94 protein-coding genes and 1 riboswitch (2 of these 95 cut by a window edge) are annotated in these 115,343 nt (G+C 60.9%); of the genes, 50 read left to right on the forward strand and 44 right to left on the reverse strand.

The features are described 5' to 3' along the window. Positions 1 to 964, forward strand: partial view of a membrane-targeted effector domain-containing toxin gene (locus tag LCH65_RS21065; protein WP_226439768.1) — the 3' end only. Its footprint begins 5,165 nt before the window's first position; only the last 964 of its 6,129 coding nucleotides appear in the window; its start codon lies beyond the left edge, outside the window; the stop codon is at positions 962 to 964. 127 nt (positions 965 to 1,091) lie between these two features. Here LCH65_RS21065 and LCH65_RS21070 read toward each other — a convergent pair whose 3' ends face one another. From LCH65_RS21070 to glnE, 8 genes are all read right to left on the reverse strand, one after another. Further along, positions 1,092 to 2,537 carry a lipopolysaccharide kinase InaA family protein gene (locus tag LCH65_RS21070; RefSeq protein ID WP_003366222.1) on the reverse strand — a complete coding sequence of 482 codons (1,446 nt, stop codon included), beginning with the start codon at positions 2,535 to 2,537 and terminating at the stop codon, positions 1,092 to 1,094. Continuing rightward, the gene (locus LCH65_RS21075; RefSeq protein WP_060708593.1) at positions 2,537 to 3,316 is read right to left on the reverse strand and encodes a lipopolysaccharide kinase InaA family protein; all 780 of its coding nucleotides are present in this window, start codon (positions 3,314 to 3,316) and stop codon (positions 2,537 to 2,539) included. Before LCH65_RS21075 ends, LCH65_RS21070 begins: the two co-directional genes overlap by 1 nt. Continuing rightward, positions 3,313 to 4,047, reverse strand: coding sequence for a lipopolysaccharide kinase InaA family protein (locus LCH65_RS21080; protein WP_003431987.1), 735 nt, complete (start codon positions 4,045 to 4,047; stop codon positions 3,313 to 3,315). Before LCH65_RS21080 ends, LCH65_RS21075 begins: the two co-directional genes overlap by 4 nt. Continuing rightward, entirely contained in the window at positions 4,047 to 4,853 is an 807-nt protein-coding gene (gene rfaP, locus LCH65_RS21085) for a lipopolysaccharide core heptose(I) kinase RfaP (RefSeq protein ID WP_003431990.1), read from the reverse strand. Before rfaP ends, LCH65_RS21080 begins: the two co-directional genes overlap by 1 nt. After that, positions 4,853 to 5,974 carry a glycosyltransferase family 4 protein gene (locus LCH65_RS21090; RefSeq protein ID WP_003366217.1) on the reverse strand — a complete coding sequence of 374 codons (1,122 nt, stop codon included), beginning with the start codon at positions 5,972 to 5,974 and terminating at the stop codon, positions 4,853 to 4,855. The genes rfaP and LCH65_RS21090 overlap by 1 nt, the downstream gene beginning before the upstream one ends. Next, complete coding sequence (gene waaC, locus LCH65_RS21095) at positions 5,974 to 7,038, reverse strand: lipopolysaccharide heptosyltransferase I (protein WP_003366216.1); 1,065 nt, start codon at positions 7,036 to 7,038, stop codon at positions 5,974 to 5,976. Before waaC ends, LCH65_RS21090 begins: the two co-directional genes overlap by 1 nt. 2 nt (positions 7,039 to 7,040) lie before the next feature. Beyond that, on the reverse strand, positions 7,041 to 8,075 hold the full coding sequence (waaF, locus tag LCH65_RS21100; RefSeq protein WP_003366215.1) for a lipopolysaccharide heptosyltransferase II: 1,035 nt from the start codon (positions 8,073 to 8,075) through the stop codon (positions 7,041 to 7,043). Between the two features lie 128 nt (positions 8,076 to 8,203). Then, a complete protein-coding gene (gene glnE, locus LCH65_RS21105; RefSeq protein WP_187809431.1) occupies positions 8,204 to 11,161 on the reverse strand; it encodes a bifunctional [glutamate--ammonia ligase]-adenylyl-L-tyrosine phosphorylase/[glutamate--ammonia-ligase] adenylyltransferase in 2,958 nt (985 codons plus the stop codon). A 384-nt stretch (positions 11,162 to 11,545) separates the two neighbouring features. Between glnE and aceE the strand changes: the two genes are divergently transcribed. The 5 genes from aceE (at position 11,546) to yccS (ending at position 21,351) form a co-directional block, all read left to right on the forward strand. After that, positions 11,546 to 14,191: a pyruvate dehydrogenase (acetyl-transferring), homodimeric type gene (aceE, locus tag LCH65_RS21110; protein WP_003431997.1), complete on the forward strand. Its 2,646-nt coding sequence runs from the start codon at positions 11,546 to 11,548 to the stop codon at positions 14,189 to 14,191. Positions 14,192 to 14,333: 142 nt separating this feature from the next. Further along, positions 14,334 to 15,980, forward strand: a complete 1,647-nt coding sequence (gene aceF, locus LCH65_RS21115; protein ID WP_226439769.1) for a dihydrolipoyllysine-residue acetyltransferase — start codon at positions 14,334 to 14,336, stop codon at positions 15,978 to 15,980. A 300-nt stretch (positions 15,981 to 16,280) separates the two neighbouring features. Continuing rightward, positions 16,281 to 17,660 carry an ATP-dependent RNA helicase DbpA gene (gene dbpA, locus LCH65_RS21120; RefSeq protein ID WP_074806761.1) on the forward strand — a complete coding sequence of 460 codons (1,380 nt, stop codon included), beginning with the start codon at positions 16,281 to 16,283 and terminating at the stop codon, positions 17,658 to 17,660. Positions 17,661 to 17,836: 176 nt separating this feature from the next. Then, positions 17,837 to 19,015 (forward strand): NAD(P)/FAD-dependent oxidoreductase, encoded by a 1,179-nt coding sequence (locus LCH65_RS21125; RefSeq protein WP_054081289.1) that lies wholly within the window; start codon positions 17,837 to 17,839, stop codon positions 19,013 to 19,015. A 137-nt stretch (positions 19,016 to 19,152) separates the two neighbouring features. Beyond that, positions 19,153 to 21,351: a YccS family putative transporter gene (gene yccS, locus LCH65_RS21130; protein WP_032609246.1), complete on the forward strand. Its 2,199-nt coding sequence runs from the start codon at positions 19,153 to 19,155 to the stop codon at positions 21,349 to 21,351. Here the strand turns inward: yccS and LCH65_RS21135 are convergent. Next, positions 21,314 to 22,069 carry a transporter substrate-binding domain-containing protein gene (locus LCH65_RS21135; RefSeq protein WP_054081288.1) on the reverse strand — a complete coding sequence of 252 codons (756 nt, stop codon included), beginning with the start codon at positions 22,067 to 22,069 and terminating at the stop codon, positions 21,314 to 21,316. The two genes, yccS and LCH65_RS21135, sit on opposite strands and share 38 nt — an antisense overlap. 294 nt (positions 22,070 to 22,363) lie before the next feature. On the opposite strand from LCH65_RS21135, the gene LCH65_RS21140 reads away from it, so the two are divergent. Next, positions 22,364 to 22,822 (forward strand): GNAT family N-acetyltransferase, encoded by a 459-nt coding sequence (locus LCH65_RS21140; protein ID WP_003366207.1) that lies wholly within the window; start codon positions 22,364 to 22,366, stop codon positions 22,820 to 22,822. A 7-nt stretch (positions 22,823 to 22,829) separates the two neighbouring features. Here LCH65_RS21140 and LCH65_RS21145 read toward each other — a convergent pair whose 3' ends face one another. The 3 genes from LCH65_RS21145 to LCH65_RS21155 are packed head-to-tail and all read right to left on the reverse strand — an operon-like array spanning position 22,830 to position 25,848. Continuing rightward, positions 22,830 to 23,126 (reverse strand): winged helix-turn-helix domain-containing protein, encoded by a 297-nt coding sequence (locus LCH65_RS21145; RefSeq protein ID WP_044309330.1) that lies wholly within the window; start codon positions 23,124 to 23,126, stop codon positions 22,830 to 22,832. Positions 23,127 to 23,152: 26 nt separating this feature from the next. Continuing rightward, the gene (locus tag LCH65_RS21150; protein WP_226439770.1) at positions 23,153 to 23,677 is read right to left on the reverse strand and encodes a M48 family metallopeptidase; all 525 of its coding nucleotides are present in this window, start codon (positions 23,675 to 23,677) and stop codon (positions 23,153 to 23,155) included. Between the two features lie 32 nt (positions 23,678 to 23,709). After that, the gene (locus LCH65_RS21155) at positions 23,710 to 25,848 is read right to left on the reverse strand and encodes an EAL domain-containing protein (protein ID WP_044309322.1); all 2,139 of its coding nucleotides are present in this window, start codon (positions 25,846 to 25,848) and stop codon (positions 23,710 to 23,712) included. Between the two features lie 317 nt (positions 25,849 to 26,165). On the opposite strand from LCH65_RS21155, the gene LCH65_RS21160 reads away from it, so the two are divergent. Continuing rightward, positions 26,166 to 26,837, forward strand: a complete 672-nt coding sequence (locus LCH65_RS21160) for a polysaccharide lyase family 7 protein (RefSeq protein WP_003366199.1) — start codon at positions 26,166 to 26,168, stop codon at positions 26,835 to 26,837. A gap of 83 nt (positions 26,838 to 26,920) precedes the next feature. Here LCH65_RS21160 and putP read toward each other — a convergent pair whose 3' ends face one another. Further along, positions 26,921 to 28,408, reverse strand: a complete 1,488-nt coding sequence (putP, locus tag LCH65_RS21165; protein ID WP_226439771.1) for a sodium/proline symporter PutP — start codon at positions 28,406 to 28,408, stop codon at positions 26,921 to 26,923. Between the two features lie 129 nt (positions 28,409 to 28,537). Here putP and LCH65_RS21170 point away from each other — a divergent pair, with 129 nt between their 5' ends. The 3 genes from LCH65_RS21170 to LCH65_RS21180 all read left to right on the forward strand — a co-directional run bounded on the left by LCH65_RS21170 (position 28,538) and on the right by LCH65_RS21180 (position 34,842). Continuing rightward, the gene (locus LCH65_RS21170) at positions 28,538 to 28,714 is read left to right on the forward strand and encodes a hypothetical protein (protein WP_157163707.1); all 177 of its coding nucleotides are present in this window, start codon (positions 28,538 to 28,540) and stop codon (positions 28,712 to 28,714) included. Between the two features lie 142 nt (positions 28,715 to 28,856). Further along, the gene (gene putA, locus LCH65_RS21175; RefSeq protein WP_003432022.1) at positions 28,857 to 32,813 is read left to right on the forward strand and encodes a trifunctional transcriptional regulator/proline dehydrogenase/L-glutamate gamma-semialdehyde dehydrogenase; all 3,957 of its coding nucleotides are present in this window, start codon (positions 28,857 to 28,859) and stop codon (positions 32,811 to 32,813) included. A 226-nt stretch (positions 32,814 to 33,039) separates the two neighbouring features. Continuing rightward, on the forward strand, positions 33,040 to 34,842 hold the full coding sequence (locus tag LCH65_RS21180; RefSeq protein ID WP_054081286.1) for an acyl-CoA dehydrogenase: 1,803 nt from the start codon (positions 33,040 to 33,042) through the stop codon (positions 34,840 to 34,842). A 22-nt stretch (positions 34,843 to 34,864) separates the two neighbouring features. On the opposite strand, the gene LCH65_RS21185 is transcribed toward LCH65_RS21180, so the two are convergent. Next, positions 34,865 to 37,486, reverse strand: a complete 2,622-nt coding sequence (locus LCH65_RS21185) for a DUF6543 domain-containing protein (protein ID WP_226439772.1) — start codon at positions 37,484 to 37,486, stop codon at positions 34,865 to 34,867. 103 nt (positions 37,487 to 37,589) lie between these two features. Further along, positions 37,590 to 40,718 carry a DUF6543 domain-containing protein gene (locus LCH65_RS21190; RefSeq protein ID WP_226439773.1) on the reverse strand — a complete coding sequence of 1,043 codons (3,129 nt, stop codon included), beginning with the start codon at positions 40,716 to 40,718 and terminating at the stop codon, positions 37,590 to 37,592. A gap of 250 nt (positions 40,719 to 40,968) precedes the next feature. On the opposite strand from LCH65_RS21190, the gene LCH65_RS21195 reads away from it, so the two are divergent. Next, complete coding sequence (locus LCH65_RS21195) at positions 40,969 to 42,711, forward strand: potassium/proton antiporter (protein WP_003432036.1); 1,743 nt, start codon at positions 40,969 to 40,971, stop codon at positions 42,709 to 42,711. Between the two features lie 38 nt (positions 42,712 to 42,749). Beyond that, positions 42,750 to 46,139, forward strand: coding sequence for a mechanosensitive channel MscK (gene mscK, locus LCH65_RS21200; RefSeq protein WP_003432039.1), 3,390 nt, complete (start codon positions 42,750 to 42,752; stop codon positions 46,137 to 46,139). 50 nt (positions 46,140 to 46,189) lie between these two features. Here mscK and LCH65_RS21205 read toward each other — a convergent pair whose 3' ends face one another. From LCH65_RS21205 to LCH65_RS21225, 5 genes are read right to left on the reverse strand one after another with little or no spacing between them, the layout of a single operon-like run. Further along, the gene (locus tag LCH65_RS21205; RefSeq protein WP_226439774.1) at positions 46,190 to 47,923 is read right to left on the reverse strand and encodes a biotin carboxylase N-terminal domain-containing protein; all 1,734 of its coding nucleotides are present in this window, start codon (positions 47,921 to 47,923) and stop codon (positions 46,190 to 46,192) included. Further along, positions 47,920 to 49,524, reverse strand: coding sequence for a 5-oxoprolinase/urea amidolyase family protein (locus LCH65_RS21210; protein WP_226439775.1), 1,605 nt, complete (start codon positions 49,522 to 49,524; stop codon positions 47,920 to 47,922). Before LCH65_RS21210 ends, LCH65_RS21205 begins: the two co-directional genes overlap by 4 nt. A 9-nt stretch (positions 49,525 to 49,533) precedes the next feature. Then, the gene (locus tag LCH65_RS21215) at positions 49,534 to 50,328 is read right to left on the reverse strand and encodes a putative hydro-lyase (protein WP_226439776.1); all 795 of its coding nucleotides are present in this window, start codon (positions 50,326 to 50,328) and stop codon (positions 49,534 to 49,536) included. A 2-nt stretch (positions 50,329 to 50,330) separates the two neighbouring features. Next, positions 50,331 to 51,095 (reverse strand): 5-oxoprolinase subunit PxpA, encoded by a 765-nt coding sequence (locus LCH65_RS21220; protein ID WP_226439777.1) that lies wholly within the window; start codon positions 51,093 to 51,095, stop codon positions 50,331 to 50,333. 15 nt (positions 51,096 to 51,110) lie between these two features. Further along, a complete protein-coding gene (locus LCH65_RS21225; RefSeq protein WP_002551747.1) occupies positions 51,111 to 52,343 on the reverse strand; it encodes an NRAMP family divalent metal transporter in 1,233 nt (410 codons plus the stop codon). 253 nt (positions 52,344 to 52,596) lie between these two features. On the opposite strand from LCH65_RS21225, the gene LCH65_RS21230 reads away from it, so the two are divergent. Further along, the gene (locus LCH65_RS21230; protein WP_005778794.1) at positions 52,597 to 53,262 is read left to right on the forward strand and encodes a GntR family transcriptional regulator; all 666 of its coding nucleotides are present in this window, start codon (positions 52,597 to 52,599) and stop codon (positions 53,260 to 53,262) included. Positions 53,263 to 53,400: 138 nt separating this feature from the next. Beyond that, a complete protein-coding gene (locus LCH65_RS21235; protein ID WP_226439778.1) occupies positions 53,401 to 54,864 on the forward strand; it encodes a protein adenylyltransferase SelO in 1,464 nt (487 codons plus the stop codon). 247 nt (positions 54,865 to 55,111) lie between these two features. On the opposite strand, the gene LCH65_RS21240 is transcribed toward LCH65_RS21235, so the two are convergent. The 6 genes from LCH65_RS21240 to pilG are packed head-to-tail and all read right to left on the reverse strand — an operon-like array spanning position 55,112 to position 65,073. Further along, on the reverse strand, positions 55,112 to 55,582 hold the full coding sequence (locus tag LCH65_RS21240) for a chemotaxis protein CheW (RefSeq protein WP_002551743.1): 471 nt from the start codon (positions 55,580 to 55,582) through the stop codon (positions 55,112 to 55,114). After that, positions 55,575 to 61,556, reverse strand: coding sequence for an Hpt domain-containing protein (locus LCH65_RS21245; RefSeq protein WP_122267215.1), 5,982 nt, complete (start codon positions 61,554 to 61,556; stop codon positions 55,575 to 55,577). Before LCH65_RS21245 ends, LCH65_RS21240 begins: the two co-directional genes overlap by 8 nt. A gap of 47 nt (positions 61,557 to 61,603) precedes the next feature. After that, on the reverse strand, positions 61,604 to 63,646 hold the full coding sequence (locus LCH65_RS21250) for a methyl-accepting chemotaxis protein (RefSeq protein WP_122267216.1): 2,043 nt from the start codon (positions 63,644 to 63,646) through the stop codon (positions 61,604 to 61,606). A 50-nt stretch (positions 63,647 to 63,696) separates the two neighbouring features. Beyond that, positions 63,697 to 64,236 carry a chemotaxis protein CheW gene (locus tag LCH65_RS21255; protein WP_003432055.1) on the reverse strand — a complete coding sequence of 180 codons (540 nt, stop codon included), beginning with the start codon at positions 64,234 to 64,236 and terminating at the stop codon, positions 63,697 to 63,699. A 14-nt stretch (positions 64,237 to 64,250) separates the two neighbouring features. Continuing rightward, positions 64,251 to 64,616: a twitching motility response regulator PilH gene (pilH, locus tag LCH65_RS21260; RefSeq protein WP_003316741.1), complete on the reverse strand. Its 366-nt coding sequence runs from the start codon at positions 64,614 to 64,616 to the stop codon at positions 64,251 to 64,253. A gap of 46 nt (positions 64,617 to 64,662) precedes the next feature. Continuing rightward, on the reverse strand, positions 64,663 to 65,073 hold the full coding sequence (gene pilG / locus LCH65_RS21265; RefSeq protein ID WP_003366149.1) for a twitching motility response regulator PilG: 411 nt from the start codon (positions 65,071 to 65,073) through the stop codon (positions 64,663 to 64,665). A gap of 254 nt (positions 65,074 to 65,327) precedes the next feature. On the opposite strand from pilG, the gene gshB reads away from it, so the two are divergent. From gshB to LCH65_RS21300, 7 genes are all read left to right on the forward strand, one after another. Then, positions 65,328 to 66,287 carry a glutathione synthase gene (gene gshB, locus LCH65_RS21270; protein ID WP_003316740.1) on the forward strand — a complete coding sequence of 320 codons (960 nt, stop codon included), beginning with the start codon at positions 65,328 to 65,330 and terminating at the stop codon, positions 66,285 to 66,287. A 166-nt stretch (positions 66,288 to 66,453) separates the two neighbouring features. Then, positions 66,454 to 67,356, forward strand: coding sequence for an energy transducer TonB (locus LCH65_RS21275; RefSeq protein WP_032609252.1), 903 nt, complete (start codon positions 66,454 to 66,456; stop codon positions 67,354 to 67,356). Between the two features lie 75 nt (positions 67,357 to 67,431). Further along, positions 67,432 to 68,004, forward strand: a complete 573-nt coding sequence (locus LCH65_RS21280) for a YqgE/AlgH family protein (RefSeq protein ID WP_003366147.1) — start codon at positions 67,432 to 67,434, stop codon at positions 68,002 to 68,004. After that, on the forward strand, positions 68,004 to 68,444 hold the full coding sequence (ruvX, locus tag LCH65_RS21285; protein WP_002551734.1) for a Holliday junction resolvase RuvX: 441 nt from the start codon (positions 68,004 to 68,006) through the stop codon (positions 68,442 to 68,444). The genes LCH65_RS21280 and ruvX overlap by 1 nt, the downstream gene beginning before the upstream one ends. Before the next feature lie 234 nt (positions 68,445 to 68,678). After that, positions 68,679 to 69,191: a bifunctional pyr operon transcriptional regulator/uracil phosphoribosyltransferase PyrR gene (gene pyrR, locus LCH65_RS21290; RefSeq protein WP_044308684.1), complete on the forward strand. Its 513-nt coding sequence runs from the start codon at positions 68,679 to 68,681 to the stop codon at positions 69,189 to 69,191. A 12-nt stretch (positions 69,192 to 69,203) separates the two neighbouring features. Further along, positions 69,204 to 70,208, forward strand: a complete 1,005-nt coding sequence (locus tag LCH65_RS21295) for an aspartate carbamoyltransferase catalytic subunit (RefSeq protein ID WP_003366142.1) — start codon at positions 69,204 to 69,206, stop codon at positions 70,206 to 70,208. Next, entirely contained in the window at positions 70,205 to 71,476 is a 1,272-nt protein-coding gene (locus LCH65_RS21300) for a dihydroorotase (protein ID WP_060708578.1), read from the forward strand. Before LCH65_RS21295 ends, LCH65_RS21300 begins: the two co-directional genes overlap by 4 nt. Before the next feature lie 91 nt (positions 71,477 to 71,567). On the opposite strand, the gene LCH65_RS21305 is transcribed toward LCH65_RS21300, so the two are convergent. Continuing rightward, positions 71,568 to 71,972: a TM2 domain-containing protein gene (locus LCH65_RS21305; protein WP_003432061.1), complete on the reverse strand. Its 405-nt coding sequence runs from the start codon at positions 71,970 to 71,972 to the stop codon at positions 71,568 to 71,570. Positions 71,973 to 72,222: 250 nt separating this feature from the next. On the opposite strand from LCH65_RS21305, the gene LCH65_RS21310 reads away from it, so the two are divergent. Further along, positions 72,223 to 72,900, forward strand: coding sequence for a C40 family peptidase (locus LCH65_RS21310; RefSeq protein WP_003432065.1), 678 nt, complete (start codon positions 72,223 to 72,225; stop codon positions 72,898 to 72,900). A gap of 95 nt (positions 72,901 to 72,995) precedes the next feature. On the opposite strand, the gene LCH65_RS21315 is transcribed toward LCH65_RS21310, so the two are convergent. Beyond that, complete coding sequence (locus LCH65_RS21315; RefSeq protein WP_003366137.1) at positions 72,996 to 74,030, reverse strand: type IV pilus twitching motility protein PilT; 1,035 nt, start codon at positions 74,028 to 74,030, stop codon at positions 72,996 to 72,998. Between the two features lie 55 nt (positions 74,031 to 74,085). Here LCH65_RS21315 and LCH65_RS21320 point away from each other — a divergent pair, with 55 nt between their 5' ends. From LCH65_RS21320 to LCH65_RS21355, 8 genes are all read left to right on the forward strand, one after another. Beyond that, the gene (locus LCH65_RS21320; RefSeq protein ID WP_003366136.1) at positions 74,086 to 74,772 is read left to right on the forward strand and encodes a YggS family pyridoxal phosphate-dependent enzyme; all 687 of its coding nucleotides are present in this window, start codon (positions 74,086 to 74,088) and stop codon (positions 74,770 to 74,772) included. Positions 74,773 to 74,793: 21 nt separating this feature from the next. Next, on the forward strand, positions 74,794 to 75,612 hold the full coding sequence (proC, locus tag LCH65_RS21325) for a pyrroline-5-carboxylate reductase (RefSeq protein WP_003366134.1): 819 nt from the start codon (positions 74,794 to 74,796) through the stop codon (positions 75,610 to 75,612). A 25-nt stretch (positions 75,613 to 75,637) separates the two neighbouring features. Continuing rightward, on the forward strand, positions 75,638 to 76,228 hold the full coding sequence (locus LCH65_RS21330) for a YggT family protein (RefSeq protein ID WP_003366132.1): 591 nt from the start codon (positions 75,638 to 75,640) through the stop codon (positions 76,226 to 76,228). Positions 76,229 to 76,525: 297 nt separating this feature from the next. Beyond that, positions 76,526 to 77,665, forward strand: a complete 1,140-nt coding sequence (locus LCH65_RS21335; protein ID WP_003432070.1) for a homoserine O-acetyltransferase — start codon at positions 76,526 to 76,528, stop codon at positions 77,663 to 77,665. 7 nt (positions 77,666 to 77,672) lie between these two features. After that, positions 77,673 to 78,293 carry a methionine biosynthesis protein MetW gene (metW, locus tag LCH65_RS21340; RefSeq protein ID WP_003316724.1) on the forward strand — a complete coding sequence of 207 codons (621 nt, stop codon included), beginning with the start codon at positions 77,673 to 77,675 and terminating at the stop codon, positions 78,291 to 78,293. Positions 78,294 to 78,326: 33 nt separating this feature from the next. Then, positions 78,327 to 78,920 (forward strand): RdgB/HAM1 family non-canonical purine NTP pyrophosphatase, encoded by a 594-nt coding sequence (gene rdgB / locus LCH65_RS21345; RefSeq protein WP_003366128.1) that lies wholly within the window; start codon positions 78,327 to 78,329, stop codon positions 78,918 to 78,920. Next, the gene (gene hemW, locus LCH65_RS21350) at positions 78,917 to 80,131 is read left to right on the forward strand and encodes a radical SAM family heme chaperone HemW (protein ID WP_044308687.1); all 1,215 of its coding nucleotides are present in this window, start codon (positions 78,917 to 78,919) and stop codon (positions 80,129 to 80,131) included. The genes rdgB and hemW overlap by 4 nt, the downstream gene beginning before the upstream one ends. 9 nt (positions 80,132 to 80,140) lie before the next feature. Then, complete coding sequence (locus LCH65_RS21355; RefSeq protein WP_002551720.1) at positions 80,141 to 80,464, forward strand: DUF3392 domain-containing protein; 324 nt, start codon at positions 80,141 to 80,143, stop codon at positions 80,462 to 80,464. Positions 80,465 to 80,533: 69 nt separating this feature from the next. Here LCH65_RS21355 and ilvD read toward each other — a convergent pair whose 3' ends face one another. Continuing rightward, positions 80,534 to 82,381, reverse strand: a complete 1,848-nt coding sequence (gene ilvD / locus LCH65_RS21360) for a dihydroxy-acid dehydratase (protein WP_044308688.1) — start codon at positions 82,379 to 82,381, stop codon at positions 80,534 to 80,536. A 337-nt stretch (positions 82,382 to 82,718) separates the two neighbouring features. Between ilvD and alaC the strand changes: the two genes are divergently transcribed. The 7 genes from alaC (at position 82,719) to otnI (ending at position 90,026) form a co-directional block, all read left to right on the forward strand. Beyond that, positions 82,719 to 83,927 (forward strand): alanine transaminase, encoded by a 1,209-nt coding sequence (alaC, locus tag LCH65_RS21365; RefSeq protein WP_003346356.1) that lies wholly within the window; start codon positions 82,719 to 82,721, stop codon positions 83,925 to 83,927. 173 nt (positions 83,928 to 84,100) lie between these two features. Then, the gene (locus tag LCH65_RS21370; RefSeq protein ID WP_002551717.1) at positions 84,101 to 84,556 is read left to right on the forward strand and encodes a YkgJ family cysteine cluster protein; all 456 of its coding nucleotides are present in this window, start codon (positions 84,101 to 84,103) and stop codon (positions 84,554 to 84,556) included. 225 nt (positions 84,557 to 84,781) lie between these two features. Continuing rightward, on the forward strand, positions 84,782 to 85,687 hold the full coding sequence (ltnD, locus tag LCH65_RS21375; RefSeq protein WP_003316718.1) for an L-threonate dehydrogenase: 906 nt from the start codon (positions 84,782 to 84,784) through the stop codon (positions 85,685 to 85,687). Positions 85,688 to 85,697: 10 nt separating this feature from the next. Next, positions 85,698 to 86,987: a 3-oxo-tetronate kinase gene (gene otnK / locus LCH65_RS21380; protein ID WP_226439779.1), complete on the forward strand. Its 1,290-nt coding sequence runs from the start codon at positions 85,698 to 85,700 to the stop codon at positions 86,985 to 86,987. Further along, complete coding sequence (locus LCH65_RS21385) at positions 86,987 to 87,625, forward strand: aldolase (RefSeq protein ID WP_003392253.1); 639 nt, start codon at positions 86,987 to 86,989, stop codon at positions 87,623 to 87,625. Before otnK ends, LCH65_RS21385 begins: the two co-directional genes overlap by 1 nt. Positions 87,626 to 87,760: 135 nt before the next feature. After that, positions 87,761 to 89,218, forward strand: a complete 1,458-nt coding sequence (locus tag LCH65_RS21390) for a GntP family transporter (protein ID WP_003432081.1) — start codon at positions 87,761 to 87,763, stop codon at positions 89,216 to 89,218. A 22-nt stretch (positions 89,219 to 89,240) separates the two neighbouring features. Next, positions 89,241 to 90,026, forward strand: a complete 786-nt coding sequence (gene otnI / locus LCH65_RS21395) for a 2-oxo-tetronate isomerase (RefSeq protein WP_054081277.1) — start codon at positions 89,241 to 89,243, stop codon at positions 90,024 to 90,026. Positions 90,027 to 90,185: 159 nt separating this feature from the next. Here the strand turns inward: otnI and LCH65_RS21400 are convergent, their stop codons facing one another. Beyond that, positions 90,186 to 90,581: a hotdog domain-containing protein gene (locus tag LCH65_RS21400; protein ID WP_003316713.1), complete on the reverse strand. Its 396-nt coding sequence runs from the start codon at positions 90,579 to 90,581 to the stop codon at positions 90,186 to 90,188. Between the two features lie 220 nt (positions 90,582 to 90,801). Then, a riboswitch (S-adenosyl-L-homocysteine riboswitch) is annotated at positions 90,802 to 90,912 on the forward strand. 23 nt (positions 90,913 to 90,935) lie between these two features. Between LCH65_RS21400 and ahcY the strand changes: the two genes are divergently transcribed. The 3 genes from ahcY to LCH65_RS21415 all read left to right on the forward strand — a co-directional run bounded on the left by ahcY (position 90,936) and on the right by LCH65_RS21415 (position 95,542). After that, complete coding sequence (gene ahcY, locus LCH65_RS21405) at positions 90,936 to 92,345, forward strand: adenosylhomocysteinase (RefSeq protein ID WP_003366112.1); 1,410 nt, start codon at positions 90,936 to 90,938, stop codon at positions 92,343 to 92,345. A 150-nt stretch (positions 92,346 to 92,495) separates the two neighbouring features. Beyond that, on the forward strand, positions 92,496 to 93,341 hold the full coding sequence (gene metF / locus LCH65_RS21410; RefSeq protein WP_003346344.1) for a methylenetetrahydrofolate reductase [NAD(P)H]: 846 nt from the start codon (positions 92,496 to 92,498) through the stop codon (positions 93,339 to 93,341). 311 nt (positions 93,342 to 93,652) lie between these two features. Next, positions 93,653 to 95,542, forward strand: coding sequence for a DEAD/DEAH box helicase (locus LCH65_RS21415; RefSeq protein WP_226439780.1), 1,890 nt, complete (start codon positions 93,653 to 93,655; stop codon positions 95,540 to 95,542). Between the two features lie 277 nt (positions 95,543 to 95,819). Here LCH65_RS21415 and LCH65_RS21420 read toward each other — a convergent pair whose 3' ends face one another. From LCH65_RS21420 to LCH65_RS21430, 3 genes are all read right to left on the reverse strand, one after another. Further along, positions 95,820 to 96,398, reverse strand: a complete 579-nt coding sequence (locus tag LCH65_RS21420; protein ID WP_002551707.1) for a YceI family protein — start codon at positions 96,396 to 96,398, stop codon at positions 95,820 to 95,822. 27 nt (positions 96,399 to 96,425) lie between these two features. Then, positions 96,426 to 96,974, reverse strand: a complete 549-nt coding sequence (locus LCH65_RS21425) for a cytochrome b (RefSeq protein ID WP_002551706.1) — start codon at positions 96,972 to 96,974, stop codon at positions 96,426 to 96,428. Between the two features lie 347 nt (positions 96,975 to 97,321). After that, on the reverse strand, positions 97,322 to 99,256 hold the full coding sequence (locus LCH65_RS21430; protein ID WP_226439781.1) for a flavin monoamine oxidase family protein: 1,935 nt from the start codon (positions 99,254 to 99,256) through the stop codon (positions 97,322 to 97,324). 209 nt (positions 99,257 to 99,465) lie between these two features. On the opposite strand from LCH65_RS21430, the gene LCH65_RS21435 reads away from it, so the two are divergent. Both LCH65_RS21435 and LCH65_RS21440 read left to right on the forward strand, forming a co-directional pair. After that, a complete protein-coding gene (locus LCH65_RS21435; RefSeq protein ID WP_044308700.1) occupies positions 99,466 to 100,872 on the forward strand; it encodes an adenosylmethionine--8-amino-7-oxononanoate transaminase in 1,407 nt (468 codons plus the stop codon). A 134-nt stretch (positions 100,873 to 101,006) separates the two neighbouring features. After that, the gene (locus LCH65_RS21440) at positions 101,007 to 101,726 is read left to right on the forward strand and encodes a 16S rRNA (uracil(1498)-N(3))-methyltransferase (protein ID WP_003366101.1); all 720 of its coding nucleotides are present in this window, start codon (positions 101,007 to 101,009) and stop codon (positions 101,724 to 101,726) included. A gap of 106 nt (positions 101,727 to 101,832) precedes the next feature. Here the strand turns inward: LCH65_RS21440 and LCH65_RS21445 are convergent, their stop codons facing one another. After that, positions 101,833 to 102,447 (reverse strand): hemolysin III family protein, encoded by a 615-nt coding sequence (locus LCH65_RS21445; RefSeq protein WP_003432091.1) that lies wholly within the window; start codon positions 102,445 to 102,447, stop codon positions 101,833 to 101,835. A gap of 154 nt (positions 102,448 to 102,601) precedes the next feature. On the opposite strand from LCH65_RS21445, the gene LCH65_RS21450 reads away from it, so the two are divergent. Next, positions 102,602 to 103,528, forward strand: coding sequence for a LysR substrate-binding domain-containing protein (locus LCH65_RS21450; protein ID WP_003432093.1), 927 nt, complete (start codon positions 102,602 to 102,604; stop codon positions 103,526 to 103,528). Positions 103,529 to 103,594: 66 nt separating this feature from the next. Here the strand turns inward: LCH65_RS21450 and madM are convergent, their stop codons facing one another. The 9 genes from madM to mdcA form a co-directional block, all read right to left on the reverse strand. Next, the gene (gene madM / locus LCH65_RS21455) at positions 103,595 to 104,359 is read right to left on the reverse strand and encodes a malonate transporter subunit MadM (protein ID WP_003366094.1); all 765 of its coding nucleotides are present in this window, start codon (positions 104,357 to 104,359) and stop codon (positions 103,595 to 103,597) included. A 1-nt stretch (position 104,360) separates the two neighbouring features. Further along, positions 104,361 to 104,777 (reverse strand): malonate transporter subunit MadL, encoded by a 417-nt coding sequence (madL, locus tag LCH65_RS21460; protein WP_003366092.1) that lies wholly within the window; start codon positions 104,775 to 104,777, stop codon positions 104,361 to 104,363. Positions 104,778 to 104,846: 69 nt separating this feature from the next. Then, a complete protein-coding gene (gene mdcH, locus LCH65_RS21465; RefSeq protein WP_003432095.1) occupies positions 104,847 to 105,782 on the reverse strand; it encodes a malonate decarboxylase subunit epsilon in 936 nt (311 codons plus the stop codon). Continuing rightward, positions 105,779 to 106,417 carry a malonate decarboxylase holo-ACP synthase gene (locus LCH65_RS21470; RefSeq protein ID WP_003432096.1) on the reverse strand — a complete coding sequence of 213 codons (639 nt, stop codon included), beginning with the start codon at positions 106,415 to 106,417 and terminating at the stop codon, positions 105,779 to 105,781. Before LCH65_RS21470 ends, mdcH begins: the two co-directional genes overlap by 4 nt. Continuing rightward, a complete protein-coding gene (gene mdcE, locus LCH65_RS21475) occupies positions 106,411 to 107,211 on the reverse strand; it encodes a biotin-independent malonate decarboxylase subunit gamma (protein ID WP_044308705.1) in 801 nt (266 codons plus the stop codon). Before mdcE ends, LCH65_RS21470 begins: the two co-directional genes overlap by 7 nt. Then, positions 107,208 to 108,059, reverse strand: coding sequence for a biotin-independent malonate decarboxylase subunit beta (locus tag LCH65_RS21480; protein WP_054081272.1), 852 nt, complete (start codon positions 108,057 to 108,059; stop codon positions 107,208 to 107,210). Before LCH65_RS21480 ends, mdcE begins: the two co-directional genes overlap by 4 nt. After that, positions 108,052 to 108,351 carry a malonate decarboxylase subunit delta gene (locus tag LCH65_RS21485; protein WP_003414308.1) on the reverse strand — a complete coding sequence of 100 codons (300 nt, stop codon included), beginning with the start codon at positions 108,349 to 108,351 and terminating at the stop codon, positions 108,052 to 108,054. The genes LCH65_RS21480 and LCH65_RS21485 overlap by 8 nt, the downstream gene beginning before the upstream one ends. A 1-nt stretch (position 108,352) precedes the next feature. Further along, positions 108,353 to 109,228 (reverse strand): triphosphoribosyl-dephospho-CoA synthase, encoded by an 876-nt coding sequence (locus tag LCH65_RS21490; protein ID WP_003432101.1) that lies wholly within the window; start codon positions 109,226 to 109,228, stop codon positions 108,353 to 108,355. After that, the gene (mdcA, locus tag LCH65_RS21495; protein ID WP_226439782.1) at positions 109,228 to 110,904 is read right to left on the reverse strand and encodes a malonate decarboxylase subunit alpha; all 1,677 of its coding nucleotides are present in this window, start codon (positions 110,902 to 110,904) and stop codon (positions 109,228 to 109,230) included. Before mdcA ends, LCH65_RS21490 begins: the two co-directional genes overlap by 1 nt. Positions 110,905 to 111,166: 262 nt before the next feature. Here mdcA and LCH65_RS21500 point away from each other — a divergent pair, with 262 nt between their 5' ends. After that, positions 111,167 to 111,571, forward strand: a complete 405-nt coding sequence (locus tag LCH65_RS21500) for a PAAR domain-containing protein (protein ID WP_003366077.1) — start codon at positions 111,167 to 111,169, stop codon at positions 111,569 to 111,571. 186 nt (positions 111,572 to 111,757) lie between these two features. Here the strand turns inward: LCH65_RS21500 and LCH65_RS21505 are convergent, their stop codons facing one another. Next, entirely contained in the window at positions 111,758 to 112,537 is a 780-nt protein-coding gene (locus LCH65_RS21505) for a ParA family protein (protein WP_003366075.1), read from the reverse strand. A 308-nt stretch (positions 112,538 to 112,845) separates the two neighbouring features. Between LCH65_RS21505 and LCH65_RS21510 the strand changes: the two genes are divergently transcribed. The 5 genes in view from LCH65_RS21510 to LCH65_RS21530 are tightly spaced (at most 9 nt apart) and all read left to right on the forward strand, a layout consistent with a single transcriptional unit that may run on beyond the window. Beyond that, positions 112,846 to 113,565, forward strand: coding sequence for a beta-ketoacyl synthase chain length factor (locus LCH65_RS21510; RefSeq protein ID WP_003366073.1), 720 nt, complete (start codon positions 112,846 to 112,848; stop codon positions 113,563 to 113,565). Further along, positions 113,541 to 114,353 carry a 1-acyl-sn-glycerol-3-phosphate acyltransferase gene (locus LCH65_RS21515; RefSeq protein WP_044308707.1) on the forward strand — a complete coding sequence of 271 codons (813 nt, stop codon included), beginning with the start codon at positions 113,541 to 113,543 and terminating at the stop codon, positions 114,351 to 114,353. The genes LCH65_RS21510 and LCH65_RS21515 overlap by 25 nt, the downstream gene beginning before the upstream one ends. After that, entirely contained in the window at positions 114,328 to 114,588 is a 261-nt protein-coding gene (locus tag LCH65_RS21520; protein WP_003316688.1) for a phosphopantetheine-binding protein, read from the forward strand. The genes LCH65_RS21515 and LCH65_RS21520 overlap by 26 nt, the downstream gene beginning before the upstream one ends. A 9-nt stretch (positions 114,589 to 114,597) precedes the next feature. Continuing rightward, positions 114,598 to 114,852 carry an acyl carrier protein gene (locus LCH65_RS21525; RefSeq protein ID WP_003432110.1) on the forward strand — a complete coding sequence of 85 codons (255 nt, stop codon included), beginning with the start codon at positions 114,598 to 114,600 and terminating at the stop codon, positions 114,850 to 114,852. Continuing rightward, on the forward strand, positions 114,849 to 115,343 hold the 5' portion of the coding sequence (locus LCH65_RS21530) for a hypothetical protein (protein WP_003432112.1). 51 nt of this gene lie beyond the right edge of the window; 495 of the gene's 546 nt are visible here — the first part of the coding sequence; it begins with the start codon at positions 114,849 to 114,851; the stop codon falls past the right edge of the window. Before LCH65_RS21525 ends, LCH65_RS21530 begins: the two co-directional genes overlap by 4 nt.

The following is a 115,343-nucleotide window of genomic DNA, read 5'->3' on the forward strand; positions in this document are numbered from 1 at the left end:
ACCGGCGATCGAAGCGCAGACAAGCACTGCCGGACTGCTTGAAACCCTGTATCGCCATACCGAAGGCCTGGTTATTGGCGAGTCACACTCTTCGCTCGCCAGCAAAAAGCTGATCATCGACAACCTGCCGCTGCTGTCGCAGCAGAACGTCAAAACGCTGTACATGGAGCACCTGCTGAGCGATCTGCATCAGGCGGATCTGGATCATTTCCTTGAAACGGGGCAGATGAGTAAAACCTTGCTGCATGACCTGAAAACCCTGGACCGCGGGTATCACACCGATCCGGCCGGGATCTACACCTTCGAACGGCTGATCATCAGGGCACGGCAGCAAGGTCTGGAGATTCGCGCCATCGATTGCGCAAGCAGTTACCACCTCAAAGGCATCGCCTATCAAGAGTCCATTACCCGCCAGCAGATGATGAATTACTTTGCCTCGCGCACGATCCGCAGGCATCAGGACGTGATGGGCTCGCATAAATGGATCGCGCTGGTGGGCAACAGCCACTCCAATACCTATCAGGGCGTCGTGCCTGGCATTGCCGAACTGGAAGGCGGGATCGGCCTGCGGGTCGTCGATGTAGCTCCGGGGCATTCGAGGGGAATAACGCTGGATCCGGGGGAGCTCGTCTCGGGTGGCATAGCGGATGAAAAGGTCTACATCAAAGCTGATTATCGGGTGGAGATGGAAGTACTGCGCTCACAGCCGGTCAGGCTGCCAAGCATCGAGAAACGCCTTTCCAGGCCTGGAATGTTTCTGATACAGGAGGGTGAAGGCAATCTGCAAACCATCGTCCATCGCGCACGCGACACCTGGATTCACCATACACCGGTGCTGCGCAATGCCGAAGGCAAACTGTACATCGAACGTCTGCGCTGGCCGCGTATCCACCTCAAACCCTTCGACGACATCGATGCACTGGTGGCAGCACTCGAAGCAATGAACCTCACACGCATCACCTGAGGATGCCGATGCTCCGCGTCACACAGAGGACACGGAGCGTCCGGAACTGCATGCCAACGCGGAGCATTGGCACGATAATCTGCACCTACCGGTGAGCGCTCTGCGCTGGCACGAGAATCAGCTGGGCTCAGTCTGTCACAAGCTTCGGCAAGCGCTGTTCCAGCAACTGGTGCAGCGCGCTCTGCGTCGGCCAGTTGCGCATGAAGCGGGCCCGGTCTCGGGCGTAGGCCGCGGCGAATGACGATTGCGAGCTGTGCTGCTGCATGGCGTCAAGGTCGATCATTGCCCAGCGATCGATGTGCCAGAACAGGTTATGCCCCTTGAAATCGCCATGGCTGATACGCGCCTGGATAAGCTGCGCGAAAAGCCGGTCAAGCGCCAACAGTTCGACCTCTGGCGCATACCCGTTTTCCACATAGGGAGCGAAGCGTTCGATGATGTCCGGTCCATCGATGAACTCGGTCACCAGCCAGGCCTTGCTGCGTAAGCCGAGAAAGCGCTTTTCCTGCACTGCCAGCGGTTTGGGTGTGGCAATGCCGAGGAACATCAGCCGGTTGCCTTCGCGCCATGAATGCCAGGCTCGGCTGGGGCGCCAGAAGCGCTTGAGCCAGTGACTGAAATTCTTGATGTTGTAGCGTTTGATGACCAGCTGACGACCATTGACCTCAACCCGCCCGACACTCGCCGCGCCACCGGTCTTGTACAGATGCCCCTTGTCGAGCAAGGCATCCGCCTGACTCAGCACCGGCAGCATCGCAGGCTCTTCCTCGCGGCGAATGGCGCGGAACACCGAAGCGCTGTCCTCGACACTGAACAGACTGCAGTCGCGCACGGTCTTGCTCATGAAGTCCTTGAGCCGCCAGCTGCGCACCTTGTCGATCTGCTTTTGCAGCGCTTCCATCGGCAAACCATGCTCGGCATTGCTCAACAGGTAATGCACCAGCAGCTCTTCGGTGAAAGGTTCGAAAGACCTGGGCAACTGGGCAAAGAACACACCGAGGTTTTCCAGCACTTTTTGCCGGGACAACGGCGTGCCAGCCTGTTCAGCACGAATCCCGGCGCCATCGATCAAATACAGCTGCCCGTTGTGGCGCAGCAGGTTGTCCAGGTGCAGGTCTTCCTGCCACAGGCCTTTAGCGTGCTGCCGGGCAATGGCCGACAGCGCGTCGCCGAGCACCGCTTGCTGCTCGTCTGCCAGCGGTGGCAGGTGCTGAACAGCGTTCCAGGCATCGCCCAGGCTCGGTGCCTGTTCCAGAAACTCGAACAACAGCCAGCCACCCTCGCCGTCCTGCAAACCGTCGGCCAGCAGCAGTGGTGTGGTCAGGCCCTGTTCGGCAAGCAGCCGTACCCCGGCCAGCTCACGCTGAAAGTGTCGGGCCGCCTTGTCGCCCACCAGCAATTTTGCCAGCACCGTTCGGCCTCGCCAGACACCGGCCCCGACATAGCGCTGCCCCGGCAATACGCGCAGCAGGGTCAGCAATTGCAGTTCAGCCGGTCCGGCAGCATCGGCCAGCGTCAGGCTCATCGGCAACTCGGGGGTACGTCCAGCGGTCTTGAGTTCAGACAAACGCATCAACGGGTCTCTTTATCATCGCGGTGTTGAATGTCTCGTTTGTGAGCGCCGCGCTTGCCCAGACGCGCACTCCAGGCGTCAACCAGCAGGCTGTTCGGCGTAGCTTGCAGATAAGCCGCCAGCAGCTCGCGCCGATCCGCGTCATTCCACATCGGCGCGCGGCGCAGCAGCGGTTCGAGGTCGCGGGCAAGGTCACGCTTGCCGAAGATCACCGGGCGGGTTTTTTCCAGGTCGATCAATTGCGCCTGATACCCCGTACCGGCTGCCTGAAGAAAAATATGCTTGGGATAGAAGCAGCCATGCACCTGTCCGGCGCCGTGCAGCGTGCGCGCCAGCTGCCCGCAGGCGTGCAGTATTGCCAGACGCTGAGCGGCCTCCATCTGGTTCCACTGCTGCAACAGTTCGTCGAGATCGGTCCAGCCGTCCAGCGCACGCGTCATCAGGATCGCCCGGCGCTCGCCGTCGACCTTGCGCTCGCCATAGAACACCGCTTGCAGTGCCGGAATCCCCAGCTTGCGATAGCGACTGATGTTACGAAACTCGCGCGAGAACGACGGTTCGCCAAACGGATGATGCAACGTGTGAGTCAGGTAATTGCTCTGACGCTTGAGGTAAAAACCCTGACCGTCCAGATCGAGGCGGAACACACTGCTCCAGCCGCCGCGCCCGGTATTGGGCTCATCGACCGCATCGAGTCTGATGTTCCAAAGCGATTCAAAATCAGCCAGGTTGTGACGCGCCAGTAAAGGCTGGTCGGCACTGGCAATAAAAACGCTCATTCACGGCCCTCGAAAAAGCTGACGATATGTCGGATACGTTTTTTGTCGGAGGCGTTCAAACGCGTTCGCTGGCGGTATTGCAGGTAGAAGCGCAGGCGCTGGGTGGCCGACAAGTGATACTTGGCGACCTTGTCCAGGCAGGCCAGATCCTTGGTGATCCGATAGCGCAGCATGAAGCTCCACCAGAATGCGCCGTTGGGGCAATCGATGAAAAACAGCTTGCCTTCGTTATCGACCAACAGGTTGCGCCATTTCAAATCATTATGTGTGAAATGGTTGTCGTGCATGATCCGGGTGAAGGCAGCCAGCTGGCGGCTGATCGCGTCGACCCAATGGCGGTCGGTCAGTCGCGGATCCTTGCGTTGCGCCAGTGCCGACAAGTCTTCGGTGTTCGGCAAGCCACGCGTGATCAGTGCGCCGCGATCATACGCCGCGCCGTTGCGCTCCAGCCCCCAGGCCACCACCTCTGCAGTCGGGATGCCCCATTTGGCGAAGCGCTTGAGGTTCTGCCATTCGGACTTGACCCTCGGCCTGCCCATATAACGGCGCAGGCCCTTGCCCGCACCCACGTAGCGCTTGACGTAGTAGTAGACACCGGCGCGCTCGACGCGGATGACGTCGGACAGCGGGTCGCGGGTCAACTGCTGGCCCTGCAGGGCAAACACGGCGTCCAGGCTACCGAATTCCGGCTCCAGGAAAGCGTACTCGGGCTCGAGCTTCCAGCCCGCCATCAGAGTGCATCTCCGTAGCGCACTTTGCGCTGATACAACTTGTCGGCTTTTTTATCCAGCCAGGTCAGCAATGCCGCTTCCTTGAGCAGGATTTCGCGCAACGGCTTCTGGAAATAGCCCTGGAGAAAACGCAGTTTGTCGCGGCGGGTCAGGCCAATGTCCAGCGCCGAAAAGTACAGCGCGGCCAGGTCCTTGTTACGCCAGCGCGGCGTGATCGCACGGCGGGTCTGGGCACGGTGCAGGTCGATGACCGACAGTTTGAAATCGTCAGCGGTCACCGGCTTGTCGGTGTGCAACAGAAAATGGCAGATGTAGCAGTCGCGATGATTGACGCCTGCGCGGTGCATCATGCCGACCATGCGGGCGACTTCGGTAATGAAGGCTCTCTTCAGACGCGGCTCGGGCGGCTCGTTGCGCCAGTTGAGGCTGACATCTTCGAGGCTGGTGGTCGGTGCCAGTTCTTCGGTGACGATGAACGAGTGCTGCGCGGCGGGGTTGCTGCCACGTTCACCATAGGCCACGGCCGTCATGGTCGGGACGCCGACTTCATGCAGACGCTCGATGGCGTCCCACTCCTTGCCCGCGCCAAGTACCGGCAGCTTGGCGGTTGCCAGGTTCTTGGCGATCTCGCCCCAGCCAATGCCGCGGTGGATCTTGACGAAGTAACCGCGCCCGTCGACCTCGGTGCGCAGCGTGCGGCGCCCTTCCAGTTCACGGTAGACCTCGCCGCTCAGGCCTTCGACCTCGACGAACGCATCGCGCCCCGCCCACAGGCTCTTGAACGGCTCAGCAAGGAACAGCTTCATCAATAGTGCTCCGCCAGAATCACATCCGCAGCGTGTTGCGGCATGCTGTAAAGGTCCGCCGTGTCGGCAAAGGTCAGGCCATTGCGCGACCACGCGCTGCGTGCGGCATCGTCCTCAAGCATGTCCGACAGGTAGCGATTGAGCTGCGCCTGCTCGAACGGCTCGTCCAGCACCCGCCCGCAATCTGCCTCGGCTATATAGTGAGCGTAACCACAGACCGCGCTGACCAGGACCGGCAAACCGGCAACCAGCGCTTCGAGCAGCACGGTCCCGGTGTTTTCGTTGTAGGCCGGATGAATCAGCAGGTCGGCGCCCAGCAGAAAACGCGGAATATCGCTGCGCCCTTTCATGAAGGTAACCTGATCACCCAGGCCGAGCGCCGCGCTCTGCAATTGGAATACTTTGGGGTCGTCCTGACCGATTACAAACAGCCGCGTGCGTTTCTTGAGCTCGGCGGGCAGAGCCGCGAGTGCCTTCAGGCTGCGATCCACGCCCTTGGTCTTGAAACCGGAGCCGATCTGCACCAATAGCAGGTCATCGTCGGCCAGGCCGAATTCCTTGCGAAAGCCTGCACGAATGTCAGGGGCATCCGGCGGCGCGCGGCGATCCTGGGAAATCCCCGGCGGCAGCAAATGGAAGCGCGACGGCGGGGTGTCGTAATGCTTGATGAACAGCGGCTGCTGCACTTCGGAAATCATCAACACCTGAGTTTTCGAGTCTTTGGCGAACACCGCGCGCTCGTAGTCAGCAAAGTGGCGATAACGGCCCCACTTGCGATACAGCGGGCTGCGCAGGTTCTGCGCCTTGTCCTCGAAGCAGCCGTCGGCGGCGTAATACACATCCAGACCGGGCATCTTGTTGAAACCGATCAGGCGGTCCACCGGGCGTTTGGCCAGGTCCGCCTCCATCCAGGCGCTGAGCTTTTCATTGCGCCGATGATTGAAGAACGCCTTGACCGGCGCCACCAGTACCTCGAAACCGGGTGGCACATCGCCTTCCCAGATCAGGGTATACACACGGATCTGATGGCCGCGCTGCTGGCACTCCAGCGCGATGCGCATGAAGTCGCGTTGCAGGCCGCCGAACGGGAAGTATTTGTAGAGTACAAAAGCCAGTTGCATCAGCCAGGTTCCTTTGCCAGCAACAGCGCGCCCAATTGGCTCGCTACTCGCTCGGGATTCAAGCGAGTGAAGCACATCGGCCACTCGCGCTTAAGGTCGAACCGGCGCTGATCGTCGGCGGTCGGTTGGTACGTGCATTTCTTTTGCAGGCACGGCGTGCAGCCCGGGTAGTCGCTGGCCAGATGCACCTGCGACTTGCCGTAGGCCCCGGTCAGGCCCGGATTGGTCGGGCCGAACAGGGAAATGGTCGGCACATCCAGTGCAGCGGCCAGGTGCCCGATGCCGGTGTCTACCGCGACGCACGCCTGCGCGCTGGCCAGCACCCGCGCAACGCCTGCCAGATTGAGCTTTGGCAGCACGTGAGCACTGCTCAGCCCCTCGGCAATGCGCTCGGCGCGGGCCTTCTCTGCCGGGTTGCCCCACGGCAACTGCACTTGCAGGCCGCGTGCTGCCATCAATTCGGCCAGCTGTCGCCAGTACAGCTCAGGCCAGTGCTTGGTGTCCCAGGTCGTGCCATGCAGGAACAGCACGAACGGGGCCTGCAAATTGTCATCCAGAGTCGCCAGGGGCTTGAGACCGTAATCGCCCATGCCGGACGGCTGTGAATAACCCAGTGCCTGAGCGAACAACTGGCGCAACCGTTCGACCGCATGTTGCCCGCGTGCCACTGGAAAAGCGCGATCATAAAAGCGACTGGCGACCGGCTCGCGTGCCGAATCGCGGTCCAGACCGGCCACCGGTGCATCGACATAGCGTGTCAGCCAGGCACTTTTGAACAGGCCCTGCGCATCGATCACCAGATCGTAGCGCTGTTCGCGCACCTGCTGTTTGAAGCGCCGCCATTCCCCGGACCTGAAGGTTTGCCAGAGGTGCTTGCGCCAGCGGCGAATCGCCACCGGGATCACCCTGTCGACCGCCGGATGCCAGGCGGGAATCTCCGCGAAGCCCTCCTCGACCACCCAGTCGAAGCGAATGCCGGGCAGCGCACGCGCCGCATCGGTCAGCGCGGGCAAGGCATGAATCACATCACCCAGTGAAGACGTCTTGATCAGCAGTACCCGCAAAATCAGGCAACCTCCACCGGCGTGCTACTCAGGCGGCTCAGCGCCTGAGTCACGGCGTCCGGCTCAAGCAGACGCATGCAGTTGTAATGGCCGAAACGGCAGGTGCGCTCAAAGCACGGGCTGCACTCGATGCCCAGACGCACCACCTCGACTGCGTCGGCCAGCGGCGGCGTGAAGCCCGGCGAGGTCGAACCGTAGACAGCCACCAGCGGACGGTTCAGCGCTGCGGCCACGTGCATCAGGCCGGAATCGTTGGACACCACGGCATCGGCGCACGACAGCAGGTCAATGGCTTCGGCCAGCGAGGTCTCGCCACTGAGGTTGACGGACTCCTCGCGCAGGCCGGGAATCAGCTCCTGACGAATGCTCTCACCGACCGGGTGATCTTTTTTCGAGCCGAACAGCCAGACCTGCCAGCCTTCGCGAATGCTCGCGTCGGCGACCTGTGCGTAATGCTCGGCGGGCCAGCGCTTGGACTCACCGAACTCCGCGCCGGGGCATAGCGCCAATACCGGGCGATCCAGGGTCAGACCGAATTTGCTCAGTGCGGCATCACGCGTGGTCGGGTCGATACGCAGGCTCGGCCGCGGGTAAGGACGCGGCAACTCGGTGCCCTTGTCGAAGGCCAGGGCCATGAAACGTTCGATCATCAGCGGGTAGCGCTGCTTGTCGAGGGTCCGCACGTCGTTGAGCAGGCCGTAGCGAAACTCGCCGCGCCAACCGGTGCGTTTCGGAATGCCGGCGAAAAACGGCACCAGCGCGGATTTCAGCGAATTGGGCAGCAGGATAGCCTGATCGTATTGGCCGGCCAGAGACTTGCCGATCCGGCGACGGGTCGCCAGTTCCAGGGCACCGTGCCCCAGCGGAAAACTCAGCGCAGCGCGAACCTCCGGCATGCGCTCCAGTATCGGACGGCTCCATTCAGGGGCCAGCACGTCGATTTCGCACTCGGGATGACGCTGTTTCAGACACTGGAACAGCGTTTGTGCCATCACCATGTCACCGACCCAGCTAGGCCCAACGATCAGAATTTTCATGTTCTATCCAAAAACGACCAGAAACGATCAGGGAGGCCGATCAGACTGCGTGACATTCCCACACAACCTGTCGCCTCCCTGTCATAGCTTTATAGAGTGTTGCAGTGGAATGTGGCGTGCCGTGAGGCTCAGCTCAACCCCATCTGCGTCCAGATCCGCATCACCTCACGCCGCTGGGCGTGAAACTGATCGCCGCTGACCACGCCCGCCTGCTTCTGCAAGGCCTGGCGATGTGCCGCCGAGCGATACGCCTTATAGGCTTCGCGCAACAGGCCGGCATCCGTATCCGGTAGCAGTCCGGCTTCTTCAAGCCCTTCGAGAATCCGGATGTTGTCGGTGTATTGCAGCAGCGCGGGATGCTCTCTGGACCACGCCAAGGCGGCGTATTGCACCATAAATTCGATATCGACGATACCTCCGGCGTCCTGCTTGAGGTCGAATGGCACCGCCGCCTCGAAGGCATTGGCCGCCCTGCCGGCCGCTGTCACGCGGGTACCGAGGTTGTCACGCATCTTGGCGCGCATTTCGCTGACTTCGGCGCGCAGCTTGTCCAGATCACGTTCACGCCCCAGCACATCGGCACGGACTTTCTCGAATTGCTCGCCCACATCCCGGCTGCCGGCCATGACCCGCGCACGAACCAGCGCCTGATGCTCCCAGGTCCAGGCTTCATTGGCCTGATAACGGGCGAAAGCCCCCACAGAGCTGACCAGCAGGCCGGATGCCCCCGAAGGCCGCAGGCGCATGTCGACGTCATACAGCTGACCGGAGTTGGTTTGCGTGGTCAGCAAATGGATCACCCGCTGTCCCAGCCGGGTGAAGAACTGTGCGGTGTCGATCGGCTTGGCACCGTCGGTCTCGGCCTCCAGATCGCCATCATGAATGAACACGAGATCCAGATCGGAGCCATGCCCCAGCTCGATACCGCCGACCTTGCCGTAGCCGACGATCACGAAACCCGGATCGCACAACGTGCCGTCCGGACGTAAAGGCGTACCGTGCCGGGCCACGCTGTAGCGCCAGGCCAGCGCGAGCACCTGATCGAGAATCGCCTCGGCCAGCCAGGTCAGGTAATCACTGACTTTCATCAACGGCAGGCTGCCGGATATCTCGGACGCCGCAACGCGCAGACTGTGCGCCAGCTTGAAATGCCGCAAGGCTTCCATCTGCTGCTCAAGGTCGTCCTCGGGGATACGAATCAGCCGCTCGCGCAGCTCGGCCGCCAGTTCCGGGGCCAGCGGCGGATTGAACAGGCGTCCCTCATTGAGCAACTCATCGAGCAACAACGGGAAACGCGCGATCTGCTCGGCAATCCACGGGCTCGCGGCGCACAGGGTCAGCAGCTGTCGCAGCGCGTCGGGGTTTTCCGTGAGCAGCACCAGGTACGCCGAGCGCCGGGCGACCGCTTCTACCAGGGGCAGCACGCGCTCGAGTACCAGGTCGGGCTTCTCATGTTCCACCGCCTGAGCCAGCAGACGGGGGATGAACGCGTCCAGCCGCTCACGGCTCAGACGCTGCATCGAACGCAGGTTGGGGCTGCTGCGCAGGCTGGCCAGATTTTTCAGCGCCTTCTCGGCGTCAACAAAGCCGGCCTGCAACAGTTGGCGACCTGCGGCCTCTTCGTCCTGGGACTCTTCCCACAAAGGCAGCCATTCGCCTCCCACCACCACTTCACCATCTTCTTCCTGCTCATCATCCGGGTCGGCGTCGGGGTCCGCAATGACCTGGCGGAAGTGCCAAGCCACACGGCCACGCCAGTGCATCAGCCGTTCGTGAAAGGCAGCCCAGTCAGCGAAGCCCATGATCAGCGCAACGCGCGCCTGATCCTGTTCGTTGTCCGGGAGCATCTGCGTCTGACGGTCGGCAATCGCCTGAATGGCGTGCTCGGTATAACGCAGAAACTCGTAGCCCTCGCGCAGCTCTTCGGTCACCGCCGAGGGCAGATAGCCCTGCCCCTCAAGGGTTTTCAGCACCTTGAACAACGGCCGCTGCTGCAGACTCAGGTCGCGGCCGCCGTGAATCAGTTGAAAGGCCTGGGCGATGAACTCCACCTCACGAATGCCGCCGGCACCCAGCTTGATGTTTTCCGCCATGCCCTTGCGCTTCACTTCCTGCTGAATGAGCTGCTTCATGGTGCGCAGCGCTTCGATGGCCGAGAAATCCAGATAGCGGCGGTACACGAACGGACGCAGCATCGCCAGCAATTCGGCACCGGCAGCCTGATCGCCCCCGACCACGCGCGCCTTGATCATCGCGTAACGTTCCCAATCCCGGCCCTGGTCCTGGTAATACTGTTCCAGCGCATTGAAGCTGAGCACCAGGGCGCCGGACGAACCGTAGGGGCGCAGACGCATGTCGACCCGGAATACGAAACCGTCGACGGTCACCGGGTCGAGCGCCTTGATCAGCCGCTGGCCCAGACGAATGAAGAACTCCTGATTGTCCAGCGCACGCTTGGTGCCGACGGTCTCGCCGCCCTCCGGGTAGCCGAAGATCAGGTCAATGTCCGAGGACAGGTTCAGTTCGACCGCACCGAGCTTGCCCATGCCCAGAATGACCATGTGCTGCGGCTGCCCGGAATGACGACCGGTCGGGGTGCCGAACTGCTGGCAGTGCCGGGGGTACAACCACTGGTAAGCCAGATCGATCGACGCATCGGCCATGTCCGACAGGTCACGGCAGGTTTCGATCAGGTTTGCCTGACGGGTCAGGTCGCGCCAGATAATCCGTACTTGCTGGCGTGCGCGCTGTCGACGTAGATTACGCCCCAATTCATCATCGCTGGCAGCGCTCGACAGCGCGTCGGCAATCTGCCCGCGCAATTGGCCGGCAGAGAAGCTACGCTCCAGCTCGCCCGAATCGGCCAGCTGCAGGAGCATCTGCGGATCACGGCAGACTTGTTCGGTTACAAAATCACTGGCAGCGCAGACCCGGTCGAATGCTGCCTGCCGCGCCTCGGGCCAGGCCTTGAATGAGGCCTGCGCGTCCTCGGACAGGACAGTGAGCGCGGCCTGAAACATCTGGCGGGCGCGAGTAATCGATGGCAGCAGAATGGCCGGAAATTCGGCCAGTAAAGGCAGGCTCATGGTCTATCCTTGATCGGCGTGCAGACGCCCGTCCGTCGTTATGGCGAGACGCGTCTGCCAGCACCGCTTGTCGAACAAAGGTTATAAATTGCTGGAAAAATCAAATTAGAAGCATAAAAATCCGCTTTTTCCCTGCAAGATATTCAATAGCGATCAACAGTAACGTTTTAAGCTACACGACAACAGGAGCGATTAAGACGCTTCTCTGTAGTTTTACTACTGAGTCCGATACTCGGAGGGCTGAAATCGTCGTCGATTTGTAGTAAAACTACACGCCGCCGGATCCCACCCTCCGGTAATCCAAGAATTTATGTCGTCTGCCCACAAGGCCAGTCGCAAACTCAGGCAACCGATTCTGGAAGCCTTTCCGCCCTGGAGCAAGCCATGCAAGACCTCGATCCCGTCGAAACCCAGGAATGGCTGGACGCCCTGGAATCGGTTCTCGACAAAGAAGGCGAAGACCGCGCTCACTACCTGATGACCCGTTTGGGCGAGCTGGCCACCCGTAGTGGTTCGCAGCTGCCGTACGCCATCACCACGCCATATCGCAACACCATTCCTGTCACCCACGAAGCACGCATGCCTGGCGACCTGTTCATGGAACGCCGCATTCGCTCGCTGGTGCGCTGGAACGCATTGGCCATGGTCGTCAAAACCAACCTGAACGACCCGGATCTGGGCGGCCACATCTCCAGCTTCGCCTCCAGCGCCACGCTGTACGACATCGGCTTCAACTATTTCTTCCAGGCCCCGACCGACGAGCACGGCGGCGACCTGATCTACTTCCAGGGTCACGCATCGCCAGGCGTCTACGCCCGTGCGTTCCTCGAAGGCCGCATTACCGAAGACCAGATGAACAACTTCCGTCAGGAAGTCGACGGCAATGGCCTGTCCTCTTATCCACACCCGTGGCTGATGAAGGATTTCTGGCAGTTCCCGACTGTATCGATGGGCCTTGGCCCGATCCAGGCGATCTACCAGGCGCGCTTCATGAAGTACCTGGAGCACCGCGGTTACATTCCGGAAGGCAAGCAGAAAGTCTGGTGCTTCCTGGGTGACGGCGAGACCGACGAGCCGGAATCGCTGGGCGCCATCGCCCTGGCCGGTCGCGAGAAGCTCGACAACCTGATCTTCGTCGTCAACTGCAACCTGCAGCGCCTCGACGGCCCGGTTCGCGGCAACGCCAAGATCATCCAGGAACTCGAAGGCGTGTTCCGCGGCGCCCAATGGAACGTCACCAAAGTCATCTGGGGCCGTTTCTGGGACCCACTGCTGGCCAAGGACGTCGACGGTATCCTGCAACGTCGCATGGACGAAGTCATCGACGGCGAATACCAGAACTACAAGGCCAAGGACGGCGCGTTCGTCCGCGAGCACTTCTTCAACTCGCCTGAACTCAAGGCGATGGTTGCCGATCTGTCCGACGACGAGATCTGGAAACTCAACCGTGGCGGCCACGACCCGTACAAGGTTTATGCGGCCTACCACGAAGCCGTCAACCACAAGGGTCAACCGACCGTGGTTCTGGCCAAGACCATCAAGGGTTATGGCACCGGCGCTGGCGAAGCAAAAAACACTGCGCACAACACCAAGAAGGTCGATGTCGACAGCCTGCGTCACTTCCGTGACCGTTTCGACATCCCGGTCAAGGACTCCGAACTCGAAGCCCTGCCGTTCTACAAGCCGGAAGAAGGCAGCGCCGAAGCCCGTTACCTGAGCGAGCGTCGTGCTGCGCTGGGTGGCTTCGTGCCTCAGCGCCGCGCGCAGAGCTTCAACCTGCCGACGCCGCCACTCGACACCCTCAAGGCCATCCTTGACGGTTCGGGCGACCGTGAAATTTCCACCACCATGGCTTTCGTGCGCATCCTGGCGCAGTTGGTCAAGGACAAGGAAGTCGGTCAGCGCATCGTGCCGATCATCCCGGACGAAGCGCGTACCTTCGGTATGGAAGGCATGTTCCGCCAGCTGGGCATCTACTCGTCGGTCGGCCAGCTCTACGAGCCAGTCGATAAAGAACAAGTGATGTTCTATCGCGAAGACAAGAAAGGCCAGATCCTCGAAGAAGGCATCAACGAAGCGGGCGCCATGTCCTCCTTCATCGCTGCCGGTACTTCGTACTCCAGTCACAACCAGCCGATGATTCCGTTCTACATCTTCTACTCGATGTTCGGTTTCCAGCGCATCGGCGACCTGGCATGGGCCGCTGGCGACAGCCGCACCCGCGGCTTCCTGATCGGTGGCACCGCCGGTCGTACCACGCTGAACGGCGAAGGCCTGCAGCACGAAGACGGTCACAGCCACATCCTGGCATCGACCATCCCGAACTGCCGCACCTTCGACCCGACTTACGGTTACGAACTGGCAGTGATCATCCAGGACGGCATGCGCCGGATGTTCGAAGAGCAGCAGGACGTTTTCTACTACCTGACCGTGATGAACGAGTCCTACACCCAGCCAGCCATGCCGGCCGGTGTGGAAGAAGGCATCGTCAAAGGCATGTACCTGCTCGAAGAAGACACCAAGGAAGCGGCGCACCACGTCCAGTTGCTGGGCTCGGGCACCATCCTTCGTGAAGTTCGCGAAGCGGCGAAGATTCTCCGTGACGAGTTCAATATCGGCGCCGACGTCTGGAGTGTCACCAGCTTCAACGAGCTGCGTCGCGACGGTCTGGCTGCAGAGCGCAACAACCGCCTGCACCCTGGCCAGAAGCCGCAGCTGAGCTATGTCGAGGAGTGCCTCAACGGCCGCAAAGGTCCGGTCATCGCATCGACGGATTACATGAAGCTGTTCGCTGATCAGATTCGTCAGTGGGTTCCAACCAAGGAATACAAAGTCCTGGGCACCGACGGTTTCGGCCGTAGCGACAGCCGCAAGAAGCTGCGTCACTTCTTTGAAGTCGATCGTCACTTCGTGGTGCTGGCGGCCCTGGAAGCCTTGGCTGATCGTGGCGATATCGAACCCAAGGTCGTGGCTGAAGCCATCGCCAAGTTCGGCATCGATCCTGAAAAACGCAATCCACTGGACTGCTAAGAGTCTGCTTCAAGAGCGCTGATCAGAGCGTGAACAGCCGAGGATGCGGAATTTACTTGCCGTAAATGAGCATCCAACGCTGTTTCGTTGTAACTGAACCAGCGTATTCGTGAGTGAACAGGTTCTCCTAAGGAGAGACATAGTGAGTGAGTTAATTCGTGTACCCGACATCGGCAACGGTGAAGGCGAAGTCATTGAATTGATGGTCAAGGTCGGTGATCGCATCGAGGCCGACCAGAGCATTCTGACGCTTGAGTCGGACAAGGCGAGCATGGAAATCCCTGCTCCCAAGGCTGGCGTCATCAAGACCATGAAGGTCAAGCTGGGCGACCGCCTGAAAGAAGGCGACGAGCTGTTCGAACTGGAAGTGGAAGGCGAAGCAGCTGCGGCCCCGGCACCTGCTGCCGAACCTGCTGCGGCCCCGGCCGCCGCCGAAAAGCCGGCTGAAGCCGCACCCGCAGCCGCTGCGCCTGCTCCGGCAGCCGGCGCCAGCGTTCAGGACATCCACGTGCCGGACATCGGTTCGTCGGGCAAGGCCAAGATCATCGAACTGATGGTCAAGGTCGGTGACAGCATCCAGGCCGATCAGTCGCTGATTACCCTGGAATCCGACAAGGCCAGCATGGAGATCCCTTCTCCGGCCGCAGGCGTTGTCGAGAGCATTGAAGTCAAACTGGACCAGGAAGTCGGTACCGGCGACCTGATCCTGAAACTGAAAGTTGAAGGTGCCGCCCCTGCCGCTGCTCCGGCGCCTGCCGCCAGCGCACCCGCTGCTGCCCCTGCCAAGGCTGAAGCCGCGGCTCCTGCCGCCCCTGCTCCCAAGGCAGAAGCGGCACCTGCGCCGGCTGCTCCAGCGGCTCCGGCCGAAGACGGCGCCAAGGTTCATGCAGGCCCGGCCGTTCGTCAGCTGGCCCGCGAATTCGGCGTCGAGCTGAGCGCGGTCAGTTCCACCGGCCCGCACGGCCGTGTGCTGAAAGAAGACGTTCAGGCTTACGTCAAAACCATGATGCAGAAGGCCAAGGAAGCGCCAGCTGGCGGCGCAAGCGGCGGCTCGGGCATCCCGCCAATTCCGGAAGTCGATTTCAGCCGTTTCGGCGAGATCGAAGAAGTGCCGATGACGCGTCTGATGCAACTCGGCGCTTCCGGTCTGCACCGCAGCTGGCTGAACATCCCGCACGTCACGCAATTCGACCAGGCCGACATTACCGACCTGGAAGCTTTCCGTGTGGCGCAGAAAGGCGCTGCCGAGAAAGCTGGCGTCAAGCTGACCGTTCTGCCACTGCTGCTCAAATCCTGCGCCCACCTGCTCAAGGAGCTGCCGGACTTCAACGCTTCGCTGGCACCTAGCGGCAAGGCCGTGATTCGCAAGAAGTACGTGCACATCGGCTTTGCCGTGGATACCCCGGACGGCCTGCTGGTCCCGGTCATCCGCGACGTCGACCAGAAGAGCCTGTTGCAACTGGCTGCCGAAGCCGCCGCACTGGCGGAAAAGGCGCGCAACAAGAAACTGACTGCGAACGACATGCAGGGCGCGTGCTTCACCATCTCCAGCCTCGGCCACATTGGCGGCACCGGCTTCACGCCGATCGTCAACGCGCCGGAAGTGGCGATCCTCGGTGTTTCCAAGGCAACCATCCAGCCCGTCTGGGACGGTAAAGCCTTCCAGCCGAAACTGATGCTGCCGCTGTCGCTGTCCTACGATCACCGCGTGATCAACGGCGCAGCTGCTGCCCGCTTCACCAAGCGCTTGAGCGAATTGCTGGCGGACATCCGCACAATCCTGCTGTAAGCCCTGCAGGCCCGTTCCCGGACGGGCCTTGCTGTACACCTTTGCGAGCTGCCACGCTCGAACCTCAACCCCGCCCTCCAGCGGGGATTTTTTTGTCTGGCTATCGCGCCCATGCTCCGCGCTGATTGCTGGATCCTGTGGGGGTGACCGGGGCGGCGATCCGCATTGCTCACGACCCATCTTCGGGGGTTGTACGGACCCCTTCGCGAGCAAGCTCGCTCCCACGACCTTTATCGCGGTGCCAGGTCTGACTGGCGGGTGATACACTACGCGACATTTTTGTTTTGCAGGTTCACCGTCGTGACTAACACCGCTTTCAATTCTCTGCCCCTGTCTGCTGCCATGCTGGCTAACCTGGAGTCGCTTGGTTATGCCGAAATGACACCGATTCAGGCGCAGAGCCTGCCGGTGATCCTCAAGGGCATGGACCTGATCGCGCAAGCCAAGACCGGCAGCGGCAAGACCGCTGCGTTCGGCATCGGCCTGCTCAACCCTATCAACCCGCGTTTCTTCGGTTGCCAGGCATTGGTCATGTGCCCGACCCGCGAACTGGCGGATCAGGTGGCCAAGGAAATCCGCCGTCTGGCGCGTTCCGAGGACAACATCAAGGTCCTGACCCTATGTGGCGGCGTTTCATTCGGCCCGCAGATCGGCTCGCTGGAGCATGGCGCGCACATCATCGTCGGTACTCCGGGTCGCATACAGCAGCACTTGCGCAAGGGCTCGCTGGTCCTGGACGGCCTGAACACGCTGATTCTCGATGAAGCCGACCGCATGCTGGACATGGGTTTCTACGACGCCATCGCCGACATCATCGAGCAGACCCCGCTGCGCCGCCAGACGCTGCTGTTCTCGGCGACCTACCCGGTCGGTATCAAGCAGTTGTCCTCGAAATTCATGCGTGATCCACAGACCGTGAAAGTCGAAGCACTGCACGCCGACAGCCAGATCGAGCAGATTTTCTACGAGATCTCTCCGGAGCAGCGCCTGGAAGCAGTGGTCAAGGTACTCGGCCATTTCCGTCCGACGTCCTGCGTGGCGTTCTGCTTCACCAAGCAGCAGGTGCAGGAAGTGGTCGATCACCTGACCGCCAAGGGCATGTCTGCCGTCGGCCTGCATGGCGATCTCGAACAGCGTGACCGTGATCAGGTACTGGCGATGTTTGCCAACCGCAGCACCTCGGTACTGGTCGCCACTGACGTGGCCGCGCGCGGTCTGGACATCGACGCGCTGGATATGGTGATCAACGTCGAGCTGGCGCGTGATTCGGAAATCCACATTCACCGCGTCGGCCGTACCGGTCGCGCAGGCGAGAAAGGCATCGCGGTCAGCCTGGTGGCTCCGTCGGAAAGCCAACGCGCGCGTGCCATCGAAGAGTTGCAGAAAGCGCCGTTGAACTGGCAGCAATACGACAGACTGAGCATCAAGGAAGGCGGCAAGCTGCTGCCCGCCATGACCACCCTGTGCATCGGCTCGGGTCGCAAGGACAAGCTGCGTCCGGGCGACATCCTCGGCGCACTGACCGGCGAGGCAGGCATCCCGGGCACTCAGGTCGGCAAGATCGCGATTTTCGACTTCCAGGCCTACGTTGCCGTCGAGCGCAGCATGGCCAAACAGGCCCTGGAACGTTTGAACAACGGCAAGATCAAGGGCAAGTCGCTGCGCGTGCGGATTCTCTGAAATAGTCGTCGGCTGGATTATCGTCCCCACGCTCCGCGTGGGAACGCAGTTCTGGACGCTCTGCGTCCGATTTTGAATAGGCACTGCGGCGCAGGTATGTGACGCAGAGCGTCACGAGAGGCATTCCCACGCGGAGCATGGGAACGATCGTGACCTGAAGATCGAGGAACCACGCTGTGCCCGTTACTGACGTTGTAATCATTGGCGCCGGCGCTGCCGGTCTGATGTGTGCGTTCACCGCTGCCGCTCGCGGGCGCAAGGTGATGTTGATCGACCATGCCAACAAACCCGGCAAGAAGATCCTGATGTCCGGTGGCGGGCGGTGCAACTTCACCAATATGTACACCGAGCCGGCCAACTTCCTGTCGCAGAACCCGCATTTCTGCAAATCGGCCCTGGCCCGCTACACCCAATGGGATTTCATCGCGATGGTCGCCAAGCATGGCGTGCCTTATCACGAGAAGAAGCTCGGCCAGCTGTTTTGCGACAACAAGTCCAGCGACATTCTGGAAATGCTTCTGGAAGAGTGCCGCGAGGCCGGTGTCAGCCTGCACATGGACACCTCCGTGCAGCAGATCGAAAAGACCGACGCCGGCTACAGCCTGCAGACCACGCTGGGCCCCCTGAACTGCCAGTCGCTGGTGATTGCCACAGGCGGGCTGTCGATTCCGACGCTGGGCGCTACGGGTTTTGGCTATCAGATTGGCAAGCAGTTCGGCCACACGCTGCTGCCGACCCGCGCCGGGCTGGTGCCGTTCACCATCACCGATCAGCTCAAGGAGCTGTGCACCGAGTTGTCAGGCACCTCGGTGGATTGTCTGGTGAGCTGCAACGACACCAACTTCCGCGAAAACATCCTGTTCACCCACCGCGGCCTCAGTGGCCCGGCGATCCTGCAGATTTCCTCGTTCTGGCAGCCCGGTGACACGGTGGAAATCAACCTGCTGCCCGATCACGACGTGCCCGCCTGGCTCAACCAGCAGCAGGCCGAGCGCCCCAACAGTGAGCTGAAAACCCTGCTGGGCGAGATGTTCACCAAGAAGATGGCCAACCTGATCGCCGAACACTGGTTCGTTTCCAAACCGATGAAGCAGTACACCCACGCCGAGCTGACCGATATCGCCGAAAAGCTGGCGAGCTGGCAGGTGGTGCCGGCGGGCACCGAGGGTTATCGCACGGCCGAAGTGACGCTGGGCGGTATAGACACCCGCGAAGTGTCGTCCAAGACCATGGAATCGCTGAAATCCCCCGGTCTTTATTTTGTGGGCGAAGTGCTGGACGTGAGCGGTCATCTGGGCGGTTTCAACTTTCAGTGGGCCTGGGCGTCGGCCTATGCTGCCGCACACTACGTGTGACGTAGTCGCTGATACGCGACATCACGACACGACAAACCGGTATAAATTTTGCGAGGCGGATGTACAGCCAGTCATTTGGTCTGTACATATCCTCCTGCACGATCGATCAATTGCGAACAGGGCCGTCAAGCTAACCCATGGCATCGAAATCTCTCCGTCATACATTCCGTCGATTGTGGGCGCTGGATAAATTCAGCTATAGCGTTCGAGTCTTTATCGCACTGACCGGCAGCATGGCGCTGTGCTGGTATCAAAACGAAATGGCATTACTGATCCCGCTGTTTCTGGGGATTATTGCCTGCGCCCTGGCCGAGACTGACGACAGCTGGCAGGGCCGACTCAATGCCCTGGCCGTGACACTGGTGTGTTTCAGCATCGCCGCCCTCGCCGTCGAATTGCTCTTCCCCTACCCCATCCTGTTTGTCTGCTCGCTGGCGCTGGCCAGCTTCTGCCTGACCATGCTGGGCGCGCTGGGTGAGCGGTATGGCGCAATCGCCTACGGCACGTTGATCCTTTCGGTCTACACCATGATCGGCGTCGATCAACGTGGCGGTGAAGTGCTGGACTTCTGGCATGAACCGATGCTGCTGGTGGCGGGCGCGGCCTGGTACGGACTGCTGTCAGTGCTGTGGCAGATGCTGTTTTCCAACCAGCCGGTGCAACAGGCGCTGGCGCGACTGTTTCGTGAGCTGGGCCAGTACCTGAAACTCAAGTCGACCCTGTTTGAACCGATTCGCACGCTCAACGTGGAGGCACGTCGCCTGGAACTGGCGCAGCAGAACGGCAAAGTGGTCGCTGCGCTGAACTCCACCAAGGAAATCATCCTGCACCGCGTCGGCAGCGGCCGGCCCGGCTCCAAAGTCAGCCGCTACCTGAAGCTGTACTTCATCGCTCAGGACATCCACGAGCGCGCCAGCTCGTCGCATTACCCCTACAACTCACTGGCCGATGCGTTTTTCCACAGCGACGTGCTGTTCCGCTGTCAGCGCCTGCTGCGCCAACAGGGCGTTGCCTGCCAGGCGCTGTCAGAATCCATCCAGCTGCGGCAGCCGTTCGTGTATGACCCCAGCTTCGCCGAAGCCATGGAAGACCTGCACGCATCCCTTGAGCATCTGCGCATCCAGAGCAACCCTGCCTGGCGCGGCCTGCTGCGTTCGCTGCGCGCGCTGGCTGCCAACCTCGGCACCCTGGATCGTCTGATCAGCGACGCCAGCAACCCGGACGCCGTAGCCGATGCCACCGACAGCAGCCTGCTGGACCGCTCGCCGCGCAACCTCAAGGATGTCTGGACACGCCTGCGCCTGCAGATGACCCCGACCTCGCTGCTGTTTCGTCACGCCCTGCGCCTGCCGCTGGCATTAACCATCGGTTACGCGATGGTGCACCTGATTCACCCGTCACAGGGCTACTGGATCATCCTCACCACGGTGTTCGTCTGCCAGCCCAGCTACGGCGCCACCCGGCTCAAGCTCGGCCAGCGGATCATTGGCACCGCGATTGGCCTGACTGTCGGCTGGGTGCTGTTCGATCTGGTTACCAGTCCGATTCTGCAATCGATGTGCGCGGTGCTGGCCGGGGTGGTGTTCTTCGTCAACCGGACCACGCGCTACACCCTGTCGACCGCCGCCATCACAGTGATGGTGCTGTTCTGCTTCAATCAGGTCGGCGACGGTTACGGCCTGTTCCTGCCCCGGCTGTTCGATACCCTGCTGGGCAGCCTTATCGCCGGCCTCGCAGTGTTCCTGTTTCTGCCGGACTGGCAGGGGCGGCGCCTGAACAAGGTGCTGGCCAATACCCTGACCTGCAACAGCATCTACCTGCGGCAGATCATGCAACAGTATGCCAAGGGCAAGAGTGACGACCTGGCCTACCGACTGGCGCGGCGCAATGCCCACAACGCCGACGCGGCGCTGTCGACCACGCTGGCGAACATGCTCATGGAGCCCGGCCACTTCCGCAAGGAGGCCGACGTCGGCTTCCGCTTTCTGGTGCTGTCGCACACGCTGCTGAGCTACCTTTCAGGTCTCGGCGCGCACCGTGATACGCAGTTGCCGAGCGATGTCCGCGAACACCTGATCGATAACGTCGGCGCCACGCTGGCCGCCAGCATCGACGAAATCGCCGCAGGGCTGGCCGAGAAGAGGCCGGTTGCGGTACAGAGCGATGTCGAGGAAGGGCTGGCCGCGCAACTGGAGCAACTGCCCGAGGACATGGACGAGAGCCAGCGGCTGGTGCAGGCCCAACTGGCACTGATCTGCCGCCAACTGGCACCGCTGCGCACCCTCGCCGCGCACCTGATCAAAGCTCCGGAGACTGCTGCAACCCATGCAGTCTGAGCAATTCATCGTAGGTGCCGTCCGCTTTCATGGCGGCAATTTCGCGATCGAAGTCAGCGACGATCTTTTCGTGATGCGGATTTTTCAGACTGACCAGAATATGCAGGCTGTTATCGCTTAACGAACCCGGTAGAAACTCGACCCGGTCACGCACCTCGTCCGGTTCCATCGCCAGGTTGTAGCGAGCGACGTATTCGTCTTCCAGGGTCAGGTCGACACGCTCGGCAGCAAGCATGCGTATGGCGGTGGAGAAGTTTTGCACAGGGACTTTCTGCAACTCGGTGTCGTCGTCAAACGCAGGGGCATAAGCGTAACCGCGCACCACCGCGATCATGTACTTGTGCAATTGCTCATGGGTCAGGGTGTCAATGGGCGACTCCTTGCGCTTGATGAAACGCACCCGATTGAGCAGGTACTCCGCAGAAAACTGGCCAATTTTCGTGCGCTCCTCGCTGAACCAGGCATTGATCAGCACGTCATGACGCCCCTGGCTCAAGCCGAGCATCGCCCGCGCCCAGGGCACTTGCTCATACAGTGTGGTGTACCCGGCACGGCGCAGCGCCGTATTGACGATGTCGGTTGCCAACCCGCCGTTGAGCAGCAGCGCGTCGGTAAAAGGCGGCCAGGGGTCAGCGACAAGACGCAACTTTTCAGCTGCATTGGCGGGCGCCATCAGCATGAAGACCAGCAACCCCACCGCTCGAAGCAACTGCGACATGCTCAGGTTCCTGAAAGGGGCGGCGTGCCCGATTTAATCCTATCGGCAGGAAAACGCTCGCGCGTTAGGCTCTGTACGAAAAGTCGGCGAGCGTAGGTCAGGCGAGCCTGTTCCACTTTTCGTACAGAGCCTAGAGCACCTGCCGTTTTTAATTGAAGACCTGAAGCAGGCAGTAGACAAGCCGGGGGAGCAACATGCTCACCCGACGTAGCATTCATATCGTTGACGGCGTTTATTGGGAATGTCGCCGGATACGTTTAGACTTCGCTTCTGGTTTCCCTGCGAGTCTGCAACATGTCTATCAAATGGATCTGCAAACATCACACCGAGCTGAGCATCCAGCAGCTCTATGCCGTGCTGCAACTGCGTGCCGAGGTGTTTGTGGTCGAGCAGCAATGCGTGTATCTGGACGTCGACGGACAGGACCTGACGGGCGACACCTGCCACCTGATGGCCTGGCAGGAAGACAAGCTGGTCGCCTACCTGCGTTTGCTCGACCCCATCCAGCAAGGCGGCGACGTGACCATCGGCCGGGTGGTGACTGCGCCGTCGATTCGCAGTCGGGGTATCGGCCATGAACTGATGGAGCAGGCCCTAGAAAACGCCGAACGCAAATGGCCCGACCAGCCCATCTACCTATCGGCCCAGGCCCATTTGCAGGGCTATTACAGCCGCTATGGCTTCAATCCAGTGGGCGAGATCTACCTGGAAGACGACATCCCGCATATCGGCATGCGTCGCGATCTGGACTGAAAACCGCTCAGGGATACTCCAGCACAGCCTTGATGCGTGGCAGATTGTCGGCAATCCAGCCCTTGTCAACGGCGCCCCAGTCACGGATCCGGTAGCTGCCGGCGTGATTGCGGCCACCTTCGAGCTGCTCGAAGTCGCACACAATGTCCAGATCGGCAAGCGCACTGATGGTGTCCTGAGCGGTACGACGAGGCATGCCGGTTGCCGTCATCAGCTCAGGGACACTGCTGGCGATCCGAGAATCGATCAGATACGCCACGTACAGGCGGCGATAGAAACTGCTTTTGGTCTTGCTGACCTGCATCGTCGAATCCTTTTTCAGTGCCTGGTTCAGCATGGCGCATGTGCGGCCTGCAGATCGCGGTACGTCAGGTACACGCGCAAATCGAACTCCAGCTGGTGATAACCAGGCAACATGTGCTCGCACAACTGGTAGAACGCCTTGTTATGGTCCGACTCACGAAAGTGGGCCAGCTCGTGCACCACGATCATTTTCAGAAACTCCGGCGGCGCTTCCTTGAACAGCGCTGCTACGCGAATCTCGTTGCTGGCCTTGAGCTTGCCACCCTGCACTCTGGATATCTTGGTATGCAGGCCCAGTGCGCGATGAGTCAGGTCAAGGCGATTATCGAACAGAACCCTCTTGATGGCTGGCGCATTGCGCAGGTGATCCTGCTTGAGCGCCAGCGCATAGGCGTAGAGGGCCTTGTCGCTCTGAATCTGATGCCGCGCGGGGTAGCGCTGTTGCAGGTAATCCGCCAGGCGATCGTCGGCAATCAACTGCTGCACCTGGTCCTGCAGGGCCTGCGGATAGGCCTGCAGGTATTTGAGCGGAACATGGCTGGATGCAGTCATGGGGCCTTTGCATGAGATCGAAAAACGCCATTCTACAACAATCTCTTCTGCCTCAAGCCTGCCACATCAAAGTGCCCGGGAAAGCGCAACGCCTCTTCCGGGACCATCGGGTGAGCGATCAAAAAGCCCTGAATGACCTGACAACCGTTGTCGGCCAGCCATTGATATTGCTCAGCCGTCTCGACGCCTTCGGCGATGACCAGCATATCGAGGTTGCGGCTCAGGTCGATGATACTGCTGGCCATTGCCGCTTCGCGCTTTGATCCTGCGATGCTGGCCACAAAACGCCTGTCCAGCTTCAAAGTGTCGAGCTGAAGATTGCGCAGATGCGACAGCGAGCATTCGCCCGTACCAAAGTCGTCGAGCGCAATGCGCACACCGACGTCATGCAACAACTTCAGCTGTTTATGGCTGTGCGTGAGGTTATTCACCAGAGCGGTTTCAGTGATTTCCACTTCGATCTGCCCCGGTTTCAACTCGAAGCGATCCATGGCGCGCTTCAATTCCGAAGCCAGATTGGGCAGACAGAATTGCGTGGGGCTGACGCAGACACTCAGTACCATGTCGGGCGCAAAGATACGGCTCCATGCCTGACGCTGCTCGGCGCCCTGATCAAAGATCCAGCCGCCGAGCCGATTGATCAGCCTGGTCTCTTCCAGCAGCGGAATGAACAGCGCAGGCGGGACCTCTCCGACCGCAGGATGCTGCCAGCGCAGCAAGGCCTCGAAACCACGCAGGCGACCATCCGCCATGTGAATCTGAGGCTGGTAAACCACTGAAAAATCCCGGCCATCGATGGCCGTGCGCACGCTTTCCTCAAGCATCAGTCGCGAGCGGGCGCGCCCGTTCATGTTCTGATCATAGAACCGGTATTGCTGCCGCCCGGCACGCTTGGCCTCGTACATGGCAATATCTGCCGCGCGCAGCAGACCGTCCAGATTCGAGCCGCAGTCCGGGAAGGTTGCAATGCCGACACTGGCACCCAGCGTGATCTCGACACCGTCGACCTGACGTCTTCCGGATACCCGCTCGATGAGCTTTTCGGCGATCTTGGCCGCCTGCTCGGGGTAATCGAGCCCGTCGATCACCACAGTGAATTCGTCGCCGCCGATGCGCGCCAGCACATCATAGGGGCGCATGCTGTCCTTGAACTGCTCGGCGACCCAGAGCAGTACCTGATCCCCTGCTTCATGGCCAAGCGCATCATTGATCTGCTTGAAGCCATCCAGATCCATGAACAGCACGACCAGGTATTTATCAGCCCGCTCGTTACGCAACAGCATGCTTTCAACTGCCTGATAAAGCCCGCGGCGATTGAGCAGGCCAGTCAACGCATCGGTGACGGCCTGTTTTTCAAGCTGCTGATAAAGATCACGGACCACCGACATATCGAGAACCGTCAGTACCATTGCCTTCTGTTCGGCAGGCAGCGCCGCGCAGGACAACGCCACGGGCAGTTGTGTGCCTTGCGCAGTGCGCAGAATGGCGTCATGCACCCGATAGGTATCGGACTTGCGATAGTGCTGATAAAAGCCCGAGTCCAGCCAGTGCCCCTCCTTCGGCTCGATGATGTAGTCCAGCACCTGAGTGCCGCGAAGGTGATCGACGGAGGTGTTCAACAACTGACAGATGGCCGGATTGGCAAAGCTGATGGTGCCTGCTTCGTCAACGACCAGAATGCCTTCGGCGACATTGGCCAGCACCGATGCATTGAACGCACGAGCCGATTCCAGCTCCAGCGACAGCTGTTGCAGCGCACGGCGATTGCGCTGCTGTTCAAGCAAAGTCTGTACCTTGGGCTTGAGCACATTCGGGTCGAACGGTTTGAACAGATAATCCGTCGCACCATTCGCATAACCCTTCTGCACCGCATCCTGAGTCTGCTCATTGGCGGTGAGAAAAATAATCGGCGTAAGGCGGGTACGCTGACTGCCGCGCATCAGTCGCGCGACCTCGAAGCCGTCCATGCCCGGCATTTGCACATCCAGCAAAACCAGGTCGACTTCCTGCTCGAGCAATACGGTCAATGCTTCGATTCCGGAACTTGCAGTCACAATGTGCCAGTCCGTTCTTTGCAGAACAGCACACATCGTCACCAGATTTTCCGGGTAATCGTCTACAACGAGTAAAACTGAAGAGCCATCATCTGGCTGGGTTGGCACGCGTTCCATGCTGCTTCTCTATGTGGGCATGACGCCTGAGACTCAGGACGACCGTCATACTTTGGAATAACTCTAGCCTCGTCTCGCCAAAAGCAGAAGCAAGGCGCCTGTTCCCTACTGTCAAAGTTCGATCTACCCGACTAACGGTCATTCGCTACACCCCTTACAGACTCTGCCCTGCAGAAGAAGTGACAGCACTTTGACGCCATCCGTTCGACATTTTTTTATTAACAAATTGTCCTACGAGCCGTATAAAACCCGCCTGAAGTCTCGCGCCAGAGGCTTTTTCTATGAGCGATATAAAGACATTTACGGACGGAGACAAAATGGTAGATCTTGGATCGTGGAATCTCAGCATCCCTGTGGGGTCGCCCCCCAAGACCATCGAAACCGCTCAGTTAGTAAAAGGCTATGACGGTAAATATTTCAAATCAAAAACCGACTCCATTGTGTTCTGGTCGCCCGTCACCGGAAGTAAAACCGAGAACGCAAAATATGCCCGCAGCGAACTTCGAGAAACGTGGTCCGATGGCTCGTTGCATAATTGGGTATACCCGGATGCCGACAACTATCTGAATGCCAAACTGGAAGTCGACCAAGTACCTTCCACTGGCAAGGTTGTCATCGGACAAATACACGCATACGAGAGCACGGAGCCGCTCCTGAAAGTCGAGTTTCAATACAAGGAAGACACCAAAACTGGCGATATCGTTGCAAAAGTCCGCAATCGCTATGACGACGATGAAAGCAAGGTTTACACCATCGTAGAAGGTGTGAAGCTGAATGAGACATTCAATTACGTCATTCACCTGAGCAAGGGCGGCAAACTGTCGGTCAGCGCCAAGGATCAGGACTGGAGCACGCGCATCAGTGAGACCTGGCGGGACAAGCCTCTGTACTTCAAGGCGGGGGTGTATACCCAGGACAATACCGGGTACACCTCGGAGGGCGGCAAGGCGACGTTCTACAACCTGGATATCGATCACAACCAGAGCTGAGCGGCACGCGCCTTAAACCCACATACAAAACGGCCCGCGCTTCACGAAGAAGAACGGGCCGTTTCTGTTTCAGTCAGACACTGTCAGTGGTTGGCTTTGAAGTCCTGCTCGGCTGCCAGGAAACGGGTCTGCATGGACGCAGAAGCAGGCTTGCCGATCAGGCTGAACACCACGATGGCGAGGCTGGCGAAGATGAACCCGGGGATGATCTCATACAGCCCCATCGTACTGAATTGCTTCCAGAGCACCACGGTGGCCGCACCAACAATGACTCCGGCAAGTGCGCCGTTACGAGTCATGCCCTTCCACAGCACCGAAATCAGCACCACAGGGCCGAAGGCTGCGCCGAAACCGGCCCAGGCGTAACTCACCAGGCCCAGCACGCGGTTTTCAGGATTGGCCGCCAGCAGAATGGCAATGATCGCGATCAGCAGCACCATTGCCCGACCGACCCAGACCAGCTCGATCTGCGAAGCACCCTTGCGCAGATAAGCCTTGTAGAAGTCCTCGGTCAACGCACTGGAGCACACCAGCAACTGGCAGCTCAGCGTACTCATGACCGCAGCCAGAATGGCCGATAGCAGCACGCCGGCAATCCAGGGGTTGAACAGCAGCTTGGCCAGCTCGATGAATACCCGCTCCGGGTTTTCAGTCACCGGCCCGGCAACATCCGGATGCGCCGAGAAATAGGCAATGCCGAAGAACCCGACCGCCACGGTGCCGCCCAGGCACAGGATCATCCAGGCCATGGAGATGCGTCGGGCGCTGGCAATCGACTTGACCGAGTCGGCCGCCATGAAGCGCGCCAGGATGTGTGGCTGACCGAAATAACCCAAGCCCCAGCCGAGCAGGGAAATGATGCCGATGAAAGTCGTGTTCTTGAACATGTCGAAGCTGGTCGGATCTTTCGCTTCAATCGCCAGAAAGGTGGTGTCGACGCCGCCCGTTGCCAGCAGGACGATGATCGGCGTGAGGATAAGCGCGAAAATCATCAGCGTGGCCTGCACGGTGTCTGTCCAGCTCACTGCGAGGAAACCACCGACGAAAGTGTAAGCAATGGTCGCCGCAGCACCGGCCCACAAGGCGGTTTCGTAGGACATGCCGAAGGTGCTTTCAAACAGACGCGCCCCCGCAACGATGCCCGAGGCGCAATAGATGGTGAAAAACACCAGAATCACGATGGCCGAGATGATGCGCAGCAGGCCACTGTTGTCTTCGAAACGGCTGCTGAAGTAATCCGGCAGGGTCAGTGCGTCGCCATTGTGCTCTGTCTGCACACGCAGACGGCCGGCCACGAACAGCCAGTTCAGGTAGGCGCCGATGATAAGACCGATGGCGATCCAGCTTTCCGACAGGCCGGACATATAGATGGCACCGGGCAACCCCATCAACAGCCAGCCGCTCATGTCAGAGGCACCCGCTGAAAGAGCGGTCACCACGCTGCCCAGGCTGCGTCCGCCGAGGATGTAGTCCGAAAGGTTGTTGGTAGAGCGATAGGCCATCAGGCCGATCAATACCATTGCCGCTATATAGATCACGAACGTGATCAAGGTAGGGTTGCTGACACTCATGAGTTCTGCCTTGGCATTGTTTTTATGTTGGCACCCGATGCCAAAGGGAATAGCGACCGATATTCGGCACATCCCTGCTTTTGCACCCGACACCGCGTTGACTGATCGCTCCGCAAGGATCGGCAATCAATGACTGGCGGTTGCACCGCGGGAACGAATCCTATTAAACAAACCAAACAAGGTGCAACCCATTTCATCGCGCAAGTTGCACCTGTTACAAAAAACCTGATGCAGGTGCATTTACGCGCCATTTTAGGGCGTTTTAAATACTATTTACAAAAAATCGCGCACCAGCATTGCGCATAGCGCTGTTTTTATGAGTCGCTCGCCGGGCACATCACAAAATATTCTCCAAATCGGGTTGCACCCGGTTGCACCTCACCCCGTCCCGACGCTAATCTGCGCCAAAGCCGATGCCACTTCTGCGTGGCTATAAAGAGGACAACACATGGCCACCACCACTCTTGGCGTCAAACTTGACGACCCTACCCGCGAGCGATTGAAAGCCGCAGCCCACTCCATCGACCGCACGCCGCACTGGTTGATCAAGCAGGCGATTTTCAATTACCTGGAAAAGCTCGAGAGTGGTGCAACCCTGTTGGAACTCAACAGTGCCGCCGGCGCAAAGGACAACGAAGACCGCGGTGAGCTGGCAGAAGATGCCGGGCTGCAATGCTTTCTGGATTTTGCCGAAAGCATCCAGCCGCAGTCTGTATTACGAGCGGCCATCACCTCCGCCTACCGCCGCCCCGAGCAGGAAGTGGTGCCGATGCTGCTTGAGCAGGCCCGCCTGAGCGCACCGGTTGCCGAAGCCACCAACAAGATGGCCGCGTCGATCGCGGAAAAACTGCGTAACCAGAAAAGCGCTGGCGGTCGCGCGGGCATCGTTCAAGGCCTGTTGCAGGAGTTTTCACTGTCCTCTCAGGAGGGCGTTGCGCTGATGTGCCTGGCCGAAGCACTGCTGCGTATTCCCGACAAGGGCACCCGCGATGCTTTGATTCGCGACAAGATCAGCAACGGCAACTGGCAGCCGCACCTGGGCAACAGCCCATCGCTGTTCGTCAACGCCGCCACCTGGGGCCTGCTGCTCACCGGCAGGCTGGTTGCCACTCACAATGAGGCAGGCCTCACGTCCTCGTTGAGCCGCATTATCGGCAAAAGTGGCGAACCGATGATCCGCAAGGGCGTCGACATGGCTATGCGCCTGATGGGCGAGCAGTTCGTCACCGGCGAAACCATCGGTGAAGCCCTCGCCAATGCCAGCCGCTTCGAAGCCAAGGGCTTCCGCTATTCCTACGACATGCTGGGTGAAGCGGCGCTGACCGAACATGACGCGCAGAAGTACCTCGCGTCCTACGAGCAAGCCATCCACTCCATCGGCAAAGCCTCACACGGTCGCGGCATCTACGAAGGTCCGGGGATTTCCATCAAGCTGTCGGCACTGCATCCACGCTATAGCCGCGCCCAGTACGAGCGGGTGATGGATGAGCTGTACCCGCGCCTGCTGTCGCTGACCCTGCTGGCCAAGCAATACGACATCGGCCTGAACATCGACGCCGAAGAAGCCGATCGCCTGGAGCTGTCGCTGGATCTGCTCGAGCGCCTGTGTTTCGAACCACAGCTCACCGGCTGGAACGGTATCGGTTTCGTGATTCAGGCATACCAGAAGCGCTGCCCTTATGTGATCGATTACGTGATCGATCTGGCGCGCCGCAGCCGCCATCGCCTGATGATCCGTCTGGTCAAGGGCGCTTACTGGGACAGCGAGATCAAGCGCGCCCAGGTCGAAGGCCTGGAAGGCTATCCGGTGTACACGCGCAAGGTGTACACCGACGTGTCCTACATCGCCTGCGCGCGCAAGCTGCTCGCGGCACCGGAAGTCATCTATCCGCAATTCGCCACGCACAACGCCCATACCCTGGCGGCCATCTACCAGATTGCCGGTCAGAATTATTACCCCGGCCAGTACGAGTTCCAGTGCCTGCACGGCATGGGCGAGCCGTTGTATGAACAGGTTGTAGGCAAAGTCGCCGACGGCAAACTGAATCGTCCTTGCCGCGTGTACGCCCCGGTTGGCACTCATGAAACGCTGCTGGCCTATCTGGTGCGTCGTCTGCTGGAAAACGGCGCCAATACGTCGTTTGTCAACCGGATTGCCGACCACTCGATCTCCATACAGGAACTGGTCGCCGATCCGGTCAGCCAGATCGAACGCATGGCCACCCAGGAAGGCGGTTTCGGCCTGCCGCATCCACGCATTCCGCTGCCGCGAGACCTCTACGGAACCGAACGCGCCAATTCCAGCGGCATCGACATGGCCAACGAGCATCGTCTGGCGTCGCTGTCTTCGGCCCTGCTGGCTACCGCGCACAACGACTGGAAAGCCGCCCCGATGCTGGGCTGTCCGGCCAGCGCAGGCACGTTGAGTGCTGCGTTGAATCCATCGGATCTGCGTGACGTGGTCGGTCATGTGCAGGAAGCGTCCCTGCAAGATGTCGATAACGCCATCCAGTGCGCCTTGAGCGCCGGTCCGATCTGGCAGGCTACCCCGCCTGTCGAGCGCGCCGCGATTCTGGAGCGTGCCGCTGACTTGATGGAGGCTGAAATCCAGCCGTTGATGGGCCTGTTGGTCCGTGAAGCGGGCAAGACCTTCGCCAACGCCATCGCCGAAGTGCGCGAAGCCGTGGACTTCCTGCGTTACTACGCCGTGCAGGCGCGCAACGACTTCACCAACGACGGTCACCGTCCGCTGGGGCCGGTGGTCTGTATCAGCCCGTGGAACTTCCCGCTGGCGATTTTCAGTGGTCAGGTGGCGGCTGCATTGGCCGCAGGTAACCCGGTGCTGGCCAAACCTGCCGAGCAGACACCACTGATCGCCGCGCAGGCCGTACGTCTGCTGCTTGAAGCGGGCATCCCGGAAGGCGTGGTGCAATTGCTGCCCGGTCGTGGCGAAACCGTAGGCGCAGGGCTGGTCGGCGACGAACGCGTCAAAGGTGTCATGTTCACCGGCTCGACCGAGGTCGCCCGCCTGCTGCAGCGCAACGTGGCAGGTCGCCTCGACTCGCAGGGTCGCCCCATTCCGCTGATCGCCGAAACCGGTGGCCAGAACGCAATGATTGTCGACTCTTCGGCGCTGACCGAACAGGTGGTGATCGACGTTGTGTCTTCGGCATTCGACAGCGCCGGTCAACGCTGCTCGGCACTGCGCGTGCTGTGCCTGCAGGAAGACTCTGCCGACCGCGTGATTGAAATGCTCAAGGGCGCGATGGCCGAGAACCGCCTCGGTAATCCGGAGCGCCTGTCCGTGGACATCGGCCCGGTCATCGACGCAGAGGCCAAGGCAGGTATCGAAAAACACATCCAGGCCATGCGCGACAAGGGCCGCACGGTTTACCAGGTGGCCATCGCCGACAGCGCCGAACTCAAGCGCGGCACTTATGTGATGCCGACCCTGATCGAGTTGGAAAGCTTCGATGAGCTGCAACGTGAAATCTTCGGTCCGGTGCTGCACGTGGTGCGCTACAAGCGCAAGGAGCTTGGCCTGCTGATCGATCAGATCAATGCCTCCGGTTATGGCCTGACCCTGGGCGTGCACACCCGCATCGACGAAACCATTGCCAAGGTCATCGACAACGTCAATGCCGGCAACGTCTATGTCAACCGCAACATCGTCGGCGCAGTGGTGGGTGTTCAGCCATTCGGCGGCGAAGGTCTGTCCGGCACCGGTCCCAAAGCAGGTGGCCCGTTGTACCTGTATCGCCTGCTGTCGACGCGCCCGCAGGATGCTATCGAGAAATCGTTCGTCCGCAGCGACGCGCTGTCTGCACCGGATACCCGTCTGCGTGAAGTCTTCGGCAAGCCGTTGCAGGCACTGAAAGCCTGGGCTGCCAGCAACCAGCAAAGCGATCTGGATGCCCTGTGCAGTCAATACGCCGAGCAATCACAAAGCGGCATCACTCGCCAGTTGGCTGGCCCGACCGGCGAACGCAACAGCTACGCGATCCTGCCGCGTGAGCACGTGCTTTGCCTGGCTGACGACGAGAACGACCTGATGATTCAACTGGCGGCCGTACTGGCGGTCGGCAGCTCTGCCGTGTGGCCAGAGAACGACATCAGCAAGTCACTACGCGCTCGCCTGCCGAAGGACGTTCAGGCGCGCATCAAACTGGTACCTGACTGGGCCAAGGACGACGTCAACTTCGACGCCGTTCTGCACCACGGCGACTCCGACCAGCTACGTGCCGTCTGCCAGCAGATCGCACAACGCAGTGGTGCCATCGTCGGTGTCAACGGCCTGTCCCACGGCGAAACCAACGTGCCGCTGGAACGTCTGGTGATCGAGCGGGCATTGAGCGTCAACACCGCGGCGGCGGGTGGCAATGCGAGCCTGATGACGATCGGCTGATGCCGCTCGGTAACAGATGACGCAGCGCGTCAAGAACGGCATTCCCACGCCGGAGCGTGCGGACCGAGAGGTGTCGGAAAGACACCGACCGTTCCCATGCTCTGGACGCTCCGCGTCCGCTCTCGATACCCCCTGCACACGCTCGACCATCACCCGAATCAATCTTGCTACCCTCCCCTCTCAACCCGACCTAGACTTGAGCCATTCCAAGAACAGGTACGTCATCATGTCCGAGTCGCTGCTCAGTTCCCGAAATCTGGCTTTCGAGCTGTATGAAGTGCTGGACGCCGAAGGTCTGACGCGTCGCGAGCGCTTTGCCGAGCACTCGCGTGAAACCTTTGATGCGGCGCTGGGAACGGCGCGCGCCATTGCAGAAAAGTACTTTGCACCGCACAACCGCAAGGCTGACGAAAACGAGCCGCGCTATGAAAATGGCGAAGCGATCCTGATTCCTGAGGTCAAGCCCGCGATAAACGCGTTTCTCGAGGCCGGCTTTCTCAATGCATCACGCGATTTCGACGCAGGCGGCATGCAGTTGCCTACCCTGCTGTCGCAAGCCTGTTTTGCCCACTTTCAGGCGGCCAATGTCGGCACCACGTCGTATCCGTTTCTGACGATGGGCGCCGCCAATCTGATCGAGAGCTTTGCCGACGACGAGCAGAAGCAGCGTTTTCTGCAACCGATGATCGAAGGACGCTTCTTCGGCACCATGGCGCTCACCGAGCCACATGCCGGCTCGTCGCTGTCAGATATCCGCACACGCGCCGAGCCGGCAGGCGACGGCACTTATCGGCTGCGTGGCAACAAGATATTCATTTCCTGCGGGGATCATTCGCTGTCGGAGAACATTGTGCACATGGTCCTGGCGAAACTGCCGGACGCGCCGGGCGGGGTCAAAGGTATCTCGCTGTTCATCGTGCCCAAGTTTCTGGTCAACGATGACGGCAGCCTCGGCAAGCGCAACGATGTGCTGCTGGCGGGCCTGTTTCACAAGATGGGCTGGAAAGGTACTACCTCAACCGCGCTGAATTTTGGCGATAACGGTGAGTGTGTCGGCTATCTGGTGGGCAAACCTCATCATGGCCTGAATTACATGTTCCAGATGATGAACGAAGCGCGTATTGGCGTCGGGCTCGGTGCGGCAATGCTGGGTTATTCCGGCTACCTGTACTCACTGGAGTATGCCCGCGAGCGGCCGCAAGGACGCTTGCCGGACAGTAAAAGCCCGGACAGCAAGCCAGTATCCATCATTGAACATGCAGACGTGCGGCGCATGCTGCTGACCCAGAAAGCCTACGTGGAAGGCGCGTTTGACCTGTGCCTCTACGCCTCGCGACTGTTCGATGACACGCAGACCGGCGAAACCGAAGACGATCGCAAGCACGCGCACGAACTGCTGGACCTGCTGACCCCGGTGGTCAAGTCGTGGCCGTCGGAGTTCTGTCTGAAGGCCAACGAACTGGCGATTCAAGTCCTGGGCGGCCACGGCTACACCCGCGAATACCCGGTCGAGCAGTATTACCGGGATAACCGCCTCAATGCGATCCATGAAGGTACTCACGGCATCCAGTCGCTCGACCTGCTTGGCCGCAAGCTGGCGCAGAATGGCGGCACCGGCCTCAAGCAACTGCTGCGCCTGATCTCGGCGACCTGCGAACGTGCCCAGACCCATCAAGCACTCGACGAATTGCGCCAGCCCCTGCAGCAACTGGTCGCACGCGTGCAGGCCGTCACCCTCGGGCTGTTGACCGATCTGGCCCAGGGCAGAATCACCAGCACACTGGCAAATTCGGCGCTGTACCTCAAGGCATTCGGCCACACGGTAGTAGGTTGGCGATGGCTCGAACAGGCGATCCGTGCAGAAGAAGGCTTGATTAGCGGCAATCAGGCCGACAACGACTTTTACCGAGGCAAGCTGCAAGCCGCCCGATACTTCCTGACGTGGGAAGTACCGGGCTGCCATCATGAATTGGCCATTCTGGAAAACCGCGATGACACTTGCCTGGCAATGCGCGACGACTGGTTTTAAATAAACCCGGGCGCACGCTTGATCAATGAAGGCTAAACAGGTCAGTCAGCGGGTTTTGCGGAAAAAAACGATCGACCAGTACCCTGGCGTCTGCACCCAGCTTGCGCGCGTACTGCTCCCGACTGAAGGGCTCGCCCGTGCGCATGTCGTAAAGCACGCGCCCCGGATGAGGGCGATCGACCTCCTGCATCTGGATTTTCATAATGCGGTAAAACTCGCCGCTCACCTCTTCGATGCTGTCGATCTGAAAGTAGCAGCCGGGCAAAAAGATCGATTCGGCCTCTTCGGGAGAGGCTGAAAACGGCGCAATCGGTGTCGCCCGCAGGTATCGGCCCTTGGGCAAAACGAAGACCACCGAGGTGTCATCGAAGGTTACCGGCCCGATCATGGCGTTAGCGGGTGCACCGGCCCGGCTGCTGGCGAAGGCGCTGACCACGTAGGGATTTTCGCTGAACGAGGTGACATCAGTATTCACCAGCACATCACCGACCTTGATCTGACCGCTACGGAACACGGCACCCGAAGTCCCGCGATCACCGCTGCCGCCTCGGTACAACTCGACATCATTGTTGTACCCCACCACCTGAATGTCCTCGGCCAGTCGTTCGATGAGTCGCACCTGATTGGCCTTATTGCTCTCGCCCGTACGCAGGAACCGATTGAATTCAGAATCGTCCTGGGTATAAAGCATGATATTTCTGCCGCAGTAGTCGTCCTCACCAAGCTTGAAAACCCGATGTTTGCCATGCCAAGGGTCCTTGTACACCTCATCGCCTTCGGGTGAAGAATCCGACATGGCCGCATCTTCAGGGCCTGGCTCCCAAATCGTCATCACATCTTTCTGCCGGGCCAAGGCCATTTCGGCATAGTGTTGCTCATTGAAAAGGTCCGTTTGCAGGTACGTGTCCCAAAACGCCGAATGCACGGTCACATAAGGCTTGCCCGTCGCGGCGGATGTACCGCTTGACGGCACCTGCACATCCATCGGGGCTCCGCCCTGCAGACCAGGCGAGTCAAGTAACGTCCACTCCCCGCTGGTACTCAGGCGCACCGGCTTGCTGCCTGCGAACGCAAAAGGATTGTCGGGGTTGACGATAAACCAGCACTGCTGCAATTCGTTGAACATCACGCGATAAGGCAGTTGTGCAAGCTTGATCCAGGTTTCGCCATTGCCCAGTGTGTAGATGCCACGAAACCGGCCCTCTGCGACTGAAGGCGTAAGGCTGTCGAGCAGCAGGTTACCCTCCATATTGTCCAGCGCATGGGCCGGCGCGCTGCCGCCTTCAATTACCTCGCTGGAGACCGGCCGGCCTTCGGTTGCGGCCACCGGCACAGGCTGGGGGACCGCACGTATGGACATTAAAAGAGGCAGATTGAACAGCAGATAAATGATGTTGATGATCGCGCCCAGCACGCCCGCCTTGCGCTGTGCTACGGTTTTGCCATTGAGCGCCTGATCGATGTTCAAACCGGTATTGGCGAGGCTTGCGCCAACCAGCGTCAAGGCGATCGGCCAACCCAGCGGCGCGAGCCCGCCAAACGCCTGCATGAACGCACCCAGGTAGCCGATCCACATCTGCTTGCGCAGATCAGCATTGGAGGTCAGCAGTTCACGCGCATCGGCGGCCATTCCCTGACGGGCGACGTCTCGCAGATACACGAAGGGGTCGCCCGCAATAGGCGCCTGCACCAGATTGACGAGTCGAACGTCGGGACGCCAATCGTGCGTGAGCAACTGGCTCACCGCACGAAAGAACCGCTCACCGTCCTTTGTCCGCGACGCCTCCCCACGCAGAAACTGGCGGGTTATCGCCTTGTCTGCGTGCTCGTCCATAAACCGGGTCTTGAGCCAGCGGTACACCGCACGCTCACTGTCGAACGCCATGAAAGGCTGCTCGGCATCAGGCCAGTAGATGATCTCTCGGCCAGCGGCGGTGACAATACGCAACATGTCATGGGCCTTGATGCCATCGATATCCAGCGTGTGTACCGTGACACCGGGGGTTGAGGGAAGCGGGCTCTGCAACGCCTTAAGCGTAGGGGTCTGCAAAGGGTCTGCGGTGATAACGCACGTAACGTGCTTGAAATCGTCGGCTGAAAGATGGCCCTTGCGCAGACAGTGACTGGCGGCAACCAGATAGCGTGCCTTGACCAGGGTGCAAAAGTTCTCGCTGTGCAGGCTCCAGAAACGCTCCATACGGCGGGTGTACTGCGCGCTGAAATCAAGCGTCCACATGTCTTTGAGCACGTCCTGAGGGAGCATGGGCACCTCATTGCGCTCGTCGAAAACCCCGTGATCCGGGCCATCGGTATAGAAACCGCCATACAGGGAAAGCTCGTCGCTGGTTTCCTGATCGTGGGCGCTGAAGTGCCGCATGAGCAGCTCGATAAAGGTCATCGACTGCTCCGGCGTTCCGGAATGCTGCCAGCCGGTAAACGTGCGCGGACTGCTGCTGGCACTGCTGAAACGATGCCAATACACCTGCTCCGGGGCGAACACTCGCTGGGTGTGCTGAAGAATGATCCTGCTGGCGGCGGTATGGGCCAGATCGTAAAGATCGGGATAATCGAGAACGAACTGCTGCGCACGTGCACGCAGCAGTTGCTGGTCGGTTTTAGGTGTTTCCAGGGGGTTAGGTGTCATGACGTCTTCCTGTAAGAGAGAAGTCATGCACGTAATCATTCATAAGCGTGTTGGTGGCGCTAACTATCTATCACCCTCACCTGACGCTGCAAACACTGAAGCCTTACCAACCACTCTCGGAGCCCGGGGAAATTTTCGCCCTGCCCTTGAATGGAAAATAAAAGTCCACGGCCTCGTTCAGGTGTTCGATGTACAACACGGACAAGACCTCATCGACCGGCAAATAGGAACGCTCCAGCAGATCAAAATAGTCAGGTCGCAGCTTTCTCAAGACGTCTGACATGAGTTTGGGACCGGTCAGGTCGGAAATGCGCGTCATGTACGGTGTCATTCGGTCTCTAGAGGCGCTACGCAAGGCTTCGCTGCTGTGGTCGATGAAGGGTCTGCGTGTACTGAAAAACGCCTTGTTGGTCTGTTTTTCATTCTGGAAACGCGTATTTATTTCTTTCAGGATCCTCTTCAGGACCGGGTTGTCCGGGTGGCTGGCGAAATGGCTGTTACCCGGCCCGTTGTAACTTAATTGCGGCGCATCCAGACGCCTGCCCAGCAATACATCATTGGGCCCGGCCTTCAACGGAATGCCTGCAAAAGGGACATCAATGGTGTCATCGCAATCAAGATAAATGCCGCCGTATTCGCTGATCAGTCGATAACGCAGAATGTCCGAAGCGGCCGCATAATTACGATTATCCGAGTGCATGAAATAGTTGAAGGCTTCGCCATTTTCACCACTCAGGAACGTGGGAAAGAACGCTTCTTCCTTGAGCCTGGAAATCCGCATCTGTGGATGTGCGCTGAAGTAATCCAGCAATTGCTGATGCGCCGTCGGGTGGTTGATATCGATGTGCAGTTCGAAGCGCAAGTCCGGGCTGGTGCGCATGTTGTCGAGCATCCGTTCCAGCAGGTTATCGCCCGGCATGCGTTCGCCCAGCCATATATGATGAATCACACGGCTGATGGGCTCGGCATCTGCAGGCAACCTGGGCACGCGGGGGAAAGAAAAGATCTCGAAGCGGCGGCTCTGTGGCAGTTTTGCCTCCACCTTCCTGAATGCATCCTCCGACCCGCTGTTCCAGACTCCGTTGCGGTCCAGCCAGACCAGGCCGTTTGAAGACGGATCAGTGCGCCAGCATGGAATATCGGCATCGTAATACACGTTCTTCCTGATCCCTCCGATCTGAATGAAGTACTTCTCTACGACCGTCCCTTTTGCCTGGCTCAGTACTTCCTCGACCATGATCTGATCCAGTGGCACCTCGACCTGCACCTTGGGGCCCCAGCGCTGAATCTCGACGGCTGGCTCTTCAGGCACGACCGCCACCACGGCGCTCTCTGCCTCACTGGCCGGCGGCAATCGCGAGCCGTCAAAGCTTTCCCCGCCACGCAACCCGAGCTTGAGGTCAAGATCCCAATAGCCGGTGTCAATAGTCTTCACGTAGGGTCCCCAGACACGCGGATCAGAATCAGAGCGAATCCGGTACTGTTTTTCCTGTGGCACCCACTCGACCCGAAAAGCCTGATCATGCAGTTCGATGTAACTTTTGCCTTGCAGCGGATAGATACCTGCCACTTCGCCCGACGCCAGTCCCGGCAGGTCTTGAGTCACTTCCAGCGCGCGCAACAGGCGGCGCATTTTGGCATTGAGCGAACGCAAGGCAGGCGGCTCTTCCCTGAATACCGGAAGCGGCCCGACTTCTATAGCCGGGTCGGTTGTTGAGGGGTCGAAAACCTCATAATCGCCTCGCGCCTCATCAATCAGTCCGGTTTCAGCGCCAGCCTCGACCGCAGTGCCCTCCTCGGCAAGGATCGGCAACGCGTTCAAAACGCCAAAGGCAATCCGCCCAAGCCCGGCCTGGCGCTCTTCGAGCGTGCGACCATTGACTGCCGCATCGACGCCAAGCCCCACCAGCGCGAGAGACAGTCCCGCAATCACGGGCATAAGCTCGGGAAAGACGATGGCGACGCCGCCGAGAACAGACACACACTCGCTCAAGCCACTGCTGACTTCCTCTTTCCAGTAGTCGTCGTGGTTGCGGATTTTTTGCAGCACATCGGTTTCGGACTTTGCCTTGACCCGATCCTTGAAGTGCGAGAACGGCCAGGGCTGCAGCGGTTCGCCAAACTGCACCAGTCTGCGCGGGTTCCACGCACCGGTCGCGGCGTCCAGCAGCTTCGGGTAGACAGCGAAGCCTCGGAGGGCGGTAGCAACACCACTGTAGAAAAAGCCATCGACGTCATCCGTGGCACTGAAATGCCCCTCTAAAGACCGGCGCTTGCCTGGATCCTTGCACATCAGCGCGACCCAGTCCTTGAGCGCATCGGCGTTGGCGAAGGTATGAATGGGTGACGAGTTGCCGGGGATGTAGAGCAGCACGGTTGGCGAATCGGCACTGCGGATGACCATGATGTCCACGGCGCTGTAGCCATGCACCTGCAATTCGGAAATCGTCACGCGAGTGGAAATCGGCGCGGCGACAAAAGCGTCGAAGCTCAGCTCTCTCCAACCCTGATCGGCGGGCAGCCCGAGCGCCTCCAGCACCATGTCCTTGTGCTCGGCCTTGAGCGTGTTTTCCTCAGCTTGCAGCCAGGCCGCCCTGAACAGACCGGCCTTGAGCATCAGGTTGTAGTCTTTGGCATGCGCCTGCCAGAACTGATTCAGGTAGGCGAGATAACCGGCTTGCAGGTTGTGATCCCAGATGTACTGCTTGAACGCCTCGGCAGTCAGGCGAAGTTGCGTCGTCGAATCGTAATGCTGCGGATCGGATTTGCGGTACACCGCTTCATAAGCGACGCAGTCATAGGGCGGCAGTTTTTTATCCACTATCTGACAGTCGAGACCGTCATCATGATGGGGCTGCAAATGCCCGAGGTGATCAAACCAGTCGCCATTGCCCTTTTGCTGCCAGTTGCGCAGCAGCGCCTCGGTCAGCGTCATCGAGTGAGCGACATTGGCGCGATGAGGGGCGGGATAGAGCTTCGGGTCTTCGATATACAGCGTGACGATCAGGGTGTCGTCCGGATCGATCTCGACACCCCATCTCGACTGGCATTCCTGGGCCACATCCCGCGCAGCAAGGGCGGCAGGTGACTGCAGGGCGATCGGGTTGAGGCGGAAGTAATCGCTGACCGAATAGTCATCGCGCACCCGCGCCCAGAACTCTGCGTCAGGGTCATCACCGCCATCCCTATTGTCATCGTCGAAGTCGTAATGTGCTGCAAACTCATCGTCCATGATGAAAAACCTGCTTGATGGTTGGAGCGCCTACAGTAGGGAGCAAGAAGGCCTGGTCTGCGGTATATAGGTATATGTCAGCCGCTGGACTGCAACCAATCGTGAGCCCGGGAATGCCGGTCTGGGTCAATCGCTCGAAATTGCTCTTTGACAGCCAAGCAATTCAACAGGTTAAATCCCTTGGCACGCGGACTGCATGGTCAGTTTTCGCCCCTCTCGCTTCAATTCAGTTTTCTACGGAGTACCGCCCTTGGACGCCACCACCATCAACAGCCTGTTCCTGATCGGCGCGTTGCTGGTAGCCGCAAGCATCCTGGTCAGTTCTCTTTCGTCGCGCCTCGGCATTCCTATCCTGGTCATCATCCTAGCGGTGGGCATGGTGGCAGGCGTCGATGGCGGCGGGATCATCTTCGACAACTACGCGACCGCTTACCTGGTCGGCAACCTTGCGCTGGCGGTGATCCTGCTCGATGGCGGGCTGCGAACGCGGGTGGCCAGTTTCCGGGTTGCGCTGTGGCCTGCCTTGTCGCTGGCAACGGTGGGCGTGCTGATCACCACCGTACTGACCGGCATGGTGGCTGCCTGGCTGTTCAATCTCAGCGTCATTCAGGGCCTGTTGATCGGCGCGATCGTTGGCTCCACAGACGCTGCGGCGGTGTTCTCCCTGCTGGGCGGCAAAGGTTTGAACGAGCGTGTTACCGCCAGCCTCGAAATCGAGTCGGGCAGCAACGACCCCATGGCGGTGTTCCTGACCGTTACCCTGATCGGCATGCTCGCCAGCGGGCAGACCGGGTTGCACTGGGGGCTGCTGGGGCACCTGATTCAGGAATTCGGTATCGGCAGCTTCATCGGCCTGGGCGGCGGCTGGATCCTGCTGCAACTGGTCAACCGCATCAATCTGGCGGCCGGCCTCTACCCAATTCTGGTGATTGCCGGCGGCCTGGCGATCTTCGCCCTGACCAACGCCATCCACGGCAGCGGTTTTCTCGCGGTCTACCTGTGCGGTCTGGTGCTCGGCAACCGGCCGATTCGCAGCCGCCACGGCATCCTGCATATGCTCGATGGCATGGCCTGGCTGGCGCAGATCGGCATGTTTCTGGTGCTGGGCCTGCTGGTCACGCCACACGATCTGCTGCCGATTGCGATTCCGGCGCTGGGCCTGGCGCTGTGGATGATTCTGGTGGCACGCCCGCTGTCGGTGATGGTCGGCCTGCTGCCGTTCAAGGCCTTCCATGGCCGCGAAAAAGCCTTTATCGCCTGGGTCGGCCTGCGCGGCGCGGTACCGATCATCCTCGCGGTGTTCCCGCTGATGGCCGGCCTGCCCAATGCGCAGCTGTACTTCAACCTGGCGTTCTTTATCGTACTGGTTTCGCTGTTGCTGCAAGGCACCAGCCTGCCGTGGATGGCCAAATTGCTGAAAGTGACGGTTCCGCCTGATCCCGCACCGATTTCCCGAGCCGCGCTGGAGGTACACGTCACCAGCGAATGGGAGCTGTTCGTCTACCGCCTGGGCGCCGAAAAGTGGTGCATCGGTGCAGCACTGCGCGAACTGAAGATGCCGGAAGGCACGCGTATCGCGGCACTGTTCCGCGGCCAGCAACTGCTCCATCCGTCCGGCAGTACGACACTGGAAGTGGGTGATCTGCTGTGTGTGATCGGCCACGAACACGACCTTCCGGCGCTGGGCAAATTGTTCAGCCAGGCACCGCAGCGTGGGCTGGACCTGCGTTTCTTCGGCGACTTCGTGCTCGAAGGCGACGCAAGGCTGGGTGAAGTGGCGGCCCTTTATGGCCTGAAACTCGACGGCATCGACCCAGGAATGCCACTCAGCCAGTTCATCGTGCAGAAGAACCGTGGCGAGCCGGTGGTGGGCGACCAGGTTGAATGGAATGGAACTATTTGGACCGTTGCCGTCATGGACGGGAACAAGATCCAGAAAGTGGGCGTCAAATTCCCCGAAGGAACCCGCCCGGGCCCCGGACTGTTCCTTTAAACTGCCAACCCACACGTATCATCATGCGACCGGTGTCTATGTTTTCCCTGCGTTCCTTTTGTGCTGCCGCACTGTTTGCGCTCTGCCTGTCTTCTTTCCCGGCGCTCGCCGCCGACCCGCCCAGCAGCGACGCTGTTCAGCAAAGCCTCGACAAGATTGCCGACCGCAAGCTGCCTGACGCCGAGCAAAAGGCACTGCAGCAGGTCCTTGAGCAGACACTGGCGTTTCTGAACAGCAAGCAGGACAGCGAGCAGAAGCTCGAAGCGCTCAAACAGCAGCTCGCCCAGGCGCCAAAACAGACTTCGGAAAACCAGCGTGAACTGGCCCGCCTGAAAGAAAGCAAAGTGGTGCCCGTGGCCCAGCGCTATGGCGGCCTCGACGTGCCGCAGCTGGAGCAACTGCTCAGTCAGCGCAGCACCCAGCAGAGTGATCTGCAGAGCGAACTCAACGACGCCAACAGTCTGGCCATTACCGCGCAGACCCGGCCTGAGCGCGCCCAGACTGAAATCAGCGCCAATCAGACGCGCATTCAGCAGATCAACGCCATCCTCAAGAATGGCAAGGACAACGGCAAGACCCTGAGCGCCGACCAGCGCAACCTGCTCAATGCAGAACTGGCCTCGATCAACGCCCTCAACCTGCTGCGCCGTCAGGAACTGGCCGGCAATAGCCAGTTGCAGGACCTGGGCAACAGCCAGCACGACTTGCTGACCGAGAAGGTGGCGCGTCAGGAGCAGGAAATTCAGGACCTGCAGACCCTGATCAACGACAAGCGTCGTGCCCAGTCGCAAAAAACGGTCGCCGATCTGTCTCTGGAAGCGCAAAAGTCCGGTGGCAGCAGCCTGCTGGCGACCGAAAGCGCCGCCAACCTCAAGCTGTCGGACTACCTGTTGCGCGGCACCGATCGCCTCAACGAGCTGACCCAGCAGAACCTCAAGACCAAGCAGCAACTGGACAACCTGACCCAGACCGATCAAGCCCTCAGCGAGCAGATCAACGTGCTGAGCGGCAGCCTGCTGCTGTCCAAGATTCTCTACAAGCAGAAGCAGGCGTTGCCGCATCTGGAGCTGGACAAGGGGCTGGCCGACGAAATCGCCAACATCCGTCTGTATCAGTTCGACATCAACCAGCAACGCGAACAGATGAGCACGCCGACCGCTTACGTCGAAAAGCTCCTGGCTACCCAGCCGCCTGAAAACGTCACCCCGCAACTGCGCCGGACGCTGCTGGACCTGGCCATCACTCGCAGTGACTTGCTTGAGCGCCTCAATCGCGAGCTGAGCGCGTTGCTCAACGAGTCCATCACGCTACAGCTGAACCAGAAGCAGCTAACCAGTACCGCTCAGGGGCTGCGCGCCACACTCGACGAGCAGATGTTCTGGATCCCCAGCAACAAGCCGCTGGACGTGGAATGGTTTCAGAATATCTGGCCGCGCCTGCAAAAGCAGGTCGCCACCCTGCCGTGGACGTCCAGCCTCAGCGAACTGTCAGACGGCCTGACCCAGCGACCGCTGCTGTTCCTCCCCTTGCTGCTGTTGATCGGCATACTGACCTGGAGGCGCAAGGCGCTGTACCAGAAGCTCAATCGCCTGCACGCCGACATCGGTCACTTCAAACGTGACAGTCAATGGAAGACGCCGCTGGCACTGCTGATCAACGTGCTGCTGGCCATGCCCGTCGCGCTGGGGCTGGCGCTGTGCGGCTACGCGCTGCAGATCGACGCCCGCGGTCAAAACGCCAACCTCGGCGAGGCCTTGCTGCAGATTGCCCTTGCCTGGCTGGTGTTCTATACCGCATATCGCGTGCTCGCCCCGTCAGGTGTTGCGCAACTGCACTTCCGCTGGGAAACAGCGCAGGTCGAATTCCTGCGTGGCTGGGTGCGACGCCTGGGGCTGGTCGTTCTGGCCCTGGTAGCGGTGGTGGCCGTTGCTGAACACCAGCCTGCCGCACTGGCCGACGATGTGCTGGGGATCGGCGTAGTCCTGACCTGCTACGCCCTGATGACCTGGCTGCTCGGTCGCCTGCTGATCTCAAGCCCCACGCATCACAATGCCTCACTGTTCCGCAAAACCGTAGGCGTGGTGTTCACGGCATTGCCGGTCGCGCTCTTCCTGGCGGTTTGCTTTGGCTACTACTACACCGCGCTCAAGCTCAGCGACCGTCTGATCGACACTCTGTACCTGATGATGATCTGGCTGATGGTCGAGGCGACGTTCGTCCGCGGCCTGAGCGTGGCCGCCCGGCGTCTGGCCTATCAGCGCGCGCTGGCCAAGCGTCAGGCAGCCAGAGAAAACGGCGACAGCGACATTCCGGTCGAAGAACCCAAGCTGGACATCGAACAGGTCAACCAGCAGTCGCTACGCCTGATTCGCCTGGCCCTGCTGGCCGGATTCGTCGGCGCGCTGTACCTGGTCTGGGCCGAGCTGATCACTGTGTTCGCCTATCTCGATAACATCATTCTCTACGAATACACCAGCGGCACCGGTGCCAACATGAGCATGGTGCCGATCAGCCTGAGCGACTTCCTCGGCGCTGGGGTGATCATCGTCATCACCTTCGTGCTCGCCGGCAACCTGCCCGGCCTGCTGGAAGTGCTGGTGCTGTCACGCATGAACCTAGCGCAGGGCAGTGCCTACGCGACAACCACGCTGCTGTCGTACACCATCGCCGGTGTCGGCTTCGTCACCACGCTGTCGACGCTGGGCGTGAGCTGGGACAAATTGCAGTGGCTGGTCGCAGCGCTGTCGGTGGGTCTGGGCTTCGGCATGCAGGAAATCTTCGCCAACTTCATCTCCGGCATCATGATCCTCTTCGAACGTCCGGTGCGGATCGGCGACACCATCACCATCGGCGCTCTGTCGGGGACGGTCAGCAAGATCCGCATCCGTGCCACGACCATCACCGACTTCGACCGCAAGGACATCATCGTCCCGAACAAGACTTTCATCACCGGCCAGCTCATCAACTGGTCGCTGACCGACACCGTTACCCGCGTAACCCTCAAGCTGGGCGTGGATTACGGCTCGGACCTGGACCTGGTACGCTCCCTGCTGCTGCAAGCCGCCCGGGAAAACCCTCGGGTGCTCAAGGAACCAGAGCCGATCGTCTACTTCCTGAACTTCGGCGAAAGTACCCTCGACCACGAACTGCGCATGCACGTACGCGACCTGGGCGACCGCAACCCGGTACTCGACGAGATCAACCGCTTCATCAATCGCGAGTTCAAGAAGCAGCACATCAACATCTCGTTCCGCCAGATGGAGATCTACCTCAAGAACACCCAGGGCCTGGAATACAAACTGGTGCCCGCAGAGCCAAGCGACAAGGGCAATGCGCCGACCGGAAAAACCACCCTGCAGCCGGTGAACACTACCGTAACCCCGGCGACCAAGGATGCGCCCGAGCCGCCGGAGTTGCGGCTGGATTGAGAATACTGACAGTGGGTGTCGACCGCGGTCGACACCCACCAGCAATCAAATCAGGCCTCAACCCGCCCAATCACCACCTTCGCCTCCAGATACCCCCCAGGCTCCTTGCTGATCTGCACAGTTCCGGCACACGGTGCCAGTATCGATGTTTCCATCTTCATCGCCTCCATGATGGCGATCACCTGTCCCTTCTCTACCGTCGCACCGTCTTCAACCGCCCAGGCATGCAGGTTGCCCGCGACCGGCGTCAGTACTGCGTGCGGGTCCGGGGCGTCGGCAGCTGGCTGGCTGGCGTCAGCCGGTGCGGCAGCGTTCAGGCTCATGCCGGCCAGCAGCGCAGCAGGCAGGCCCAGTTCGTGGCGTTTGCCGTCGATTTCAACGAAGGTGCGCAGCACGCCCGGGTCGGCCGGTTCTGCGTTGCGCGGGGCGATGGTGACGTGCTCGGCGAAGTCGGTTTCGATCCAGCGGGTGTGGACGGCAAAGGTATTGGCCGCCGTGAAGTCGTCATGGTCCATGACCGCCCGATGGAACGGCAGCACGGTGGCCACGCCTTCCACCTTGAACTCGGCCAACGCACGGCGGGCGCGTCTGATGGCCTGTTCGCGGGTTGCGCCGGTGACGATCAGCTTGGCGATCATCGAGTCGAAGTTCGGTGAGACCCGTGAGCCTTCCGTCACGCCGGTGTCCAGACGCACGCCCGGGCCGGATGGCGGCTGGAATACCGCGATAGACCCCGGCGTCGGCAGAAAGCCGTTGCCCGCGTCTTCGGCATTGATGCGGAATTCAAAGCTGTGGCCGCGCGGCACAGGTGTACCGTCGAACGACAGCGGCAGGCCGTCGGCGACGCGAAGTTGTTCGATGACCAGATCCACACCGCTGGTTTCTTCCGTCACCGGGTGTTCGACCTGCAAGCGCGTGTTGACCTCCAGGAACGACAGGGTGCCATCACCGCTGAGCAGGAACTCCACTGTACCGGCACCGACATAGCCCGCTTCGGCGCAGACCGCGCGGGCCGACTCATGAATGCGCTGACGCAGCTCGTCGGTCAGGTAAGGGGCCGGGGCTTCCTCGATCAGCTTCTGGTTGCGACGCTGCAACGAGCAATCCCGGGTGCCGACCACAACCACCCGGCCATGCCGGTCGGCGATGATCTGCGCTTCAATGTGCCGTGGGCGGTCCAGAAAGCGTTCGACGAAGCACTCGCCACGACCGAACGCGGTCACCGCTTCACGCACCGCAGACTCGTACAACTCGCTGACTTCATCGAGCTTCCAGGCGACTTTCAGGCCGCGACCACCGCCGCCAAAGGCTGCCTTGATGGCAATCGGCAGGCCGTGCTGCTCGGCAAACGCGACCACCTCGGAGGCATCGTTCACCGGGTCTTCAGTACCGGCCACCAGCGGTGCGCCGACTTTCAGGGCTATACGCCGCGCCTGGACCTTGTCACCCAGTGCGTCGATGGTCGCAGGATCGGGGCCGATCCAGATCAGACCGGCATCGATCACAGCGCGGGCGAATTCGGCGCGCTCCGAGAGAAAGCCGTAGCCGGGGTGAACCGCGTCGGCACCGGCACGAGCGGCAACCGCCAGCAGCTTTTCGATATTCAGGTAGGTGTCGGTCGGGCGCTCGCCCTGCAACCCATAGGCTTCATCGGCCTGACGCACGTGCAGCGCGTCGATATCGGCATCGGCGTACACCGCCACCGAGGCGACTCCATAGTCACGGCAGGCAAGGGCAATACGAACGGCAATTTCGCCACGATTGGCAATCAGAACCTTTTTCATCTGTTCTTGGTCTCGTCTGAAGTGGCGGGGCGCACTGGCTCGAAGGCGCTCAGCGGATTGAAGCGAATGCGGGCATTGACCGGAATCTGCCCGGCCTTGTCGAGGTGGTAAGTGGCGACTGCGCCGATGACCGGGTAACCGCCGGTCAACGGGTGATCGGCCAGAAACAGCACCGGCTGGCCACTGGGCGGCACCTGAATGGCGCCGACCGTGGTGCCTTCACTGGGCAACTCGCCATCGACGGCACGTTGCAGCGATTGCTCGCCCGCCAGGCGAATACCGATACGGTTGGATTGCGGCGTGACCCGCCAGGTCTGTTGCGCCAGCAGTTGCTGGGCTTCGGCGCTGAACCAGTCACTGCGCGGGCCCATGACCACATCCAGGGTGATGACCTCATCGCTACGCGGCATCTCGAAGGCCGGTTGTTCGGCAGTCGATACTGAAAGGCCGCCAGTTCTGCGCGTGAAGCCCAGCCGGTCACCCGCTGCCAGCGCGGCGGGCCCAACCTGGGCCAGCGTGTCAGTGGACAGGCTGCCAAGCACCGGCTCATGAATGAAACCGCCACGAACCGCCAGATAATTGCGCAGACCGGCGCTGGGCGAACCGATGCTCACCTGATCGCCGCTCTGCAAGGCCAGCGGTGCATACAACGGCGCCTGCAGCTTTTGTCCTTCGGCGGTCAGCACCTCGACGCTGACCTGGGCCCCGGTAATCGCCACAACAGTCTGCCCCTGACAGGTGAAGGTCAGCCCGCCCATGAGAATTTCCAGGCACGCCGTCGCCGGATCGTTGCCCACCGCGCGGTTGGCAGCACGCAAGGCGCCGCGATCCAGCGCGCCCGATGCGGACACACCCTGCCCTGCCCGACCTGGACGACCCAGGTCCTGAAACAGGGTCTGCAGACCTGGCGTTACGATCTGCAGATAGTCCTCGTTGACCGTCGTCGCCTGCGGCCGGACAGGTGCGGCAACCTGCACACGGGTCTCCGGGAGCGGACCGGCATCCTGGAAACGCACGCGGTAGCCGGGCTGAAGCAAGGCGGGCTCGTCGCGGCCCAGATCCCACATGGTTGAGGGGGTCACCCCGATGATCTGCCAGCCGCCGGGGCTGGCCTGTGGATAAATACCACTGAAACCACCGGCCAGCGCCACTGCGCCAGCCGGAATACGCGTGCGCGGCGTGCTGCGTCGTGGCACCACGAAGCCGGCGCCGCCGCTGAGGTAGGCAAAACCGGGCGCAAAGCCGCAGAACGCAACGTTGTAGTCGCTGCCGGTGTGGCGCTTGATCACTTCCTCGATGCTGATGCCCAGCTCGCGGGCGACATCGGCCAGGTCTTCGCCGTTGTAATGCACAGGTATTTCGATCAGTTTGCCCGCCTCGCGTGCCTTGCCACGAATGTCGCGCGAGGCGATCTGTGTGGCAAGGGCTTCGAAGCCGATGGCGGCTGGTCGAAAATGCACCAGCAACGTCCGGGCAGCCGGAACGATTTCCTCCACGCCAGCGATGGGCATCTGCTGTAACGATTCGAACAGGGCCAGGGTCTCGTCCAGATTCGACAGTTCAACCAGGAGTGCATCCAGGTTGGCCGGGTAGAAACGCATGAGCCTCTCCTATACGTGGTAGTAGCTGTCCGGAATATCGGTAATGAACATGTGGCCCGGCGCATGAGAAATCGCAAACGGCACACGGGACGCCATGACCACCGCCTGCGGGGTCACACCGCAGGCCCAGAACACCGGAATCTCGCCATGCCTGATCGTCACCGCATCACCAAAATCAGGGTTCGCCAGGTCGTCGATGCCGAGCAGTCCAGGCTCGCCGACGTGTACCGGCGCGCCGTGCACACCGGGATAGCGCCCGGTGATGCGCGCCGCTTCGGCCACCCGGTCCGCCGCGATCGGGCGCATCGACACCACCATGTTGCCCTGCAGGCGGCCGGCCGGGCGGCAGATCCGGTTGCTGCGGTACATCGGCACATTGCAGCCTTCACTGATGTGGCGCACATCGATGCCAGCGTGCATCAGGTCGGTTTCGAAGGTGAAACTGCAGCCGATCAGAAAGCTGACCAGATCAGTGTGCTGCGCCCAGATGTGGCTCACATCACTCAGCTCTTCGGCCAGTTGCCCATCGCGCCAGACCCGGTACAGCGGCAGGTCGGTGCGCAGATCAGCCTGTTCGGCCAACAGCGTGGTGTGGCTGCCGGGCTCGGTCACATCCAGCACCGGGCAGGCTTGCGGGTTGCGCTGCGCGAACAGCAGAAAGTCATACGCCCATTCACGCGGCAGCGTGATCATGTTGCACTGGGTCAGACCGGGCGCTTCGCCAGCGGTCGGCGCGACGAATCCCTGGCGATAACGGGCACGGGCGGCGCTGGCTGCCTCGCGGGCGAGTTGCAGTGAATTCATGATCAACCTCGATTGAATGCGCGGACAGTGACGCCTGCATCGTGCAAACGGTTTTTCAGGATGCGGGCGATGTTCACCGCGCCCGGGCTGTCGCCATGCACGCAGATCGAATCGGCCTGCAGGCTGATTTCGCGGCCGTCTTCAGCCTCAATGATGCCTTCGCGCACCAGGCGCAGCATGCGTTCGGCGATCAGGTCGGCGTCGTGCAGCACGGCACCGGGCCGCGAGCGCGAGACCAGCGTGCCTTCAGCGGTATAGGCGCGGTCGGCGAACGCTTCGGCGACGCAGGAAAGCCCGGCGTCGCGTGCCCAGTCGAGCAGCGGGGAATTAGCCAGGCACACCAGCTTCAACGCGGGGTCAATACGCAGCAGCGCCTGAATGACTGCCGCGGCCTGACGCTGATCACCGGCAATGGTGTTGTACAGCGCGCCGTGAGGCTTGACGTAGCTCACGCGGGTCCCGGCGCTGCGGGCCAGGCCCTGAAGCGCGCCGATCTGATAAATGACGTCGGCGGTCAGTTGGTCGCTCGGGATGTCCATGTTGCGGCGGCCAAACCCTACCAGGTCCGGGTAGGCCACATGCGCGCCGATGGCAACGCCCCGGGCCGCAGCGGCCTCAAGGGTGCGCAGGATTCCGGCCGGGTCACCGGCATGGAAGCCGCAGGCCACATTGGCGCTGCTGACCACATCGAGAATCGCCTCGTCGTCGCCCATGCTCCAGGCGCCGAAGCTTTCACCGAGATCACTGTTGAGGTCTATTGCAGGCATTTTTATTCTCCGAAATCAGGCTGCATTGATGAAGGCAAAGATGGCTCCCGCCGATTTGAACGCCATGTACCACGACAGCAGACAGGTCAGCACGCCCAGCACCAATAGCCAGCGCGGGTAGTGGTAGCCGTCCATCATGTCGGACCGGCGCCAGCCGACGTACATGAAAATGCTCAGGCCCAGTGGCAGGATCAAACCGTTGAAGCCCCCGGCAAAGACCAGCAGCGCGGCCGGTGGTTTGCCCCACATGACGTATACGACCACGGTGATCAGGATAAAGCCGACAGTTGCCAGGTTGCGCACGCGCTCGGTGATGCGTTTGGAAAATACCGTGATGAACGACATCGAAGTATAGGACGCGCCGATCACGCTGCTGATGCCGGCCGCCCAGAGCACCAGGCCGAACATGATCAGGCCGAAGTTGCCAGCGGCAGCGGTGAACGCCTGGGCCGCAGGGTTTGCGCCCTGGCCGGATACATCGATGACGACGCCGCTGGCGACCACGCCGAGGATCGCCAGAAACAGTATGTAACGGACAACCCCGGTGACCAGAATACCGGTCAGCGCCGCCTTGGACACGACATCGATGTTTTCGACCCCGACGGTGCCGCGATCCAGCAAGCGGTGAGCACCGGCGTAAGTGATATAGCCACCGACCGTACCGCCGACAATGGTGGTGATGGCCGCGAAATCGACCATGTCCGGCAGGATCGTCTGGCGCAGAGCCTCGCCCAGCGGCGGATGCGAGGCAAAGGCGGCGAAGAGGATCAGGCAGACCTTCAGGGTGCCCAGCACCATCATGATACGGTCCATGGCAATGCCGGCGCGGTGCGATGAGAAAATCGCGATGGCGATCAGCGCGCTCAGGGCGCCCCCCCATTTGGGGTCAAGACCGGTCAACGCATTCAAGCCCAGCCCCGCACCGGCGATGTTGCCCAGACTGAACACCAGGCCGCCGAAGATGACCAGTACGGCGAGCAGATAACCGCTGCCCGGGATCGCTGCGTTGGCCAGATCGGCCGCGCGCATTCTGGTCAGCGTCACGATGCGCCAGACATTCAACTGCACCACGAAGTCGATCAGGATCGAGGCCAGAATGCCGAAGGCGAACGCCGCTCCCAGAGTCGCGGTGAACGTGGCTGTCTGGGTCAGAAAACCAGGACCGATGGCAGACGTCGCCATCATGAAGATCGCGGCGATCAAAGAGGCGCGGCGCGCCTTGGTGAACTCATTGGCAGTCTGTGTCACGGCGGCATTCCTGAGATGAGGGGTATTCTGCCAGAGCAATGACCATGCCAAAGGTCATTCAAACGCGCCAAGTTGTAGATCCATAAAGACAATATTGTTGAACAATGTAGGTGACATGGATCAACCATGTGCACCATGTTGTTACGCGGGGACTCAGATGTGCTACCTGATGAAGCATCTGCTGACCTTCGTCCTTGCCAGCCAATGAGCTGTCGTGGAATATCGACCTGGCTTTTCTTTCTCTGGACCCTTTATGAACGACGCTGCTTCTGCCCTCCCTCGCACCCTCGGAGAATCGATCACCACTGAGCTTCGCAGAATGCTGGTCGAGGGCGAGCTGGTACCCGGTCAGCGCCTCTCGGAAGCCGCGCTGGCCGAGAGTCTGGATATTTCCCGTAACACCCTCAGAGAAGCCTTCAGAGTGCTGACCCGCGAAGGACTGCTGACCCACGAACCCAATCGAGGGGTCACCGTGGCCAAGCCTGATATGGCTTCAATCATCGATATCTACCGAATTCGGCGCTTCATCGAATGCGGGGCGATTGCCCAGGCTTATCCACAGCATCCCGGTGTGCTGCACATGCGCAATGCGGTCGAGGCCGGCGTGCAGGCGCGTGAGGCCAAGGACTGGATTGCCGTGGGCACCGCCAACATGATGTTTCACAAGGCCATCGTCGAGCTGTCCGACAGCCCGCGACTGGCGGCGTTTTATGCGCAGATATCAGCAGAGTTGCGCCTGGCCTTCGGGCTGCTCAACGACCCGGAGCTGCTGCATTCGCCCTATCTGGACATGAATGCAGCGGTACTCGGGCGCCTTGACGCGGGCAAGACCGATGAGGCGACGCGCATGCTCGAGGATTATCTGGTGCAATCGGAACGAACGATTCTGGCCGCCTTCGAGCGAAGCCGGAACCGGTAGTCCGGGCACAGGCCCGATCACCAGAACTACCACCCAGGGACCCGGTCTACGGGTTCTGACCGTTGCAACACGCCCGACGAGCCAGGCAGGCCGCCGCTTCGTTGAAAGCCTGAAATTCCCCTCTGGAGGCGATACGCTTTGAAAGCACTCGACGAACTCACTTTCGACAACCGCTTTGCCCGTCTGGGCAATGCGTTCTCCACTTCCGTGCTGCCTGAACCCATCGATGCGCCGCAGCTTGTGGTTGCCAGCCAGTCAGCGCTGGCACTGCTGGACCTGGCGCCTGAACAGGCCGATCTGCCGCTGTTCGCGGAAATCTTCAGCGGCCACAAGCTGTGGTCCGAGGCAGAACCGCGGGCAATGGTGTATTCCGGGCATCAGTTTGGCTCCTACAACCCGCGCCTGGGCGACGGTCGCGGGCTGTTGCTAGGCGAGGTGTACAACAACGCCGGCGAGCACTGGGACCTGCACCTCAAGGGCGCAGGCCGCACACCGTATTCACGGATGGGTGACGGGCGCGCCGTACTGCGCTCGTCGATCCGCGAGTTTCTGGCCTCCGAAGCCCTGCACGCGCTGGGCATCCCCAGCAGCCGCGCGGGGTGTGTGGTCAGCTCCAGCACGCCGGTGTGGCGCGAAACCCAGGAACATGCAGCCATGGTGCTGCGTCTGGCGCAGAGCCATGTGCGCTTCGGCAGTCTGGAATACTTTTTCTACACCAAACAGCCAGAGCAGTTGAAGACCCTCGCCGAGCATGTGCTGACGATGCATTACCCGCACTGCCAGGAGCAGCCTGAGCCGTATCTGGCGATGTTCCGGGAAATCGTCGAGCGTAACGCCGAGCTGATTGCCAAGTGGCAGGCCTACGGCTTCTGTCATGGCGTGATGAACACCGACAACATGTCGATTCTGGGCATTACCTTCGATTTCGGACCGTTCGCGTTTCTGGACGATTTCGATGAGCACTTCATCTGCAACCATTCCGATCACGAAGGTCGCTACTCCTTCAGCAATCAGGTGCCTATCGCGCAATGGAACCTCAGCGCGCTGGCACAGGCGCTGACCCCGTTCATCAGCGTGGAAGCGTTGCGCGAGGCCATCGGTTTGTTCCTGCCGCTGTATCAGGCGCACTACCTGGACCTGATGCGCCGCCGACTGGGCCTGACCGTTGCCCAGGGGCAGGACGAACAACTGGTCAGTCAGTTGCTGAAGCTGATGCAGAACAGTGGCGTGGATTACACCCTGTTCTTCCGCCGCCTGGGTGACCAGCCAGCCGCCGAGGCGTTGCGCACGTTGCGTGACGACTTTGTCGATATCAAGGGCTTCGATGCCTGGGCAGAAGCGTATCAGACGCGTATTGCCGTCGAGGACAACGGCACCGAGCAGGAGCGTCAAACCCGCATGCATGCGGTCAATCCGCTGTACATCCTGCGCAACTACCTGGCGCAGAACGCTATCGCCGCAGCGGAAAAAGGCGACTACGAAGAAGTCCGCCGCCTGCATCGAGTGCTCTGCACCCCCTTCACCGAACAGCCCGGCATGCAAGGCTACGCCCAACGCCCGCCGGACTGGGGCAAGCACCTGGAAATCAGCTGTTCGTCGTGAGGCGTTTGTCCTCTATCGTGCCCATGCTGGAGCGTGAGGAACGATAATCTCAACTATCGTGCGGCGCTCCGCGTCGCATGCCGTTCTGGACGCTCCGCGTCCTATCCGGAATGTGCGGTGCGGCACAGATCTGTGACGCGGAGCGTCACGCACGGCATTCCCACGCTGGAGCGTGCGGAACGATCATCACACTATCGTGCGGCGCTCCGCGTCGCATGCCGTTCTGGACGCTCCGCGTCCTCTTTACCTATGACAGCCCTGCATCCACCAGCCATTGCTCCAGGCCTTCGAGGTCGGGAATGCGGGCTACGGTTTCGCCGATCTGTACGGCGGCCAGCTCCAGTTCGGCCAGCGGAACGTCGACGTAGCTCAACTGGCTGTCGACCTTGCACGAGCGCGGGATGCCCTGGGTCAGCAGGGCGATGAACCTGACATCGTTGCGTCCGCCCAGTGCATTGAGCACCACGATCCGGGCTCGACCGCCGACACGGGTGCGGCCTCCGCAGGCGGCTTCGAAGCTGAGCAGTGGCAAGGTCAGTTCGCGCCAGCTGATCGGTCCCAGGTACCACTCGGGGGCGCCCGGCTCTGCGCTGCAATCCTGGTAATCGATCAACTCGGCGACCGCGACGTTAGGCAGCAGCAGATGCCGGTCACTCAACGGCAGCAGCAGGCCGGTCAGACTGGTCAGCCGGCTGGTCTGGAACGTGCCTTCAGACATGCGCCTGGCTCCAGTAAGCGATGCTCTCCAGCAACACGGTTTCCTGATAGGGCTTGCTCAGGTACTCGTTGACGCCCACCGCCATCGCCCGATCGCGATGCTTCTGGCCCGAGCGAGAGGTGATCATGATGATAGGCAGTTCCTTGAGCTGTTCGTCCTGGCGGATCTGGCTGGCCACTTCAAAGCCGTCCATACGCGGCATTTCGATATCGAGCAGCATGATGTCAGGCGTGTGCTCCTGCAACAGGGTCATGGCATCGACACCGTCCTTGGCAGTCAGTACGTGCATGCCGTGGCGCTCCAGCAAGCGGCTGGTGACTTTGCGCACCGTCACCGAATCGTCCACCACCATCACCAGCAACGGTCTGGCGTGCTCGGCTTCGTGGTAGGCAGGTGCCAACCCTCTGAAAGGCAAGCCCTGCAAGGTACGGATCTGCGCCATCAGATCGAGAATCAGCACCACGCGGCCGTCACCCAGAATGGTCGCACCGGAAATGCCCTGCACCCTTGAGAACTGCGTACCAAGGCTCTTGACCACGATCTCGCGCGAGCCTGCCAGCGCATCGACCTGCACCGCCACCCACTGATCCTGCAGATGCACCAGCAACACCGGCAGCGGCTGCAATTGCCCGGCCAGTCTGGGCGGGCTGCTGCCCAGCAATTCGCCCAGATAGCGCAACTCGTAACTGCGTCCGCCATATTGATAGCGCGGCGGGGTGGTCTGGTAATAGCCGTCCAGCTCATTGGCCATGACACGCACGATGCCATCGACGGTATTGAGCGGTACCGCATACTGTTCTTCGCCGCACGTCACCATCAACGCCCGGTTGACCGACACCGAAATCGGCAGCCGGATACGGAAGCGCGTGCCCTTGCCCGGCACCGAGTCGATGACCATGGAACCGCCCAGTTGCTTGACCTCGGCGTGCACCACATCCATGCCCACACCACGGCCGGAAATCTGGGTGATGATCTCGCTGGTGGAAAACCCCGCCTGCAGAATGAACGGCAACACTTCATGGTCGGACAGATCGGCATCCGGATGGATCATGCCGCGCTTGATGGCCTTGCGACGTACTGCAGCGAGGTCAACGCCAGAGCCATCATCGCTCAGTTCGATGACCATATCGCCGCCTTCGTACATCAGTTCCAGACTGATATGGCCCTGCTCCGGCTTGCCGGCGGCGATGCGTTTTTCGGTGCTTTCAAGCCCGTGATCGACGGCGTTGCGCAGCATGTGCTCCAGTGGCGCGACCATTCGCTCCAGCACGTTGCGGTCCATTTCACCGTCGGCATTGCCCACTTCGAAATGGACTTTCTTGTGCAGTTCCGACGCCACTTGGCGTACCACACGACGCAGGCGTGGTACCAATCGCTCGAACGGCACCATGCGCGTACGCATCAGGCCTTCCTGGAGCTGGGTGTTGACCCTGGCCTGTTGCGACAGCAGCGTTTCTGCGTCGCGGGCGCGCGCACCGAGGGTTTCCTTGAGGTCCATCAGGTCGGACGCCGATTCGAACAAAGCGCGCGACAGTTGCTGTAACTGCGAATGACGGTCCATTTCCAGCGGGTCGAACTCTTCGTAACCCAGCCGCTCGGCCTGGACCTGCTCCCGGCTAAGGATGCGCCCCTGGGTTTCCATATCGAGACGACGCAATTGGTCGCGCATCCGCTCGATGGTGGTTTCCATCTCGACCAGAGCGATCTGCGAATCAATGATCTGCTGTTCGATGCGTCCACGGAAGATGGATGTTTCGCCGGCCAGGTTGACCAGGTCTTCCAGTTGCTCGGCAGGCACCTTGACCATTTCCGGGCCGCTGCGCTCGGCCTCCCCTTCGGCGACCGGGGCCACGGCGACGACTGACTCCGGACTGACTTCCGGGTCCTGCGCAGCCAGCGGTGCGCCCACCGGCTCATCGGTGGCCAGCCTGCGAATGCTCTCAATCAGCAAGGTGGCATCAGGCAACGGTTTTTCATTGCGCACGGCATCGAGCATGTCGGCCAGCACATCCTGACCGCTCTGCAACAGGCCGATCATCAACGGCGCGGGCTGCAGGCTTCCGGTGGAAAGCCCCTCGTAAAGCGTCTCCAGCTCGTGAGCGAGGTCGCCTATCGGAGCGATTTCCACCATCCGCGCGCCGCCCTTGAGGGTGTGCAGGTCGCGCAGCAGGTTTTCGACTTCCAGCATGTTATGCGGATCGGCCTGCCAGCGGGCCAATGCCGCGCCGGAGCTTTCCATGATGTCGAAACCTTCCTCGAGGAAGACTTCACGCAGCTCGGTGTCATGTTCGGGAAGATCTTCATTGGCCAGCGGCGAGGCCTGCACCTCGGGCCCGGTGCTCTCGAGCGTGCGGCAGCTGCGCAGGGCTTCGATCAAGGCCGAAGGGTCGCTGAGCGCTTCCTGCCTATACAGTTGCTCGAGCAGAATCGCCAGATGGTCGTGGCTCTCGTGCAGCAGCTCGGCCAGCGTCGGCGAATGGTTGAAGCGCCGGTCGATCAAGCCTTCGTAGAGGTTTTCCAGTTCGTGGGCCAGATCGCCCACCTCGCCCACCTCAGCCATCCGCGCACCGCCCTTGAGGGTGTGCAGGTCACGCTGCAACGAGGCCAGCGGCGCAGGGTTTTCTGGGTCGGCCAGCCAGCGCTGCAACGCTTGACCGGCACTGTCGAGGATATCGACGGCTTCCTCCAGAAATATCTCGACGATTTCGTCGTCCGGACCGGCAACGTCAGTGTCCGTGTGCCCGGCCTCGTTGGCCAGTTGCTCGGTGGCGGCGTTGAGCTCGGTAACGCTCAACGTGCGATGGCCGTCGCTCTTGACCAGCCCGGTCGCCGACGGGTCAAGCGCCTGATCCAGCAACTGGTTCAAGGCACGCACGCATTCGGGACGCGGCTCGACATCCTGGCCGGCAGCCACCTGATCAAGCATGTTGATCAGCGCTTCGTGAGCATTTTCTGCCACATCGAAAAACCGTTCGCTGACCGCCAGACTGCTTTCCTCGACCGCTCCGTAGAGGTCGAGCAAGGCTTCGCACAGTTCATCGACCTGCGGCAGGTCGGCCAGATGCGCGCCGTGACCGAGGGTGGTCAGCTCATCGAGCAGCGCGCTCAGTTCCTGACGTTCGCCGGGGTGCTGCCGCCAACGCCGCAGGAGGTTTTCCGCATCCAGCACGATGTCCATGCCTTCGGCCAGAAAACTGGCGAGCAGCGTGGGGTTGCGCTTGATCCGCAGGCCGCTGTCCGACTCGCGCAGCACCACGGTGAGGCGCTCGTTGAGCATCGCCAGGGCGGCCTCGATCAGCGGCGCGGCACCCGGAATATCGGCCAGCGGCGTGCTGTCGAGTTGCTCGAGGCCCTTGTGCAGCAACGGCTCGGCGCTGCGCAGCAGGACGAGTTCCGGTGAGCCGATATCGATGAGGTTGGCCTTGTATTCACGCACCAGTTGATCGAGCGGGCTGGCCAGTTCGGCAATCGGCAGCACCCCGGCCATGTGCGCGCTGCCCTTGAGCGTATGCAGCGCACGCAGCACCGCGTCGCTGATCGCCGGCGACGCTGATTGTTCGGCGTTGTCGAGGAAGCGGCCGAGGGTGTTCAGATGGCCGAGCGCTTCCTGACGGAAAATCTCCAGCAACTGTGGATCGAGCGCTTCGGCGGCAACAGGCTCGCCTGCCTCATGATCATCCGCGACCGGCAGCGTCGGCAGCTCCAGCCCATTGGCCAACGCATGGGCACGGGCCGCCAACAGGTCGACATCGTTACGCTGACACTGTGCATCTTCGGCAAAGTCGCGGATGACCGACGGCAGCAGCGCCTGCACTTCGCTCATCAATTGCTGCACTTCGAGGCCCGGCAGTACGTCGCCTTCCAGCACCCGGTTGAGCAGGTTTTCCACCGCCCAGGCCAGTTCGCTGAGGATCAGTGCACGCACCATCCGGCCGCTGCCCTTGAGCGTATGAAACGCACGGCGTACCTCGGTCAGCGCCGTGCTGTCCCAATGACCGTCGCTGCCAAGCGAGGTGAACCAGCGCGGCAGGTACTCGCGCAGCGCGTCGAGCACCTCGTCAGCCTCTTCGAGAAACACATCGCGCAACTCGTCGTCCACCGCCTCTTCTCCGGCCGCGGGCGGCAACAGGCTGGTGGGTACGTTACGGGCGGGAGGGTTGACGGCCGAGACCGGGCTGGCGAGGACCTGGGCAATAGTCTGCGTGGGGCTGACCAGCGCCTTGCGGTCATCCAGCTCCAGCAACTCGTCCTGAGTGATGATCTCTTCGAGCAACGGCACTTCGAGAGTGTCCGCAGCGGGCGTATAGCCCAGCCGTGCCAGGCTTTGCTGGGCCATGTCGAGCACCTGGTCGCCAGGCGCCTGATGGTCTTCGAGCATGCGCTCCAGGTAATACTCGATGCCGGTGATGGTGTCGGCCAGGCAATCGAGCTGAACCCAGGTGGGACGGGTTTCGTCCACCAGCAGGTGTTCCTGAATGTATTCGTTACAAGCGGCCAGCAGGCTGGCAGCACGGGCCAGCGGGATCATCGCCAGCGCACCCCGTACCTGCACGATCAGCGCGCACAGCGGATCGAGCCGCTGCCGGTCCCACTCGCCGTCGATGTAATCGAGGATCACGTCCTTGGCCTGCTGCAACACCGTGCGGGCTTCGCGAATCACCAGTTGATGAATCTGCGTCAGGTCGGTAGTCGGCAGGCGGCTTTCCTCGCGGCTGACCTGCTCGTGACTGCCGGCCATGCCGGCAAGGGTCGATTCGACGTAGAGCAAGGCACCCGCGACATCCATCAGCGCAGCGTCGCTGGGCTCGCGCTGCCCCTGCGCCAGACCGAGCACCACAGACAACTGATCGATGATCACCTTGCGCGGCTGGCCGAAACCCAGCACCGCCAGGGTATCGGCAATCTGCCGCAACGGCGGCAGCAACGCGTTGAGCTCGCTGACATGCTGACGGTCGCCGCGCACGAACACGTCGAGCCGCTCCTTGACCCTGACCAGCCCTTCACACAAGGCCACGATCACCGAACGCATGGCGTCACGGTCCGGACCGGCCATGCGGGCGCGCTCTTCATTGACCACATCGTTGCCGGGCAAGGCATCGGCCAGCGCGTACTGGTCCTTGAGGTCGAGCATCTTCGGCGCCAGGCTGTCGGACTTGGCGATATAGAACAGCAGGCTTTTCAACAGCTCTTCGGGGGCGGGCTGGTTGATGCCGGTGACGCCCTGCTCGGCCAGACGCTTGAGTTCCTTGTCGGCGTCCTTCAGCAGACTGCGCAGCGCCGGGCTGTTGGTGAAGTTGCCATTGAGCATGGTTTCGACCAGTGCCGAGGCGATCCGCCAGAGCGCACCGAGCGGCGCGTCTTCGCACAACTGTTCAAGCCGGGCAAACACCTTGGCCATGTAGCCGAGCTGGGTCTGCACGCCCTGCTCGCGCATCAGGCCGGCCAGCGCCGCCTGCAGGGTCTGGCGCAGCTTGCGCAGCAGGTTGGGCAATTCCGGGGTATTGCGCCGCGCCAGCTCCTCGTCATCAAGCGGCGGCACGACGACCAGTTGCGGGGCGAACAGGCTGGTTTCCGAGAGCAGACTTTCCCCCCGCGCACTGCGCAGGTCATTGAGCAATGGCAAGACCACCAGCGGCAGGTCGCGGCGCGCGGAATGAATGCGTTCCAGGTAAACCGGCAACTGACTCATGGCCTGGATCAACAGTTGCTCGGACTCGATCGGATGGCTGACGCGGTTCTGCTGGACCGCCAGCGCCAGTTGCTCGATTTCCTCGGCCAGCAACGCGGCGCCGTAGAACTCGATCATCTGCAGGCTGCCGTGAACCTGATGCACCAGGTTCAGGCACTCGGCCATCGCTGCAGCGTTGGTCGGGTCTTCGATGAACGGGTCCAGCGCCTGTCGGGCCTGGCGCAGCGTTTCGGCGATCTCGCCCTTCAGCCACTCAAGAGCTACGTAATCGTGACGATCAGCCATGACGAGTACCGTCCGTTACCCAATCAAGGTTGTTCATGTGCGGTACATCATCCGGCTTTCTTCGATGACGGCAGGGCAAAGCCCGATACCGAGCGCCGCATTTCGCTGGCCATTTTCGCCAGGTTGCCGATGCTTTCGGCGGTGGCCGATGTGCCCGAGGTGGTCTGCGAAGTGGTCTGCTGAATGACGGTCATGATCTGCGAAATCTGCCCGGCAGACTCGGCCTGTTGGTGGGCGGCATCGGTGATACTTTCGATCAGCTCGGCCAGCACTCTGGACACCCCTTCGATTTCGCCCAGCGCCACCCCGGCGTCCTGCGCCAGCCGGGCACCGCGCACCACTTCGCTGGTGGTCTGCTCCATGGAGATAACCGCCTCGTTGGTGTCGTTCTGGATGGCCCGGACCAGCGTTTCGATCTGCTTGGTCGCAGACGACGAACGCTCGGCCAGCCGTTGTACTTCGTCGGCTACCACGGCAAACCCTCGTCCGGCATCACCGGCCATCGACGCCTGAATGGCAGCGTTGAGGGCCAGAATATTGGTCTGGTCGGCAATGTCGTCAATCAGGCTGACGATGTCGCCAATCTCCTGTGACGACTCGCCCAGACGCTTGATGCGCTTGGAGGTGTCCTGAATCTGCTCGCGAATGTTGTCCATGCCATGAATGGTGTTTTGCACCACCTCGTTGCCTTTATTGGCTATCGTCACGGAGCGCTCCGCCACGGCCGAGGACTCCGAGGCGTTGGTCGAAACCTGATCGATGGACGCCGCCATGTCGTTGATCGCTGTCGACGCCGCACTGATCTGCAACGCCTGGTGCTCTGAAGCAGCCGACAATTGCATGGCCGTCGCCTGGGTTTCGGTCACCGCAGCCGCTACCTGCTCGGCAGTCAGGTTGATGGTCACCACCAGCTCGCGCAACTGGTCGATGGAGTAATTGATGGAGTCGGCAATCGCCCCGGTGAAGTCCTCGGTCACCGAGGCCGTGACCGTCAGGTCGCCATCGGCGAGGTTCTCGATCTCGTCCAGCAGACGCATGATCGCCGTCTGGTTGCGTTCGCTCTTCTGCGCAGTTTCGCGCAACTGGCGATTGGTCTCGCGCACCATGACCAGACCGATGAGGATGATCGACGCCAGCGCCAGCAAGCCCAGCACATAGCCGCCGACGGTGTTCATGGTGCGGCGCTTGGCAAGGTTTTCCAGGCTGTTGGCGAGTACCGAGGTTTCATCCAGCAGGGTCTGTGAGGTGTTGAAGATGTTGCCCGAGGCCTCGCGCACCTGATACAGCTCGGGCGAGGTTTCGAGAATCTCGTCCACCGAGCCGGAGACGAATTCGAACAGCTCGGCGATCTCCGCCAGCCGCGCGCGCGCATCGCGGTCCTCGACTTGGGATATGCGCAGCGTGGCGTTGCCCTCCAGCATGCCGTTGAGCACCCGACCAAACTGGCTGGCATCGCGACCAAAGGCGTCGGCGGCCTGCACAGCCGTTTCATCACCGGCCAGCACGGTGTTGACCGAGCCGAGAATTCGTTCTGCGAGCAGCGCCTGGCGTTGCGCAACCACCACCTGTGCGGCGGGCGCACGGCTTTGCAGCAGACTCTCGACGACTTTCTCGTATTCGGCCTGCAATTGCGGAATGGTTTCGGCCAGTGTTGCCGCCACCTGATGCAGCGACAGAACGGTCTGTTCGCTGGCCAGAATCACGTCGGTGCTCTTGCGCAGTCCTTCCCAGTCACGTTGCACGGTGCGCAATTCGTCGCGTATCAGGTCGGGGGCCGCAGGCAATCCGGTGGCCGGGTCGCCCTTTCTCAGATAGCCCCAGCGCACGTCGAAATCATTGCGCGCATCGGCCAGCAACTTGAACGCCTGGGTTTTGCCGGCAGCCGCTTCGGTGGCGTTTTTCGCGATGCGTTGCGACAGGACGCGCAGCTCACCGGCATGCCCGATGTACTGTTTGTCGTAGTTGGACTGAGTGTTGAGGTAAGCGAAGTTGGCGAACAGCAACATGATGAAAACGATAAGCGCCACGAACAGCAGAGTAATCTGCGTCCGGCTTCTTGCGCCTTCCCTTGACCGGTCTGTACTACTCATTAATCAGGCCCCCGCCTGGATCAATTGTGAAACACACCAGGCCCGACATGCTAGGAAGCCAGGTCCATGAACTCCGCAGACTGCACCAGCGCCCACGGGCTGAAGATCTGCCACGCCTGTTCGCGGATAAACTGCCCGCGCAGGAACGGCACCATACGCTGATCCATGTCCTGCGGGGTCTGGGGTATGAGGCTCAACTGACTGAAACGTTGCATGCCGAACACTTCATCGACCAGCAGACCGGCAAATACATCATGGTGCTCGACCACCAGCACCCGTCGCTGTTTGCGCACCGGCACCAGTTCGTGGCCGAAAAACCCGCACAGATCCATGAGTGGCAACAAGCGACCGCGCAGGTTGGCGATACCCGCCACCCAGAACTTCACACCGGGCATTACCGCATGATGGGGTTCGTGAAGGATTTCGGCGATCTCGCCGATCGGCGCTACAAACCGTTGCTCGCCCATGCGAAAGCCGATACCGACCCAGTCCTGCTGATGGGCTTCCTGCAGCGGCAGGCCCGCCGCCAGCGAACGACAGCGTCGATCCATATCCAGAAGCAGTTCAAAAGCGGTGCGCGGCTCGGCCATGGCGATTCCGGCAATCAGCCGGCCAGCACCGCATTCAGGGTTTTCATCAGGGTTTCTTCGTCCACCGGCTTGGTCAGGTAATCGCGTGCGCCCTGACGCTTGCCCCAGACCTTGTCGGTCTCCTGATCCTTGGTGGTAATCATGATCACCGGGATCATGCTGGTGTCGGCATCCTTGGTCAGCTGACGCGTGGCCTGAAAGCCGTTGAGCCCCGGCATGACGATGTCCATCAGCACGGCATCGGGCTTTTCCTGACGGGCCAGGGCCACGCCATCAGCGCCGTTTTCGGCCTTGAGCACTTCATGACCGTGCTTTTCCAGCATGCCGGTGAGTTTGTACATTTCAGTCGGCGAGTCATCGACGATCAATATTCGAGCCATGGGTGTTCCCCGTCAGATTACGAGCGCGCTACATCAGGCGCGGGCGTCATGGTATGTGTTGTTCTGCTGCAACGAAGCCCGGCACATGAGCCTTGATCGCGCTGAGCAGTTCTTCCTTGCTGAAAGGCTTGGTCAAAAACTGATCGGAACCGACAATCCGCCCCTTGGCCTTGTCGAACAGGCCGTCCTTGGAGGACAGCATGATGACCGGCGTCGACTTGAATGCCCGGTTGTTCTTGATCAGCGCGCAGGTCTGATAACCGTCCAGACGCGGCATCATGATATCGACGAATATGATTCGCGGGTGGTTATCGGCAATCTTGGCCAGCGCGTCGAAACCGTCTATCGCAGTGATGACTTCACAGCCTGCGTTCTTGAGCAGTGTTTCGGCGGTGCGGCGGATGGTCTTCGAATCATCGATGACCATGACTTTCAGGGCGGAGGCGTGTTGTTCCATAGCTGCTCTTCCATCGCCGCAGCGAATTTTTGCGCATTCTGCGAGGCACTGGGAGCCTGACGGTATCGCTTCGTTGACCCACTGGGACCGAAGACCGGATGCCGAGCCTTTTTAGCACACTCTCCAGACGCAATCCATAAAGTGCACCTTGGCGCATCGCGGCAGGCCTGCCCCTTGACCGGGAGCAATCGGAGCGCCACCCTGATGCCAATTTTACGGCCGTTGCGGCCCTTACCGATCAGAGGATATTGCCCATGAGCGTTCGCCTAGGGATTGTCATGGACCCCATTGAGCGCATTTCCTATAAAAAGGACAGCTCGCTGGCCATGCTGCTTGCCGCCCAGGAACGCGGCTGGTCACTGTTCTATATGGAACAGAAAGACCTGTATCAGAACGCCGGCCAAGCCCGCGCACGCATGAAGCCGCTCAAGGTGTTTGCCGATCCGGCCAAGTGGTTCGAGTTCGAAGCCGAAGTCGACGCAGGTCTTGACGATCTGGACGTGATCCTGATGCGCAAGGATCCGCCGTTCGACATGGAGTTCGTCTACGCCACCTACCTGCTGGAGCAGGCCGAGCGTGCCGGCGTCCTGGTGGTCAACAAGCCGCAGAGCCTGCGTGACTGCAACGAGAAGCTGTTCGCCACGCTGTTCCCGCAGTGCACACCGCCGACACTGGTCAGTCGCCGCGCGGACATCATCCGTGAATTCGCCGAACAGCACGGCGACGTGATCCTCAAGCCGCTGGACGGCATGGGCGGTGCGTCGATCTTCCGCCATCGTGCGGGCGATCCGAACCTGTCAGTGATCCTCGAAACCCTGACCGCCCACGGCACGCAGCAAATCATGGCGCAGGGCTACCTGCCCGCCATCAAGGACGGCGACAAACGCATTCTGATGGTCGATGGCGAACCGGTCCCGTATTGCCTGGCGCGCATCCCGGCAGCCGGCGAAACGCGTGGCAATCTGGCGGCAGGCGGGCGTGGCGAGGCCCGTCCGTTGAGCGACAAGGACCGCTGGATCGCCGAACAGATCGGCCCGACCCTGCGTGAAAAAGGCCTGCTGTTCGTCGGCCTCGACGTGATCGGTGAGCACCTGACCGAAATCAACGTCACCAGCCCGACCTGCATCCGCGAGATCGACAACGCCTTCGGCACCAACATTGGTGGCCTGCTGATGGACGCGATCGAGAAGAAGCTGCAAGCACGCAAGGGCTGATCAGCCACTGACGCCGCCGGCCACGGTCAACACCGTGCGCCACGGCGTCAGATCGATTCCCTTCGTCCGATCCGCAGCAGAGCGGCGCGGCACATTGCGTTATCATGCGCCACCTGTAACACGACACGGATTTTGACATGCAGGCTGACGAGATGCTGAACCGCCAATGACATCCATGGCCAAAAACGACCTCCCCCTGGAACTCGCCAACGCCGGTGTGCGTCCTGCCGATCGCCTGGGCTTTACCATGATGATCGCGGCGCTGATTCACCTCGCGGTGATCCTTGGCGTGGGGTTCACCTATGTAAAGCCGGAGCAGATCTCGCAGACGCTGGAAATCACCCTGGCCACCTTCAAAAGCGAAGAAAAGCCCAAGCAGGCTGACTTTCTGGCGCAAGACGATCAGCAGGGCAGCGGCACCCTGGACAAGGCCGAAACGCTCAAGACCACTGAACTGGCGCCCTATCAAGACACCAAGGTCAACAAGGTCACGCCGCCCCCGGCCAGCAAGCCGGTGGTCAAACAGGAAGCGCCGAAGACCGCCGTCGCGACTACCGCGCCCAGCCAGCAGAAAACCGTTGCTAAACGCGATGAGGTCAAGCCCGAGCCCGCCACCAAGGCTGCACCGACCTTCGACAGCTCGGAACTGAGCAACGAAATCGCCAGCCTGGAAGCCGAACTGTCGACCGAACAGCAGCTTTACGCCAAGCGCCCGAAGATCCACCGTCTCAATGCGGCGTCGACCATGCGCGACAAAGGCGCCTGGTACAAGGATGACTGGCGCAAGAAGGTCGAGCGGGTCGGAAACCTGAACTATCCTGAGGAAGCACGACGCAAGCAGATCTACGGTAATTTGCGACTTCTTGTGTCAATCAATCGGGACGGCTCGTTGTATGAAGTGCTGGTGCTTGAATCTTCAGGGCAGCCTTTGCTGGATCAGGCCGCACAACGAATCGTGCGTCTGGCGGCGCCTTTTGCGCCGTTCACCGGCGATCTGGCGGATATTGATCGACTGGAGATCATCCGCACCTGGAAATTTGCACGCGGAGACAAGCTGTCAAGCAACTGAACTTTTTGCCCGCTGACGCTCGACACCCACACGTGTCAGTTGTCAGCCGCGCAAGGCAACGCCAAACTAGGGCTCATGAAAAAAGTCTCTCCGAGTTATCTCAAGCATCAGTTCCTCATCGCCATGCCTCACATGCACGATGAGAACTTTGCTCAGACCTTGACCTACATTGTCGAGCACAACGCCAATGGCGCCATGGGGCTGGTGATCAACCGCCCGCAAAGCCTGACCCTGGCCGATGTACTCGAACAACTGCGACCGGAGCTTCCGGCACCGAGACACTGCCAGGACATCGTCATTCATACCGGCGGGCCGGTGCAGACCGATCGCGGCTTTGTCCTGCATCCCAGCGGCCAGACCTTTCAGGCGACGGTCAATCTTCCGGGCGGAATTTCCTTGTCGACTTCTCAGGATGTGCTGTTCTCCATCGCCGATGGCTACGGACCTGATCAAAATGTGATCACCCTGGGTTATGCGGGATGGGATGCCGGTCAACTGGATGCTGAAATGGCCGACAATGCCTGGCTGACCTGTTCGTTCGACCCGGCCATCCTGTTCGATGTGGACAGCGAGCAGCGTCTGGACGCCGCCGCCAGACGTCTGGGCATCAATCTCAACCTGATCTCGACCCAGGCAGGGCACGCTTGATGGCCGCCTTACGGCTGCTGCTGGGCATTGATTACGGCACCAAACAGATCGGCGTTGCGGTCGGCCAGGCGATTACCGGCCAGGCACGTGAACTCTGCACGCTCAAGGCGCAGAATGGCGTGCCGGACTGGGACAAGGTCCAGGCGCTGATCAACGAGTGGAAACCTGATGCGATCGTGGTGGGTCTGCCGTTGAACATGGACGGCACGCCCAGCGACATGAGCGCGCGCGCGGAAAAGTTTTCGCGCAAGCTCAACGGACGCTTTGGTGTAACGGTCTACACCCATGATGAACGCCTGACCACCTTCGAAGCCAAGGGCGAGCGCATGGCGCGCGGCGGCCAGAAGGGCAGCTATCGCGACAATCCGGTGGATGCCATTGCCGCTGCGCTATTGCTGCAAGGCTGGCTGGATGAGCACCCCGAACTGTTGAATGTGTGACTTTTTCTGCCGTTATCGCTTCGAGATACCCGGATTCCACGTTATCGCTTGAGCATCGCGCCACGGACCAGACTGTGTAAAAACGTCACGAGCGAAGGCAAGACAAGGCAAAAAAAAGCGGAGTTTAGGTGTTCTGAATGAGCATTTTTCGCCTGTTTTTAACGCAGTATTGCCAAGCGCAGTAGTTTTTACACAGTCTGGGAAGGACGCTGCCCGAGCCTCTAAGGAGCAACCATGAGCCTGCCCGATCCCGCCGAACTGATTCGTCAGATGGCCACTGACCTGAACGCTCACCTGAGCAAGCGCGGCATCAGCGACCCTCGTTTCATCGGCATCCGCACTGGCGGTGTCTGGGTTGCCCAGACGCTGCTCAAGGCACTGAACAACCCCGCTCCGCTGGGCACGCTGGACGTTTCGTTCTATCGCGATGATTTCAGCCAGAACGGCCTGCACCCTCAGGTGCGCCCTTCTGAACTGCCGTTCGAGATCGAAGGCCAGCACCTGGTGCTGATCGATGACGTGCTGATGAGCGGCCGCACCGTCCGCGCCGCGCTCAACGAACTGTTCGATTACGGCCGCCCGGCCAGTGTCACGCTGGTCTGCCTGCTGGACCTGGACGCCGGTGAACTGCCGGTGCGTCCGAACGTGGTCGGCGCCACCCTGTCGCTGGCACCGAATGAACGCATCAAGCTGTCCGGCCCCGAGCCGCTGGCGCTCGAACTTCAAGACCTCTCCACCGCCCTTTAAGAGTCCATTGCGATGACGCCTCTCGACGCCAAGCGCCCGCTGCAGCTCAACCACTTGGGCCAGCTGCGCCATTTCCTGTCTCTGGACGGCTTGCCCCGCGAGCTGCTTACCGAAATTCTCGACACGGCCGACTCGTTCCTTGAAGTCGGCGCCCGGGCGGTCAAGAAAGTCCCGTTGTTGCGCGGCAAGACGGTGTGCAACGTGTTCTTCGAGAACTCCACGCGCACCCGCACCACCTTTGAGCTGGCAGCCCAGCGCCTGTCAGCCGACGTGATCACGCTGAACGTCTCGACCTCGTCCACCAGCAAGGGGGAAACGCTGTTCGACACCTTGCGCAACCTCGAAGCGATGGCCGCCGACATGTTCGTCGTGCGCCACGCCGACTCGGGTGCGGCGCACTTCATTGCCGAACACGTATGCCCGGACGTCGCGATCATCAACGGCGGCGACGGACGCCATGCCCACCCGACCCAGGGCATGCTCGACATGCTGACCATCCGCCGTCACAAGGGCGGTTTCGAGAACCTGTCGGTGGCCATCGTCGGTGACATCCTGCATTCACGGGTCGCACGCTCCAATATGCTTGCGCTCAAGGCGCTGGGCTGCCCGGATATCCGCGTGATCGGGCCGAAAACCCTGCTGCCGGTAGGCGTCGAGCAATACGGGGTCAAGGTCTACACCGACCTCAACGAAGGTTTGAAGGACGTGGACGTGGTCATCATGCTGCGCCTGCAGCGTGAACGCATGACCGGCGGCCTGCTGCCCAGCGAAGGCGAGTTCTACCGCCTGTTCGGCCTGACCACCGCGCGCCTGGCGGCTGCGAAGCCGGATGCGATTGTCATGCACCCCGGCCCGATCAACCGCGGCGTGGAAATCGAATCGGCAGTGGCCGACGGCGCGCATTCGGTGATTCTCAATCAAGTGACTTACGGTATCGCGATCCGCATGGCGGTGCTGTCCATGGCCATGAGCGGACAAAACGCACAACGCCAATTCGAACAGGAGAACGCCCAGTGAAGCTCAGCATCCTCGGCGCTCGCGTCATCGACCCGGTCAGCGGGCTGGATCAAATCACTGACCTGCACCTTGAAGCAGGCAAACTCAGCGCCATCGGTTCGGCCCCGGCGGGTTTCGAGCCCACTCAGACCATCGACGCTACCGGGCTGGTCGCAGCACCGGGCCTGGTCGACCTCAATGTGTCCTTGCGCGAACCTGGCTACAGTCGCAAGGGCAGCATCGCCAGCGAAACCCGCGCAGCGGTGGCAGGCGGCGTGACCAGCCTGTGCTGCCCGCCACGTACCAAACCGGTGCTCGACACCTCGGCAGTGGCCGAGCTGATCCTCGACCGCGCCCGTGAGGCCGGGTTCAGCAAGGTGTTCCCCATCGGGGCGCTGAGCAAGGGCCTGGAAGGCGAACAGCTGGCAGAACTGATCGCCCTGCGCGACGCAGGTTGCGTGGCCTTCGGCAATGGTCTGAGCAGCTTCAGCAACACCCGCACGCTGTGCCGGGCACTGGAATATGCGGCGACCTTCGACCTGACGGTGATTTTCAACTCGCAGGATCGTGATCTGGCCGAAGGCGGTCTGGCACACGATGGTCCGACGGCCAGTTTCCTGGGTCTGGCGGGCATTCCCGAGACGGCCGAAACCGTAGCGATGGCTCGCGACCTGTTGCTGGTCGAACAGAGCGGTGTACGTGCGCACTTCAGCCAGCTGACCAGTGCCCGTGGCGCGGCGCTGATCGCCCAGGCACAGGCGCGCGGTCTGCCGGTGACGGCGGATGTGGCGTTGTATCAGTTGATTCTGACTGACGAGGCGCTGATCGACTTCTCCAGCCTCTATCACGTCCAGCCGCCGCTGCGCACCCGCGCTGACCGCGATGGTCTGCGTGAAGCGGTGAAGAGCGGTGTCATTCAGGCGATTTCCAGCCATCACCAGCCGCACGAACGCGATGCCAAGCTGGCGCCGTTTGGCGCTACGGAGCCGGGCATCAGCAGCGTCGAACTGTTGCTGCCGCTGGCCATGACCCTGGTGGATGACGGCCTGCTGGACCTGCCGACCCTGATCGCCCGCCTGAGCAGCGGCCCTGCCGCCGCGCTGCGCCTGCCAGCCGGCAAGCTGAGCGCAGGAGCGCCTGCCGACATCGTCCTGTTCGACCCTGCCGCCTCGACGGTTGCCGGCGAGACCTGGCTGTCAAAAGGCGAAAACTGCCCCTTCATCGGTCACTGCCTGCCCGGTTCGGTACGCTACACACTGGTGGATGGACGGATCAGCTACAGCCGTTGAGCCCGCTCCGGGCTCTCGCTCCCACGTTCCTCGTTGCATCACTGTGGGAGCGAGCCGGGCGACGCTCTGCGTCAGCCCCTCTGCCCAAGCTTTACCCGCGTCGGGCGTTCTTCATCGAGATCTGGTCATTCAATGTCCAGAAGTCATAGAGGATGCCCACCAGAAACAGCCCGCCGGTAAACAGGTAGATAACACCGGTAATCCACTTGCCCTGGTACATGCGGTGCACGCCGAACAGGCCGAGGAAGGTCAGCAGCACCCACGCAACGCTGTAGTCGGTGGAGCCGGGGGTAAAGCGCAGGTCGGCGTCACGGTCCATCGACGGGATCAGGAACAGGTCGATCAGCCAGCCAATGCCAAACAGACCGAACGTGAAGAACCAGATGGTCCCGGTGACCGGTTTGCCGTAGTAGAAGCGATGCGCTCCCAGGAAGCCGAAAATCCACATCAGGTAACCCATGACCTTGCTGTGTGTGTCTGAACGATAGGCGTTCATTTTTGCCCTCTTTGTGCTGATAGAAAAAAATACATAACAAAATTGTGACTTGGTTTCCCTATTCCGACGTATGGCACATGAGGCGGTTTAATGCCGCCAAGCCCTTGTCGCTAAAGGGATTAGCCCGAAAAAAGAAAGAGTCTGTCGCATAAAACGCAATGATGCCACTGTGATGCGCTCGACAAATGGGGTCAGTTTTTTTGAAAAAGCTGTTATAAAGTTGCGCGCTGACCACCATGAGCCCTGCCGAATGCGTCCTTTTTTCAAGACATGGCTAACCATTTGCCTATTTATGCCACTGGCCGCCCACGCCACCAATCGTGAGCAACAACTTCCTGCGAGCTTCACGGGCTACACCGCCAAAAGCCACTCTTCACCGGCACTCGCGACTCGCAATGCACCCAAGGAAGCCACCACCACCCGAACTCAGTACGGCGCTACCAGCGCCGTCCAGAAGCCGCTTTCACGCAAGAACGCCAAAAAAATCGCGGCCTTGCAGGCTTCTGCCCCTGCCAAGCAAGGCAGCGCCGTTGTAAAACGCGCCTTGCAGGCTGTGGGCACGCCTTATCGCTGGGGCGGCACCACGCCCGGCAAAGGCCTGGACTGCAGCGGACTGGTCAAATACGCCTACACGGATGTCCGTGAGGTCGACCTGCCACGCACCTCCAATGCCATGGCCCAGGGTCATGGTCAGACGGTGGATCGCAAGGATCTGAAACCCGGTGACCTGCTGTTCTTCAATATCAAGAGCCGCAACATCAACCACGTCGCCATTTACCTGGGCGACAACAAGTTCGTTCATGCGCCGCGCCGTGGCAAGGCCGTAACTGTCGATACGCTGAACAAACCGTATTGGAACAGTCACTACAAGATCGCCAAGCGCGTGCTGCCCAAGCAACCCGGACAGATGCGTGTGGTTCAGCGCTGATCCTGGTGTGAATCCGCGGTCCGCAAGCCGCATCTGAAAAAAGGGGTCTTGAACGAGTTCAAGACCCCTTTTTCGTTCCTGCAGCCTCCCTGCGATCAGAAGTTATCCGGCACCTTGGCACGTTCGCGCGCGCTTTCACGGGTGATCAGCCCCTTCTTCACCAGATCGGCCAGGCACATGTCCAGCGTCTGCATGCCCATCGAGCCGCCCGTCTGGATCGACGAATACATCTGCGCCACCTTGTCCTCGCGGATCAGGTTACGGATCGCCGGGGTGCCCATCATGATTTCGTGTGCCGCCACGCGTCCGCCGCCGACCTTCTTGAGCAACGCCTGCGAAACCACGGCGTGCAGCGATTCGGAGAGCATCGAGCGAATCATCGACTTTTCCTGAGCCGGAAACACATCGACGATCCGGTCGATGGTCTTGGCTGCTGATGTGGTGTGCAGCGTGCCGAATACCAGGTGGCCGGTTTCAGCCGCGGTCAGCGCCAGGCGGATGGTCTCCAGGTCACGCATCTCCCCGACCAGAATCACGTCCGGGTCTTCACGCAACGCCGAGCGCAGCGCCTCCGAGAAGCCCAGTGTGTCGCGGTGCACCTCGCGCTGGTTGACCAGGCACTTCTTCGACTCGTGGACGAATTCGATCGGGTCCTCGATGGTAAGAATGTGGTGATGCTTGTTGTTATTCAGGTAGTCGATCATCGCCGCCAGGGTGGTCGACTTGCCTGAGCCGGTCGGACCGGTGACCAGAATCAGGCCACGCGCCACGTCGGTAATCTTCCGAAACACACTGCCCATGCCCAAGTCTTCCATGCTCAGGATTTTCGAAGGGATGGTCCGGAAGACCGCGCCAGCACCGCGGTTCTGGTTGAAAGCGTTGACCCGAAACCGCGCCACGCCCGGCACTTCGAAGGAAAAGTCGGTTTCCAGCCGTTCTTCGAAGTCCTGCCGTTGCTTGTCGTTCATGATGTCGTAGATCAGCGCCTTGACCTCCTTCGCGTCCAGCGGAGGCAGGTTGATACGCCGTACATCGCCGTCGACGCGGATCATTGGCGGCAGACCTGCAGAGAGGTGCAAATCCGACGCGCCCTGTTTGGCACTGAAGGCCAGCAGCTCGGTAATATCCATACAGCTCCTCAATCACATAGAATGCCGCAGACTTTAGCCCTGCTGGCGCAAATCAATGTCCACGATAGCAGCGAACATTTCAACGCTCGAACAGCGAATTCGCGACGCAGCGCTTGCTGCTGAGCGCGATCCAGCGTCCGTCGGCCTGCTGGCGGTGAGTAAAACCAAGCCCGCCAGTGACCTGCGTGAAGCTTACACCGCAGGTTTGCGCGATTTTGGCGAAAATTATTTACAGGAAGCACTGGGCAAACAGCTCGAACTGAGCGACCTACCCTTGTGCTGGCACTTTATTGGCCCCATTCAATCGAACAAGACGCGAGCTATCGCCGAGAACTTCGACTGGGTACATTCCGTGGACCGCCTGAAAATCGCTCAACGCCTGTCCGAGCAACGCCCCGAAGCGCTTGAACCGCTGAACATCTGCATTCAGGTGAACGTCAGTGGCGAAGCCAGCAAATCGGGCTGTACGCCTCAGGACCTGCCTGCGCTGGCCGCGGCCATCAGCGCCCTGCCGCGACTCAGGTTGCGCGGCCTGATGGCTATCCCCGAGCCTACAGACGATCCTGCGGCGCAGAACGCATCCTTCGCCGCAGTGCGCACGCTGCAGGAGCAATTGCACCTGCCGCTCGACACACTTTCCATGGGCATGAGCCACGACCTGGAAGCCGCCGTTGCACAAGGCGCGACCTGGGTGCGCATCGGCACCGCTCTTTTTGGCGCCCGCGACTATGGCCAGCCATAACCTCTTCATAAGGACCCCTTCATGAGCAAGACCCGTATTGCCTTCGTTGGTGCCGGAAACATGGCCGCCAGCCTGATCGGCGGCCTGCGCGCCCAGGGCGTGGAGGCGGCACTGATCAGTGCCAGTGCGCCGGGTGCCGAAACCCGCGAGCGCATCGCCAACGATCACGGCATCCAGGTATTCGCCGACAACGCCGACGCGATCAATGGCGCCGACGTGGTGGTACTGGCGGTCAAGCCGCAGATGATGAAAAACGTCTGCCAGGCCTTGAAGCCCAGTCTCGAACCTCACCAGCTGATTGTTTCGGTCGCGGCCGGCATCACCTGCGCCAGCCTGACGCAATGGCTGGGCGAGCAGCCGGTGGTGCGCTGCATGCCCAATACGCCCTCACTGCTGCGTCAGGGTGCCAGCGGGTTGTACGCGACCGACAACGTCACGCCAGAGCAGCGTGAGCAGGCCGAGGCGTTGCTGGCCGCAGTCGGCATCGCGGTCTGGGTCGAGCAGGAAAAACACATGGACGCTGTCACGGCAGTGTCCGGCAGTGGCCCGGCGTATTTCTTTCTGATGATGGAAGCGATGACCGCGGCAGGCGTGAAACTGGGTCTGCCAGAGGACATCGCTAAAAAGCTGACCCTGCAGACAGCGCTGGGCTCGGCCTTGATCGCGACTGGCAGTGATGCAGGCGCTGGCGAGCTGCGTCGTCGCGTTACATCGCCGGGCGGGACCACCGAGGCGGCCATCAAGGCATTTCAGGCGGGCGGTTTCGAGGCACTGGTGGAAACGGCACTGACCGCCGCAGACCATCGTGCAGCCGAGCTGGCTGAACAACTGGGCAAATAATTTTCGGGTTTTCTGGAGCAGATCGATGATCGGATTGAACACCGCTGCAATTTACGTCCTGCAGACGCTTGGCAGTCTTTACCTGCTGATCGTGCTGTTGCGCTTCGTCCTGCAACTGGTACGGGCCAACTTCTACAACCCGCTGTGCCAGTTCATCGTGCGCGCCACCCAGCCGCTGCTCAAGCCGCTGCGACGCATCATCCCCAGCCTGTTCGGGCTGGACATGTCTTCGCTGGTGCTGGCGATCATCGTGCAGATGATCCTGATGGCCCTGACCCTGCTGCTGATGTTCGGCACCACGGGCGACCCGCTGCACCTGCTGCTGTGGTCGATCATCGGCGTGACCGCGCTGTTCCTGAAGATATTCTTCTTTGCCCTGATCATCAGCGTGATTCTGTCGTGGGTCGCACCGGGCAGCCACAACCCTGGCGCGGAACTGGTCAACCAGATCTGCGAACCGGCACTGGCACCGTTCCGCAGGATCGTCCCGAACCTGGGCGGCCTGGACATCTCGCCGATCCTCGCATTCCTGGTGCTCAAGCTGCTGGACATGCTGGTCATCAACAACCTCGCCGCCATGAGCGGCATGCCGGATGTGCTGCGGCTGTTGATGTAAGCACTCTTGTTCCCGCGCTAGAGGTTCCCGCGCTGGAGCGTGACGTTCGAAAGAACGCCTATCGTGCCCATGCTCCGCGTGGGCATGCCGTTCTGGACGCTCCGCGTCCTATCCGGAGCATGCGGCACGGCGCAGATCTGTGACGCGGAGCGTCACCCTAGGCATTCCCGCGCTGGAGCGTGAGGAACGATCACCTCGTAACTATCGTGCCGTTGATTTACGTCTCACAACATCCCTTATTGCCGCTGCACCCCGCGGTCTTTAGACTTACGCCTCATTTATGCGAGAGCAGGGTCGATGCCCACGGTATTCCCTCACGATTCTGTCGGACTGGTCACACCGCAAACGGCGCATTTCAGCGAGCCTCTGGCGCTGGCCTGTGGTCGTTCGTTGCCAGCCTATGACCTGATTTACGAAACCTACGGTCAACTCAACGCCGCACGCAGCAATGCCGTGCTGATCTGTCATGCGCTGTCCGGGCATCACCATGCCGCAGGCTTCCACAGTGCCGATGACCGCAAACCCGGTTGGTGGGACAGCTGTATCGGTCCCGGCAAGCCTATCGACACCAACAAGTTCTTCGTCGTCAGCCTTAACAATCTGGGCGGCTGCAATGGCTCCACCGGGCCGAGCAGCATTGACCCGGACACCGGCAAGCCGTTCGGTGCCAATTTCCCGGTGGTGACCGTGGAAGACTGGGTCAACAGCCAGGCCCGGCTGGCGGATCTGCTGGGTATCGACACCTGGGCAGCGGTCATTGGCGGCAGTCTGGGTGGCATGCAGGCACTGCAATGGACCATCAGCTACCCGGATCGCGTGCGCCATTGCCTGGCAATCGCCTCGGCGCCCAAGCTGTCGGCACAGAACATCGCATTCAACGAGGTGGCGCGCCAAGCCATTCTTACCGACCCTGAATTTCACGGCGGTTCGTTCCAGGAACGCGGAGTGATTCCCAAACGCGGCCTGATGCTGGCGCGGATGGTCGGGCACATCACCTACCTGTCGGATGACTCGATGGGCGAGAAATTCGGCCGTGGCCTGAAGAGCGAAAAACTCAACTACGATTTCCACAGCGTCGAGTTTCAGGTCGAGAGCTACCTGCGTTATCAGGGTGAGGAGTTTTCCGGGCGTTTTGACGCCAATACCTACCTGTTGATGACCAAAGCGCTGGATTACTTCGACCCTGCGGCGAACTTCAACGATGATCTGGCCAAGACCTTCGCCAACGCCACCGCCAAATTCTGCGTGATGTCGTTCACCACCGACTGGCGCTTCTCGCCAGCCCGCTCGCGGGAACTGGTGGACGCGCTGATGGCCGCGCGCAAGGACGTCTGCTACCTGGAAATCGACGCACCTCAAGGCCACGACGCCTTTCTGATCCCGATTCCGCGCTACTTGCAGGCTTTCGGTAATTACATGAACCGAATTTCGTTGTGAGGACGCCATGAGAGCCGATCTGGAAATCATTCAGGAATGGATTCCCGCGGGCAGCCGCGTGCTCGATCTGGGTTGTGGCGACGGCGAATTGCTGACCTGGCTGCGTGACCACAAGCAGGTCACCGGCTACGGGCTGGAAAACGACGCCGCCAACATTGCCGAGTGTGTCGCCAAGGGCATCAACGTCATCGAGCAGGACCTCGACAAGGGGCTGGGCAACTTTGCCAGCAACAGCTTTGACGTCGTGGTCATGACCCAGGCCCTGCAAGCGGTGCATTACCCGGACCGAATCCTCGACGAGATGCTGCGCGTCGGTCGCCAGTGCATCATCACCTTCCCGAACTTCGGTCACTGGCGCTGCCGCTGGTACCTGGCGAGCAAGGGCCGCATGCCAGTGTCCGAATTCCTGCCGTATACCTGGTACAACACGCCGAACATTCACTTCTGCACCTTCGGCGACTTCGAAGAGCTGTGCCGCGAGCGCGATGCGCAGGTGCTCGACAGGCTGGCGGTCGATCAGCAACATCGTCATGGCTGGGCCAGCAAACTCTGGCCCAATCTGCTCGGCGAGATCGGCATCTACCGCGTCACCAGCCCTGGGCTGACGGACCACAGGATTGCCGTTTAACCGACCGTTCCCAAGCACCACGACAGGCCAACCATGAACCTCACACAACTCGTACTGGCCAGCCACAATGGCGGCAAACTCAAGGAACTCCAAGCCATGCTCGGCGGCAGTGTAACGCTGCGCTCGGTCAGCGAGTTCAGTCTGGTGGAGCCGGAAGAAACCGGCCTGTCATTCGTCGAGAATGCAATCCTCAAGGCACGCAACGCCGCGCGTCTGTCCGGTCTGCCTGCGCTGGCCGACGACTCAGGGCTGGCGGTGGACTTTCTCGGCGGTGCGCCGGGTATCTATTCCGCACGCTACGCCGATGGCCAGGGCGATGCCGCCAACAACGCCAAGCTGCTGGAAGCGCTCAAAGACGTGCCGGACGACCAGCGTGGTGCACAGTTCGTCTGCGTATTGGCGCTGGTGCGCCACGCCGACGATCCATTGCCGATCCTCTGTGAAGGGCTGTGGCACGGGCGCATCCTGCACGCCGCCAGCGGTGAACACGGCTTCGGCTATGACCCGCTGTTCTGGGTGCCGGAGCGCAACTGCTCGAGTGCCGAACTGGGCCCGACCGAGAAGAACCAACTCAGCCACCGCGCCCGCGCGATGGTCCTGTTGCGGCAACGCCTGGGTCTGCAATGACCCACGATTCGCCTGCGCAGCCGCTGTTTCTCGGCGAGAGCGGCTTCTCGTCAGAGAGCCCGCGCCCTGCACTGCCGCACCTGCCGCCGTTGTCGCTGTACATCCATATTCCGTGGTGCGTGCGCAAATGCCCGTACTGCGACTTCAACTCGCACACTGCCAGCCCGGTGCTGCCGGAACAGGAATACGTCGACGCCCTGCTCGCCGACCTGGACCTGGACCTGCCGCACGTCTACGGCCGCGAGCTGCAATCGATCTTCTTTGGTGGCGGTACGCCGAGCCTGTTCAGCGCCGATGCGCTGGGGCGCCTGCTGCAAGGCGTCGAACAGCGCATCTGTTTTGCCAGCGATATCGAGATCACGCTGGAAGCCAACCCGGGCACCTTCGAGCAGGTCAAGTTCAGCGCCTATCGCGGCCTGGGCATCAATCGACTGTCGATCGGCATTCAGAGCTTTCAGGAATCCAAACTCAAGGCGCTGGGCCGCATTCACAACGGCGACGAAGCAATTCGTGCCGCCGATATGGCGCGTCAGGCCGGTTTCGACAACTTCAACCTGGACCTGATGCACGGCCTGCCGGATCAGTCCCAGGACGAGGCGCTGGCCGATCTGCGCCAGGCCATTGCCCTCGCGCCGACCCACCTGTCCTGGTATCAACTGACCCTGGAGCCCAACACGGTGTTCTGGAATCAGCCACCGGTGCTGCCCGAAGACGACATTCTTTGGGACATTCAGGAAACCGGACAGCAGTTGCTGGCCACTCATGGCTACGCGCAATACGAAGTGTCGGCTTATGCACAGCCCGGAAAACCGGCGCGGCATAACCTCAACTATTGGGCGTTCGGTGATTTCATCGGCATCGGCGCAGGTGCACACGGCAAGCTGAGCCACCCGGACGGGCGCATCATGCGCACCTGGAAAACCCGGCTGCCCAAGGATTACCTGAACCCGGACAAGCCGTTTCAGGCCGGTTCCAAGCTGTTGCCGCTGGATGAATTGCCGTTCGAATTCCTGATGAACGCACTGCGACTGACAAATGGTGTGGACGCTGCGTTATTTCGCGAAAGAACCGGTCTAAGCCTCGATTCGCTGGCCGAGGCGCGTCGACAGGCTGAACAAAAGGGGTTGCTGCACCAGGACCCGACACGCCTGATCGCCACGCCACAAGGCCAGCTGTTCCTCAACGACCTGCTGCAATACTTTCTGATCTAAGGACCCTGCATGGATTTCGTACTCGATTTGCTCGCCACCGTCTCGCGCTGGAGCCGCAGCAATCTCTCGGAAATCGCGCTCGCGCTGGTGGGCTGCCTGCTGGTGCTGTTCGGCTCGGACATCAAAGGCTGGCTGGAACAGCGAATCAGCGGCATCACAGGCGCTCTGCGCATCCCGCTCATCGCCCTGCTGTGCGCCGTGGGCAGCGGCGCGGCGCTGATCTATGCCACGCCTTGGGTAGTGCGCGGCCTCAGCCAGTTCAACAACTACAGCCTGGCGCCGGTGCTGTTGGTGGTGCTGGTGCTGATCGGGGTAATTGCGGACCGCAAGTAAGCGCTGCTTTTTCAAACGCAGCAAAAAGCCCGGCATCTCTGCCGGGCTTTTTAGTGTTGCCGATGCAGATCAAGGCACCAGTTTGTCCAGCAACGCCTTGTCACGCACCGCGCCCTTGTCAGCGCTGGTCGCCAGCAGGGCGTAGGCCTTGAGGGCGGTGGTCACTTTGCGTGGACGCGACTCGACAGGTTTCCAGCCTTTCTTGTCCTGTTCGGTGCGACGCTCGGCCATCTCGGCATCGTCGATCAGCAGGTTGATCGAGCGATTGGGGATGTCGATCAGCACCTTGTCACCGTCGCGCACCAGACCGATCGCTCCGCCTGCCGCAGCTTCCGGTGAGGCGTGGCCGATGGACAGGCCGGACGTACCGCCCGAGAAGCGGCCATCAGTCAGCAGTGCGCAATCCTTGCCCAGCCCCTTGGACTTCAGGTAGGACGTCGGGTAGAGCATTTCCTGCATGCCCGGGCCGCCTTTCGGGCCTTCGTAGCGGATGATGACAATGTCGCCCGCTTTGACTTCGTCAGCGAGAATCCCGCGCACCGCGCTGTCCTGGCTTTCGAAGATCTTCGCGTTGCCTTCGAAGACGTGGATCGACTCGTCGACGCCAGCGGTTTTCACCACGCAGCCGTCCAGTGCGATGTTGCCGTACAGCACGGCCAGGCCACCTTCTTGCGAATAGGCGTGCTGGACGCTACGGATGCAGCCGTTTTCACGGTCAGCATCCAGGCTGTCCCAGCGGGTCGACTGGCTGAACGCGGTCTGCGTCGGGATGCCCGCCGGGCCTGCCTTGAAGAAGGTGTGCACGGCCTCGTCGTCAGTCTGGGTGATGTCCCATTTGGCGATGCCTTCAGCCAGGGTCTTGCTGTGTACGGTCGGCAGGTCGGTGTGCAGCAGGCCGCCACGAGCCAGCTCGCCGAGGATGCTGAAGATCCCGCCCGCGCGGTGCACGTCTTCCATGTGGTACTTCTGGATGTTCGGCGCGACCTTGCACAGCTGCGGCACCTTGCGCGACAGGCGGTCGATGTGGCGCAGGTCGAAGTCGATCTCGGCTTCCTGAGCAGCGGCCAGCAAGTGCAGGATGGTGTTGGTCGAACCGCCCATGGCGATGTCCAGCGTCATGGCGTTCTCGAACGCCTTGAAGTTGGCGATGTTGCGCGGCAACACCGAGTCATCGTTTTCCTTGTAGTACTGACGGCACAGGTCAACGATGGTGCGGCCGGCCTGCAGGAACAGTTGCTCGCGGTCGCTGTGGGTGGCGAGTGCGGAACCGTTGCCCGGCAGGGCCAGACCCAGTGCTTCGGTCAGGCAGTTCATCGAGTTGGCGGTGAACATGCCGGAACACGACCCGCAGGTCGGACAGGCGCTGCGCTCGTACTCGGCGACTTTTTCGTCACTGGCTGTGGAGTCGGCGGCGATGACCATCGCATCGACCAGATCCAGGCCATGGCTGGCCAGTTTGGTCTTGCCCGCTTCCATTGGCCCACCGGAGACGAAGATCACCGGAATGTTCAGGCGCAACGACGCCATCAGCATGCCCGGGGTGATCTTGTCGCAGTTGGAAATGCACACGATGGCGTCGGCGCAATGCGCATTGACCATGTACTCGACCGAGTCGGCAATGATCTCGCGGCTCGGCAGCGAATAGAGCATCCCGTCGTGGCCCATGGCGATGCCATCGTCGACCGCAATGGTGTTGAATTCCTTGGCCACGCCACCGGCGCGCTCGACTTCACGCGCGACCAGCTGGCCCATGTCCTTGAGGTGGACGTGGCCGGGTACGAACTGGGTGAAGGAGTTGGCGATGGCAATGATCGGTTTCTTGAAGTCTTCGTCCTTCATGCCCGTGGCGCGCCACAGGGCACGGGCGCCGGCCATGTTACGGCCGTGGGTGGACGTTTTCGAGCGGTAATCAGGCATTGAAACACTCCGGCAAAAATAAGGCTGATCAGGAAGGGAGTGAGCTTCTATTGACGTCGCGAACGAGCGGCAGTGACCGCAGGCAGCGAAGAAACCGAACACCACGGGATCACCGTGTATTCGGCCTGAGCTCATAAACCCGCCGGGGATGACTGGCGATGAATAGCGCCGATTCTACACCGCCGGGTGGTTTGGTGGGGTCCGAATATCGGTCTTGGCACGGCGTTGCAAATCCCGATGGACAAAAGGCTGTCAGCCCATCTATCTTCCTCGGCAGGCCGCCTCATGTGGCCACGTCGCTCGGACGGTTCCGGGCGCTTACGTACGCGAGATACTCATGGCAGACCAAGGTTCGCCGCGCCGCTTTGCGCGCATCGATCGACTCCCCCCTTACGTGTTCAACATCACCGCCGAGCTGAAAATGGCTGCTCGTCGTCGCGGTGAGGACATTATCGACCTGAGCATGGGCAACCCCGACGGGGCCACACCGCCGCACATTGTCGAAAAACTGATCACCGTCGCCCAGCGCGAAGACACCCACGGCTACTCCACCTCGCGCGGCATTCCACGCCTGCGTCGGGCGATTTCCAACTGGTACAAGAAGCGCTACGAGGTCGACATCGACCCTGAAAGCGAAGCGATCGTGACCATTGGTTCCAAGGAAGGCCTGGCCCACCTGATGCTCGCCACGCTGGATCAGGGTGACACGGTGCTGGTGCCCAACCCCAGTTACCCGATCCACATCTACGGTGCCGTGATTGCCGGCGCCCAGGTGCGATCGGTGCCGCTGGTGCCAGGCGTGGACTTCTTCGACGAGCTGGAAAAAGCCATTCGCGGCTCGATTCCCAAGCCGAAGATGATGATTCTGGGCTTTCCGTCCAACCCGACTGCGCAATGTGTGGAGCTGGATTTCTTCGAGCGCGTGGTGGCTCTGGCCAAACAGTACGACGTGCTGGTGGTGCATGACCTGGCGTACGCCGACATCGTCTACGATGGCTGGAAAGCCCCGTCGATCATGCAGGTGCCGGGCGCCAAGGACATTGCCGTGGAGTTCTTCACCTTGTCCAAGAGCTACAACATGGCGGGCTGGCGGATTGGCTTCATGGTCGGCAACCCCGAACTGGTGAATGCACTGGCGCGGATCAAGAGTTACCACGACTACGGTACCTTCACGCCACTTCAGGTGGCGGCGATTGCCGCGCTGGAAGGCGATCAGCAGTGCGTGCTCGACATTGCCGAGCAGTATCGCCAGCGCCGCAACGTGCTGGTCAAGGGCTTGCACGAGCTGGGCTGGATGGTCGAGAACCCCAAGGCCTCTATGTACGTCTGGGCGAAGATTCCACAGGCTTATGCGCACCTGGGTTCGCTGGAGTTCGCCAAGAAGCTGCTGGCCGAAGCCAAGGTGTGTGTCTCGCCGGGCATCGGTTTCGGTGAGTACGGCGACGATCATGTGCGCTTCGCCCTGATCGAGAACCAGGACCGCATCCGCCAGGCCGTTCGTGGCATCCGCAGCATGTTCAGGGCCGACGACAAGCTCAAGTCCTGAGTTCCTTCTGAGACACCGCGCCTGCTGACCGACTGCGCTCGGCAGGCGTGGACGCTGCAACCAACCGCCTCTCCACACCTGACCGACAGTCGCCTCGGCAATTTTTGATTTCTGCAAATCACCGCAGACCGGTATGATCGCGCGCCCCGATACACCCGGAAGCCTGACCTGAAATGAAACCCACCTTGATCGCCGCCGCAGAACTCGATCGCATCGACACCTGGGCCAAATACTCCAGCCACATGTGCGGGGGCTGCGTCTCCAGTTGCTGCACGTTGCCGGTAGAAGTGAAGATCAAGGACCTGATCCGCATCGGCATCGTCGATGAGTTCGAACGCGGCGACCCGGCCAAGAACATCGCCAAGCGTCTGCAGAAAGAAGGCATCGTCGAGCGCTACAACCAGAAGTCCGAGATCTTCACCTTGCAGCGCATGAGCAACAACGACTGCCTGTACCTGGACCGCAAAAGCCGCCTGTGCACCATCTATGACAAGCGCCCGGACACCTGCCGCAACCACCCGAAAGTCGGGCCGCGCCCCGGTTATTGCGCGTACAAGCCCAAAGAAGTCGTGCGTCAGGAAAGCGGCTCACTGAGAAACGCCACGAGCGCGCCAGTGCCAAAATTCTGATTCGTGAAAGGCGGCGCAGTACGCCGGACATCATCGCTATCAATCAAGCCCCGCACAGGGGCTTTTTTGTGCGCGATGGAAAAAGCCTATCGATGTTAATTTTTGTGAAAAATAAAAATACTTCACATTATTTACTCATTGATTCACTATCAGATTCACAGATCAGAACAATAACGTCCGAATGTCGGCTTCACAGGCATCGGCACTGACTTCGAGGATTACTGCATGACTGGCAAAAACGTTGGCGTTATCGGCCTGGGTGCGATGGGTCTGGGCATTGCCCGCTCGTTGCTGCGTAGCGGCTTCACTGTGCATGCCTGTGATGTGCGCACCAGCGTGACCGAAGCATTCGCCCAGGAAGGCGGGGTTGCCTGTGATTCTCCGGCCAGCATGGCCGCTGCCTGCGATGTGATCATCACAGTCGTAGTCAACGCCGAGCAGACCGAAACCGTGCTGTTTGGCGAAAACGGCGCTATTGCCGCCCTGCGTCCAGGCTGCCTGGTCATCGGTTGCGCCACCGTCGCGCCCACCTTCGCCGTCGAACTGGGCGAGCGTCTGGCCGCACAAAACCTGCTGTACCTCGATGCGCCTATCTCCGGCGGTGCCGCCAAGGCTGCCGCAGGTCAGATGACCATGATGACCTCCGGCCCTGCCGAGTCCTACGCCAAGGCAGAAGCCATCCTCAACGGCATGGCCGGCAAGGTCTATCGCCTGGGCGACGTCCACGGTCTGGGTTCGAAAGTCAAAATCATCAATCAGTTGCTCGCGGGTGTACACATCGCCGCCAGTGCCGAAGCCATGGCCCTCGGCCTGCGCGAAGGTGTCGATGCTGACGCACTGTATGAAGTGATCACCAACAGTGCCGGTAACTCGTGGATGTTCGAAAACCGCGTGCCGCACATCCTCAATGCCGATTACACGCCGCTGTCGGCCGTGGACATCTTCGTCAAGGACCTGGGTCTGGTGCTGGATACCGCACGCAGCAGCAAATTCCCGCTGCCGCTCTCGGCCACCGCGCACCAGATGTTCATGCAGGCATCCAGCGCCGGCTTCGGTCGCGAGGATGACTCGGCCGTGATCAAGATTTTCCCGGGCATCGAGTTGCCGAAAGCCAAGCCAGAAAAAGCCTGAGGAGCGACTGATGAGCCTGAATAACGCTCGCCCGCTGCTGGGCTGCATTGCCGATGACTTCACCGGCGCCACCGACCTGGCCAACATGCTGGTGCGGGGCGGCATGCGCACCGTGCAGAGCATTGGCATCCCCAGCGCCGAGATGGCTGCCGGTCTCGACGCCGACGCGATTGTCATCGCGCTGAAATCGCGTACCACGCCCAGCGCCGACGCGGTGGCTGAATCCCTGGCGGCTCTGGAGTGGCTGCGCGAGCGCGGCTGCGAGCAGATCTTCTTCAAATACTGCTCGACGTTCGATTCCACCGCCGCGGGTAACATCGGCCAGGTCAGCGAAGCACTGCTGGAGCAACTGGGCAGCGATTTCACCCTCGCCTGCCCCGCCTTCCCGGAAAACGGCCGCACGATTTTCCGTGGTCATCTGTTCGTACAGGACCAGTTACTCAGTGAATCGGGCATGCAGAACCACCCGCTGACGCCCATGACCGACGCCAATCTGGTGCGTGTGCTGCAAGCGCAGACCCGCCACAAGGTCGGCCTGTTGCGCTATGACAGCATTGCCCAGGGCGTCGAAGGCGTGCGCAACAGAATTGCCGAGCTGCGCGCCGAAGGTGTGAGCATGGCGATCGCCGATGCCCTGTCGGATGCATATTTGTATACCCTGGGCGAAGCCTGCGCCGACTTGCCGCTGCTGACCGGTGGCTCGGGTCTGGCGCTGGGCCTGCCGGGTAACTTCCGCAAGGCAGGCAAGCTGCGCGATATCGATGCCGCCAAACAGGTCGCCATCAGTGGCGGCGAAGTGGTACTGGCGGGTAGCGCATCAGTCGCCACCAACGGTCAGGTTGCGGCCTGGCTGGAAGCCGATCGCCCTGCGCTGCGCATCAATCCGCTGGACCTGGCCGCTGGCAAGCCAGTGGTCGAGCAGGCGCTGGCCTTCGCCAGAGATGCCGGGCAGACCGTATTGATCTACGCCACCAGCACACCGGATGAAGTCAAAGCCGTGCAGAAAGAACTGGGCGTCGAACGCTCCGGAGCCATGGTCGAAGCCGCACTCGGCGAAATCGCCAAAGGGCTGCTGGACGCAGGCGTACGGCGTTTCGTGGTTGCCGGTGGCGAAACTTCCGGTGCCGTGGTTCAGGCACTGGGCGTGCAGTTGCTGCAGATCGGCGCACAGATTGATCCGGGCGTTCCGGCCACGGTGAGCAGCGGCGCACAACCGCTGGCTCTGGCCCTCAAATCCGGCAATTTCGGTGCGCGCGACTTCTTCGCCAAGGCGCTCAAGCAACTGGCGGGGGCGGCCTGATGATCGACGAAAACGCACTGCGTCAGGAAATCTGCGACGTCGGCCGTTTGCTGTATGGCCGTGGCTATACGGTGGGCAGCGCCGGCAACATCAGCGCACGACTCGACGACGGCTGGCTGATTACCCCGACCGACGCCTGCCTGGGCCGCATGGACCCGGCCGATATCGCCAAGGTCAATCTGGCCGGTGAATGGGTGTCCGGCAGCAAGCCGTCCAAGACCCTGGCCCTGCACCGCGAAGTCTACGACCGCAACCCGCAGGTCGGCGGCGTGGTGCATACGCACTCGACGCATCTGGTCGCCCTGACCCTGGCCGGAGTGTGGCAGGAGGACGACATTCTGCCGCCGCTGACGCCGTATCAGGTCATGAAGGTCGGGCATATCCCCTTGATCCCTTACGAACGTCCCGGCTCACCGAAAGTCGCCGAGCGCGTGGCGGAATTGGCCAACAGCGTGCGCGGCGTGATGCTGGAGCGCCTCGGTCCAGTGGTCTGGGAAAGCTCGGTGGCCAAGGCCTGCTATGCCCTGGAGGAGCTGGAAGAGACTGCCCGTCTGTGGCTGATGAGCAACCCCAAACCTGCACCGCTGGACCCGGCGGCGCTTGAAGAGCTGCGTCAGGTGTTCGGCGCCAGGTGGTAACGAGCACACGGTGATCGGGGAGCGCATTGCGCCTCCCGGTCGAAAAACAATAACAACAGGAATCGAGAGCATGACTCACCCCTACCCCGCTGTTTCGTTGTCAGTCTTTACCACCATTGACCGGAGTGCACGGGCATGACGCCGCTCATGTTGATGGTCGTGGCCGGTGCGGGCATCGCACTGCTGTTGTTTCTGGTGCTCAAGTACAAATTCCAGCCCTTCGTCGCCCTGATGCTGGTCAGCATTATCGTGGCGCTGGTCGCCGGTGTTAAACCGGCCGATCTGGTTGCCACCATCGAAGGTGGCATGGGCAAGACGCTCGGCCATATCGCGATCATCATCGCGCTGGGCGCGATGATCGGGCGTATCATCGAGCTGTCCGGCGGGGCCGAAGCACTGGCCAAGACCCTGATCAACCGCTTCGGCAACAAGCGCACGCCTCTGGCGCTGACCGTTGCGGGTTTCATGGTCGGTATTCCGGTGTTCTTCGAGGTCGGCGTGATCATCCTCATGCCGCTGGCTTACGGTGTGGCGCGTGCGGCACGCAAGCCGCTGCTGATTTTCGCGCTGCCGATGTGCGCCGCACTGCTCGCCGTGCATGCGTTTCTGCCGCCGCACCCTGGCGCTGTTGCCGCCGCCAGCCAGTTGGGCGCGGACCTGGGCCGGGTGCTGATGCTGGGTATTCCGATCGTTGCCGTGCTGTGCATGATTGGCTACTTCGTCGCGGGCCGCATGACCCGCAAGACCTACCCGATGACCGATGACATCCGCGCCGAAGTCTATGGCCCGCACGTCACCAACGAAGACCTGGAAGCCTGGGCCCGTAACGATTATTCCGCTGCGCGCGAAGCGACCGAAACCCGAACAATGGGCGTCGAAGAAAGCGCCAGCAGCTTGGCAAGCAAGCTGCCGCCTGCGCCCGCACCGGGTTTCGGACTGATCATCGCGCTGATCCTGCTGCCGATCGTGCTGATTCTGATGGGCACACTGGCCACCACCATGCTGCCAGCCACGTCCACGCTGCGCGCAGTGCTGACCGTACTGGGTGCCCCCTTGGTTGCGCTGCTGATCGATACCCTGCTGTGCGCCTGGCTGCTGGGCTCACGTCGCGGCTGGAGCCGTACTCAGGTGTCCGATGTGATCGGCTCGGCCTTGCCGGGTGTGGCGATGGTGATCCTGATTGCCGGCGCCGGTGGCGTATTCGGCAAGGTGCTGGTCGACACCGGCATTGGTGCCGTGGTCTCCGAGGCGCTGCGCAACACCGGTCTGCCGGTACTCGCGCTGGGCTTCCTGCTGACCCTCCTGCTGCGCGCCGTCCAGGGCTCGACCACCGTTGCACTGGTCACTACTGCAGGCATTCTCAGCCCGCTGATCGCCACACTGGACCTGAGCGCCAACCACCTGGCCCTGCTGTGTCTGGCCATGGGCGGTGGCGGTCTGGCCATGTCGCACATCAACGATGCCGGTTACTGGATGTTCACCAAGCTGGCGGGCCTCAACGTCGCCGACGGCTTGCGCACCTGGACCGTACTGGTCACGCTGCTCGGCACACTGGGCTTCGTGATCACCCTGCTGCTTTGGCCATTCGTCTGACCCTTTGAAGACTGGAGTTAACATGCCTCGTTTTGCCGCCAACCTCAGCATGCTGTACCCGCAGCATGACTTTCTTGAGCGCTTCGCCGCAGCCGCTGCCGATGGTTTCGGCGCGGTCGAGTACCTGTTCCCTTACGCCTACGGCACTCAGGAACTCAAGCAGCGCCTGAGCGACAACGGTCTGGTCCAGGCGCTGTTCAACGCTCCGCCGGGCGACTGGGAGGCAGGCGAGCGAGGCATTGCAACGCTGCCGGGCCGTGAAGCGGAATTTCGCAGCGGTATCGAGCAGGCGTTGGAATATGCGCAGGTGCTGGGCAATGACCGAGTGCATGTCATGGCTGGCTTGCTGGCCGATGAAAGCTTGCGTGAGCGTCATCAGGCGGTCTATCTGGAAAACCTCGCGTTCGCAGCTGAGCAAGCCAAGGGCGCAGGGGTCACGATTCTGATCGAGCCGATCAACACCCGCGACATGCCGGGCTTCTTCCTCAACCGTCAGGATCAGGCACAGGACATCTGCAAGCTGGTGGGTGCCGACAACCTGAAAGTGCAGTTCGACTGCTACCACTGCCAGATCGTCGAAGGTGACCTGACCAGCAAGCTGCGTCGCGACTTTGCAGGCATTGGTCATATTCAGATCGCCGGGGTACCGGATCGCCATGAGCCGGACCTGGGTGAACTGAACTACGAGCACCTGTTCAACGTCATCGACGAACTGGGCTACAGCGGCTGGATCGGCTGCGAATACCGTCCGAAAGGCGATACCAGCGTGGGTCTGGCGTGGTTGCGCGAGTTACAAGCCAGGGGCTGAAACCAGCAGGATGGACGACGCGGAGCGTCGTGAACGGCATTCCCACGCGGAGCGTGAGGAACGATCATTCTGTAACTGTCGTGCCCGGGAAAACACTATCGTGCGACGCTCCGCGTCGCATGCCGTTCTGGACGCTCCGCGTCCGATCTTGAAGAGGTATCAGTCCTCTACGTCGAACTGGTCCTTGATGTAGCGGATTTCAGTCCGCCCATGCGGCGCAGGCTGACCGTCTTCGTCGAGGTTGACGAAGACAATCTTGTCGACGGTCAGAATGCTCTTGCGGGTGATCTTGTTGCGCACCTGGCATTTGAGGGTGATCGAGGTACGACCGAAATCCGTGGCGGTGATGCCCAGTTCGATGATGTCGCCCTGACGCGAGGCACTGACGAAGTTGATTTCAGAGATGTACTTGGTGACCACCCGCTGATTACCCAGTTGAACGATCGCGTAGATCGCCGCCTCTTCATCGATCCAGCGCAGCAGGCTGCCGCCGAACAACGTGCCGTTGGGGTTGAGGTCTTCGGGCTTTACCCACTTGCGGGTGTGGAAATTCATGTTCACTCCTGAGCGTTTGGCCGATGGATAGCTGCATGATGGCAGAGCCGGCGACCCGCGCCCATGCCTGCGTGATAGCGACTGTGCATCGACCCTATTACAGACAGATGGCAATTGGATGGCCTTTAAACCGACAGAAAGCCTTGGGTAGAATCGCGAGCACCGCTATACTGCCAAACGTTTCAAAACGGTCATCTACGCTTGATACCGTTCCCGCCACCTGTCCGAGGGGCGCTGCAGCAGGTTTTCCCTGTCAGGCTCGGATGGGGCGTTGTTTGCCAGGACGATCCTCGACCGGCAAACCTTAAACGCACAACGGCGCCCATTCGCATTTTTATGGAATGGAGACTCTCAATGAGTGCTGTAATGACGCCCGCAGAATTCAATGACTACAAGGTTGCCGATATTTCCCTGGCCGCCTGGGGTCGCCGCGAAACCATCATCGCCGAATCCGAAATGCCTGCCCTGATGGGTCTGCGTCGCAAATACGCTGGTGATCAGCCGCTGAAAGGCGCGAAGATTCTCGGCTGCATCCACATGACCATTCAGACCGCCGTACTGATCGAAACCCTGGTTGCCCTGGGTGCCGAAGTTCGCTGGTCGTCGTGCAACATTTTCTCCACTCAGGACCAGGCTGCTGCGGCCATCGCTGCTGCCGGCATTCCTGTGTTCGCCTGGAAAGGCGAAACCGAAGAAGAATACGAGTGGTGCATCGAGCAGACCATCCTCAAGGATGGCCAGCCATGGGACGCCAACATGATCCTCGACGATGGCGGCGACCTGACCGAGATCATCCACAAGAAATACCCGGCGATGCTGGACAAGATCCACGGCGTCACCGAAGAAACCACCACTGGCGTTCACCGCCTGCTGGACATGCTGGCCAAGGGTGAGCTGAAAATCCCGGCCATCAACGTCAATGACTCGGTGACCAAGAGCAAGAACGACAACAAGTACGGCTGCCGTCACAGCCTGAACGACGCCATCAAGCGCGGCACCGACCACTTGCTGTCCGGCAAGCAGGCGCTGGTGATCGGCTACGGTGACGTGGGCAAGGGCTCGGCCCAGTCCCTGCGTCAGGAAGGCATGATCGTCAAAGTGACCGAAGTCGACCCGATCTGCGCCATGCAGGCCTGCATGGACGGTTTCGAGCTGGTTTCGCCGTTCATCGACGGTGAGAACGACGGCACCGAAGCGAGCATCGACAAGGCACTGTTGGGCAAGATCGACCTGATCGTGACCACCACCGGTAACGTCAACGTTTGCGACTCCAACATGCTCAAGGCGCTGAAAAAGCGCGCTGTGGTGTGCAACATCGGTCACTTCGACAACGAAATCGACACCGCTTTCATGCGCAAGAACTGGGCATGGGAAGAAGTGAAGCCACAGGTTCACAAGATCCATCGTACCGGCCCAGGCTCGTTCGACGCACAGAACGACGACTACCTGATCCTGCTGGCCGAAGGCCGTCTGGTAAACCTGGGTAACGCCACTGGCCACCCAAGCCGCATCATGGATGGCTCGTTCGCCAACCAGGTTCTGGCGCAGATCTTCCTCTTCGAGCAGAAGTACGCCGACCTGGCACCGGCCAAGAAAGCCGAGCGTCTGACCGTTGAAGTGCTGCCGAAGAAACTCGACGAAGAAGTGGCCCTGGAAATGGTCCGCGGCTTCGGCGGCGTTGTGACCAAGCTGACCAAGACCCAGGCCGATTACATCGGCGTGACCGTCGAAGGTCCGTTCAAGCCGCACGCGTATCGCTACTGATTGAGCAGGCTCGGTCCGCCTCTTACGCAGAAGCGGATCGAGCGTGATCAGCCATCACCGGCAGCACTCGCTGCCCCGGTGATGCTCAGTATCTGAAGGCCGTTCCGGCCTTTTCGCGAACAAGTTCGCTCCTACGACGAGATCGGCTCCATGTCTCAAGAACGCCGCTTCAGCTTCGAGTTCTTTCCTACCAAGACCGACGCTGGACATGAAAAGCTGCTGACCGTTGCTCGTCAGCTCGCTACGTACAACCCCGATTTTTTCTCCTGCACTTATGGTGCCGGTGGCTCGACCCGCGACCGCACGCTCAATACCGTGCTGCAGCTGGAAAACGAGATCAAAGTCCCTGCTGCACCGCATTTGTCCTGCGTGGGCGACAGCAAGGACGACCTGCGCAACCTGTTGGCGCAGTACAAGGATGCGGGCATCAAACGCATCGTGGCACTGCGCGGCGACCTGCCTTCCGGCATGGGCATGGCCAGCGGTGAGCTGCGTCACGCCAATGACCTGGTGAGCTTCATTCGCCAGGAAAGCGGCAGCCATTTCCACATCGAAGTCGCCGCCTACCCGGAAATGCATCCGCAGGCGCGCAATTTCGAAGACGACCTCAAGCACTTCGTCAACAAGGCCAACGCCGGCGCCGACAGTGCGATCACGCAGTACTTCTTCAACGCCGACAGCTATTTCAACTTCGTCGAGCGGGTCGAGAAGATGGGCGTCAGCATTCCGATCGTGCCGGGCATCATGCCGATCACCAACTACAGCAAGCTGGCGCGTTTCTCGGATGCCTGCGGTGCGGAAATCCCGCGCTGGATCCGCAAACAGCTGGAAGCCTACGGCGATGACGTGCAAAGCATCCAGGCGTTTGGCGAAGAAGTCATCACGCAGATGTGCGAACGACTGCTGCAAGGCGGCGCCCCCGGCCTGCATTTCTACACGCTGAACCAGGCAGAACCGAGCCTGGCGGTGTGGAACAACCTGCAACTGCCACGCTGAATACGGCTGCGGCACCGCGGTCCGACCGGTAATTTCCGGGGGATCGCGGCCTCATACACCGTTGGGCAGCAGGAAAGCGGCGTATTGCGCTCGCTCTGTTATACTCCAGCCTTCCCGCCAGGCTTACGCCCGGACGCCCGGTCTTGCAATCGTCATCCGTTCACGCCAACAGCGCAATTTTCATCAAGCGCAGACGTCACGGAATGCACTGAAGACCCGGCAGGACCGGACGGGATCGCGTTGTCTTTACACGCCATTCGCGCCAGGCAAGACATCCCTTGAGCTTAAGCTCCAACAGAACAGGATTACTCATGTCCTTTGCTTCCCTCGGTCTCTCCGAGGCTTTAGTCCGCGCCATCGAGGCAGCGGGCTATACCCAGCCTACCCCCGTGCAACAGCGGGCCATTCCCGCCGTGTTGCAAGGTCGCGACCTGATGGTTGCGGCACAGACCGGTACTGGTAAAACCGGTGGTTTCGCCCTCCCTATTCTGGAGCGGCTGTTTCCCAATGGTGTTCCGGACAAATCCCAGCGTCACGGCCCGCGTCAACCACGCGTTCTGGTCCTGACCCCGACCCGCGAACTGGCCGCACAGGTGCACGAGAGCTTCAAGCTCTATGCCCGCGACCTGAAATTCGTCAGCGCCTGCATCTTCGGCGGCGTCGGCATGAACCCTCAGGTTCAGGCCATGTCCCGTGGTGTGGACGTCCTGGTGGCCTGCCCTGGCCGCCTGCTTGACCTGGCCGGTCAAGGCAGTGTCGACCTGTCCCACGTCGAAATCCTGGTGCTCGATGAAGCAGACCGGATGCTCGACATGGGCTTCGTGCATGACGTCAAGAAGGTCCTCGCGCGGCTGCCGGCCAAGCGCCAGAACCTGCTGTTCTCGGCTACTTTCTCCAATGACATCACGTCGTTGGCCGGCAAGCTGCTGCACAACCCAGAGCGCATCGAAGTCACGCCGCCGAACACCACGGTCGAGCGTATCGAGCAACGGGTTTTCCGCCTGGCAGCCAACCACAAGCGTTCGCTGCTCGCGCATTTGATCACTGTCGGCGCCTGGGAACAGGTGCTGGTCTTCACCCGCACCAAGCACGGTGCCAACCGTCTGGCCGAGTACCTGGACAAGCACGGCCTCGCGGCTGTCGCGATCCACGGCAACAAGAGCCAGAACGCCCGTACCAAGGCTCTGGCCGACTTCAAGGCGGGTGATGTACGCATCATGGTTGCGACCGATATCGCCGCACGCGGCCTGGATATCGACCAGCTGCCGCATGTCGTCAACTTCGAGCTGCCAAACGTCGATGAAGACTACGTTCACCGTATCGGTCGTACCGGCCGGGCCGGTCGTTCGGGTGAAGCCATTTCGCTGGTTGCGCCGGACGAAGAGAAGCTGCTCAAAAGCATTGAGCGGATGACCAAGCAGAAGATCGCCGACGGCGACCTGATGGGCTTCGACATCACAGCAGTCGAGGCTGAGAAGCCGGAAGTGCGTGAGCGTCCGGATGTTCGCAACTCGCGTGGCGCACGCCCTGCACGTGGCGATGGTGACAAGAACAACGGTGGTCGTCGCGACAAGGGCAAGGATAAAGGCAAGGAAAAACCTGCCGCTGCATCCGCTACTGGCGAACGCCCTGCAAGGCAGCCACGCGAAAAAAAACCTCGTGAGGGCACGCCTCGCAGCGAACAGCGTGCATCGCAACCCGCCATACCGCGTCCGGCAGCCGATCGTGCGCCAGACGAGTTTCGCGACGACGAAGTAGACAACTTCGGCAATCGCGCTGACTACGTCAGTCCTTATCAGGGCAAAGTTCAGAACCGTGGTCGTCGCCCTGCTGCCGCGCCTGGTGCAGCCGCACCGGCCGCTGGCGGCGCAGCTCGCCCGGCCAACCAGGGTCGTCCTGCCGGTAGCGCTCGTAACGGCTCCGGCAGCGGCGCACCAAAGCGCAACGGCTCGGGTTCATCGGCACCACGCTCGCGTGATGGTCAGCCACGTGGCCGTCGCCCGGCACGTGAAGACCAGCCTTTGCCACGTGAAGGTCAGGAGCCAGCCGCACGCGCACCACGCGACGGCCAGCCTCAGCCGAAGATCGTGCACAAGGAATCCAAGATCGACCGTTTCCCGTCTGCCGAGCAACTGGACCAGTTGCCGAGCCGCCCACGCGGTGAAAAACCGGCCCTGCTGACCCGCAACCGCGACAGCTGACAGCCACGCAACACTAAAAACGCCCCGACCTGTTCGGGGCGTTTTTGTTTGTGGGCCCGGAGGATGTTGATCATCGCTCCCACGCTCCGCGTGGTAGCGCAGCCCTGGACGCTCCGCGTCCGATCTTAAGCGGGTGGCGCAGCGCCGATCTGTGACGCAGAGCGTCACGAAATGCATGCCAACGCGGAGCATTGGCACGATAGTCATCTCAGGAAGTTTCATCGCACCCACAAAAACGCCGACCCAAGGGTCGGCGTTCTGTCGATCAAGCGTGTAATTACTTCTTCTGTACGCCTTCGAAGCTGATGTCCAGATCCAGCGTCTGCGACGTCGGACCTGGGCCCTTGATGCCGAAGTCGTTCAGGTTCAGCGTCGAAGTACCGTTGAAGCCGGCACGGTAGCCGCCCCACGGATCCTTGCCTTCGCCGTTGAAGGTTGCCTTGATGACGATTGGCTTGGTCACGCCGTGCAGGGTCAGGTCGCCAGTGACGTCAGCCGTTTTCTCGCCAGTCGATTTGACTGCGGTGGAAACGAATTTGGCTTCCGGGTATTTGGCAACGTCCAGGAAATCCTTGCTGGAGATGTGCTTGTCGCGCTCGGCGTGGTTGGTGAACAGGCTGGCGGTTTTCAGCTCGACATTGATTTTGCTGGCTTCAGGCTTGGCAGCGTCGAAGCTGAACGTGCCGTCCCAGTCCTTGAAGGTACCGTGAATGAAGCTGTAGCCCAGGTGGCTGATCTTGAAGTCAACGAATGCGTGTTGACCTTCCTTGTCGATAACGTAGTCGGCGGCCATGGCCTGGCCAGCAGACAACAGTGCGGTACCCAGAGCCAGAGCGGCGAGAGACTTCTTCAACATGCTTTTATTCCCGTTTTGGTTGAACAATCAATTACGACCCAGCATGCGCTTGAGGGTCACATCGCGATCGATGAAGTGGTGTTTCAATGCAGCAAGACCATGGAGCCCCGCGAATATCACGATGACCCAGGCCAGATACAGGTGAATCCAGCCCGCCGTTTCTGCCTGATCAGGAAGGCCCGACACCAGCGCGGGCACATCGAACAGGCCGAATACCGGAATTCCCACGCCGTCGGCGGTGGAAATGAGATACCCGGCGAACATCACGGCAAACAGTGCGACGTACAAAAACAGATGGCCGAATGCAGCACCGATGCGCGTCAACTTACTGTAGCTGGTCAACGGCGGCGGTGGCGGACTGAGCAGACGCCAGACCACGCGGATCAGCATGATCGCAAACAGCGTGATGCCGATGCTCTTGTGCAGATCAGGGCCCGCCTTGCGCCACGTATCGTAGTAATCCAGCCCGACCATCCACAGCCCCAGCGCAAACATTCCAAACACGACAGCAGCCACACCCCAGTGCAGCACCATGCTGACCAGACCGTAGCGAGAGGATGAATTACGTAGCTGCATTACCAGTACCTTGTCAGAAGTGTTACCAGACTAGCTTTTTATCTATCGAATGAAAGCGCAAAATTTCGCTCGGACGTATCGAACAATACGATAAGTCTGGTGGGCAGTTCGTACCTCGATTCTGTTGCTTCCCTCAACACCTGAACCACTGTTCAGCCGTGTCAGGCTGTCCGCGCTGCAGCAGCATCCCGATAATTTGCCGTCAGTAACACTTTGCAATGACCATCGGCCTTTCGATGCCGATGAACGGCACCATCAGGCCTGAGCACAGGGATAGAACGAATCGAGCACGCATAAAAAAAGGGATGCGGTATGAACCGCATCCCTTTCAGTCAGCCATCGGACGGTCAGTTATTGGCGTCTGCAGGCGCTGCTTCAGCAGGGGTCTTGGCGGGAGCCGGTTTGCTCTGAGCCTTTTTCGCGGCCTCTTTTTTGGCCGCTTCCTTCTTCGCAGCCTCTTTTTTGGCCGCTTCCTTCTTCGCAGCCTCTTTTTTGGCCGCTTCCTTCTTCGCAGCCTCTTTTTTAGCCGCTTCTTTCCTGGCCGCTTCCTTGCTCTGCACTTTCTTCGCAGGCTCGGCCTTGGTCGCCGGCTTCTTCGCTGGCTCGGCTTTTACCGGTGGCGTGGCAGGCTGGACAACCGGCGCAACCACGGGTGCCGGAGCGGCAGCCGGTGCAGGCGCTGGAGCAGGCTCTACAGCCTTCTCTGCCGGAGCAGGGGCCGGGGCCGGTGCTTCACCACCACCGAACAGGCGCGAGAAGAAGCCTGGCTTGTCAGCCTGCGGCTTGGCGGGCTCGGCCGGCTTGTCGGAGGAACCACCGAACAGATTGCTGAAGAAATTGCCTTCGGACTTCTGCGAAGCCGGGGCCGGTGCTTTCGGCGGTGCAACCTTGACCGGTTCGAACGACTTGCCAGCGGCCAGATCCTGCACCTGACCGGCTGCACGCTGACCACTGCGCAGGGCGCCTTCCAGAGTGCCGGGGTACAAGGTGTCGGTGTGCTCGCCAGCAAAGGCTACACGCAGAATCGGCCGTTCCCACAGACGCCAGTATTTGCTGATCTGACCGGGGCCGAACGCCAGGTAAGAACCGCCAGTGGACGGATCGACGCTGTAGCGGCGGATTTCATAGCCGGTGTACGCACCGCGTGCTTCAGGATAGAACGCATGCAGACGGATCAGCACCTGATCGACCATCTGCTTGTCACCGAAAGCCTGCATGATGCGCGCGTTGTCGCCCGACAGGTTGATCACCACGTTGGCGCCACCTTTAAGCGCCGGCTCTACCCACAACATTCCCAGACCGGTGTTACTGAACACTTCACCGGACATGCGCGCCTTGCTGTCCCAGACCGGGGTCTTGAACTTGAGCATGATCTGGTCGCGCCAGCCGTAGTTGGTGCTCTTGATCGCGCCCATGTGCTGAGCGTCCAGTGCAGGTGTCATCTGGATCTTGCCCAGCGAACGCAACGGCACGGCCATGACCACGTAATCCGCCGTATAGTTGGTCGCGCCAGCCTTGACGGTGACCTTGTCCTTCTCCTGGACGACTGCCGTCACCGGCGAGTTGGTCTTGACGGTCTTGAGTTGCTTGACGAACGCCTGGGTCAGCACCGCACTGCCTCCGGGCAGGCGCGCAGCACGCAAGTCACGCTCGTCAACCGAGCGATAAACCCGCGATTGCTGGGCGAGGTACAGCAACGACAGGCGCGAAGGCTCGTCGTAGCGGGTACGGATCTGCTGATTGATCAACTGACGCGCCGTAGCAGGCAGGTTAAGACGGTCCAGCCAGTTGGCGACGTTGATCTGGTCCAGCGCAAACAGCGTGCTGTTGGACGCCGGGTTTTCCGGGTCGTCAACCGAACGCGCGAGGTTGTCCAGCGTGTCGTTGTAGCGCTTGATGGCTTCGGCGGTCGCCGGCTGTTTGACGGCCAGGTCAGCCTGGGTGAAGTACACGCCGTCGATCAGGTAGCTGGGCGTGCGCACGAATTCAGGCGCGGGCACGGTCGTCAGCTTGAAGCTGTCCAGGTAACGGTTCAGCACAGGCTGAGCCTTGGTGTTGCCGATCCACTCGCTGGTCGCCAGACCGGAGCGTCCACCCAGACTCGGCTTGGCTTCCAGCACCGTCACCTGCCAGCCTTTGGCCTGCAGTTCATAGGCGGCAGTCAAACCTGCCAGACCACCACCGACGACAATGGCGGTTCGTTGTTTTTCATCGGCGAGCGTCGAAACGCTGACCAACCCTGCCACTATCAGCGCACAGGCGCGCAGCCAACCAGAAAGCATTCGGCGAACTCCAGAAAACATAGGGAAGATAGGGCAAGTCAGCCCGACACATCGACTCGCTGCGCAGGATACGCGAGCCATCAAATAGCCGCCAGCAATGTCCATCGCCCGTTAAAACTGCATCAAAGGTTGTTCCGCAGCCGGGCATTGCATAGGCTTGCGCGATTGTTCGTCCTCGCATCAGGCGAGTCGCTACCCGGAGATTGAAAATGGGCCTCAATGACCAGTGGATGCAGCGTGACCTGAAGGTCCTGTGGCACCCCTGCACCCAGATGAAAGACCACGAAAATCTGCCGTTGATACCGATCAAGCGTGGTGAAGGCGTATGGCTTGAAGACTTCGAGGGCAAGCGTTATCTGGACGCTGTCAGCTCTTGGTGGGTCAACGTTTTCGGACACGCCAACCCGCGCATCAATCAGCGCATCAAGGATCAGGTCGACCAGCTGGAGCATGTGATCCTCGCCGGCTTCAGCCATCAGCCAGTGATCGAACTGTCCGAACGGCTGGTCAAACTCACGCCCGAGGGCCTGACCCGCTGCTTCTACGCCGATAACGGCTCGTCTTGCATCGAAGTCGCGCTGAAAATGAGCTTTCATTACTGGCTCAATCGCGGCCAGCCGGACAAGAAACGCTTCGTCACCCTAACCAACAGCTACCACGGCGAGACCATGGCGGCGATGTCGGTCGGTGACGTACCGCTGTTCACCGAAACCTACAAGGCGTTGCTGCTCGATACCATCAAAGTGCCGAGCCCCGATTGCTACCACCGCCCGGACGGCATGAGCTGGGAAGAGCATTCGCGCAACATGTTCGTCGCCATGGAGCAGACCCTTGCCGAACACCACGCCAGCGTTGCGGCGGTGATCGTCGAACCGCTGATCCAGGGCGCGGGCGGCATGCGCATGTATCACCCGATCTACCTCAAGCTGCTGCGCGACGCCTGCGACCGCTATGGCGTGCACCTGATCCACGATGAAATCGCTGTCGGTTTCGGCCGTACCGGGACCATGTTCGCCTGCGAACAGGCCGGCATCCGTCCGGATTTCCTGTGCCTGTCCAAGGCACTGACCGGTGGCTACCTGCCGCTGGCGGCCTGCCTGACCACCGATGATGTGTACGACGCGTTCTACGACGACTACCCGACCCTGCGTGCGTTCCTGCACTCGCACAGCTACACCGGCAACCCGCTGGCCTGTGCGGCGGCGCTGGCGACCCTGGATATCTTCGAGCAGGACAACGTCATCGAAAACAATAAGGCCCTGGCGCAACGCATGGCGACGGCCACCGCGCACCTGGCCGATCATCCGCATGTCGCGGAAGTGCGTCAGACCGGCATGGCCATCGCCATCGAAATGGTTCAGGACAAGGCGAGCAAAACCGCCTACCCGTGGCAGGAACGCCGCGGCATGAAAGTCTTCCAGCATGCGCTGGAGCGTGGCGCACTGCTGCGGCCACTGGGCAGCGTGGTGTATTTCCTGCCGCCCTATGTGATTACGCCGGAGCAAATCGACTTCCTCGCCGAAGTGGCCAGCGAAGGCATTGATATCGCAACACGTAGCAGCGTCAGCGTTGCCGTGCGCGAGAACTTTCATCCGGACTTCAGGGATCCGGGTTAAAGGCTGGAATTAAATGCAGCCGGACTGGCGCCTTCGCGAGCAAGCTCGCTCCCACTGGCGGGGGCCTGTCCGGGCGACCTTCATTTGCTCGCGAATGCGTCATCACAAAACGAACACCAGAACCGAGACACACCATGAGACTGTCCCGCTTTTTTACTGAAACGCCGCTGAGTCTGGGCGAGCATGAACTGCCTGAGGCCCAGGCGCATTACATCAGCCGCGTGCTGCGCATGACCGAAGGTGACGCGCTGCAACTGTTCGACGGTTCGGGCCAGGAGTTTCGCGGCACCTTGCTGGAAGTCGGCAAGAAGCGCGTGCATGTGCAGCTCACCGAAAGCTTTGCCGGGCAGCAAGAGTCAGGCCTGCGCATTCATCTCGGTCAGGGCCTGTCGCGCGGCGAGCGGATGGACTGGGCCATTCAAAAGGCCACCGAACTGGGCGTCAGCGAAATTACGCCGATTGTCAGCGAACGCTGCGAGGTGCGCCTGAAGGACGAACGTGCCGAGAAGCGTCAGGCGCATTGGCAGCAGATCGCAATCAGCGCCTGCGAGCAATGTGGCCGCTCCGTGGTGCCGGTGATTCATGCGCCGATGCCGCTGGCCGAGTGGATCAAGCACACCGAGGCCGACCTGAAACTGGTCCTGCACCCGGTGGCTGAACCTCTGACCAGTCATGACAAGCCTGCCAGCCTGGCCTTTCTGATTGGTCCGGAAGGCGGTCTGAACGATGCGGAAGTCGATCAGGCGCAAGACGCCGGCTTCCACGCCGCACGCCTCGGCCCGCGCGTGCTGCGCACGGAAACCGCTCCTGTGGTCGCGCTCAGCGTGGCGCAACAGCTGTGGGGCGATTTTTGATCATTTGATGCGTCCTCAAACGCGCTGCACGCTCAGAATCAGACACCGGCTCGCTCCCACAAGGATTTGCATTTACCCAGCCATTGAGGCCTGAACCTGGCCACTTTCACAGCACATAAAAACAAATCGCCACGAAGTGCATCAAACTGCCGCCGATGACGAACAGGTGCCAGATACCGTGAAAGTGGCGGATCTGGTCGTAGGCGAAGAACAGGATGCCGACGGTGTACAGCACGCCGCCTCCGGCCAGCCAGATGAACCCCGACACACCGAGTGCAGCCAGCAGTGGCTTGACGGCCACCAGCACGATCCAGCCCATCACGGCGTAGATCACGATGGACATGATTCGCGCTTCGGAGCGCGGTTTTATCTCTTGCAGGATGCCGATCAGCGCCAGCCCCCAGACAATTCCGAACAGGGTCCAGCCCCATGCGCCGCGCAATGTCACCAGACAGAACGGGGTGTAGCTGCCGGCAATCATCAGGTAGATCGAAAAGTGGTCGACCTTCTGCATGATCGATTTCGAGCGTCCCTTGACGCTGTGGTAGACCGTCGAGACGCTGTACAGCGTCACCAGACACGCACCATAGATGGCCATGCTGACCACTTTCCAGACATCGCCATGCAGGCTGGCCATGACCAATAGCCAGATCGCACCGACGGCTGCCAGCACAGCGCCGACCAAGTGCGACCAGGCATTGAATTTTTCTCCGTAGTACATCCGCTCGATACCCTCTTGTGGCGAAAACACTGGAAACAGAGACTCCGGGTTATTGAAACAAACCGCAACACCCATGTCAGTGACGGATATTTTAAGCAGCTATCGACGCATGAGTTGTGCACAATCAGCGCACCTCAACCATAAGCGCCACGACATGCAGATCGATGACGAACTGACGCTCAAGAAACTGGAAATATTCCTGGCCTTCATGCGCACCGGCAATCTGGCACGTGCAGCGGAGGAGCTGCAGACCAGTAACGTCAGCGTGCACCGCGCCATTCATTCGCTGGAAAGTGCGTTGCGTTGCCCGCTGTTCAAGCATGAGGGCCGCAACCTGACGCCGCTGGAAAGCGCTTATATACTTGAAGAGCGTGCGCAGAAGCTGGTCCAGGACGTGCTCGCCACGGTGGAACTGACCCGTCAGGCGGCAGGCTTCTCAGCGGCGCGGTTTCGCCTGGGGGCGTTGTATTCGCTGACCGTCAAGACCGTGCCGCAGTTGATCATGGGCCTGAAGATCCGCCGCAGCGAGCTGAATATCGACCTGATTCTGGGCTCGAACATGGACCTGCTGTACAAGCTCAAGAACATGGAAGTCGATGCGATGCTGGTGTCACTGGATGAGAGCACCAACGACCCGGACTGCGAGCATCTGGCGCTGTTTTCCGACGACATCTTTCTCGCCGTCCCCACCGACTCACCGTTCGCCGAACACCCTGAAGTGGACCTGGGCGATCTGCGCGAAGCGACGTTCATCACCCTGACCCAAGGCTTTGCCACGCACCGCGACGGGATCCGCGTGTTCCGGCAGGCCGGTTTCGAGCCCAAGGTGGCGATGCAGGTCAATGACATCTTCACCCTGCTGAGCATGGTCAGCTCCGGCGTCGGCTATGCACTGCTGCCGGGAAGAATCGCCGCGGTCTATGAAAACCGCGTGCGCCTGATCCCGTTGCAGAGCCGCTACCGGATGCAGCAACACATCGGCATTGTTTTTCTCAAGTCCAAACAGCGCGATCCCAACCTGCTCGCGCTGTTGGCCGAGTGCCGGATGTACACCAACCGGCTGCTGGAACAGATGACCTGACCTAGGCTCTGTAAGAAAAGTCGGCGAACGAAGCATCACCGAGCGCAGCCACTTTTAGTACACAGCCTAGCCGACGATGGCGCGCACGATGAAGTACAGCACCGATGGCCCGAGCAGGCAGCCCAGACCGGTGTGGAACGTAGCGGTCAGCGCACCATAAGGCACCAGACGCCGGTCGGTTGCCGCCAGCCCTGCGGTAACGCCGCTGACAGTACCCGCCAGACCACCGAAAACCATCGCCGAGCGCGGATTGTCCAGCCCCATCCAGCGCGCCGCCATGGGCGTGCCGACCATCACCAGAATCGCCTTGATCAGGCCGGTGGCAATCGACAGCGCCATCACATCGGAGGTGGCACCCAGCGCAGCACCGGTCACCGGGCCGACAATGTAGGTCACCGCCCCGGCACCGATAGTGGTCATGCTGATCGCGTCTCGATAACCGAACAACCAGGCAATGCTCGCGCCGACGATAAACGGCAGAATCGTGCCCAGCAGCAAGGCGATGGCGCCGATCAGCCCGGCCTTGCGCGCTTCGGTGGCCTGCACTTCAAAAGCCGTCGCCACGATAGCGAAGTCACGCAGCATCGCCCCGCCCATCAGGCCGATACCGGAAAACAGCGTGATATCCGCCAGCCCTTTCTGGCCGCCGGTCAAGGTGCCGCCGACCCAGGCCAGAATCAGCCCGATGACGATCGCAATGGCCGAACCATGCACCCGGCCGAACGTCAGGCGTTTGGACAGCACCACAGACACCCACATGATGATGCCGACGAAGGCGAATGCGGTGATCAGGCCGTTGTGTTCAAGTCCCTTCTCGATGAGATCCCACATATCAGCGACCTCCAGCCGGGGCGATTTCAGGCGTCAGCAGCGGCTCTTCCTTGGGTAACGGCTCGCCGCGATTGGTACGACTGATCACTGCGATGGTGCAGGCACACAGCACCACCGAACCCACAGCGGCCAACACCGCCACCGGCCCGCCCTTGAGTGCGGTTACAACGTTTTGTTGTGCGGCCATCGCCACCACCACCGGGATGTACAGAGCGCCCCAGAAACCCACGCCCATTTCGCAGTCCTTGCTCATGCCGCCGTGTTTTTCCATCCACAGGCGCGCGCAGATCAACAGGATCATGGCGATCCCGACCCCGCCCACATTGGATTTCACGCCCAGCAGAACGCCGAGCATATCGCCGAGAATCACGCCCGCAAGCGTGCAAATGGCCAGTAGTGCAACACCATAGATAATCATTGTTGTTATTCCTCTGTTTGCATTGCTGAAGTTGTTGTTTTTGTCCTTCGTAGCAGCTGCACGGCGGCTCTATGGGGTGCGGCGACCCTCCTCGCGCGACAGCGCAACCAGGCTGTCCAGGCGCGCAGCCTGAAAAGCCAGCGCGGTGCCCTGCTGGAATACTTTGCGCGCCAGCCCGGTCAGCACGCTGCCGGGCGGCAATTCGATGTGCAGGCGCACACCCCGCTCCCAGGCGGTTTCCACGGTGCTGCGCCAGTCGATGACCCGACACATGTTGAACGCCAGGTCGTCACGCAGCTTCTCGGCATTGCGCACAGGTCGCGCCGTGCTGCCGCTCAGGTAACGTATGGTGGGTGCCTTTAGCGCGACCCTTGAAAAGGCCTCGGCCAGTTGTTGCGCGGGAGCGTCCAGCAAGGCGCAATGTGACGGCACGCTGACCGCAAGACGCTTGACCGCTGCCGCTCCGGCAGCCTTGGCCAGTTGACCGACCTGATGCATCGCCTCGGTACTGCCGGAGATCACCATCTGGTTGTCGGCGTTGATATTGGCGAGAAATACCGGTGCCTTCGCGCTGTGTACCTGCGCGATCAGCGCTTCTACCTGCGTCTGGTCCAGACCGATGAGCGCGGTCATGCCGTAACCCTGCGGCCAGGCGCTTTGCATCAGCTCGCCACGCAGCGCGACCAGGCGCACGGCGTCGTCAAAAGCCAGCGCTCCCGAAATCACTGCTGCCGGATAAGCGCCGATGGACAGCCCTGCCAGGTAGTCCGGCACACACTCACGCGCCTGCAGCACGCGCGCGCATGCGACGCCAGCGATCAGCAGGCAAAGCTGAACGGCACGGGTGGCTTGCAGTGCCTCGGCAGTGTCCAGCGCCAGCACGTCTTCGCCCAGCGCATCGGCGGCTTCCTGCAGGCAATCGCGCACCACGGCCTCGTCCGGCAACTGATGCAGCATGCCGGCTTGCTGGGCGCCCTGGCCGGGAAATACCCACAGGCTGCTCATGCGCACACCTGCCCCAGGTGCCATGGGTCTGCAACCAACCGCGCGCCGCTGGCGGTCTTGAGCAGCACCCGCCCCGTTGGCCGCGCCCACTCACGCAGCGCCACGGCACCGTGTTCAAGTTGCAGCTGAACGTCGACCCGACAGACCGAGGTTTCCAGCGCCTCGACCAGCTCGGCGGCGCAGCGGCGACTTAGGCGCCCCGGGGTGCGCAGAATCAGGTCCAGATCGCTGTCCTGATGCAACGCCGCAATACCGCTGGCCAGCTCGAATCCGGCACTGCCGCCGACGCCCCAGTCCAGCTCCAGCGCCTCCATGACCGGACGGATCTGGCGCAACGCCTGCAACGCCGGCCATTGCTGAAGGCTCTCGGTCGGGGCTTCGATCAACTGCTCGGGCATGACCCTTCGGCAGACGTCGGCCAACGGCATGCTTGCGGCATAGCGTTGCTCCCGACCGCGACCGCGCAAGCCCACCGCCACCTGCCCGGCGGGCATTGCCTGACGCCGGACCACCACCGGTTGCCCGGCCAGCACGGCCTCGACCGCCCATTTGGGCGCGTCGTCCGGCAACGCAGACAGCGGCATGCCCCACAACAAATCATGGGGCAGCACTGCGCCAGTGTTGCTGATCACCATTGCGCCCGCAGCAACTGACGCACATTGGCCGACGCCGCACGGTTGCTCGCACCCAGCCGGCTGCTCAGATCGACGCCGCGGGCCTGCACGTCCTTGATCGCACTGCTCAGCACGTTGCGCACCTGAATCAGGTCATCTGCAGCGGGCTGTTCGATCTGGCTGACCGCCAGGGTTTCCCACAGCAGACCGAGACTGGCGTAACTGTCGATGTCGTAAGCCATCGGCGGGATGCTGGCGGCGAGCTTTTCCAGGTCCTCGACGCTGCGCAGGGTTACGCGGGCTGCCGAGGCTTTGCCCATAGCATGCACCATCACGCCGGGATCACGCAGCGCGATCAATCGATTGGCCTGATAGCCGTGGGCCAGGAATGCGCCGGACATCGCTTTGCCCACCAATAGACCGATCACCGGATGTCCCGCCAGACGCGCTCGCGCGTAACTGTCCACAGCTCCGGCCAATGCCTGATGGATACCGAGCGCCTCCTCGCGACGCCCGTAGGCCTGGCTCGGCACGTCGACGATGGCAATCAATGCACGTTTTTCGGCGCGGTCGCGATCCTGCTCGATGGCCTCGTCCACCGCCTTGGCCAGGCCCCAGCCTTCCAGCAGGCCGACTTCACCCTGACGCGCCCGGGGAAAGCGGTTGTCGGTATCGGCAATCACTGCAACAAAACGCACCGCCTGCTCGCCGAGAAAACCGTCGGCGACCTTGAGTGAGGCAGGCAGGCCAGTGACCTCACGGGCGCCTGCGCTCAAGGCGTTGAACCAGTTCAAACCCCGCTGTGAATGACTCATGACCGGGCTCCTTGATAGAGGGTACGAACGCTTTGCGGATCAATTTGCGGCTCAGTGTCCAGGCTGGCCAGTCGCTGCAGGAACAGTGGGTACTGACTGCTGCGATGCGTGTCGGGCACGCCCTGTTTGAGCCAGCCGCTGACCTGCTGGCGGACATCGGCGACATCATCGGCAGCAAAACCATCCACCAGAGCGCTGGCAAAGCGTTGCTCGCCACCGGTCAGGCTCCAGATGAACGGACGGTCACGGGAGTCGTATTCTTCGATGCCGGCTTCCTGCTCGATCACCTGCGGACCGTTCAGGCCCAGACGTGCTTCCTGGGTCACCAGCAGGTAACTGCACAGCCCTGCGGCGATGGACATCCCGCCAAAGCAGCCGACGCTGCCTGCCACCACACCGATCACCGGCTGGTACTGACGCAGATCGACTATCGCGGCATGAATCTCGGCAATCGCGGCCAGGCCCAGATTGGCTTCCTGCAAACGCACACCACCGGTTTCCAGCAGCAAGATAGCAGCGGTGGGAATGCCGTTTCGGTTGTCTTCGGCAGCCAGTTCCAGCGCGCCGGCCATTTTCGCGCCGCCGACTTCGCCCATGCTGCCGCCCTGAAACGAGCCTTCGATGGCGGCGATGACCACTGGCCGACCATCGACAGTGCCTTTGGCGACCACCACGCCGTCATCCGCCTGAGGCACCACGCCCTGCATGGCCAGCCACGGCGACATGACCCGATCGAACGGCCCCAGCAGTTCGCGGAAGCTGCCTGCATCCAGCAAGGCGCGGGCGCGCTGTCGGGCACCCAATTCGATGAAACTGTGCTGATTCAGCAAACGTGCGCTATCAGTCATGACCGATCTCCTCGAAGCCTTGCTCCAGGCGCAAACGCACGACGCCGGGCGTCGCGCCGAAGTCATGAATATCGATGCTCAGCGCAGGCGGGGTCTGCCCCTCGAACATGCGCTCGAACAGGTGTTGCCAGCGCAGCGAGGCACCGTTGACCGACGTCACCACCTGAATCGACAAGGTGCCCGGTTTACCGGGTTCCAGCAGCACCTCCAGATCACCGGAGCCCACCACCCCCACCAGCGCACGGCCCTTGGGCGGCTGTCCGGCAGGAAATTCAAAAGACAGGGTTTCCATTTCAGGCACTCCTCGAAACAGGGCCGAGCGCAGGCTCAAGACCATCGATGAACAGGCAGGCAGCCAGCAGATCCGCCGCGCCACCGGGCGAAGCATTGAGGGCCAGCAAGTGCTGATCAAGCTCGTTCAGTGCGCGGCGGCCCGCCAGACTGGCGCTGCCTCCGGCGTCCAGCACGCGCTGTGCCCCGTGCTGCATGGCATTCAGCCCTTCGATGCCGGCGCGATGCAGCACACAGGTGTCGTCCAGCGTAGTCATGATCGCCAACAGCGCATCCAACCGGGCGTTCTGCTCGCCGCTGCCTGCCGCACGGCTGCGTTGCAGTTGTGGCAAGGCGAACAGCCTGACCGCCGGGAACCCTTGCTGCGCCTGCTCTCTGGCGCCCATGACGCCGTAACGACGAACTACCTGATCACCGTGGCTATTCTGCGTGAGCACCTGGCGGTCCTTGATCTGGGCCAAAGCGGCAGCGCGCGCGCAGATGGCATCGGGCGCACAATCCCGAGCCTCCAGCGCGGCAGCGGTCACCAGCAGACCCAGCGCCCAGATCGCGCCGCGATGCGTATTCACCCCGCTGGTGGTGCGTAGCATGGTGGCTTCGCCTTCACGGCCAAGCCTGCCCAGTGCCTCACGCAATGGCCGGTCCACAACAGCGAACTGCGTGGCGGCGTCAGCCATCAACTTGAAAGTCGGCCACAATGACAACGCCGAGGAATGCATCAGCCCCAGGTGCAAATCGCTGTGCGCGCCGCTGCCACGCCGGTCCACCAGGGCCGGTTTGGGCGACAGGTCGGCTTCGTCGATCAAGGCGTCGACGGCCAGATCGGCCAGTCGTACTGCCAGCGAGGCCGATTGCGGTGCCAATTGAAGTGCGCTCATTACCAGCTCCTGAATTTGGCAGGCGGGTTGTAGAGGCCACCGGACCACTGAACCAGGTCGGCAATGCTCTTGGCGGCGAGCAGTTCACGACTGGCGTCGGTGCGGCGAATGCCGAGGTCTTCGGGCAGCGCGATCAGCCCTTCACGGCGCATGCGCGCGGTGTCCTTGGGGTTGTGGCGCAAACCGATCACAGTCACGCCCGCCACTGCCGCGATCATCGCCTGGCGTTCCTCAAGGCTGCGCGCCTTGTAGAGATAGGCGATGCCTTCTTCGGTCAGCAGGTGGGTCACGTCGTCGCCGTAGATCATGATCGGCGCCAGCGGCATGCCGCTTTTCTTCGCCACTTCGACCGCGTCCAGGGTTTCGACGAAGGTCGGTTTGCCGCCTTCCTGAAACGTTTCGACCATCTGCACCACCAACTTCTTGCCGCGCTCCAGGTAGGCAGCCGGGCCGTCATCGTGCTGCTGACGCATATCGAGCCAGGCGGGCGTGGCGTGACGCCGGCCGCGTGGGTCATGGCCCATGTTCGGCGCGCCGCCAAAGCCGGCCAGACGACCACGGGTGACTGTCGAGGAGTGCCCGTCGCCATCGACCTGCAGGGTTGCGCCGATGAACAGGTCCACGGCGTATTGCCCGGCCAGCTGGCAGAGCTGGCGGTTGGAACGCAGCGAGCCATCGCGTCCGGTGAAGAACACATCCGGGCGGGCAGCAATGTAGTTCTCCATGCCCAGCTCGGTGCCAAAACAATGCACGCTCTCGACCCAGCCGCTTTCGATGGCCGGGATCAGCGTCGGGTGCGGATTGAGTGTCCAGTTGCGGCAGATCTTGCCCTTCAGGCCCAGCGACTCGCCGTAGGTCGGCAGAATCAGCTCAATGGCGGCGGTATTGAAACCGATGCCGTGGTTCAGCGACTGGACATTGTGTTTCTCGTAGATGCCGCGAATCGCCATCATTGCCATCAGCACATGCACCGGCTTGATGTGGCGCGGATCGCGGGTGAACAGCGGCTCGATGTAGAACGGCTTGTCGGCCACCACCACAAAATCGACCCACGAGGCCGGGATATCCACCCGTGGCAGCTCGCTGACGTCATCGACCAGCTGATTGACCTGGACGATAACGATGCCGTCGCTGAATGCCGCCGGTTCGATGAGTGCGGGGGTGTCTTCGGTACTGGGCCCGGTGTAGATGTTGCCGGCGCGGTCGGCCATGAAGCCTGCCGCCAGCACCACGTTGGGGATGAGGTCCACCACCAGCCGTGAATAGAGTTCGATGTAGGTGTGGATCGCGCCGATTTCCAGCAGGCCGTCTTCCAGCAACTGACTGATGCGCAGGCTTTGCGTGCCGGCAAACGAGAAGTCCAGCTTGCGCGCGATGCCCTGTTCGAACAGGTCAAGGTGCTCGGCGCGGCCGACGCTCGGCATGATCATGTGCAGGTCATGCACCTTGCCCGGATCGACTTTGGCCAGCGCACGGGAGAGGAAGTCAGCCTGCTTCTGATTGTTGCCTTCAAGCACCACGCGGTCGCCGGAAACCAGCAGGGCCTCCAGCGCGGCGACGATATTGCCGGTCGGCAACACCACACCATCGGCCAACGTCCGCACTTGCTCCAGACGCCGCTGCTTCTCGCTGCGACGACGTGTCCAGCGTGCGTCGGGGGAAGTTGTTGTTGTCATGATCGCTCCACGATTTTGCTGTCGTCGGCCACCTTAGGAGCGATAGCGGTCGGGCATCAATCAAGCAGCGCGTCGAATCATTACGGCTGGAGTAACGATGGGGAAACGGACGTTTCGCCGGGTGCGTCGTCGCGCATGCAACATGCTCGAAACACCCGGCTGGTAATTGCGTAGGACCGGTCTTTAAAGGGCTCGGGGTGCTATCGGAATCCGTGTTTGCGCCTAGCCTTGAGGTTTTCCGTAACCCAGAGGCAGTAGCGCGATGTCATTTATAGTCAGGGAAGGCGATCTCACTACCACCGGCGGCTTCGTGCTGGCCGCATCGGCAAGTGAAGTCATCGAACTGCGTCGTGTGGCGCGCATGGGTGACCCGGTGTGGTGCCCGGCCTGCAGGCAGATTGGCTTCATCGCCCAGGGAAACCCCACCTACATCGACGAACTTGTGGCGGTCGCTACTCAGGGTCATGAGGTGCAGTGTGGCTGTGCACCCGGCAGCAACACGCTGACCACCTCGCAGGAGCACGTCCGGGCCGACATGGACGCGACCGTCGCCATCCCCGAAGAACTGGCCTCGACAGCGCGACTCTATGCCGAACATCTGGCGCGCTCATTGAGAGACGGCAGCTATACGCCCGAAGTACTCAGGCCTCTTTCGCAGCCATGTTGAGTTGCGAATCTCGTGCCCATGCTCCGTATTCAGCATACACATGCTTTGTGGGAGTGAGCTTGCTCACGAATGCGGTGGTTTAAACGCCCTGCTTTCGGGGTCTGTACAGGCCCCTTCGCGAGCAAGCCCGCTCCCACATGACTTGCGTTTCAACTGTAGCGCCAAGGCTCCGTATAGGTATGCCCATCACGGATGGGCGTTGGTCTCGAGCAAGTGATGCAGTTCCATGAACTGCTGCGTCAGTTTGTGCCGTGGGTCGAGGTGGATCAGCGGCAGGTTGGCCTGATGCGACTCGCGCATTTTTACCGAGGCGTTGAGATAGACCGGCAGCACCGGCAGGCCTTCGGCAATCAGTTCGTCGAGCATCTGCTGCGGCAGGCTGGCTCTGGGCTGGAACTGGTTGACGATGATGCCTTCAACCTGAAGACCTTCGTTGTGGTCCTCTTTCAACTCCTCGATCTCGCGCATCAACCCATACAGCGCCTGTCGCGAGAAGCTGTCGCAGTCGAAAGGGATCAGCACCCGATCAGAGGCGATCAACGCCGAAACCGCATAAAAATTCAGTGCTGGCGGCGTATCCAGATAGATACGCTCGTAATCTTCGCTCAACTCGTCGAGCAGTTTGCGCAGCTTGTTGATCTTGTGCTTGGCCTCGAGCTTGGGCTGCAGGTCAGCAAGCTCTGCAGTCGCCGTGATCACGTGCAGGTTGTCGAACGGTGTTTCGTAGATATCGACGTGGTTCTTTTTGGCGACCGGTGAGCCGGACAGCGTGTTCTTGAAGAACTCGGCAATCCCCATCGGAATGTCCTGACCGGTCAGGCCGGTGAGGTACTGAGTCGAGTTGGCCTGGGCATCGAGATCGATCAATAACGTCCGATAGCCTTCGTGAGCGCTGACTGCAGCCAGATTGCAGGCGATGCTCGATTTGCCGACACCGCCCTTCTGATTGAATACCACGCGACGCATGCTTTGGATTCCTTGAAAGATGAAGAAACAGCAGGAGTGGCCGATAACGACCGTAAGAGGAAATCGAGTCTAGACAGTGCATGTGACAACGGTGAGCTTAACGCAAAACAGTTGCTGGCCGGTTGTCATACAGAAAAACGACTTCAACCTTAAAATACACGCCTGTAAACGGTTTTTATGTAACAAATTTGCTAGTAATGAGCCCCATCAGGATAATGCGCGCACTCGGTCAATTACCGCACCCAGGCTGATATCGACCTGATATCGATGTAGCGAGAAACAAGCCCGCAGGGGCGGGAAGAGAAGCCTTGATCACCTTCAACATTGCACGATGGCAAGCCTGGGCGCCGGGCCTGGCGAGCGCGGAAGACTGGCAGCGATGGAGCCTCGATCCGACGCTGCTGGAAACCAGTGATGCAGCGCCAGACGTGTCTTTTCTTCCTGCGATGCAACGCCGCCGCCTGGGCCGCATGGCGAGAATGGCGTTTGCCGTCGGCTGGCCATTGACTGAAGGGCTGGAGCGCGTCCCGCTGGTGTTTGTCTCGCGCCACGGAGAAACCCCGAGGACCTTTGAAATCCTGCGTGATCTGGCCGCCAACGAGCCGCTTTCACCGACCCAGTTCAGCCTTTCAGTGCATAACGCCATCATTGGTCTGTGGTCGATCATGCGCGGTGAAACAAGTGAGATGACAGCCCTGGCCGCCACAGGCGACGGGCTGGAGTATGGAGCATTCGAGGCCGCAGCGTTGCTGGCCGAGGGAGCAGAAGCAGTATTGCTTGTGGTGACTGAAGAACAGCCGCCGCAAGCCTATGCCCAATGGATTGATGACGTGCCCTTTCCCTACGCGGTCGGCTTGCTGCTGACGCCGGGGAATGAGTGGCAACTGTCTCTGAACACCGATACGCAAGGCACCAAGCGCACTCAGTGGCCCCATGCCCTGAACCTGCTGCGGGCCTTGCACACTGATCAATCCGTCTGCCTGCACCCTTGGAATAACCGGTTATGGAACTGGCAACGCAGTCACTGAAAAAAGGTCGGGACGCCTATTACTGGCGTCTGCTGGCAACAGGCATCAGCTTTGCCCTGTTCGGGTTGAGCGGTTTATGCCTGCGGTTGTTCGTTTTTCCAGTATTGAGTTGCCTGCCTGGCAGTGTGGCCAGCCATCAGCGCCGCGCGCGGCGGACCATCAGCCGCCTGTTCTGGCTGTTCATCCGCATCATGGCGCGCATGCGGGTGCTGACTTATGACGTGCAAGGCGCCGAAAAGCTTGGTCGCCCAGGGCAGATGATCATCGCCAACCACCCGTCACTGATCGATGTCGTGTTTCTGATCGGGCTGGTGCGTGACGCCAACTGCGTGGTCAAACGCAGCCTGTGGGAGAACCCGTTCACCCGCGGCCCTGTGCGCTCCACCGGTTACATCAGCAACGACGGCAGCATGGACATGCTCGACGCCGCCGTAGAGCGCCTGCAAAGCGGCCAGACACTGATCATTTTTCCGGAAGGCACGCGCACCCAGCCAGGCCAGCCGCCTGTCTTTCACCGCGGCGCGGCCGCCATTGCGCTGCGTGGCGCAAGCGTCATCACCCCGGTGACGATCAAGGTCCAGCCGACCACCCTGACCAAGGCCGAGCCCTGGTATCGCATTCCGCAACGCCGCGTGCACTTCACTTTGCGCGTCGGTGCCGATATAGAACCAACCGCCTTCAGTGCGCTAGGCCCACCGCCCCTGGCGTCCCGCAAGCTCAACGATTACCTGCATGACTATTTCACCAAGGAGCTCGCCTCAGATGAGCGATCTGCACCAGGACATTAAATTGTTGATCATCGATGCCCTGGGCCTCGAAGACATCACCCCGGAAGATATCGGCAACGATATGACGCTGTTTGGCGAAGGACTGGGACTGGACTCGGTGGATGCGCTCGAATTGGGCCTGGCCATCCAGAAGCGTTATGGCATCAGGATCGATGCCGATGCAAAGGACACCCGTAACCATTTCGCCAGCGTCGACAGCCTTGCGGCCTTCGTCAGCGCCAGACAACCGGCCTGAGAATTGAACATGCAAACCCGTGAAGACATCTTCGAAATCCTGCGCACCGCAATGGTGGAACTGTTCGAACTGGAGCCTGAGCGAGTCACGCTTGAAGCCAACCTGTATCAGGACCTGGAAATCGACAGCATCGATGCCGTGGACCTGATCGATCACATCAAACGCAAGACCGGCAAAAAGATTGCGGCTGAAGAGTTCAAGTCGGTGAGGACCGTGAATGACGTGGTAGAGGCCGTCTACAAACTGGTCAACACCGCCGAATGAAGCGGCTGATTGGCCTGATTCTGGTGCTGGCCGGCGTGCTCTATCCATTCGCCGTCTACTGGGGGACCGAGCATTTCGCCCCTTGGCAGTTCGCGCTGCTGCTGGGCAGCCTGTGGCTGGCGCGCGCCCTGACCGGAGAGCGCAGGCAAGGCAGCCTGGCGATGGCGATTGTAGCGCTGATCTTTTGCGCGGTGCTCGGCGCCCTCGACAGTCACATGATGCTGCGCTGGTACCCGGTACTGGTCAGCACCTTCATGCTCGGCCTGTTCGGCTCAAGCCTGGTCTACGGCCCGCCGATCGTGGAAAAGATGGCGCGCCTGAACCGTCCCGATCTGCCTGAGGCGGGTATCCGCTATACACGTAAAGTCACGCAGATTTGGTGCCTGTTCTTTCTCGTCAACGGCCTCACGTCAGCCATCCTGACACTGTGGGCACCGTTGTCATGGTGGACGCTGTACACAGGCCTGATTTCCTACGGCCTGATGGGCGTG

This window comes from Pseudomonas sp. MWU16-30316, assembly GCF_020515645.1.
Classification (GTDB): Bacteria; Pseudomonadota; Gammaproteobacteria; order Pseudomonadales; family Pseudomonadaceae; genus Aquipseudomonas; species Aquipseudomonas cerasi.

Bases quoted from the DNA above. Each gene is read 5' to 3' on its own strand.
- LCH65_RS21070 (WP_003366222.1), bottom strand. From the start codon at position 2,537: ATGCGTTTGTCTGAACTCAAGACCGCTGGACGTACCCCCGAGTTGCCG.
- LCH65_RS21075 (WP_060708593.1), bottom strand. From the start codon at position 3,316: ATGAGCGTTTTTATTGCCAGTGCCGACCAGCCTTTACTGGCGCGTCAC.
- LCH65_RS21080 (WP_003431987.1), bottom strand. From the start codon at position 4,047: ATGGCGGGCTGGAAGCTCGAGCCCGAGTACGCTTTCCTGGAGCCGGAA.
- rfaP (WP_003431990.1), bottom strand. From the start codon at position 4,853: ATGAAGCTGTTCCTTGCTGAGCCGTTCAAGAGCCTGTGGGCGGGGCGC.
- LCH65_RS21090 (WP_003366217.1), bottom strand. From the start codon at position 5,974: ATGCAACTGGCTTTTGTACTCTACAAATACTTCCCGTTCGGCGGCCTG.
- waaF (WP_003366215.1), bottom strand. From the start codon at position 8,075: ATGAAAATTCTGATCGTTGGGCCTAGCTGGGTCGGTGACATGGTGATG.
- glnE (WP_187809431.1), bottom strand. From the start codon at position 11,161: ATGAGCCTGCCTTTACTGGCCGAATTTCCGGCCATTCTGCTGCCATCG.
- aceE (WP_003431997.1), top strand. From the start codon at position 11,546: ATGCAAGACCTCGATCCCGTCGAAACCCAGGAATGGCTGGACGCCCTG.
- yccS (WP_032609246.1), top strand. From the start codon at position 19,153: ATGGCATCGAAATCTCTCCGTCATACATTCCGTCGATTGTGGGCGCTG.
- LCH65_RS21135 (WP_054081288.1), bottom strand. From the start codon at position 22,069: ATGTCGCAGTTGCTTCGAGCGGTGGGGTTGCTGGTCTTCATGCTGATG.
- LCH65_RS21140 (WP_003366207.1), top strand. From the start codon at position 22,364: ATGTCTATCAAATGGATCTGCAAACATCACACCGAGCTGAGCATCCAG.
- LCH65_RS21145 (WP_044309330.1), bottom strand. From the start codon at position 23,126: ATGCAGGTCAGCAAGACCAAAAGCAGTTTCTATCGCCGCCTGTACGTG.
- LCH65_RS21150 (WP_226439770.1), bottom strand. From the start codon at position 23,677: ATGACTGCATCCAGCCATGTTCCGCTCAAATACCTGCAGGCCTATCCG.
- LCH65_RS21155 (WP_044309322.1), bottom strand. From the start codon at position 25,848: ATGGAACGCGTGCCAACCCAGCCAGATGATGGCTCTTCAGTTTTACTC.
- LCH65_RS21160 (WP_003366199.1), top strand. From the start codon at position 26,166: ATGGTAGATCTTGGATCGTGGAATCTCAGCATCCCTGTGGGGTCGCCC.
- putP (WP_226439771.1), bottom strand. From the start codon at position 28,408: ATGAGTGTCAGCAACCCTACCTTGATCACGTTCGTGATCTATATAGCG.
- LCH65_RS21170 (WP_157163707.1), top strand. From the start codon at position 28,538: ATGACTGGCGGTTGCACCGCGGGAACGAATCCTATTAAACAAACCAAA.
- putA (WP_003432022.1), top strand. From the start codon at position 28,857: ATGGCCACCACCACTCTTGGCGTCAAACTTGACGACCCTACCCGCGAG.
- LCH65_RS21180 (WP_054081286.1), top strand. From the start codon at position 33,040: ATGTCCGAGTCGCTGCTCAGTTCCCGAAATCTGGCTTTCGAGCTGTAT.
- LCH65_RS21185 (WP_226439772.1), bottom strand. From the start codon at position 37,486: ATGACACCTAACCCCCTGGAAACACCTAAAACCGACCAGCAACTGCTG.
- LCH65_RS21190 (WP_226439773.1), bottom strand. From the start codon at position 40,718: ATGGACGATGAGTTTGCAGCACATTACGACTTCGACGATGACAATAGG.
- mscK (WP_003432039.1), top strand. From the start codon at position 42,750: ATGTTTTCCCTGCGTTCCTTTTGTGCTGCCGCACTGTTTGCGCTCTGC.
- LCH65_RS21205 (WP_226439774.1), bottom strand. From the start codon at position 47,923: ATGAAAAAGGTTCTGATTGCCAATCGTGGCGAAATTGCCGTTCGTATT.
- LCH65_RS21210 (WP_226439775.1), bottom strand. From the start codon at position 49,524: ATGCGTTTCTACCCGGCCAACCTGGATGCACTCCTGGTTGAACTGTCG.
- LCH65_RS21215 (WP_226439776.1), bottom strand. From the start codon at position 50,328: ATGAATTCACTGCAACTCGCCCGCGAGGCAGCCAGCGCCGCCCGTGCC.
- LCH65_RS21220 (WP_226439777.1), bottom strand. From the start codon at position 51,095: ATGCCTGCAATAGACCTCAACAGTGATCTCGGTGAAAGCTTCGGCGCC.
- LCH65_RS21230 (WP_005778794.1), top strand. From the start codon at position 52,597: ATGAACGACGCTGCTTCTGCCCTCCCTCGCACCCTCGGAGAATCGATC.
- LCH65_RS21240 (WP_002551743.1), bottom strand. From the start codon at position 55,582: ATGTCTGAAGGCACGTTCCAGACCAGCCGGCTGACCAGTCTGACCGGC.
- LCH65_RS21245 (WP_122267215.1), bottom strand. From the start codon at position 61,556: ATGGCTGATCGTCACGATTACGTAGCTCTTGAGTGGCTGAAGGGCGAG.
- LCH65_RS21250 (WP_122267216.1), bottom strand. From the start codon at position 63,646: ATGAGTAGTACAGACCGGTCAAGGGAAGGCGCAAGAAGCCGGACGCAG.
- LCH65_RS21255 (WP_003432055.1), bottom strand. From the start codon at position 64,236: ATGGCCGAGCCGCGCACCGCTTTTGAACTGCTTCTGGATATGGATCGA.
- pilH (WP_003316741.1), bottom strand. From the start codon at position 64,616: ATGGCTCGAATATTGATCGTCGATGACTCGCCGACTGAAATGTACAAA.
- pilG (WP_003366149.1), bottom strand. From the start codon at position 65,073: ATGGAACAACACGCCTCCGCCCTGAAAGTCATGGTCATCGATGATTCG.
- gshB (WP_003316740.1), top strand. From the start codon at position 65,328: ATGAGCGTTCGCCTAGGGATTGTCATGGACCCCATTGAGCGCATTTCC.
- LCH65_RS21275 (WP_032609252.1), top strand. From the start codon at position 66,454: ATGACATCCATGGCCAAAAACGACCTCCCCCTGGAACTCGCCAACGCC.
- LCH65_RS21280 (WP_003366147.1), top strand. From the start codon at position 67,432: ATGAAAAAAGTCTCTCCGAGTTATCTCAAGCATCAGTTCCTCATCGCC.
- ruvX (WP_002551734.1), top strand. From the start codon at position 68,004: ATGGCCGCCTTACGGCTGCTGCTGGGCATTGATTACGGCACCAAACAG.
- pyrR (WP_044308684.1), top strand. From the start codon at position 68,679: ATGAGCCTGCCCGATCCCGCCGAACTGATTCGTCAGATGGCCACTGAC.
- LCH65_RS21295 (WP_003366142.1), top strand. From the start codon at position 69,204: ATGACGCCTCTCGACGCCAAGCGCCCGCTGCAGCTCAACCACTTGGGC.
- LCH65_RS21305 (WP_003432061.1), bottom strand. From the start codon at position 71,972: ATGAACGCCTATCGTTCAGACACACACAGCAAGGTCATGGGTTACCTG.
- LCH65_RS21310 (WP_003432065.1), top strand. From the start codon at position 72,223: ATGCGTCCTTTTTTCAAGACATGGCTAACCATTTGCCTATTTATGCCA.
- LCH65_RS21315 (WP_003366137.1), bottom strand. From the start codon at position 74,030: ATGGATATTACCGAGCTGCTGGCCTTCAGTGCCAAACAGGGCGCGTCG.
- LCH65_RS21320 (WP_003366136.1), top strand. From the start codon at position 74,086: ATGTCCACGATAGCAGCGAACATTTCAACGCTCGAACAGCGAATTCGC.
- proC (WP_003366134.1), top strand. From the start codon at position 74,794: ATGAGCAAGACCCGTATTGCCTTCGTTGGTGCCGGAAACATGGCCGCC.
- LCH65_RS21330 (WP_003366132.1), top strand. From the start codon at position 75,638: ATGATCGGATTGAACACCGCTGCAATTTACGTCCTGCAGACGCTTGGC.
- LCH65_RS21335 (WP_003432070.1), top strand. From the start codon at position 76,526: ATGCCCACGGTATTCCCTCACGATTCTGTCGGACTGGTCACACCGCAA.
- metW (WP_003316724.1), top strand. From the start codon at position 77,673: ATGAGAGCCGATCTGGAAATCATTCAGGAATGGATTCCCGCGGGCAGC.
- rdgB (WP_003366128.1), top strand. From the start codon at position 78,327: ATGAACCTCACACAACTCGTACTGGCCAGCCACAATGGCGGCAAACTC.
- hemW (WP_044308687.1), top strand. From the start codon at position 78,917: ATGACCCACGATTCGCCTGCGCAGCCGCTGTTTCTCGGCGAGAGCGGC.
- LCH65_RS21355 (WP_002551720.1), top strand. From the start codon at position 80,141: ATGGATTTCGTACTCGATTTGCTCGCCACCGTCTCGCGCTGGAGCCGC.
- ilvD (WP_044308688.1), bottom strand. From the start codon at position 82,381: ATGCCTGATTACCGCTCGAAAACGTCCACCCACGGCCGTAACATGGCC.
- alaC (WP_003346356.1), top strand. From the start codon at position 82,719: ATGGCAGACCAAGGTTCGCCGCGCCGCTTTGCGCGCATCGATCGACTC.
- LCH65_RS21370 (WP_002551717.1), top strand. From the start codon at position 84,101: ATGAAACCCACCTTGATCGCCGCCGCAGAACTCGATCGCATCGACACC.
- ltnD (WP_003316718.1), top strand. From the start codon at position 84,782: ATGACTGGCAAAAACGTTGGCGTTATCGGCCTGGGTGCGATGGGTCTG.
- otnK (WP_226439779.1), top strand. From the start codon at position 85,698: ATGAGCCTGAATAACGCTCGCCCGCTGCTGGGCTGCATTGCCGATGAC.
- LCH65_RS21385 (WP_003392253.1), top strand. From the start codon at position 86,987: ATGATCGACGAAAACGCACTGCGTCAGGAAATCTGCGACGTCGGCCGT.
- LCH65_RS21390 (WP_003432081.1), top strand. From the start codon at position 87,761: ATGACGCCGCTCATGTTGATGGTCGTGGCCGGTGCGGGCATCGCACTG.
- otnI (WP_054081277.1), top strand. From the start codon at position 89,241: ATGCCTCGTTTTGCCGCCAACCTCAGCATGCTGTACCCGCAGCATGAC.
- LCH65_RS21400 (WP_003316713.1), bottom strand. From the start codon at position 90,581: ATGAATTTCCACACCCGCAAGTGGGTAAAGCCCGAAGACCTCAACCCC.
- ahcY (WP_003366112.1), top strand. From the start codon at position 90,936: ATGAGTGCTGTAATGACGCCCGCAGAATTCAATGACTACAAGGTTGCC.
- metF (WP_003346344.1), top strand. From the start codon at position 92,496: ATGTCTCAAGAACGCCGCTTCAGCTTCGAGTTCTTTCCTACCAAGACC.
- LCH65_RS21415 (WP_226439780.1), top strand. From the start codon at position 93,653: ATGTCCTTTGCTTCCCTCGGTCTCTCCGAGGCTTTAGTCCGCGCCATC.
- LCH65_RS21420 (WP_002551707.1), bottom strand. From the start codon at position 96,398: ATGTTGAAGAAGTCTCTCGCCGCTCTGGCTCTGGGTACCGCACTGTTG.
- LCH65_RS21425 (WP_002551706.1), bottom strand. From the start codon at position 96,974: ATGCAGCTACGTAATTCATCCTCTCGCTACGGTCTGGTCAGCATGGTG.
- LCH65_RS21430 (WP_226439781.1), bottom strand. From the start codon at position 99,256: ATGCTTTCTGGTTGGCTGCGCGCCTGTGCGCTGATAGTGGCAGGGTTG.
- LCH65_RS21435 (WP_044308700.1), top strand. From the start codon at position 99,466: ATGGGCCTCAATGACCAGTGGATGCAGCGTGACCTGAAGGTCCTGTGG.
- LCH65_RS21440 (WP_003366101.1), top strand. From the start codon at position 101,007: ATGAGACTGTCCCGCTTTTTTACTGAAACGCCGCTGAGTCTGGGCGAG.
- LCH65_RS21445 (WP_003432091.1), bottom strand. From the start codon at position 102,447: ATGTACTACGGAGAAAAATTCAATGCCTGGTCGCACTTGGTCGGCGCT.
- LCH65_RS21450 (WP_003432093.1), top strand. From the start codon at position 102,602: ATGCAGATCGATGACGAACTGACGCTCAAGAAACTGGAAATATTCCTG.
- madM (WP_003366094.1), bottom strand. From the start codon at position 104,359: ATGTGGGATCTCATCGAGAAGGGACTTGAACACAACGGCCTGATCACC.
- madL (WP_003366092.1), bottom strand. From the start codon at position 104,777: ATGATTATCTATGGTGTTGCACTACTGGCCATTTGCACGCTTGCGGGC.
- mdcH (WP_003432095.1), bottom strand. From the start codon at position 105,782: ATGAGCAGCCTGTGGGTATTTCCCGGCCAGGGCGCCCAGCAAGCCGGC.
- LCH65_RS21470 (WP_003432096.1), bottom strand. From the start codon at position 106,417: ATGGTGATCAGCAACACTGGCGCAGTGCTGCCCCATGATTTGTTGTGG.
- mdcE (WP_044308705.1), bottom strand. From the start codon at position 107,211: ATGAGTCATTCACAGCGGGGTTTGAACTGGTTCAACGCCTTGAGCGCA.
- LCH65_RS21480 (WP_054081272.1), bottom strand. From the start codon at position 108,059: ATGACTGATAGCGCACGTTTGCTGAATCAGCACAGTTTCATCGAATTG.
- LCH65_RS21485 (WP_003414308.1), bottom strand. From the start codon at position 108,351: ATGGAAACCCTGTCTTTTGAATTTCCTGCCGGACAGCCGCCCAAGGGC.
- LCH65_RS21490 (WP_003432101.1), bottom strand. From the start codon at position 109,228: ATGAGCGCACTTCAATTGGCACCGCAATCGGCCTCGCTGGCAGTACGA.
- mdcA (WP_226439782.1), bottom strand. From the start codon at position 110,904: ATGACAACAACAACTTCCCCCGACGCACGCTGGACACGTCGTCGCAGC.
- LCH65_RS21500 (WP_003366077.1), top strand. From the start codon at position 111,167: ATGTCATTTATAGTCAGGGAAGGCGATCTCACTACCACCGGCGGCTTC.
- LCH65_RS21505 (WP_003366075.1), bottom strand. From the start codon at position 112,537: ATGCGTCGCGTGGTATTCAATCAGAAGGGCGGTGTCGGCAAATCGAGC.
- LCH65_RS21515 (WP_044308707.1), top strand. From the start codon at position 113,541: ATGGAACTGGCAACGCAGTCACTGAAAAAAGGTCGGGACGCCTATTAC.
- LCH65_RS21520 (WP_003316688.1), top strand. From the start codon at position 114,328: ATGAGCGATCTGCACCAGGACATTAAATTGTTGATCATCGATGCCCTG.
- LCH65_RS21525 (WP_003432110.1), top strand. From the start codon at position 114,598: ATGCAAACCCGTGAAGACATCTTCGAAATCCTGCGCACCGCAATGGTG.